This is a genomic window from Pseudotamlana agarivorans (assembly GCF_018860245.1).
Classification (GTDB): Bacteria; Bacteroidota; Bacteroidia; order Flavobacteriales; family Flavobacteriaceae; genus Pseudotamlana; species Pseudotamlana agarivorans_A.
Map to the genome: position 1 here is coordinate 1 of NZ_JAHKPD010000020.1, position 108,876 is coordinate 108,876.

Below are 108,876 nucleotides of genomic sequence, written 5' to 3' on the forward strand. Positions count from 1 at the left end.
TGTTGGGACGCATAACACCAATGGAAAAATGGAATGCTGATAAGCATCTAATTGTGATGAAAAAATTAACAGCTTAATTAATAATCCAAATTTAAAAGATTACTCTTGTTTTACAGGGGCCAAAACAACCGTAGGTTTTGTTTTCAATAAGGTCAAGAACATAGTTGTAATGTGGTAGGAAATAGGTCCAAAGTGCCTCCATTAAAAGAACGTTTTTCTCTTTTGCTTTGAAAACCATTTCTTGAACTTCTTCTGAGTTCATAGCAAATGGTTTTTCGCAAAGGACAGCGATACCCTGGTCTAAACTCATTAGCGTATTCTCCTTATGAAAAGTATGTGGTGTCGCGATGTAAACGGCGTCAATATTAGGGTCTTCAACTAATGATTTATAACTATCATAACTTTTAGTGGCATTAAATTTTTCCGCGAAAGCGTTTGCTTTTTCTTGAGTTCTTGAGGCTACAGCATAAAGTTTTGCTCCAGGAACAGTTTGTAAGTCTGTAGCAAATTTATTAGCGATTTTTCCAAGGCCTATAATGCCCCAATTAATTGTTTTCTGCTCCAATGGCTTTATTATTTGGTAATATATATTGAAGGATACATGCCAAGGTGATCACGATTAGGCAACCTACAAAATTTAACCATAAAAAAGGTAGGTTTATGTGTTCATATTCATTTAATAAGAATAGGCTAATTACTAAAATCTGTGTGATTAAAGCAGCTACAAATACAGCATTTCCTTTAACAAACTTAAAGAAAAATGCCAACAAGAAAATACCAAGCACGTTACCGTAAAATATAGAGCCAATAATGTTTACCAGCTGAATTAAATTTTCAGCAAGGTTAGCTACACAAGCGATAGCTATAGCGATGAGCCCCCAACCAAAAGTGAACCATTTTGAGGCTTTTACCATGGCCTCTTCGGTTTTCTCACTGGCATTACGTTTGTATAAATCCATGGTGGTTGTAGAGCCTAAGGCGTTTAATTCACTAGCTGTGCTAGACATAGCAGCACTTAATATCACAGCTAGTAATAAACCAATTAATCCGCGAGGTAGGTTGTTTAATATGAAATGAATAAATACATAATCTTTGTCGTTACTTTCTACTTTTATTCCCTTACTATCTGAAGCCTTATTGATGAGTACGCGAGCTTCATCTCGAATATCGTCATGTACTTGATTGGCAATAGCCATGTATTTTGTAGCGTTTTCATTTTCTGAAGCGATAAAAGACTTTATAATTTTTTGCTTATCGTTAAAAACGGACTTCTGTTCCTGTTGAAGGATTTGATAGGCTTCTGCGTATTCTGAATTTAAAACCACTTCCGTTGCTGTAGGGTTGAAGTTTACTGGCGACTCATTAAACTGATAAAAAACAAAAACCATAACCCCTACAAGTAGAATGAAAAACTGCATAGGAATTTTTAAAAGGCCATTGAAAATTAATCCCAATTGCATTTCTTTCACAGATTTCCCTGAAAGGTAACGCTGCACCTGACTTTGGTCTGTACCGAAATAGGAAAGCATTAAAAAGGTTCCACCAATAATGCCACTCCAAAATGTATAGCGGTTATTTAAATCGAATGAAAAATCTAAGACTTCCATCTTTCCACTGGCTCCAGCAATATCTAATGCTTTTTTAAAGGTAATGTCTTGCGGAAGTTTATCTACAATCAAGAAAAATGCGACTAACATTCCGAAGAAGATAACGACCATTTGATGTTTTTGAGTCACGTTAACCGCACGGGTTCCTCCAGAAACCGTGTAAATAATAACGAGTAAACCAATGATAATATTTAAGGTTAGTAGATCCCAGCCTAAAACAACCGATAAGATAATGGCGGGTGCAAAAATGGTAATCCCTGCGGCTAATCCACGTTGAATAAGAAATAGAATAGCGGCTAAGGTTCGTGTTTTTAAATCGAAACGTTTTTCTAGAAATTCGTAGGCTGTATAGACTTTAAGACGATAGTACAAGGGGATAAAAACCATGCAAATAACAACCATGGCAATAGGTAACCCGAAATAAAATTGCACAAAGCCCATACCATCATTAAAAGCTTGTCCGGGAGTGGATAAAAAGGTAATAGCACTCGCTTGAGTTGCCATAACCGATAAACCGATAGTCCACCATTTTGATGTGTTTCCTCCACGTAAATAATCTGTAACGTTCTTACTGCCTCGTGTTTGCCAAGTACCATACCCAACAATGGTAATTAATGTGGTACATAAAACAGTCCAGTCAATCCAACTTAAAGTTTGCATGTTTTAAAAGGATTTTGTGATGAAGTAAAAAGCAATAAAATAAAGGGCGTTGGCAACTAAGACAACAGTATAAAGTTTGAGCCAAGTTTGTTTTGGTGGTTCTTCGTTATCCATAATGTGGTTAATTTTCAGGTTGATTCATGTCGCCTTTCCCTAAAGACAGCATGTTTGCAAATAAACGATAAGCGCCAGAAACGCCAGCGGGAAATTCTCTAAAGAAGCTTAGGCCTGTATAAATATAGTAGCCCTTTCCGTGTTTTGCGACAAGTAAGCTTCCTTTTTTATGAGACTCTTTTTTGTCATGTAGCTCTAAAATGGGGGTGAATTTTTTGCTCCATGAGTCTGGGAAGTATAAGCCACGCTCTTGAGTCCAGCCTTCAAAATCTTTTTGAGTGATTTTATTTGGGTAGTTTAAAACCGGGTGATTTGGTTTTAAAAACCGTACTTCTGCATTTTCATCGGTTACACGATCTCTTGATAGCTCCAATTTGTATGGTGCAATGTTTTCAACTTTTAATCCACGATTGGTGTTGTATTGCACGATCATATTTCCGCCTTGAGCGACAAAATCGAATAATTGTTGCTGTTTAAACTGCAAATCATCAAGGGTATTGTAAGCGCGAATACCTACAACTACCGCATCAAATTTATTTAATGTTTCGGGTGTAATTTCTTCTGGTTTTAAAAACTCAACTTGATAACCAATTTGTTCTAAGCTTTCTGGAACAACATCCCCTGCGCCTTGAATGTATGCGATGTAATGGCCCTTTTTCTGAATATCTAAACGCACTACTTTGCTTTCGCTTGGTAATAAAACCGTTTGCTGTGGAATATGACTATAATTAATTTCGATTAGTTCCTTGCTATAGGCTTCGTTACCAACGTGAACAATCGGTTTTATATGGCCTTCGCTACCATTTTTTGGAGGAACAACTGTAAAAGTGAAATTTTGATCTTCGCCTTTGTGAGCGATAGACACTTTTTGAGATTTAGGGGAAATTTGCCAATCTGAAGGGTGCTGAATTTCTATAGTACCCTCTAAGTTATCATGACCAGCTTTAACAATCACATTAATTTGTCGTTTTTCATCGGAATTAAAAATGATGACTTTTTCAGGGATTGCAGCTGAAGCTTCGGGGATGATTTCAAATGGGCGGTATAATTCGCCTTTATCGGGTTTGGAGTAACGCTGAATCACATCTTTTGTGATGGTAAAGGGCACATTGTTGATGAGTAAATTAAAATCAACTTGATAAGCTCTAGGTGTTTCAGGTAGGCCGATTAAGTTTTCATCCTCGACATGATACATGCCTAAACTGCCTTTTTTGTTTAGCCAATAAGGTGTTGTAGGTTTTTGATTTTCGTGTATTTTAAGAGTTTCATTGAAGTTGTATTTAATATTGTTTTTTAGTGCAATGTTTTTTGAAATATTAATGTCTTTTGAAGTTTTAAACCCTACAAGAGTTATAGCAACGTCGCTTCTGTTTAGTACTTCAATATTTAAATTTACAGCTTCTTTAGGCGTGGCCCAGTTTGTTTCCGCGGAAGCTTCTAAATATAAGCCAGAACACATTTCAATAATATGAATAAGTTCTTTAGATTTTTGTGTTTTCCAATGTTCATCTTCAACATTTTGTAGCATTTTATAGGCTTCTACAAGTTGCGGCACGTGTGCTGCTGGATTTTTAAAGTTGAAGTTTTTTTCAACATCATATAAAATAGTTCCAATCGCATTGCCGCCTTTAATCCTATTCCAAGTAGTTTCGATACCTTCAAAAATATCATCGTTATTTTTTAACGGATCTCCTTTTAGAAATTCAATATATTCTTGTTGTGTGCCGCGTTGCGTTAAATTTCCAAAACCTTGACATAAATGTTGACTTCTAGCTATCGCCGCTACTTCGTTATTAGATAAACCTTTTAATGGGTAATAAGTACCAATATCAAAACTAATCATGTCGCTTTTATCGGCTTTGTCAAATTTATCTTGTCCGCCATAAAACCAATGGCTGGTATTAAAAAATAAGCGTTTTGGTTGCCATAAATGTGTTCTGTTTAATTGATTAGGGAATGCTGTTTTGTCGTTTGCAAGTTCGAAGGCTTCAACACTAAGTAGCGCTGACCCTGTGTGATGACCGTGCGTGGTTCCCGGGCTTCTGTGGTCAAAACGGTTAATGATAATATCTGGTTGAAAGGTTCTAATAGCCAAAACCACATCGCTTAATACGTCGTCTTTATCCCAAATTTCGAAAGTTTCATCGGGGTGTTTTGAATATCCAAAATCGTTTGCTCTTGTAAACAATTGTTCGCCTCCATCTACACGACGCGCGGCAAGTAATTCTTGAGTTCTTAAAACACCTAACAATTCTCTAATATCGGAACCTATTAAATTTTGTCCGCCATCACCACGTGTTAACGATAAGTATGCAGTTCTGGCTTTTACATGGTTAGACATGTATGAAATTAAGCGGGTGTTTTCATCATCTGGATGTGCGGCCACATATAAAACAGAACCTAAAAAATTAAGTTTTTGAATGGACTCATAAATTTGAGAAGCATTGCTTTTTATAGGGGTTTGTGTGTAGGTAATTGATAGCGAAAATAAGGCTATCATTAAAGAAAGTAGATTTTTATTCATTTTGGTTGTTAACTAAAAAATCAAATATAAAAAGTTGAAGGCTGGATAGCTAGGTTTTAATGTTTCTTTAACGGTTTGGAATGGTGATTTAGAACTGCTGAAGTCGTATGCCAATATGAGTTAATTTTATAGCCATTTCTTGCGTTTAAAATAGAAGAGCATCCCCAAGAACAAGAAGATCATGACACCCCAAACTACAAAATAACCATACTTAGAATTGAGTTCTGGCATGTGTTGAAAGTTCATGCCATAAACACCCGCAATAAAGGTTAAGGGGATAAAAATCGAAGCCATAATGGTAAGTACTTTCATGACTTCATTCATTTTGTTACTGATACTCGTCATGTACATGTCCATTAAACTCGCAGCCATTTCGCGATTGATATCGATGCTTTCGGAAACTTGAATTAAATGGTCGTAGATATCCCTAAAAAAGGTTATGGTCTTTTTTTCGATAAGCGGATTTTCATTTTTATCAATCTTTATAAGCATCTCTCTGAGAGGAAAAATAACACGTCGCATTCTTAAGATCTCATGTTTTAAATCACGAATATGCCTACTGGTATCGTCGTTTACATTTCCGGTGAAAATAGCGTCTTCAAAATTTTCAACCTTTTCACCTAAAACTTCAATTATGGTAAAGTAATGATCTACAATGGCGTCAATTAGAATGTATAGTAGATAGTCGGAACCTAAAGATCTTGCTCGCCCTTTTCCTGCTTTTATTCGTGCTCTAACGGCATCAAATACATCACCTTCAGATTCTTGAAAGGATAGGACGTAGTTTTTACCTAAAACAAAACTAACCTGCTCAGAAACAATATTTTCTTCATCATCATCGGTGTGATAGAGCATTTTTAGTACAACAAAAATATAGTCACCATAATCGTCAAGTTTAGGGCGCTGCGGAATACTAACAATATCCTCAATAACTAATGGGTGTAGGTTAAAGTGATTACCTAAATTAGTGATGGCATTAACGTGATTTAAACCGTTCAAATTCACCCAAGTAACGGAGTCGGAATTTTTAAAATTATAGCTCTCTTCAACAGAGTTTAACTCTGTTATGTTACAGCGTTGTTGGTTATAATCAAAAGCTTCAATAAATAGTTTTTCCTTAGCGCGTTCCCCTGTGTAAATAGCACTACCTGGTGCTTGCCCTAATTTCTTTTTAGAATGTTGTCTTTTGGATTTTTTAGCCATATAAGTTGATGTTTGTTGTAATTCAAAAGACACTTGATAAAAGTAAAGTGTCTTTGTTTTTTTAATCTAAAAGTAATACTGTTCTTAATTTTTCATTTTTATTGTGGTTCTTTTTCCAATAAGGCGATTTAATGGTTTTTAGTTTGGTTGCTTTTGTTGTAAGAAGGTTCGCTTGCTCCCCGAAGCCACTTTTAAAACTTTCTTCCCAGCTTAAAATATCAAAAGGGAATTCAGGATTGTATGTGATGCTTAGTGTACGGTTCAGCTCAGGATAATGCATGGAATATGTGTTTTTATCTATAGAAGCCATAGCCTGAAACGCCTTTATAGGTACGTGTTTTAATCGGGTAAATTCAAGAGATGGAATTACCTGTATTTCTCCAACAGGCAAGGATTTTGGGTCGATACGCAACTGTGCCCACAATTCGTTTTCTAAAACCGTTTTACCGAGGTTGAATTTTTCATCGGCCTCACCTTCAAAATAGGAGTGTGAAGTGATTTCAAATTGCTCTCGATTATTTAATTGGTCATATACATGTCCGCACCATTCTTGAATAGAATTTGAAACTTTTAAAGCATGTTGATTATTCGAAATGGGGTAGAAGACACTCTGCATAATAGAATATGGGTAAATACCAGTATTAAAGTTTTTGGTAGCATTTAATTTTAAGACAGGAACATTTTTAGCGTTTTTGTTATCGGCTTTAACTTGTTTTAGTGGGAGGAAATCTTCGGTAACAAAAATTAAAACTGCGGTTCCTTCTCGAATTTCACCGTAACGAGCTTGTTCGAGCTTGTAAGATGAAATTTCAGCTTCACCGGCATACCAGTATTTTTTGAATTCTGAAGATAATACTGTTTTTTGTTTTGTAGTTTCTGTTTTTACTTCAGTAGTGTTTTCAGAAATTGAAGGAGTTGCAGTTGTTTCGATATGCCCAGACTGGTTGCAAGAATACAAAAAGGCACTCAGCATGACGCTTACAAAACAAATCTGTGTTTTTATTGAAAATTTTCCCATTATAACTTTTAACCCTAAAGTTAAGAAGTTATTTGCCTTCCGCAATAGCGATTAATGTTTTATAAACAAGATGAGTAGGCAAGCCCATCACATTAAAATAGGAACCTTCAATTTTAGTGACACCAATTTGACCAATCCAATCTTGAATGCCGTACGCTCCCGCCTTATCAAAAGGTTTGTCGTTTTTAATGTAATAATTAATTTCTTCGTCGCTTAAAGGTTTAAAAGTTACTTTGGTGATATGGTGTATGGTTTTTTCAAAAGTTGTGGTTGTAAAAGATACGGAAGTGATTACTTCGTGGGTGGTATCACTTAGAGATTTTAGTATATTGAAGGCATCTTGAGCATCTACAGGTTTTCCTAAGGCCTTATTGTCATGCCAAACGATGGTGTCGCTTGTTATTAGAATATCTTGCGGTCGAAGCTCTGCTTTAAAAGGAAGTGCTTTTAGTTGAGACAAATAGTTGCTAATTTCAAAATGTGTTAACCTTGGCGGATATTCTTCCTTTACGGGTTTTAAGCGAATTTCGAAATCTAGATCTAAATTCTTAAAGAATTCTTGCCTTCTTGGCGAACCAGAAGCTAATATAATATGGTGATTTCTTAAGCTGTCTTTAATCATTAATTGAGAATTACGAACTTGTATAAAAGTAAGGAAAGCATTCCGAAAAGCATGACTAACTTATAGCTATTACTTAAATGATGGAAATCCTTTTTTGTGGTTGCCGAAAATGTTTTTAGCAGGATATAAATGAGAGGGGTTAGTACAAACAATAAGAAATAAATAACAGCTATTTGCTGTTTATATAAAACTGAAGTTACATAATATATAATAACCACTAGAGGGACAAAATTTAAAGCATTCAGTATGTTTTTTGCACGTTCTCTTCCTATGGCGATTGGAAGGGTATTCATTCCGGCATTATAATCGCCATCAATATCTTCAATATCCTTAGCAATTTCTCGAAGTAAATTAATCATGAAAGCGAATACAGCGTAGTCCCAAATGACTTTAAAAAAAGTTAACTGTGTCGTTCTGTTTGAAGGCGACATAACAGGTAGTAAGTCAAAAACGCCAACGATTAGGATACTAGAAGCAACAAGTAGTGATATGACTAAATTGCCAATTAAAAGTGTTTGCTTTAAAGTGTTGGCATAAACATAAAGTAAGGCGGAGATTAATACAAAAATGGTGAAAAAAGGCGCTTTGCCAACAAGATGCGATAAATAATAACCAAGGCTAACACCTATTAAATTTAAGGCTATAAATAGGTTGTAAGCTGCTTTCTCTGAAATGGTTTTACCAACAATTATTTTATCGGGTTTATTAACGAAATCCGTTTCAATATCATAAATATCATTGATCACATTTCCAGCAGCGGCAATACAAATTGTTGCAAGTGCTAAAAGTGTGATTCCGAAAAAATCTAAAGCTGTTTCAACGCCAAAAGGTTCTAAAAGCGCATATTTAATTAAGAATTGCACCAAGGCAATCATGGCAAGGTTTTTCCAGCGTATTAGGTTTAGTATGGCGGTTAGTAGGTTAATGGTTTAGAATTAAAAATTAAAAGGGAAAAATGAATAATTAAAGTTAGAGGTTAAATATTAGATGTCAAAAGTCAAAAGTTAATAATTAAAAGTAAAAAATGATGTTTTGCACTAATAATCAATAATCATTAATCAATTGTTAACTCCTAATCATAATTCGCTGAAAAATGACCACTCCATTTGCCTTGCACTTTTAGTACTTGTTCAATGACATCGCGAACAGCACCTTCGCCACCTTTTTTATGTGAAATATATTTCGAAACGTTCTTTATTTCTGGCACAGCGTCTTGCGGGCAGCAAGGTAAGCCTATGAGTTGCATGACAGGATAATCTGGAATATCGTCCCCCATGTATAATACGTTTTCTGGGTTGATGCTATTTTTTTCAAAATAATCATTCAGTTGTTCTATTTTGTTTTTTGCCCCTAAGTAAATATCCTTTACGCCTAAACCTTGCAAACGTAAACGTACCCCTTCATTTTTACCACCTGAAATCACACAAATGTTATAGCCCTGAGCAGCAGCCGTATTTATGGCATAACCATCTTTGGTGTGCATGGTGCGTAACATTTCACCACTGGTGGTTACCGTCACGGTTCCGTCCGTTAAAACCCCATCTACATCAAAAATAAAGGTGGTAATATGTTCTAAATATTCTTTATAGCTTTTTTCTTCCATGAGTGGTTTGAATTGAATCGGTTAAGAGTTTGTAAATGTTTTTATGTTCTTGCTTTTTAAGCAGTTTTAAATGTTTTTTTATGGTTTTTTTGTCGTTTCGTTTTGCTGGACCGGTTTGAGCTTTAAATGGAGACATATCCTGCACTTTTTTGGCTGTTTCCATAATAAGTGGTTTTAACATATCAAATTCGGCGCCTTCACTTTCGGTAATTTCATGACCAACACGATACAGCTGGTTGGTGAAATTGTTTACAAATACCGCAGCTAAGTGTAAAACGCGACGTTGATCACTATTTACACGTCTGGTTGGGCTTCCTAAGCTTTGGGCTACTTGTTTTAATAGTGGATAACTCTTTTTGTCGATCGTTTCAATGCAAATAGGTACGTTGGCAAAATCGATATTGGCATCTTTACTAAAAGTTTGTAGCGGATAGAGCACACCACGTTTGTGTTTTTTGTCTAAATCGTACACACTCACGCTTCCAGAAGTATGAACAACCAATTTGTTTTCAAAAGGTAATTTTGAAGAAAGCTCACTAATCACATCGTCGCTAACCGCGAAAATATACACATCGGCATCTTTAATAGTTTCTAAAGAATCGGTTATTTCAACCTGATTGTTATAAGGTTTTATAGTTTCTAAATTTCTGTTATACCATTGAATTACAGAAACTTCTTTAGAGGTGTTAAATGCTTTGAATAGGTGCGTAGCTACATTGCCAGCACCAAGAATTATTACTGAAATCATGTGGCTAAATTAAGCATTCTTAGTTTATTTAAAAACCTATTAGGCTATCTTTGTGATATGGATAAAAAAGATATTAAAACGAGAGAAGATGTGTTTTTGTTAGTGTCTTCATTTTATGACGCCATTCGTGCCGATGAAGAATTAGGACCCTTTTTTAATAACCTTATAACAGATTGGGAGGCGCATATTGAAAAACTTACCACTTTTTGGGAAGCGAGTTTATTCTTAAAAACAAAATATAAAGGCGACCCATTACAAGCGCATATAAAAGTAGATCAAGATAATAATCATATTATTAATGAACGTCACTTTGGTCTTTGGTTAAACCTTTGGTTTAAAACTATCGACGATCTTTTTGAAGGTGAATATGCTCAAAATGCCAAACACCGTGCTAGAAAAATGGGTACTTTTTTATATATGAAAATATTTGAAGCACGACAAAAGGAGCATTAATTATGAGCAATCATTTGTAGAAAATTTTAAGAAATCTGAGTCTCTTGTACTTATGGTTTTCTTTGTAATTTGGCAACTTCTGAAGGTTCATTTTGTCCCTAATAAACTCTTTCTTCTTTTTTGAACACTTTAACAATTTGAGTAAACATAAATCCTTAAATTTGCGCGACCTCAAAAAAGGCTAACAATTATGCAAAAAAAACTCGCCAACATTTTCTTTTCTACCAAATTAACAGCTGTTTTATTTATAGTGTTTGCAGCAGCCATGGCGGTAGGAACTTTTTTAGATGCCGGACAAGAAACATCACCTACACCATTTACCCGAAATTTAATTTATAATGCGTGGTGGTTTGAAGCAATTATGGTGTTTTTCATCATTAATTTTATTGGAAATGTATTCCGTTATAGACTTTATAAGAAGGAAAAATGGGCAACTTTTATACTACATTTGTCTTTTATTTTCATCTTGTTAGGTGCTTTTATTACCCGCTATGCGAGTTTTGAGGGGATGATGGCCATTCGTGAAGGTGCTACAGAAAACACGTTTCTTTCTGCAAAAACATATGTTACAGCTTATATTGATGGGGATTATGAAGTTGATGGTGTACCGCAACGTTTAGCAACCGAGCGTGAAGTCGATTTTTCAGGTCGCATGGAAAATCATTTTGAAATTGATACCAAATACAATCAACAGCCCGTAAAAATTGAATTAGAAAAATTTATAGTTGGAGCTGAAGAGGATATTATTCCGAGTGAAAACGGTGAATCCTACCTTAAAATTGTTGAAGCTGGAAGTAACGGTCCGCACAATCATTTCTTAAAAGTAGGTGAAGTGCAGAGTGTTCACGGCATTCTTTTAGCCTTGAATAAACCAACAGATGGAGCTATCAATATTACTTATAAAAATGACCAATTAACTATCAATTCGCCTTTTGAAGGTGAGTACATGACTATGGCCACCATGGCACAAGGTAAATTGGTTAAAGATAGTTTGCAGCCTTTAATTTTACGATCAAGATACGTTATTGGAAATATGCAAATGGTGTTTCCAAAACCGGTTGTAAAAGGGGAGTTTGATCTGGTTGAAGGTTCCTCGCTCTTGAAAAAAAGTTCTACCGATGGTGTGAAACTACGCATAACTTCCAACGGAGAATCTAAAACTGTAGGTGTTTTAGGAAACAAAGGCACTAGCGGAACGTTTAAACAAATTAATGTTGGCGGTTTAGATATCGCTTTAAAATATGGTTCTAAAGTATTAGAATTACCGTTTTCTATTAAATTGAATGATTTTGAAGCGGAGCGTTACCCAGGTACCGAGCGTGGTTACTCAGCATATTCAAGTGAGGTCACTGTTATAGATGAAACCCAAGACGATTACGATTATAAGATTTATATGAATAACATTTTAGATCATGGTGGTTATCGCTTTTTTCAATCGAGCTTCGATCCTGATGAAAAAGGAACTATTCTTTCTGTAAACCATGATTATTGGGGAACTTTAATCACTTACATTGGTTATTTCATGCTTTATTTTGGCTTGTTGGCGATTTTATTCAGCAAGCATTCTCGTTTTGGTGATTTAAGACGCCAATTAGAAAAGGTTAAAGCTAAGAAAGCGAAGTTGCTTGCAGTTTTAGTGCTGTGTTTTGGTTTAACTGCTGTTGCTCAAGATCATGGTCATGGCGAGCATTCTGCTAATGATGGTCACAATCATTCTAAACCAACAAAAGCACAAATAGATTCTATACTATATAAAAACATCACACCTAAAGAACACGCTAGTAAGTTTGGAAATTTAGTGATTCAGGATTTAAGCGGAAGGATGATGCCAGTGAATACTTATGCTTCAGAAATGCTGCGTAAGTTAAGTAAAAGTGATACTTATGAAGATTTTGATGCCAACCAAGTCTTTCTTTCTATTCAAGAGAGTCCGATGTTGTGGTATAATGTGCCTATCATTTATCTGAAACCTAAAAAAGGAGATTCTATCAGGCATTTAATTGGAGCTCCAAAAGAAGCCAAATATGTGGCTTTAGCAGATTTCTTTTCTGAAAGAGGCGAATACAGGTTAGCACCATTTTTAGATGAAGCTTATAAAGCGCAAGTCCCTAACGGATTTCAAAAGGAATTTAAAGAAACCGATCAACGTGTAAGTTTACTTTACAATGCTATTGAAGGGATGTCTTTAAAAATATTCCCGATTCCAGAGGATGCCAATAATAAGTGGATCTCTAATTATGATTACACACAAGACATTACCGTTATTAATGATGAGCTTTACAATAATTTTGTAAAAAACGGTTTTAGAACTTATTTAATGACCTTAAATCAAGCTAAAAAAACTGGCGATTACAAGGAAGCTGAAAAACTTTTAACAGCCTTCAAAAAAACGCAGCACCGTTATGGAGGCGAAGTGATGCTTAGTGATGATAAAATTAAAACCGAGGTACTTTACAATAAATACGACATCTTTAAAAAGTTGTTTAGCTGGTATTTGTACGCAGGAACGTTCATGTTTATTTTGCTTATTGTTCAAATATTCAACGACAAGCGTAAATGGGTAAATACAGGAGTAAATGTTTTTAAATATATCATTCTTGCACTGTTTATTTTACACACGGCAGGTTTAATTGTTAGGTGGTATATTTCGGGTCACGCGCCCTGGAGTGATGCCTACGAGTCTATGATTTATGTGGCTTGGGCTACCATGTTATTTGGAATTATTTTTGGTAGAAAAAGTGATTTAACTATTGCTTCAACAGCATTTGTAACATCAATGATTTTAATGATTGCACATTGGAATTGGATGGACCCAGCTATTGCGAACTTACAACCTGTTTTAAACAGTTATTGGTTAATGATTCACGTGGCGGTAATTGTAGCGAGTTACGGACCGTTTACCTTAGGTATGATTTTAGGAATCGTATCCTTATTTCTTATGATTTTCACGAACAAGTCCAATAAAGTAAAAATGGACTTAAACATAAAAGAGTTGACGGTTATCACAGAAATGGCTTTAACCGTTGGTTTAGTGATGTTAACTATTGGAAACTTCCTAGGAGGTATGTGGGCCAACGAAAGTTGGGGACGCTACTGGGGTTGGGATCCTAAAGAAACTTGGGCACTTATTAGTATCATGATTTATGCCTTTGTGGTACACATGCGCTTAGTTCCTGGACTTCGCGGGCGATGGATCTTCAACTTACTTTCCATTGTGGCGTTTGCAAGTATTATTATGACCTATTTTGGAGTGAATTTCTATTTAGCAGGGCTACATAGTTATGCGAGTGGCGATCAAATTGTAAGTGTGAAGTTTATTGCTATTGCTTGTGTTTTAGTTGCTATTCTTGGCTTTTTCTCTTACCGTGGTTATGCTAAGTATTATAAAAAATAACTTTTGTGAAATTTTAGTGTAAAGTTTGAGGTTTTTTCCGACCTATAAAAGAGTCTAACTATATACTAAATTTTATGAAAACCTATTTTTTACTTTTTTTAAGCGTCATCTGTTTCACAGCCTGCTCATCTGATAATGATGATAGTCCTATGGATACGGATGAAATGGAAAGTTCTTATAGTGGGAATTTCGTTTCTGTGGCGCATCCAACTTCTGGGAAGGCTGTCATTAACGAGGAAGAAGCCACTTTGATGCTCACTAATTTTAAATCGGATGACGGTCCTTCTTTGGAGTTGTACCTGGCAACCGATGCTTCTGCTAGCAAATATGTTAGTTTAGGAGCGCTAAAAGGATTAGACGGGAATTATACTTATGACTTGTCGGCTAATACAAATTTAGATTTTTCGGAGTATAACCATGTTATTGTATGGTGTGTTCCTTTTGGCGTGAACTTTGGGAATGCTATTTTGGAAATGGATTAGAACTTATCCATCAAATACTCATAACCCAAAGCAAATAAAATAGCAAGGCCGAAGCTTAACAGCGTACCTATTAAAACGTATTCTGTTAATTTTCGGTCTTTTGCTTTTGATAAATCTCCGAAACGAAATACCGATTTTGCGGCAATTAAAAAGCCAACACCTTCCCAATGGTTCGTGATAATGAACATAAATACAAATAAGCGTTCTAGGATACCTATGTAAGCGCCAGCGTCTTTTAGTGACGATTCATTGTCAAAATCACGTAAATCCCACTTCGATATGATGGTTTTCATAATTACTGAAGCCACTTGAGTTAAGCAAATGAAACTGGTTATAAATAAGAGTGTTTTTGTTTCAAATAAAAAGTTTAAACTTAGGTCGTATGGTTCATAAATACATATAACAAGTGCTATAATTACAAAGTGAGCCAATTGATCTAACCCAAACAAAAGACGGCTATTAACCTGTTTTTTAAGGTTTAGTTTTAACAGATCAATGCTATAATGTGAAGCAACAATAATTAAAATGCCTAACCAGTAGTTAAAGTTAAATTGCAGAACAATAATTAGTGCTAAAAAATGCACTAAAATATGCCAATACAGAAATTTCGATTTGTATTTATGTTTTTGTTTATGTTTTACCCATTTGGTTGGTTGAAAAATAAAATCACCAATAAGGTGCGCTAAAATCAATTTGAGGGCTAGAATTAGCATAAGGTTTGTATTTGATTTTTATAGTAGTTTAGTAATTTATAAAGTTCGTCCAGACCAGCACGTTTTAAACCCTGACTGATGTTTCCTTGGGTTTTCCCAAGTGTTTCAGCCAGTTCATTCTGTGTGAATTCGGGGTGTTCTAAAGTTGTTTTTATTAATAGAGCCGAGGTGATAGACCAGTGGTTTATGGTAAGCTGTGCTAATTCTAGCATGATATTTATCTGAGTGTCAAAATCTGTAAAAGGTGATTTTATCGCTAAAGTGGTTTTCTTTAAATCTTCAAAACATTCACCTGAATTCACAAAAGCTTCACCGTTAGATTCTGTGATTTTTTCTGATACAAAAGATTTTTTACCAAGGCCAATCGCGAGTCTAACATCAATATTTTTAAATTGTTTTATCGTGGCTTTTATAAGCATACAGGCTTGTAGGGCGTCTTGTGGCGCAACTTCCAACTGGAAACTGTCACCTCGGTAAATTTCCCAAACCGCAGGTGTGGTACCAAATTGATTTAGGATGGATTTAAGTAATTCTAACCAATGGCTTGGTGAGCTTTCTTTAGAGTTAATAATGTCGCCTGTAATGATGCTTGTCATATTTTTGAAACCTAATAGGTTATCAAATGTATTCTTTTTTATTTAAAACAACAAATTATTAGTTAATTGGCTAATAAAATTAATTATTAGTTTTTAAGCTAATATTGTAAAATATCATCTTTTAGGCTAATAAATTGTTTTTTTGAATTTCTAGTACTGTTTGTATTTAGTACCTAATATCTTTACCTTTCAAATAAAAATGTTATTAATTAGAAAAAACGGAGCGTATGAAGTTACTCAAAGAATTTAAAGAGTTTGCTGTAAAAGGCAATATGATGGATATGGCCATCGGGATTATTATTGGTGCATCATTTAATAAAGTAATAGATGTTCTAGTAAAAAAAGTATTTTTGCCACCGCTTTCTTTATTGACAGATGGCGTGAATTTGGAAGACAAAAAAATCATCCTTAAAGATGCCGTTTTAAATACTTCGGGAGAAGTTTTGAAAACAGAAGTAGCCCTAGGTTATGGGGCATTAGGTGAAGCTGTAGTCGATTTTTTGGTTGTGGGATTTACCGTGTTTCTTGTTGTTAAATTTATGAATAGACTTAGAAATAAAGCGCAAGACACTAAAGATAAAACTGTGGCTACACCTAAAGATATCGAGTTGTTATCTAAGTTAACAACACTTATGGAAGAGCAAAATAGCTTATTAAAAACTAAAGAATAATACCGGTTTAAGAACCCATTCTACAAAAATTATGGCAAAAACAGGACGTGAAAAAAACACAAAAAATAAAGCGAAACACTCCAGATTAATGGAGAAAAAGCAGAATAAGAAAAAGGAAGAAGAAGCAAACAGAAAAGCGCGCCTAAAAGCGATTATTCAAAAAGCCAATGCTGAAAAAGAAAATGGTCAAGCTTAAAAGTGCTCGACCATTTTTTTATAGGTAATATCTTTAAAATCTGAAACCACCAAATCGGCTAGAGTATAATCTTGGTTTTTTGAATGAAAACTATCGTAGCCCACACAAAAAAGATTGGCGCCTTTGGCAGCTTTTACCCCATTGGTAGAATCTTCAATAACGAAACATTCTTCATTTTTAAAGCCTGTAGCTTCTGCCGATTTAATGAAAATTTCAGGATGTGGTTTCGACTCTTTTAAATCACCACCACTAAATTTAGCAGAGAAATATTGATGCAAATCAAAGCGATCAAAAATTTGATTGATACTTGTCATGGCTGCCGATGAGCCTAAAACAAGTGTTAAACCATTGCTGTGGTAATCTTTTATTAAATCTAACACACCATCAATAAGTCCTAAAGATGAGTTGTGCTCGAAAAAATATTTAAAATGTTTACGCTTAAGCTGTACTAAAGTTTCTGGAGCTTCTTCCAGGTTAAAATGGTCGCAAAGTTTTTTACAAATGTTTATGGTAGATTGTCCTGTAAAAGACTGATAAAGCTCGGGAGATACCTCAATACCAACTTCATCAAACATATCGTGATAGGCTTGATTGTGCATAGGTTCACTATCAATTATTACCCCGTCCATATCAAAAATAACTGCTTTTAACATCGTATTTTTTTTTGTAAATATACTAAGATTTCATAGGGTAATTAAGGACTTTATTCGATAATTCGAAGGCTCATTTCCGCGAAAGCGTTGGTTTTATATTTTCATGAATAAGTATATAAATAAAACACAAAACTTAAAATATGACGATTTAGAATCAAAATTATCTAGACCTTTGTAACTTACAGGAATTATACGAGTTAATTCTATCATTTAAATTGAAGCATCATCAAAACAAATTCAAATTTTCATAATAAGAATAAGCATAAATCAGGTTATAATTTAGACGCCTTAAGAGCCGTTTTTCCGGAGTTGGAGGCCTATGTTTTCGAAAATAAATACGGTACACAAACTATAGATTTTGCAAATCCGAAAGCGGTAAAAGCCTTAAATAAGGCATTATTATTTCAGCATTACAATATTAAATATTGGGAGTTTCCGGATACGAATTTATGTCCGCCCATTCCTGGTCGTGCAGATTATATCCATCATATCGCGAGTTTACTAGCCAAATCTGACACAAAAGAACCAATTAAGGTTTTAGATATAGGTACAGGAGCCAGTTGTATTTATCCTATTTTGGGGCACGCCGAATACGGTTGGCATTTCGTAGGTACCGATATCGATAAAAAATCGTTAGAATATGCTCAAAAAATTGTTGATAAAAATGATTTAGGAGAGGCTATTGAGTTGCGGAAACAAGACGCTGCTTCTTTAATTTTTAAAGGGGTGATTAATGAAAACGATCAATTTTCAGCTTCTATATGTAATCCACCATTTTTTAAGTCGGAAGAAGAAGCCTTGGAAGCTACAGAAAGAAAATTAAAAGGGTTGAACAAAGCAGGAGGTAAGCCCGTTAGAAATTTCTCTGGTACACAAAATGAATTGTGGTACAAAGGCGGTGAGAAAGCCTTTCTTCATAATTATCTTTATGAAAGTTCGCTGTTTAAAGACCAATGCAAGTGGTTTACAACCTTAGTTTCTAAAAAAGATTTGGTAAAGGGCATGCGTGTTTCGTTGAAAAAGTTAGGTGCTACAGATGTTAAAATCATTCCTATGGGACAAGGGAATAAGGTTTCTAGAATTTTAGCGTGGACGTTTGAGTAGCTTTTTACTTTGATTTATTTGAAAGGAATACTTTAATTTTAAGACTGTTTCTTTAGCAAGATCATTGAAATTAAAGATTATTAATTTGTGATTATAAATACAAATACATGAAATTAGATATTCTAGCCATTGGCGCGCATCCAGATGATGTTGAATTAGGCTGTGGGGCAACCATTGCCAAAGAAGTTGCTCATGGTAAAAAAGTTGGTATTGTTGATTTAACAAGAGGCGAGCTAGGTACTAGAGGTACAGCTGAAACTAGAAAAGTTGAAGCTGCAGACGCTGCAGATATATTAGGTGTTGCGGTTAGAGAAAATTTAGGATTTGCTGATGCTTTTTTTGTAAACGATAAAGATCATCAATTGGAAATCATTAAAATGATTAGAAAATACAGGCCAGATATGGTGTTGTGTAATGCCATCGATGATCGCCACATCGATCACGGTAAAGCAAGTAAATTAGTTAGTGATGCTTGTTTTTTAAGCGGATTAACTAAAATAGAAACCACCAACGATGGGTTTTTACAAGAGCAATGGCGTCCAAAATTTGTATACCACTACATACAATGGAAAAATATTGTACCAGACGTTGTCGTTGATGTTTCTGGGTTTATTGATAAAAAGATGGAGGCGGTATTAGCTTATAAAACCCAATTCTTTAATCCGAGTATCAAAGGACCTGAAACCCCAATTTCTAGCGCGAACTTTACTGATAGCGTCATTTATAGAGCTAGAGACCTTGGTAGGTTAGTAGGCGTAGAGCATGCCGAAGGTTTTACCGTCGAGCGTTATGCTGCAATTGATAGTTTGTTCGATTTAAAGTAGTTAGCTTTTTGGATAAAATTTTTTTTAAATTTTGTGTAAAATTTTTAAAAAAGTCTTTGCTGATAACGCTTAAAACGTTTACATTTGCACACGCATTACAAAATGCAGTTACACGGTGGTTGTAGCTCAGTTGGTTAGAGCATTGGTTTGTGGTACCAAGGGTCGCCGGTTCGAATCCGGTCTTCCACCCAAAAGTAAAAGCCTTTCAAGAAATTGAAAGGCTTTTTTTGTGTCTAGATTTTACTTAAAAAAGCACCTATTTTTAAAAGATTTAAAAAAAGATTTATCCCAAAAAGGTATAAATCTATTTTAAATCTTAACTTTGTTTATTAAAAATGAAATATAGTTGAACAATATTAAAAAAGATTTTACGATAAAAGATCTTGAGAATCTCTCAGGAATAAAAGCACATACCATTCGTATTTGGGAGAAAAGGTATAACCTATTATCACCCCAAAGAACAGACACCAACATTAGGCATTATTCTTCAGGAAGCTTACAGAAATTATTAAATGTTGCTTTACTTAATAAGAACAATTATAAGATCTCTAAAATAGCTGAGATGTCTGATGAAACCATAAAGGTGAAGTCTAGGGAGCTTGCTATTAAGACAGCTACCAGCGATGAAGCTATAAACGCTTTTAAGTTATCTATGTTTGAGTTTGATAAAGTCTTGTTTAACAGTACTTATAATAAATTACTTCATAAGAAAACCTTCCGTGAAATCTTCAAAGATGTGTTTGTGCCTTTTCTGGATCATATTGGTTTATTATGGCAAACTGAAACGCTAATCCCTGCACACGAGCATTTTATATCTAATTTGATCTCTCAAAAAATTCAGATTAATATAGATGTTTTAGAATCTACGGTATTAAATTCTAAGGCGATTTACGTGTTGTTTTTACCCGATAATGAAATCCATGAACTGGGATTGATGTTCTTAAATTACGAATTAACTTTAAGAGGGCATCGTACCATTTATCTCGGACAAAGTTTACCATTAAATAATTTAGATTACTTTTTTGAATGTGAAGACGCCATTAGTTTCGTGACTTCTTTAACTGTTCAGCCTTATGACGATAAGGTTGTAGATTATTTTAGAGCATTAGAATCGGCATTAAAAGATACTAAGCATAACTTAATAGCCTTTGGAAAAAAAACTAGCCTTGTAAATGATCTACAATTTGAAGGCAATATCACTATATATCCATCACTTCTTGAGCTGTTAAAAGCACTATAATATATTTTGTAAAATAATTTTGTTTAACATTATTTTGTTTTGTTTAAACAAAATATATATCTTTGACTATGTTTTGATGATCAGAACATATTTTTTTATCTAATCTAAAATTGTTTAATCTTTTTTAGTTTTTATTAAACAAAAGTCTAGGTTACCCAAAATGGACTATAAAAAATAGAGTAGGTCTTAATTAAAAAATAAAAACCATGTTAATTAAAAACCAGATTCCCGCAATTGCAATGTGCTTATTATTAAGCTTTAGCTTTTTAACATCATGTAGTAGTGATGACGATGGCAATGAAGAACCTATGCCTAAAACCATAGTGGATATCGCTGTAGCAACACCAGATTTAAGTATTTTAGTTGCAGCCTTAGAGCGTGCAGATTTAGTTGATGCATTAAATGGCGACGGACCTTTTACCGTGTTTGCGCCTAATAATACCGCCTTTATTGAATTATTAGATTCTAATCCAGATTGGGATGGCCTAGAAGATATTCCTGTAGCTACCTTAAAATCTGTGTTACTATTTCATGTATTGAATGCTAAAGTTATGGCTTCCGATTTATCGAACACTTATGTGAATACCATGGCTATGGGACCGAATGACGAAGCTTTATCATTACAAGTAGAAACATCTGGAGCAGTTGAGTTTAATGGAGATGCTAAACCTTTAACAACTGATATTATGGCGTCTAACGGCGTGATACATACCATTGATAAAGTGATGCTTCCACCTAATATTGTATCTTTAGCATTAAACAATGCTGTATTTTCAACATTAGTGGCTGCATTAACCGACAGTAGACATACTACAGATTTTGTGTCTGTACTGTCTGGAAACGGGCCATTTACAGTTTTTGCACCAACAAATGATGCTTTTCAGGCCTTATTAGATTCAAACCCTGCATGGAGTGGATTAGGAGATATTCCTATAGCAACTTTAGACGCTGTTTTAAAATATCATGTAGTGAATGGGGCTAATGTTCAATCAGATCAATTGTCTAACGGAGATATCACAATGCTAAGTGGAGGTATGATTACTATTGATTTATCTAGTGGTGCTCAAATCATGACATCAAGTAGTCAAACAGTTGATATTATTGTTGGTGAGGCTACTAGCGATGTGCAAGGAACAAATGGTGTTATTCATGCGGTAAATATGGTGCTTTTACCATAATAATTAAGAGAGCGTTTATTTAAGTAGAACATTTAATTAAAGAAAAAAATATTGAAAAAAAGCATCTACATCATTGGTTCGGGTTTTTCAGCCTTATCAGCCTCATGTTATCTTGCACAAGCTGGGTATCAAGTGATTGTTTTGGAAAAAAATAAAACAATAGGAGGTCGAGCGAGGCAATTGTTAAAAAACGGATTTACTTTCGATATTGGCCCAACTTGGTATTGGATGCCAGATGTTTTTGAGAAATTCTTTGCAGATTTTGGTAAAAAGCCTTCAGATTTTTATGAGTTAGAAAAATTAACACCTGCCTATCAAGTCTATTTTGATAAAGCCGATTCTATTACGATTCCAGGAAATCTAGAAGCTATTTATAAGGTTTTTGAAGAAGAAGAAAAAGGCAGTTCAAAACATCTGAAGGCTTTTCTTAAATCTGCCGCTTATAATTACGATGTGTCTATAAATGATTTGGTTTATAAACCGGGTGCTTCGCCTTTAGAATTGGTGACTCCAGTAACGATAGGTAAAATTACTCAGTTTTTTTCAACCATAAGAAAGCAAGTTAGAAAACATATTAAGAGTAAAAAACTCATTCAAATCTTGGAATTCCCTGTGTTATTTCTAGGAGCTAAGCCAAGTAACACCCCTGCTTTTTACAATTTTATGAATTATGCAGATTTCGGATTAGGAACTTGGCATCCTAAAGGCGGTATGTATAAAGTTATTGAGGCCATGGTTGACTTAGCAACATCGCTAGGTGTTGAATTTAGAACAGAAGCCAATGTTCAGGAAATTAAAGTAAATACTGAAGGCCAGGTAAATGGACTTGTGGTAAATGATGAGTTAATCGAAACGAAAATGGTTTTAAGTGGTGCCGATTACCATCATACAGAAACCTTGTTACCCGAATCATTTAGGCAATACACAGAAAAATACTGGGATAATAAAGTCTTTGCGCCATCCTCGCTATTGTTTTATGTGGGCTTTGATAAAAAACTGGATCAGGTAAGTCATCATACACTTTTTTTCGATACCGATTTTGATGCGCATGCTAAAACAATTTATGATAATCCAAGCTGGCCAGAAAAGCCATTATTTTATGCTAGTTTTCCCTCTATTACAGATGCTAGTTTTGCTCCAGAAAATCAGGAAGCTGCAACTTTTCTAATTCCGTTGGCTCCTGGTATAAAGGACACGCCTAAAATACGTGAGCATTATTTTAAACTCATTATAGATAGGTTAGAGAAACTTACCAATCAAAAGGTTGAAGCGCATATTCTGTTTAAAGAAAGTTTCTGTGTAAACGATTTTATAAAAGACTATAATTCATATAAAGGTAATGCCTACGGATTGGCAAATATTCTAACACAAACAGCTTTTTTAAGACCAAAAATTAAAAGTAAAAAAGTGACAGGCTTATTTTTTACAGGTCAACTAACGGTTCCTGGACCCGGGGTTCCTCCATCATTAATTTCGGGTAAAATAGCCTCAGATTCAATTTTAAAAACTTACAAGAATGAAACAATTATTTGATGATGTTTCTTACTCGTGCAGTAAGTTAGTCACCCAGAAATACAGTACATCGTTTACTTTAGCCACTAGAATGTTGGCGCCTAAAATACGTGCAGACATCTATAATATTTATGGTTTCGTTCGCTTTGCAGATGAAATAGTAGACTCCTTTCACGATTACAACAAAGAGCAATTATTTTTAGAGTTTGAGAACGAATATTATGAGTCAAAATCTAGAGGCATCAGTCTTAACCCGATTATAAATTCATTTATTCATACGGTTAATAAATATGATATTCCAGATGATTTGGTAAGGGCTTTTTTAAAGAGCATGAAAGCAGATTTGTATAAAACCAGATATGTTTCTGATGATGAGTACAAGGCTTATATTTACGGTTCTGCAGACGTTGTAGGACTTATGTGTTTAAAGGTTTTTGTGAATGGTGACCAAGAAAAATACGATGCGCTTAAATTTGCTGCCATGCGCTTGGGGTCTGCCTTTCAAAAAGTGAATTTTTTACGTGATTTAAAAGATGACTATGAAGTTTTAAATCGCTCATATTTTCCGAACATAAATTTTTCATCCTTAGACGATAGCTCTAAAGAGTCAATTATTAAAGAAATTGAGGAAGATTTTGATTTTGCTTTCCAAAACGGGGTTTTAAAACTTCCTGTTGAAGCTAAATTTGGAGTTTATATGGCTTATCGTTATTATTTGAGATTACTAAAAAAATTAAAAAACGTATCTTTTTCTGAGATTATGGAAACTCGAATTAGGGTTTCTAATACGATGAAAATAAATTTGTTAGCAAGAAGTTACGTGAAGTATAAATTAAATATCATTTAATGACTTTGTTTCTTTTCCATATATTTATGATGCTTGTACCAAATATGAATGAGCCAGATTTTATTGAAGAATATCATTCGGCTTTAACTAAAGTAAAAGAGCAGCAATTTATTGCTAAGTATGAAAGTAGCAGCAATATTGATATTCAAGCATATGTGATTTCATTTAAAATGAAGCAAGCAAAATATGAGTTGATGCCTTGGAATAAAATGAAAGTTTTTAGTACGTATAAAAATCAATTAGAAAAGCTCATTTCTGAACATTCGGAAAATGTACATTTAAGATATGTTCGATTAGTAATTCAAGAAAATGTACCGGTAATTTTAAATTATAGTTCCGACATTGAAAATGATAAAGCCTATTTAATTAAAATGATGAAACTTCAAGATAATACCGATTATCTTGATCCTTACATCACAAAAAACACGTCAATATGAACGGATTTGTTTTTTTAGGAATTACATTATTAACCTTCGTTGTTATGGAAGGTGTGACTTGGTGTACGCATAAATATGTCATGCATGGTTTTGGTTGGTTTTTGCATGAAGATCATCATCAACCAGGTTATCCGCATGCTTTCGAGAAAAATGATGCCTTTTTTGTTGTTTTTGCGATTCCAAGTATACTATTGTTTTACTTCGGAATTAGACCAGAATTAAACGTCCTTTTCTTTATCGGATTAGGGATTTTCTGTTACGGAGTCGCTTATTTTTTAATTCATGATGTCTTGATTCATAAGCGGTTTAATTGGTTTAAAAACACAAAAAATCAATACCTAAAAGGTTTAAGAAAAGCACATAGAATACACCATAAACATTTGGATAAACCCGATGGTGAATGTTTTGGTATGTTGTTCGTGCCTTTTAAATATTTTAAGAAATCACAGTGAATATATACTTGTATTTAATTCTAAATTTAGGAAGCTTAAGCATCCCTCTGCTTTATAGTATTTTTGAGAAAAAATTTCATTTCATTCAGTATTTTAAAGCAGCATGTTTTAGTATACTGATTGTAGCTGTTCCTTTTTTAATTTGGGATGCCTTATTTACAAAAATGGGGATTTGGGGTTTTAATCCAGATTACCACTTGTCTTATTTGATTTTTAACATGCCCTTTGAAGAATGCTTGTTTTTCTTTTGTATTCCTTATGCTTGTTTGTTTACTTATGAAGTGATTCGGTATTATTTTCCCACCTTTAAATTATCAAAAGCGGCAACGATACTAGTTGGTTTGCAGTTATTAATTCTAACTGGGACTTTGCTGATTTTCAATTTCGGAAAATGGTACACTACCGTTAACTTCATGTTTTTTATCATTTTAACTTTATACGGACTAAAATATCACCTAGAAACCTTAAGGTCCTATTTGCCAGTGTTTGCAATAATTTTAGTGCCATTTTTTTTAGTGAACGGGGTGCTTACAGGTAGTTTTATTGAATCACCTGTTGTTTGGTATGATGATTCTGAAAATCTAGGATTTCGTTTGTTTACGATTCCTTTTGAAGATGTTTTTTACGCTTTTAATATGTTGTTTTCTGTGCAATTAATTTTTAATTTTTTTATAAGAAAATACTATGATAAATAACAAATACATACGATTTATAATCTTTATAGCTGCTAATTTTTTAGCCTTAGGTGTTGGCGTTATTTTGATGGATAATGGTCCGCAATCCGAGTGGTACACTTCGCTTAATCAAGCACCATGGACGCCTCCTAATTGGGCTTTTGGTGCTGCATGGTTTACGATTATGTTTCTCTTTTCGTTTTATATGACAAGGTTGAGCTTTCAATTTCAGCTATTAAATAAATATCTAGTATCAATATATAGTTTGCAATGGGTATTAAATGTGAGTTGGAATTATATATTCTTCAATAAACAGGAGGTTTTCATTGGATTGATGGTTATTACTTTGCTCTGGTTACTAATTGGATATTTTACCTTCAAATTCATTAAAAAACTAAATTGGTATACACTATTAATTCTACCTTATTTAATTTGGATGAGCATCGCTACCAGTTTGAATGCCTATATATTGTTTAATAATTAAATCATTCACATGAAAATTCTCGTTACAGGAACTACTGGGTATATAGCAAAGCGGTTAATACCGATTTTGCTAGAAAATAACCATACGTTAGTTTGTTGTGTGCGAGATTTAAATAGAACACCTTCAGAATTTAATAAACATCCTTCAGTTGAATTTTTAAAAATTGATTTCTTAAAGCCTTCAGAAGTCAAATTTCCTGAAGACTTAGATGCCGCATATTATCTCATTCATTCTATGGCAACAAGCGGTTCTGATTTTGAAGATCTAGAAAAAACCTGCGCTGAAAACTTTAAAAGTCTTATTGAACGCACCTCATGTAAGCAGGTACTTTATTTAAGTGGGATCGTAAATGGCGATGTTTTATCTAAGCATTTAAAATCAAGGCTTCAGGTTGAAGAAACACTGCGTTCGAAGCATTATAACCTAACAACCTTTAGAGCAGGAATCATTGTAGGAAGTGGGAGTGCCTCTTTTGAAATTATTAGAGACCTGGTTGAAAAACTACCAGTAATGGTTACACCTAAATGGTTAAATACAAAAACACAACCCATTGCCATTCGTGATGTTTTAAGTTTTTTAGAAAAGGCATTAGGCCATGAAAAAACGTATGGTAAATCATTTGATATTTGTGGTCCTGAAATTCTAACCTACAAGGAGATGTTACTTCAATTTGCTGAAGTTAGAGGTTTTAAACGTTACATCATGACCTTACCGGTGCTAACTCCAAAACTGTCTTCCTATTGGCTGTATTTTGTGACATCAACGTCATTTAAGCTAGCACAAGCCTTAGTTGATAGTATGAAGGTTGAAGTGATTGCTAAACCCAATAATATCAATGCCATTATAGGTGTAAATCCTATAGATTATAAAACTTCCGTTGCATTGGCGTTTCAAATTATAGAGCAAAATACAGTGGTGTCTAGTTGGAAAGACGCCATTAGTAGTGGCGTTATTCATAATCAGTTGAGTGAGCATGTTCAAATACCGCAATTTGGTTGTTTTAAAGATGTACGTTCTAGAAAGATTAAAAATGAAGAAAAGACTATGCTTAAAATATGGTCCATTGGCGGTAAAAATGGATGGTATAAACTCAACGGCTTATGGAAGCTTAGAGGATTTATAGATCAAATATTTGGAGGTGTTGGTTTGCGAAGAGGTAGGAGGGATGATTCAGACTTAAGAGCTGGGGATGCTTTAGATTTTTGGCGGGTTTTATTGGCAGATAAAGAACAGAAAAGACTATTGCTTTTTGCTGAAATGAAACTACCTGGAGAAGCTTGGTTAGAGTTTGAAATTATTGAAGGAATCTTGCATCAGCGGGCCGTTTTCAGACCAAAAGGGCTTTTAGGAAGAATGTATTGGTACGCCGTACTACCTTTTCATGCTTTTGTGTTTAAAGGAATGATTGATGAATTAGTGGCCACTAGAAAAACAGGATAATGAGTAAAAATAAGGATATCGAAATTTTTAATTTTAACATACATGTAAACCCAAACAAATGGTATCAAATCAGTGATACTGTTATGGGTGGTGTTTCTAATTCTAGCATGTTAGTTGATGAAAATGGTCATGGTGTATTTTCCGGTAATGTATCGCTGGAAAATAATGGTGGGTTTACAATGACACGTTTGCCTGTAAAAATAAACATCACAGCGCATCATAAAAAAATAGAGTTACATCTAATTGGTGATGGTAAAACCTACCAGTTTAGAATAAAATCTACAAGTTCTCAGTTTTATTGGTATATACAGTCTTTTGAAGCTAAAAAAGGCGAACAGAAAGTAGAACTTCTTCTAAAAGATTTTTATCCATCCTATCGCGGTAATACATTGAAATTGGATAATTTTTCGGCAGATTCCATAAAGGAAATAGCTTTTTTTATTGGGAACAAAAAAGATGAATCGTTCAATTTAGTTATCGATAAAATTTTATTGAAATAATTATATCAGTTATAAAACTCAAGTGAAGTTAATATGATGCTATTCAAAAAACATTCAGGAATATACACGCTTTATACAGAACAAACTTTAAATATTTCGTTAGAAGAAGCTTGGGCATTTTTTAGTGATCCGAAAAATTTGGCCAAAATTACGCCTCCAAAAATGGGTTTTGAAATCACTTCAGAAGTAGATAAAACAGCTTATCCCGGACAAATAATAACCTATAATATAGGTGTTTTTCCTGGGGTTCTACAAAGTTGGGTTACTGAAATAACCGAAGTGAAAAGGCATGAATTTTTTATAGATGAACAACGCTTTGGTCCTTACAAAATGTGGCATCATGAACATTTTTTTGAAAAAGTTTCTTACGGGAAAACGCTCATGCGAGATAAGGTGTCTTATAAATTACCTTTTGGTTTTTTAGGGCGCTTAGCGCATCGTGTGTATGTGAAAAATGAATTAAAAACTATTTTCAATTATAGATATAGCATCTTAGAAGCACGATTCAATGGAAAATAAAATAGCTGTTTTTTGGTTTCGCCGTGATTTACGTTTGGAAGATAACGTAGGGCTTCATCATGCTTTAAATTCTGGGTATAAAGTATTACCAATTTTTATTTTTGATGAAGAAATCATAAGTACTTTACCTAAACAAGACGCTCGAATTACATTTATACATGATAGTTTAAAAGACATAGATGATCGGCTTAAAGCTATTGGTCGTTCGCTTCAAGTTCTAAAAGGGAAGCCTTTGGAGGTTTGGGGGGAACTGATTTCAGATTATAATATTGCGGAAGTCTTTTTTAATAAAGACTATGAACCTTATGCCTTAAAAAGAGATGAGGGTGTGAAGTCTTTGCTTAAGTCCCACGACATAGAAATGCATGCTTATAAAGATCAAGTAATTTTTGAAGGGGATGAAGTATTAAAAGCAGACCAAACACCTTATACGGTTTATACACCTTATAAAAATCTGTGGTTAAAACAATTTGATGCTAAAAAGCATACTAAAACATATGATTGTAAAACTTCGGAGTACAATTTTTTAAAACTAGATATAAATTTCCCAGCACTTGAAAGTTTTGGTTTTTCTGAAAGTTCTATTAAAGTAAAAGCATATAATCTTGATGATTTAAATGAATATGATACCGTTAGAGATTATCCAGCCTTAGATAAAACTTCTAATTTATCGCCTTACTTGCGGTTTGGGTTAGTGAGTATTCGAGCTATTGTAACCCATGCTTTAAATACCAATGCCGTTTTTTTAAGCGAACTTATTTGGCGGGAATTTTTTATGCAAATATTATTTCATTTTCCTAAAGTTGTTACCCAAAATTTTAAACAAAAATATGATGCTGTTGTTTGGAGAAATCATGAGGTAGATTTTAAAAAATGGTGTAATGGGCAAACAGGTTACCCATTAGTTGATGCTGGTATGCGCGAATTGAATGAAACCGGATACATGCACAATAGGGTACGTATGATTACAGCAGGATTTCTCTGTAAACATTTATTAATTGATTGGCGGTGGGGTGAAGCCTACTTTGCAGAAAAATTATTAGATTTTGAGTTAGCTTCCAATAATGGGAACTGGCAATGGGCTGCAGGAACTGGATGTGATGCTGCTCCATATTTCAGAATATTTAACCCGACCACTCAAATTCAAAAATTTGATAAAAACCTAGAATACATAAAAAAATGGGTTCCAGAATTTCAAGAGTTAACTTATCCCTTACCAATAATAGATCACAAGGAAGCACGAGAAAGGTGTTTAAAGGTGTATCGTGACGCTCTTAATAGTTAGTTTTATTCCATAAAAAAGCTGTTTAAAAAGTAATACTTTCTAAACAGCTTTTTAAGTTTTATAATTGAATAGATATTAGTCTAATTTCACGGGATTCTCTCGATTAGCAAGTTCCCAAGCTGTATAAAACACTAAACGCGTACGGGTTTCTAAAAACTCATAATTAATTTTATCTGGCGTATCACTTGGTTTGTGGTAATCATCATGTGTTCCGTTAAAATAGAAAATCACAGGAATGTTATGTTTCGCAAAGTTGTAGTGATCTGAACGGTAGTAAAAACGGTTTGGGTCGTTTTCATCATTATAGGTGTAATCTAAATCTAAATTCACGTATTTTTTATTTACAGCTTCAGAAACATCATGTAATTCTTGACTCAGCTTGTCCGATCCAATAAGGTATAAGTAGTTATCACCACCTTCATGTTTATCATCAACACGACCAATCATATCAATGTTTAAATCGGTTACGGTATTTTCTAAAGGAAAAATAGGTTCGACATCGGTATAATATTTAGACCCTTGTAAACCAATTTCTTCAGCAGTTACGTGTAAAAATAATATAGAACGTTTTGGACCTTTGCCGTCTAATTCAGCTGCTTTAAAAGCTTTGGCTATTTCTAAAATGGCAACAGTTCCAGAGCCATCATCATCAGCACCGTTATTAATATCGCCGTTTGAAGAGACTCCAATATGATCTAAGTGTGCCGAAATGACCAAAATTTCATCTGGCTTTTCAGATCCTTTGATATAGGCCAACACATTTTCAGAATCTTTAGTTCCAGAAGGAAGAAAGGAAGCTGGAACTTTTTGAAAATAATTACCTTCAGCAATAGGGGAAGGGATGTTGTTAGCTACGTAAAAATCTTTTAAAAATTCTACGGCTTTCTTTTGTCCAGGTTCTCCAGTTCCGCGTCCTTCAAATTCATCAGAAGCATAAATATAAAGGTTCTTTTTAAGGTTTTTCGCTGTAATTTTTTCAGCATAAGTTTCGGCCGAATTACTTGTGGTTTCTGTTTTGTTCTGAGATTTTCCGTTACACGACGTGAATAAAAGTGAGATGCAAATAAGTGTCAATAAATTTTTCAAAGGGTATCGAATTTAAAATTGTGAAGCTATATTACAAAAATGAATTTATTGAAATTCTATTTCAACTTATTTTAACAGTTCTAATGAATAATATTCTGCACTGTTCTTTAAATTATTATCATTTTGAGAAAAAAAGATAGAGTGACAAATATCAGTATCCATAACTTTTTTATAAATTACATTTGTAACTTGAATAAAAATTATAATTAATGGAGTTTTTAAACGCGACGTATCTAGCCTTATTTTTAATTATCTGTATCGGATTTATTATAGGAAACATTAAAATTAAAGGCATATCGTTAGATGTTTCTGCTATAATTTTCGTGGCGTTGCTTTTTGGTCATTTTGGTGTTGAGCTTCCTGATATTTTACAAAAAATCGGATTAATTTTATTCATATATACAATAGGATTACAAGCAGGGCCTGGGTTTTTCGATTCTTTTAAGGAAAATGGTAAAAACTTAGTTACTATTGCTGCTTTGGTTGTTGTTTCTGCTGCCGTAATTACTTTTCTAGCTATAGAGTTTATGGGTATCGATAAATCTATTGCTATAGGCTTAATGGCCGGTGCTTTAACGAGTACACCTGGTTTAGCAACTGCTATTGATGTCACCCAATCACCATTAGCCTCTATTGGTTATGGTATTGCTTATCCTTTTGGAGTAATAGGTGTTATTTTGTTTGTGAAATTGTATCCTAAAATATTCAGAATAAATCTTGTTAAAGAAGAAGAGGATTATGAAGAAAAAGCCCATGGTCATTTTGAAGTAATTACACGATGTAATTTTTTAGTTGAACATGAAAGCGTTATTGGTAGAACGATTGAAGACCTACAAATTGGTACGATGACCAAAGGTGTTGTTTCGAGAGTGAAACATAAAAATTCGGCTTTCGTGCCTCAAAAAGATACCATTCTACATAAGGGTGATTATATCAGAGTCGTAGGCACGGAAGAAGCTCTAAAACGAGTAGAGTTATTAATTGGCCCTAAATCTGATGTTGAAATTTCGTTTGGGGAAGAATATATTGTGCAATCATATTTAGTTACCAAAACAGAGTTAGTTAATAAGACCCTAGGGGAATTAAACCTTAAGGATAATTTTAATGCTACCATTACAAGAGTAAGAAGGAGTGGTATTGATTTATCGCCTCGACTTTCATTAAAGCTTCAAATTGGTGATAAACTGATGATATCTAGTCAGAAAAGTAGCTCTAAACATATTTCGAAATTAATAGGTGATAATAAAAGTAAATTATCGGATACCGATTTTTTCCCTTTGGCCTTAGGTATAGTAATAGGTATTCTAGTAGGAGGTGTTTCTTTGTCTTTTGGCGATGCATTTACCTTTAATTTAGGATTAACAGGTGGGGTGCTTATTGTGGCCATGATTTTAGGTAGAATAGGAAAAACCGGAAGTATGCTATGGGTTATGAGTGGAAACTCGAACCATTTATTACGTCAATTTGGTTTGATGTTGTTTTTAGCTGTGGTTGGAACAAAAGCAGGAGCTACCTTAGTAGAAACATATTTGCAATATGGTATTAAATTGTTTTTAATAGGTGGTTTAATCACTTTCATACCTATGGTATTGGCAGCCGTTGTCGCTCGTATGTTTTTTAAAATTAACATCTTAACACTTTTAGGAACTTTAACGGGGTCTATGACAAGTACTCCGGGATTAGCTGCTGTAGATACGATGACAAAAACCGATGCGCCTTCTGTTGCTTATGCTACAGTTTACCCTATTGCCATGGTGCTTTTAATTATTTGTGCGCAAATTTTAGGATTGATATTTTAATTAAAACGTCATCCAAATATCTAGGAAATCTATAATGTAAGGCGCTAAAATGGCGGTTAGAATGCCGTTAACAATAAGTCCGATACTGGATAGGGCACCAAAATTCCCGCTGATTTGCATGGATTTAGAAGCGCCAAGTACGTGTGCGGCTGTTCCCATGGAAATTCCTTGAGAAATGGAGCTTTTAATGCGTGTTAACTTCATGATTTCATAACCGAAAATAGAACCTACTATTCCAAATAAAATAACGACCGATGCAGTTAAGGGAGGTATACCTCCTAAAGTTTTAGAAACTTCCATAGCTATGGGTGTTGTTACCGATTTTGGGGCTAATGAAAATATGATTTCTTTCGGAGCTCCTAAAGCCTTTGCAATTAATACTACAGAAACAATCCCTGCAATACAACCAACCAACTGTGAAATAATAATTGGAATCGCCTGCTTTTTTATTTTTCCTAACTGCTGATATAAAGGAACACCCAGGGCAACAATAGCAGGTTTTAATAAAAATTCTATCATGCGACTTCCTTCATGGTAAGCTGTGAAATCTATATCAAAAAGAAGTAGAAATCCAATAATAAGAATGATGGCAACTAAAACAGGATTGAGAAAAATAGTTTTTGTTTTTCTTTGAATACTCTGAGCGACAAAATAGGCTAAGAAAGTTAGGGTGAGTATAAAAATTTCAGAATTCAAAATAGCATCCATACACATTGATTAAGAATTTTTGTTCCTTTTAAAAGTGTTTTTATGTCTCATGAATAATTGATGCGTCCATCCTGTACAAGCAAAAACGATTATGGTTCCTAAGGTTGAAGCTATAATTATAGGCCAAAAAGAGGCTTGGATTAAATCCAAATACAACATAATCGCAACACCTGGTGGCACAAAAAAGAAGGCCATATATTTGGTTAAAAAGCTACTTAATCCGTTAACCCATTTTAATTTAACCCACCCCATTTCTAAGGAAACTGTAAGTAGTAACATGCCGATAATACTGGAGGGCATCTTTATTCCTGTTAGATGAACAACAACTTCTCCAAAAAGTAAACAGCCGAGTATGATTACCACTTGTCTCATAGCATAGAAATGAATATTATAAATTGTTTAGTTTTTTAATGATGGGTCTAATCTTTAAGGTCTAACGCTTCATTATCCTGATTTTCTAAAGTCTCATGCGATGCATCTTTGGGTTTAGTTTCGGTGGTATTTAGTGTTTCTGTATTAGACATTTTGGTTTCTGTAAAAAAAGACTTGTAAGTACTTAGCCCCAAGGCTAACAATGAAAGTAAAATAGAAAATTGAATAATTTTTTTGACTTCACCCGTCTTTTTAGATAAATAAAAAGCGATAAATCCAAAAATAAGTGCTGCTAGAGTGGGGTAAATAGCAAAGTTTGAGCTTGGTAAAACCGCTAATACACTAGCTAAAACAGCCATGATAAATGCAAGAATAGTGCATATTTTTTTCATTTGAATTGTTTTTAGTTTTAATTATTGAAACAAACTCACTTCACTATAATTGGTTTCAAAACGATTTATTTTGTGTGCTATCAAGCTCTATATTGGCATCAAAAATACAATGTCTTGTTTTATCTCACTAATTTTTAAACCATCTAAATACGAAGTATGACACATAAATTTACGCATAAAAAAAACAGCATTAAAAAAGTAATGCTGTTTTTAGGGTTCTGAAAGTTTTCAGAATATTGTAAATGCGTGAATTAACTGTTTAGCATTACAGGCATGACAAGCATGGTTACTTGCTCACCTTCATCTAAACCATCAACAGGTGTTAAAATACCCGCGCGGTTAGGCATGCTCATTTCTAATTGTACATCGTCTGCATTTAAGTTGTTAAGCATTTCGGTTAAAAAACGTGAGTTAAAACCAATTTGCATATCATCACCTTGATAATCACAAGTTAAACGCTCCTCTGCTTTGTTGCTGTAATCAATGTCTTCCGCAGAAATATTAAGTTCGGCACCAGCAATTTTTAAACGAATTTGATGCGTTGTTTTGTTAGAGAAAATGCTAACACGACGTACCGAGTTTAAAAATTGATTTCTGCTAATCACTAATTTGTTCGGGTTTTCTTTAGGAATTACCGCTTCATAATTAGGATATTTACCATCAATTAAACGACAAATTAATTCTGAGTTTTCAAAAGTGAACTTCGCGTTAGATTCGTTGTATTCAATAGAAACTTCATCTTCACTAGCTGCTAAAATACCTTTTAAAAGATTTAAAGGTTTCTTAGGCATAATGAATTCAGCCACTTGATTTGCTTTAATATCTTCTCTTGTATATTTAACTAATTTATGCGCATCGGTAGCTACAAATGTTAGTCCTTCAGTAGAAAACTGAAAAAACACGCCACTCATTACCGGACGTAAATCATCGTTTCCAGCCGCAAAAATAGTTTTACTAATCGCTGTGGCAAGTACATCGCCAGTAACCACTGTTTTACTAGGGTCTTCTAAGGCAACAGCTTTTGGGAATTCTTTACCATCAGCGTATGCTAAGGCGTATTTACCATGGTTTGAGCTAATTTCAATGGTGTTATTATCTTCAACAACAAAAGTTAAAGGTTGCTCAGGAAAGGTTTTTAAAGTATCTAATAATAAACGAGCAGGTATCGCAATGCTACCTTCGCTATCACTTTCAACATCTAATTTAGAAGCCATAGTCGTTTCTAAATCACTAGCAGAAACTGTAAGTGCGTTATGGTCTAATTCAAATAAAAAATTATCTAAAATAGGTAAGGTGTTTGAACTGTTAATTACACCACCTAAAACCTGTAATTGTTTTAATAAATAAGTACTTGATACTATAAATTTCATGTGAGGATATTATATTTTCTAAACGGATTGTTAATGTGTTTTTAGAGATTTACAGTTTTGTAAATCAACTAATAACTTTGTGAGCATTAAACAAATGGCTTAGTTTTTATTGTCATTATGCTTCATACAAATATATTCTAAACGGCTTATATTTGGAAACAAACTTATTAACATTTAAGCGGCGTATTTTTTCTTCCTAATGTAGTTAAAGGCAAAACCAAAAATAGCTAATAAAACCAATGGTAATAGGATATTAATGAGCTGCCACTTGGTTTTTTCTTCAGTTATTTTTTGCTGATTTAGGAAGGTTACTGCGATATCCTTCGATCGAATGTTTATAAGTCCGTTATCATCTAAGAGATAATTAACGGCATTAAGCAAAAATTCTTTGTTACCATAGGTTTGCCCAGTCCATCGGTCGAAACCTAATTCCTGTGGCGTATTCCTAATCACATCATTTTTTATAATGTCACCATCTGCAATAATAATCATCTTGGTAGGAATACTTTTATCTTTGGTTTTGGAGCCCTTAAACGGTTTTATACGATTACTGTAAACCGATTGAAATTCGCCTTCTAATAGTACGGCTAAATTTTGGTTTCCGTCGTTAAAAACTTGGGGGTTTTGTTCTTTAGTAACCAGTTCTAAACTTACTTTTCGAGGTGTGCCTTCTAGCTTAGTTAAAGGGGCCGACTGTAAAAGTATCGTTTTGCTGATATTATTTTTAAGCGTGTCAATTTGGTTCGAAAAATCAAACTTAACTAAGTTAATATTATTCACAATGGGATGGTCGCTATTGCTGCCTGCTAATGGGGAATAAGGCCATTGTAAATGTTGAAATTGAGATTGACTACCTTCACCCATAGCTAACGTAATTGGTGCCGAATAAAGCGTACTCACTATTTCTGGATTGATACGAGCCCCGTATTTAAAAAAGAAATCGGTTAAGTTTAAATCTCTTGGAATAGCAACATTGCTGCCATTAGCGTTATACAAACTATCTTTTTCCATGATAACTGCATCGATAAGCCATAAACTTTTACCGCCATTCATGGTGAATTGATCTAATACCAGTTTTTCAGCTTCCGAAAAGGCTTCTGTTGGTTTTGCTGAAATAATTAAATCGTAAGTCCCAAGATCCGAAAGCGTTTTTTGAGGATTCTTAGCAACGCTATCTAATGTGAAAGGCGCAATGAAATAATATTCACCAATTTTCTTAACAAAATCGGCTATGTATTTATCTTCAAGTTGTTTGTTACCTTTTAGGATGGCGATTTTTTGTTTTTTCGGACGTGTAAGTTTACTAAAACCATCCGCGAAAGCGTATTCTAAATGCTGTACAGAGTTTGAAACCAATTCTTGTTGTGTCGCACCAATTTTATTTTTTACTAGCGGAATGGTAACTGTTTGGTCCTTGTAACTGGCTAAAGCCCAGGGAAAAATGATAGCTTTAGATGATTTTCCACTTTCGGTAACACTCAATTGCATTGGTGTTAATCCGCGTTGTGTTAATTGTTGAATATTACGCTCGCGAGTAGCGTCATCTTCAATCGGGTTTATAAAGTTGAAAATGATGTTGTTGTTTTCGGCCGAAAACTCCTCAAGAATTTGTTGTGTTTCTTTCTTTAAGCGCCTAAATTCAGAAGGGAAATCATCGCCTTCTAAAAACACATCAACGATAATTGGAGCTTCGATATCTTCAATGAGATTTATGGCAGAAGGACTTAAAGTATAGCGTTTGTCTGATGTTAGGTCAAAACGTTCAAAAACTTTGCTGCTTAAAAAGTTAATCGCAATTAAAGCGATAACAAGAATTAATATGTGTTTTATATTACTATTCAAAGGTCTTTTCTAATTGATAGGTTCTTAGCGCGGTAACTTTATCGTCTTCAAAATTTAGTTCAATACACTCCTGACTGTTATTAAAAGCTCCAGGTTCGAAGCCTAAATTATAATTCCATTTTTCAGGAGAATTTGCTTTTAGGTTATCATCCCAGCCAAACCATTCACTTGCACCAAGAAGATTTTTTACTTCTTTTTTTTGCTTTCCGATAAGGAGGCTATCTTGAATGATATTATCTAACATTTCAAAACGTAATTCCGGATTTTTTTCCCAGGCTTTGGCATTAAAATATTTCTCATGATGGTAGTTACTAAATATATTAACAATTGGATAGAATATATAAAAATAGGCTAGTGGAGCCAAAACCAAGCTCACCAAAAAAGTAAGCCATTTACGCTTATCTATGGTGTTTACAAACAACCAAACTAGCACAAATACGACTAGCATTGAAATGATAAAAATGGGTGTTAAAATCATGCGTTGGCTTTATTCAAATTTAGTTTGGTTAACATTAAAAAGAAAATGGTTACACTAACAAAATAGATGATATCACGGGTGTCTAGAACGCCTCGACTCATGCTTTTAAAGTGAGCACTCATACCTAATTGATTTATAAAATCAGTAGAAGCGAAATCGGCAATCCCTTCAAAACCAATATAAAACAAAAAACAAATAAAAACGGCTGTTATAAAAGCCACAATTTGATTATCTGATAATGTAGATGAAAACACACCAATGGCGGTATAAGCAGCCACTAAAAATAGGAGTCCGAAATAAGACCCTAAAGTACTGCCCATATCTAAGTTGCCAACAGGGTTTCCTAGTTGGTAAACCGTGTAAACATAAAGTAACGTTGGTAAAAGTGCTATTAAAATAAGTAAAAAGGCTCCGAAATATTTCCCTAAAACAATGTTGAATAAAGAAATGGGTTTGGTAAGTAATAACTCTAGAGTACCTTGTTTCTTTTCATCTGAAAAACTACGCATGGTAACCGCTGGAATTAAGAAAATTAAAATCCATGGCGCTAATAAAAAAAACGAGGATAACTCTGCAAAACCATAATCCATAATATTGAATTCTCCTTTAAACAACCATAGGAAAAGTCCGTTTAGTGTTAAAAAAATAGCAATCACCAAGTAGCCAATAGGTGAGGCAAAAAATGAATTTATTTCTTTTCTTAAAATTGCTAACATTTATTTAGTTAATAGTTAATAGTTATTGGTTGTTAGTTGTTGGTTTTTTGATATTTTTAGTCAATAGTCAATAGTCAATAGTCAATAGTCTTCCGTCTTCCTCACAAACATAAGGTTTTAATTATTATTCGAAATCCGAAAGTTTATGAATATTTTGAGGGTATTCCACATCGTCTAACTTAATCGGATTTGGAATAAATTTAATACTTACCGAGTCCATAATTCCAAGTCCTAAAAGAGTAGAGGCGCTGCCCACTGTTTCAGTATTACTTTTATAAACGGCAATTTCTAAAAAATTCCCTGAATTAAAAACGACCAAGCGTCTACCTTCGTCGTGCCTTTTATTTTCTGGGATTTCAAAATTAACAATGTCACTGTATTTTTGATATATTTTTTTAAACGTATAATGGCGTGCAGTAATTTCAAAAGCTCGACCTTTTTGTATACTCTCAAAAAAGTTACGTTTAATATTAGTGACTACGTTACCATAATTATCAATATAAATAACGCTACCAATTATTTGAGTTTTGTCCTCTTTAACAAAAGGCTTTATGTTTTTTATAGGTTTAATTTCTGCAATTTTTTTACCAATAACATCAAGCGTTCCGCCGCGAGCAATATGGCAAGCGACTTGTACAAAAACATCTAAAACCGTAAAACTACTTCTTATTTTATCATGAATGTTAATTTCAACAATTTCTTCAGGTGCAATTTCAGAGCAAATCATGCTCATAATACCATTATTTGCACATACAAAATAATGCCCATTCAGTTTAAGGGCAATATGTTTGTTTTCAGCATTTAATTCTGAATCAATTCCTATAATATGTATGGTACCTTTAGGGAAATTATGATAGGCATTTTGAATAATGTATGCCGCTTCAGGAATGTTAAAAGGGGATACAGCATGAGAGATATCAACAATGTTTACATCAGAAAGTTCACTATAGATAGCACCTCGTGTAGCGCCAGCAAAGTAATCTTTCTCCCCAAAATCAGTTGTTAGTGTAATTATTGCCATTGGCAAATTGTTGATATGTTTTTAATGTTTGGTCGCTCAATTTTACTTAAATTTGAGAGAGACATGAATGTGATACAAACCTACAAATTTTCATTTTCGTTTTAATAAATTAAATGAAAAATGTGTGTTCTTAAAACCATATTTACTAAATTACATAGATATCATATATTGAAATAACTATACTTTTAATTTTAACCTAAAACCACGCCTTTGAACGAAATTATCATCGAACTTGAAGAGATTTCTCCAAAAGAGTTTTTTGGAGCACAAAACACGAATATTGAACTTCTAAAAAAGTATTTTCCAAAATTAAAAATTGTAGCACGAGGCACTAAAATTAAAGCGTTTGGCGATGAAGAGTTGCTAGAGGAATTTGATAGGCGTCTTACCATGCTTTTAAAACATTTCGCAAAGTATAATAAACTAGACGAAAATGTTATAGAGCGCGTTTTAACGAGCCAGAGTAGTGACGATTACAAAACCTCCGAAAAAAGTGGCGAAGTTATAGTCCACGGTGTAGGAGGTAAGTTAATTAAAGCACAAACACCAAACCAGCGTAAAATGGTGGAGCTTATGCGTAAAAACGATATGGTTTTTGCTATTGGTCCCGCAGGTACTGGAAAAACTTATACAGGTGTTGCTTTGGCCGTACAAGCATTAAAAAACAAGGAAGTTAAGCGTATCATTTTAACACGCCCGGCTGTTGAGGCTGGCGAAAATTTAGGTTTCCTTCCTGGTGATTTAAAGGAAAAATTAGATCCGTACATGCAACCATTATACGATGCTTTACGCGATATGATTGCTCCAGAAAAATTGGCACATTACATCGAAAACGGTACCATTCAAATTGCACCATTAGCCTTTATGCGTGGTCGAACTTTAGATAATGCCTTTGTTATTTTAGATGAAGGACAGAATACCACGCATGCACAAATGAAAATGTTTTTAACCCGTATGGGGAAAAACGCAAAATTTTTATTAACTGGCGATCCAGGGCAAATTGATTTACCACGCCGTACCATTTCTGGACTAAAAGAGGCTTTACTTATCCTGAAAAACGTAGAAGGTGTAGGCATGATCTTTTTAGACGATAAAGATGTAATTCGCCATAAACTCGTTAAAAAAGTGATCGAAGCTTATAAAAGTATAGAAAATGCCGATTAATTTTTTTAGAAGCATAAACCTGCTTTCCGCTATATCTTTTTCACTCTTTATACCATTACATTGGTATAAAGGGTAAAAAAGGATGCCGCTGCAATCAGGGCTAGGGCTGCATAACTTATTTTAAGATTTATCAACCAAAATGAATAACTTTGCACTTCATTTATAAAGAAAAATAAATTCTGCAACAAAAGTACCATAATGAATAATACAATAACAGATACTAATTTCAATTTTCCAGGTCAAAAAAGTATTTACAAAGGAAAAGTAAGAGCCGTTTACAACATCAATGATGAAGAATTGGTTATGGTGGCTACCGACAGGCTTTCTGCATTCGATGTGGTGATGCCAAAAGGCATTCCTTATAAAGGACAAATACTTAATCAAATTGCCACAAAAATGATGGCAGCAACCGAAGATTTAGTACCAAACTGGTTAACAGCAACACCAGATCCTAACGTGGCTGTAGGGCATTTATGCGAGCCTTTCAAAGTAGAAATGGTAATTCGTGGTTATATGTCTGGGCATGCAGCGCGCGAATACAAAGCTGGAAAACGGATGCTTTGTGGTGTGCCAATGCCTGAAGGGATGAAGGAAAATGATGCTTTTCCAGAGCCTATAATTACACCTGCGACAAAAGCTGAAATGGGCGATCATGACGAAGATATTTCTAGAGAGGATATTTTGAAAAAAGGTATTGTTTCAGAAGTAGATTATATCGTGCTTGAGGATTATACCCGTAAGTTATTCCAACGTGGTTCTGAAATTGCCGCTTCAAGAGGTTTAATTTTAGTAGATACTAAATATGAATTCGGAAAAACTAAAGACGGTAAAATAGTATTAATTGATGAAATACACACGCCAGATTCGTCTCGTTATTTCTATGCTGAAGGTTATCAAGAGCGCCAAGATAACGGCGAGTCGCAAAAGCAGTTAAGTAAAGAGTTTGTTCGCCAATGGTTAATTTCGAATAACTTTCAAGGTTTAGAAGGGCAAACGGTTCCGGTTATGAGCGATGAATATATTCAAACTGTTAGCGATCGTTATATAGAGCTTTACGAAAACATTACAGGTGAAACTTTTGTAAAAGCTGATGTTAGTAATATTGAGGAACGAATTGAAGCTAATGTTTTAGCGTATTTGAAGTAGTATAAGTTTACTTTATATATTATAAATAAAAATCTCCGTAGGTTATTCCTGCGGAGATTTTTTTTGTTTTCTGTTCAAAGTTTCAGGTTACCATTGCTTAGAAAGGAAGAGGTTTTTTCCATTCGAGTTTTTAGTTTCAATAACGTTTACACAATTCAACGCATAAACGATTAAACAAATAAACAAGCCTTCATTTTATCAATAAAAATTAATTAATATTCAATTTTTCAGTCTCCCGTACTCGGTCATCTGTTTTCCGTCAATTTCAATAACCTTCAAGTAGCTTCTCATTCCCCATTTTAACGTCGGTTACACAGTTAAACGTATAAACAGTTAAACATTACTTAAAAGCTAAAAGTGATACTGAACAATACGGTCGTTCAAGGGTTGTTCATTTCTATAATTGTTAATAGGCATATTCTCTTTAAGTTTTAAAACTTCCTCAACAGATAATATTACCGGTTCTTTAAAAACCACCCAATTGATACTTTCTGTGCAAGGCGGTGTGGTAAATGAGCCCCCGTAAGAGTAATATTCTTTGTCTTTAAGTGGAAAGCTAGACAAATCAACACTTTCATGAATTTCCTTTTTAGCCCCTGATTCTAAAGGTAAAAAGCTTTCGAAAAACTCAAACAACTGACTTTCTTCGCCTTCTTTACCTAAAATTGCTAAAACAGTCACTTTTCCAGATTTACTGGTATGCACTAAATGAATTTCAATAGGGTAAATAATGCCATCTATTTTATGCTCTGAAGGTTCATGAAAATGAATTTGCTTCAAACAATAGCGCTCATTTTTATAATCTATATAGTCTCCAGCTTCAAAGTCAAACTGAATGGAATGTCCGTTGTTTTCAACATCATTAACTATAGTATTCGGCTTGTATTCAAACTTTAGTTCATTTTCAACATGAATCGAATCGGCCTTTATATGAATGATGTTTATTGGCGATTGTTGATGTCCGTTGCAATCTGAGTTTTTTTCAATTTCGGCCCAATGCTCAGGAGATGTTTCACCATTATAACTCCAATGTTTATTCGTGTCGTGATGTTGTGCTAAAATCGGTTCCTTATGTTTTTCAAGTTGGTTACAAGAAAATGAAAATAAAGTAATAAGCACAATTAGGATGTTGTACGGTTTAGTTTGCATAACTGATTTGTTAAAATTAATTATAGTGGTAAAATTAAGCGCTATTGATCAAGTTAAAACTGACATTTGTTAGGTTTGGCTATGAAATTCTTTAAAAGTTATTAACTACAACGTTTTATTAACGGATATTACAGAATCATGTTAAGTGCCAAAAAACGGATTTTTTATTTTCTGAATGCTGTCCACTTGTGACTCAATTCTTTGTCTATTGTTTATAATATCGTTGGTTGTAATGTGTGAATACCGGTACTTAGCAGAGTCGATAATGTTGCTGGTACTACTAAGACATTCGCGCATTTGAAGGGTATTTGTAATGTCTATTTCTTTTTCCTTTTAGGCTTACTGGCTTTGGCTAGTGGGTTGAATTTTAAACATAAAGATATCCAGTAGTTTAATTCGGTTTCCGAATCAATACCAGCTTCGGTTATAAAAATATAACCACGCATTGGGCGTCCCGTAAAATCCATAGGGAGACACTCTTTTTTGTTCAATTCCGTGAGGTAGGCTTCTTCTCCTATTCGCGCCATTAATAAGCTGCTCTCACTGGTTTTGTCGATGTGAATACCACATAACATTTTATTATCTACCTTAAAACATAAGCCGCCCATCATTTTAAGTTCATCAAAAATAACATGCATATCTTTTAATTGGCGTCTTATTCTATCTGCTAAAAATTCATCGTATGCCATAGTGGTTTATTTTTTTATTTTATCGGTTGCTTTCCGTACTAATTTATAAACAAAAGCATTGGGTTTAGCATAATGAAAGGAAATAAAACAAACCACTATCATAAACATTAAAGCGCCTATAACAGCTTCAGTAGGATCTAGCGATTTGTTTAAATAACGTTTTAAGCCGTAACCAGTAAAACTTCCGTAAAGTAAAATAAAATGAATGACGTAGATAGATAAAGTCTTTTCTCCAATTTTAGATATGATAGATTGTTTTAAAAAACGCTCTAAACTATAAAAAATACTGAAAATGATTAATACATCGCCCAATCTCGAAAATAAATAATTAAAGTTGGCACTTCGTTCTAAAAGGGTAATTCCTGTAATATCAGATAAATAAAACATAAAGGAAGACGATCCATAAATAAGAAACACGCCTACTGTAAAAAATGAAGCAATAGTCAATTGTTTAAAAAGGTTTTTGTGGACATGCCTAAAAAATATTGTCGATAAGAAAGCGCCAAAAGCCGAATAACCAAACCATGGTAAAATAGTAAAAACAGAACCATTGCTTTTCGTCATATAATTCGCGAAAAATCGTGGTACATTTTCTAAAGTAAGTGTTCTATAAAGGGGCTCGGTAATAAAAATTAAACACCCAATTACAAACAGAACAATAGAGAAGATATAGCTGTGTTTTTTTAAAATTACATGGAGTCCTACAAGTAGAATTAATGATAAACCAATGCACTGCAAAACGTCTATCACCAAAAAGTAAGGATTAAAATAACCTTTAAACCAGCTAAACAGATTTGCTCTTAAACTATAACCAATTAATATGAGGAGTAAACCACGAAATATCCCTTTCTTTATTCGAGGCTTGTCGTTGCCTTTAGCATACGCTCGCAACAATAAATAAGTAAAGACCAGACCAGAAATCGTGAAAAACATTGGGGCTGTAACCCCTCTAAAGTAAGTCCAAATATTAAAAAACAAATTATTCGAATCTCTATAAATGGGGTCTAATAAAGTATCAATAAAATGCCCTTGAAGCATCATTAAAATAGCAAAAGCTCTAACGGCATCAATAAAGTACAGACGATTAGTTTGCAATAGATTTTTGTTTGGTTGCATGCAAAGATACCTTAAAAATTAAATCTCATAACGCACTTAAGATAATATATAGTAAGTAACATATGCTACTAAACTTTATCGTGTTTAAAATTATTTGATTTATAGGAATTAACATTGTAAATACTATATTAGCATTTCTTATTATTTAAATTGATATAATTGTTTAAATAATGGTGCTTTTATAATGAATTTACCAATCGTTAGAGAATAAGCATAAACCATTAAGCATGATCAGGTTTTAATAGATAAGTACTAACTAAACTCAACTAAATAATGGCAAAAAATAATGCGAAAGCCTATTGGAAAGAAAACATTAGGTACGTACTCATACTTTTGAGTATATGGTTTGTAGTCTCTTATGGTCTAGGGATTATTTTAAAAGATACACTTAACACTATTAAAATCGGCGGATTTAAACTTGGTTTTTGGTTTGCCCAACAAGGTGCTATTTATGTCTTTGTAGTTCTCATATTTGTTTATGTACGTTTAATGAATAAACTAGATAAAAAATATGGTTATGATAAATAGTTTGGCATTATTCGCGGCTATGGATGTCCAAACTTGGACCTATATTTTAGTCGGCATTACCTTTGCTCTTTATATTGGTATTGCCATCTGGTCGAGAGCAGGATCTACAAAAGAATTTTATGTTGCAGGTGGAGGGGTTTCTCCATTAGCAAACGGTATGGCTACAGCTGCCGATTGGATGAGCGCCGCGTCCTTTATTTCCATGGCTGGTATTATTTCCTTCGCTGGTTACGATGGCGCAGTTTATTTGATGGGCTGGACCGGAGGTTATGTACTTTTAGCGCTATTATTAGCACCATATTTAAGAAAGTTTGGAAAATTTACGGTTCCCGATTTTATTGGAGATCGTTATTATTCCAATACGGCACGTTTGGTAGGCGTAATTTGTGCCCTTTTAGTGTCTTTCACCTATGTGGCAGGACAAATGCGTGGGGTTGGCTTAGTGTTTTCAAGGTTTTTAGAAGTTGATATCAATACTGGTGTTATTATTGGGATGATAATCGTGCTTTTTTATGCAGTTTTAGGAGGGATGAAAGGCATCACATATACCCAAGTAGCACAATATTGTGTTTTGATATTTGCTTTTATGGTACCCGCTATTTTTATATCTATACAAATGACAGGGAATCCTATTCCGCAATTAGGTTTTGGTGGAAAGTTAAATGATGGTTCTGGCATGTATCTTTTGGATAAACTCGATGGTTTAAGTACCGATTTAGGCTTTGCGGAATACACCGAAGGTTCTAAATCGTTAGTTGATGTATTTGCCATAACCTTGGCTTTAATGGTAGGAACTGCAGGATTACCACATGTTATTGTACGTTTCTTTACCGTAAAGCGCGTTAAAGATGCCCGTAAATCAGCTGGGCTTGCGTTATTGCTAATTGCCATTTTATATACCACAGCTCCTGCTGTTTCTGTATTTGCAAGAACAAATTTAATTGAAACGGTTTCTAATAAACCGTATTTATCTATGCCAGAATGGTTTAAAAAGTGGGAAACAACAGGTTTAATAACTTTTGAGGATAAAAACAAGGATGGCACGATTCAATATTTTGCCGATAAATCTAAAAATGAATTGGTGGTCGATAATGATATTATGGTTTTAGCAAATCCTGAAATAGCACAACTACCAAACTGGGTGATCGCCTTAGTGGCGGCGGGTTCTTTAGCTGCGGCCTTATCGACAGCAGCGGGATTATTATTGGTAATTTCATCTTCGGTTTCTCACGATTTAATTAAAAAAATGATTAATCCTGATATTTCTGAAAAAGGTGAATTAATTGCTGCACGTTTATCGGCTGTAATCGCAGTTTGCGTTGCTGGTTATTTCGGAATTAATCCTCCAGGTTTTGTCGCTGCAACGGTGGCCTTGGCCTTTGGATTGGCTGCCGCATCCTTTTTTCCTGCGATTATTCTGGGGATTTTTTATAAGCGAATGAATAAAGAAGGTGCTATCGCTGGTATGGTGGTAGGTATTGCATCGATGCTATTTTACATGATGAAATACAGGTTGGGCTGGTTTGATGATACTTTACCAGATAAAAGTAACTGGTGGTTTGGTATTTCGCCGGAAGGATTTGGAACTGTAGCCATGATTTTAAATTTTGTGGTTTCTATCGTCATTATGAAATTTACACCCGCACCTCCAGAGGATGTTCAAGACATTGTAGAAAACATTAGAATACCAAGTGGAGCAGGAGAGGCCACGCATTAATAGTTGAATTGGTTAGATTTGTCTACACTTGAGTGTAATCCGTAGAAAAAAATTAGAGAAACGATATTAAATTTATAATTTGGGGAACGCTTAAATTCTGATAAAATTTGAGTTAAAAACTAAAACTAATTAGATACATGAGTAATTATCACATAAAACATTTAGAAGAATATTATCAAGTTTATAGAAAATCGATTAGAGAGCCAGAAAATTTTTGGGAAGAAGTTGCCGAAGAGCACTTCATGTGGCGGAAAAAATGGGATACCGTTTTAAGTTGGGACTTTAGTAAACCCGAAATTAAATGGTTTGAAGGGGCCGAACTTAATATTACCGAGAACTGTATTGATAGACACCTATCAACACGAGGGGATAAAACAGCGATTTTATTTGAACCCAATAACCCCAATGACCCTGCCGAACATATTTCATATAAGCAACTCCATACTAGGGTTAATAAATTTGCTAATGTTTTAAAATCTAAAGGCATTATAAAGGGCGATCGTGTTTGTATTTATTTACCAATGATTCCTGAATTGGCCATTTCTGTATTGGCTTGTGCCCGAATAGGTGCGATTCATTCGGTGGTTTTTGCAGGATTTTCATCTACAGCACTTTCTACTAGAATTAATGATAGTGATTGTAAAATGGTAATTACGAGTGATGGCTCTTATAGAGGCGCAAAAACTATCGATTTGAAGGGTATTGTTGATGATGCTTTAGAAGATTGTCCGGGAATTGAATCTGTTTTAGTAGCCAAACGTATTCATTCTGATATCGCGATGAAAGCTGGTCGTGATGAATGGTTACAACCACTTTTAGATAATGCTTCAGGCGATTGCAAAGCTGAAATCATGAACTCAGAAGACCCTTTGTTTATTTTATATACTTCGGGATCTACAGGGAAACCAAAGGGTATGGTGCATACTACAGGTGGTTATATGGTTTATACGGCATACACGTTTAAAAATGTGTTCCAGTATAGAGAAAATGATGTGTATTGGTGTACCGCCGATATTGGTTGGATTACGGGACACAGCTACATTGTTTACGGACCACTAGCAAACGGAGCAACTTCTGTGATGTTTGAAGGGGTTCCTAGTTACCCTGATTTCGGTCGTTTTTGGGAAATCGTTGAAAAACATAAAGTCACCCAGTTTTATACGGCACCAACGGCCATTCGTGCTTTAGCTAAGGAAGGTGTCGATTTAGTAGAAAAACGTGATTTGTCTTCTTTAAAAGTATTAGGGTCTGTTGGAGAGCCTATTAATGAAGAAGCTTGGCACTGGTACAACGATAATGTTGGAAAAAAGAATAGCCCAATTGTAGATACTTGGTGGCAAACTGAAACAGGAGGTATAATGATTTCTCCAATTCCTTTTGTAACACCTACAAAACCAACCTATGCGACTTTACCATTTATTGGTATCCAACCCGCACTAATGGATGAAACTGGGCAGGAGCTTAAAGGAAATCAAGTGGAAGGTCGTTTATGTATTAAATTCCCGTGGCCAAGTATGGCTAGAACCATTTGGAATAATCACGAACGTTATAAGGAAACTTATTTTTCAGCTTATGAAAATAAATACTTTACTGGCGATGGTGCTTTGCGTGACGAAGTAGGCTACTACCGTATTACAGGTCGTGTAGATGATGTTATTATTGTTTCTGGACATAACTTAGGGACAGCTCCAATTGAAGATGCTATTAATGAACACCCAGCGGTGTCAGAATCTGCAGTTGTAGGTTTCCCACATGATATTAAAGGAAATGCACTTTATGGTTACGTAATTTTAAAGGATACTGGTGAAAGTAGAGACCAGAATAATGTTCGAAAGGAAATTAATCAAATGATTACAGAGCATATTGGTCCGATTGCGAAATTAGATAAAATCCAATTTACTGTAGGTTTACCAAAAACACGTTCTGGAAAAATTATGCGTCGTATTTTACGTAAAATAGCGTGTCAAGATATTAGTAATTTAGGTGATACTAGTACGTTGTTAAACCCAGAGGTTGTTCAGGAAATTATAGATAATGCACTATAAAGAAAGTGATATTTAAATGGTTGTTTTTAGGTTGTGTTAAAGTACTCAATCCCGTCATTCTGAACTTGTTTCAGAATCTCATGACAGTAAGTTAAGTGGAATTGTCGCATAACGAAAATATTATGAAAAAACATATAGAAGCAAATCCCGAATCTGGAAAGAAATTCTATCAAGACTTTCACGATAAAGGAAAAATTGTAATGCTCAACTTATTAAAATTCAGAGAAAAAGCGGACTATACAAACTTGGCGCAAATAAAACCGGATGGAGAAGTAAGCGGTAAAGATGCCTATCAATTGTACATGAAAAATACTTTAACTGAATTAAGAAAAGCAGGTAGCCGAATAATCTATTATGGAGAAAGTAATGATTTTCTAATCGGACCTGAATCTGAAAAATGGGATGCCATTTTGATTGTTGAACACGAATCTGTATTAAAGTTTATAGAGTTTGCTCAAAACAAAGATTATTTAATAAATGCTGGCCACAGAACTGCGGGGTTGGAAGATTCTCGACTTTTACCATCAACAGAAATAGAAATGTAGATCTACATATCGTCTAAAATGCAGTGATTATTTGAGCCAGAACAAAGCTCTTAGCTTAATAGCTTTACGGTCTATGCGAAACTGTTGCTCGAATGATGAGATTCTGAATCAAGTTCAGAATGACGAGGTTTTGATATAGCTTTTTTATTTAGGAAGCAAATAACCCCAGTTAAGATGTTTTCTTTTGTCTAAACGAGAAAGGGTTTTTAAAAAAATTAAGGCAGTAATAAGCGCATCGCCAGTGGCGGTGTGCCTGTCTACTAAAGGCACATTCAGTTCTTTGGCGAGCTCATCCAAAGTAAATGGTTGGTCTTCATCCTTATAAAGCAGATGCACCGATTTTTTAAAAAGATGGCCGGTATCAATGAATTTATTTTTCAGTTTGCCTAAACCATGTCTTTCCAACATTTTATTAATCATGTTTCGATCAAAATTGGCATGATGCGCTATCAAAACATCACTTTTAATATAATTTAAAAACGATTTAATAGCGTCTAATTCGGTTTGCTTCTCAACGTTACTGTTTTTTAAAATCCCATGTATTTTTACAGATTCAGCCTTAAAGACGTCTTGTTTGATGTAAAGCTCAAGAGATTTACTGACTTCAATTTTCTTATTTATAAAGGACACCGCTCCAATAGATAATACACGGTCTTCATTGAAATCAAAACCTGTTGTTTCTGTATCAAAAGCAACGAATCTTGTTGTTTTGATGTCTTTATTCATTTGAGTTTTAAAACCTTCAAGATATTCTAACCAAAAGTCTGGGTAGTTACTTTTTTTTTCAGAAAACCAATTAAATACGCCCATGTTACATAAAGTTTTTTAAATCGAAACGTATTTTGAGTACTTCCTGGATTTCATGAACGGGTTTTAAACAACGTCTTAATTTTAGTTGCTCTTCTTTCGTGAGACTATCAATGTCTATGAATTTCCCAGAATCATTATGCAGAATGCCTTGCTTCGTTTTAAATTTAGAAAGCGCCTTAAAGGCGTAAGAGCACGAGTGGTAAAGGGCTTTACTATTCGGGTCTAAAATTGCTAATTGCTCAAAACGATCTGAAGTATTGTTTATGCCCTTGATATGGTTTTGTAGCGTGAGTAAACGTGCCGCATCTACCAACGGCATTATCGTTCTGTTTTTTATATTGAATAGGTCTTTTTGTTCTCTGCTTTTTTCAACAGCAAATTGTTTAAAGAACCCTAATGGAGATGGGTTTTTAATGGCGTCACGACCTAAAAACTTAAAAAATATCGAGGTTTGCTCTAAGGCTTTGTAAATGGCATCCGAAAGTTCTTCAGCGAGCGCATCTTCACCATAAATAGGGCTGAAATCAAAAAATATGGAAGAAAGCAGAATGGCTTTTTCATCGGGGTGTAAAATCCAATCTTCAAACTGGCTTTTCCATTGTGAAATTGAAATACACCATTTAGGGTTACTCGCCATCATATCGGCTTCACAATATTCAAAACCTACTTTATTAAGCGATTTTGTAACAAGCTTAGCCAGTTCAAGAAAGTAAGTTTGAGTTTCTTCGTATTTATCGCTTGAAACATCCTCAAAAATAATAGCATTGTCTTGATCTGTAAAAAGCATTTGCTCTTTTCTGCCTTGACTCCCTAAGGCAATCCATGAAAATTTTACTGGCGGATTAGTTGGCATTTTTTTCAATGCAATTTCTATAGCACGAACCGTAACAGCATCGTTTACTTGAGCAATAATCTTTACAATGTGGTTAACCGGAATGTTTTGTTCCAAGTAGTTTTTAAGTAAACTATTGGCTTTTAATCTCGCTGAACGTAATTTTTTTGTGCGATTTGCTCTTTTGATTTCCTTTAAAATAACCGTAGGGTTATTACCTAAAGTAGCTAAAACATCATGGTGATTTAAAACTCCCACGAGTTTCGTGTTCACTGTCCCATCTTTAGTTATACATAAATGTCCAATATGATGTTTAATCATTTGAAGCTGTCCATCGGCTACCGTTAAATCCTTTTTTGAGGTAATAACAGGGGATGTCATAATATTACTCACGGCGGTTTCAATAGGAAATAAGCCAGTTGCTATTTTGTTTTTTATATCACTATTGGTAATGATACCAACAGGTTTATCATGATCGTCAATGACTATAATACATCCAATTTTGTGATCCCTCATTTTGATAGCGGCATCTTTTAAAGTGGAGTTTAAATGACAAGTAATGGGTTTTTTTGTGTAATTGGCAGTTTGAAAGTTCACAATATCTTGCGAACTGTTAGGTAAATAATCTACAAATATTTTACCGTTTTCTTCAGCAGTATACGGGTCGTAAGCATTTGTAGCAAAAGCTGTAATTAAAAATTTATTAATGCGCGCGTTGTTTTTGGTAACAGATGTAAATTTATTAATTGGTATAGCATAAACTATAGATTCTTCATTGGCCGTAGCCGATAACTTATAGTTTTCTTTTGCAATTAATGGTCGGATACCAAAAACATCGCCGGCATCACTTATATTGATGATTTCTTGGGTGTTATCTAAGGTAGTATGTGATAATTTTACACCACCATTTCTAACCATATAAAAATCTGATTTTGCAGCATCGCCTTTACCAAATAATGTATCGCCTTTTTCCAAGTAAATTATAGAAACTTCCTTTGAAATTTCGAACAAATCCTGGGTGCTTAATAGGTTAAATGGAGGATATTTAATTAAAAAATCAAGTACGCGTTCTGCAATAGAGTTTTTCATGGGGTATGGTTAACACCTGGTTTTATTATATAAGTTTAAAGTCTAATAATAATTCTCCTTCAACAGAAGCTTGTAAATGATCTCCTTTTACATTTTGGCCAGCACCAGTTGCAGGTGTTCCTGTAAATATTAAGTCGCCAGGCTCTAAAGTCATAAATTTTGATACGTAAGCGATAATTTCAACAAAATTGTAAATCATATCACTTGTATTTCCAACTTGTTTTTCTTCACCGTTAATTAGTAAGTTGAAATTGATGTCGTTTAAATCTGAAAAATTAGAAACCGGTTTAAAACCAGCCACGGGAGATGCACCATCAAACCCTTTTGCTAAAGCCCAAGGTCCTTTATTTTCTCTACTAGCTCCAAGAACATCTTTGGCTGTGTAATCAATACCAATACCAATTTCACTTATGTAAGAGGCTGCATGAGCTTCAGAGATATCTTTACCTTGTTTACCAATTTTTGCGACTAATTCTACTTCGAAAATTAATTGTTCTGTAATTGCTGGAAAAACAATGTCTGCGTTGTTTTCAACTAATGTGCTTTCCGCCTTTAAAAAGATGGTTTGTGCGCCAGTTTTAAGGGCTGTAACTTCACTTTTGTCATTTACGTAGTTTTTACCAATGCCTATAATTTTCATGATTTTTTATAATTTAAATTGTTAATTTTCTGGACATAAAAGTAATGAATTAAGCTATTTCTCGTCTTACATTTTGTATTAATTTTTAAAACGCAAGGGTTAAAGAATCATTGTTTTTTTACTAATAAACACAGATTTTAAATTGACTTTTTTAATGATAGATTAACTTCTCAGTAAAAAAACATAACTTGCAGCACTCAATATATTACTATGAAACACCTTCAAGATAGCACTACAAATACGAACAAAAAAAAGTCTAAAGTCACCATGACTCAAGCTTTTAAAACCATTATTTGGCCAAGGCGTAATCTTGTGTTTATTGGGTTGATTTTAATAGTAATTAGAAGTTTAGCGGGATTGGTATTACCATGGCAGAGTAAGGTGCTTTTGGATGAGGTGGTGCCAAATAATGATCCATCCCAGTTATATACATTAATAGCCATTGTATTAGTAGCAATTTTAGTGCAAGCCATAACTTCCTTCGCATTAACACAAATTTTAAGTGTTCAGGCTCAATATTTAATAAGTGAATTAAGGGCTCAAGTTCAGAAAAAAGTATTGTCATTGCCTATTAGTTTTTTCGATAATAACAAAACGGGTGGTATGGTTTCTAGAATAATGAGTGATGTAGAGGGTGTTAGAAATTTAATAGGAACAGGATTAGTTCAACTTGTGGGCGGTACGTTTACGGCCATTGTTTCTTTAGTGATTTTGATAAAGTTAAATGCTTGGATGACCCTTTTTGTATTTGTACCTCTGTCCATTTTTGGATATATCGCCTTACGTGCTTTCAAATATATTCGACCTGTTTTTAGGGTACGAGGTAAGATTAATGCGGAAGTAAAAGGGCGATTAACTGAAACTTTAGCAGGGGTTCGAGTAATTAAAGCTTTTAATGCTGAAGCACAAGAAAATCTTGTTTTTGAAAAAGGTGTTGAACGTTTATTTAAAAATGTAAAAAAGAGTTTAACAGCTACGGCTATTATGACGAGCTCTTCAACTTTTTTGATAGGTGTTGCTACTACAGGAATTATGGGTATAGGTGGCTATTATATGATGCAAGGTGAAATGACCACAGGTGATTTTCTTTTCTTTACCTTGGTGCTTGGTTTTATGATTGCCCCAATCGTTCAAATGAGCAATATTGGGAGTCAGTTAACAGAAGCCCTGGCAGGTTTAGACCGTACGGAAGAGCTCATGAATATGACAGCCGAAGAAGATAACGCATCACGAACCGTTCGGCTCAATAAACTAATAGGAGACGTTGAATTTAATAACGTGTCTTTTGCTTATGAAGCTGGTAAACCCGTACTTCATAATGTTAGTTTTAAAGCGCCAGCAGGTACGGTTACTGCTTTGGTGGGGAGTTCTGGCTCTGGGAAGTCTACTATTGCAGGTTTGTCTGCTACGTTTTTAAATCCGAATACAGGAGAAGTTTTAATAGATAATCAAGATTTATCTAAGGTAAAACTGAGCAGTTTTAGAAAACATTTAGGTGTCGTTTTACAAGATGAATTTTTATTTGAAGGCACTATTAGAGAAAATATTCTTTTTCCACGACCTAATGCTACCGAAGCAGAATTACAAAATGCTATAAAAGCCGCATATGTTAACGAATTTACAGATCGTTTTGATGATGGGTTAGAAACTTTAATAGGAGAACGCGGTGTGAAACTATCAGGGGGGCAGCGTCAGCGATTAGCTATTGCAAGAGCAATTTTGGCAGATCCTAAACTTATTATTTTAGATGAAGCGACCTCTAATTTAGATACTGAAAGTGAGGCTTTAATTCAGAAGAGTTTAAATGAATTGGTGAAAGATAGAACGACAATCGTGATTGCTCACCGTTTAAGTACCATTAGAAAGGCCGATCAAATTTTAGTTATTGAAGCAGGACACATCGTGGAACGTGGTACGCATGACGAGTTGATTGCCAATAATGGAAGATATTATGATTTATACACCTATCAAGCTAAAATATAATGACCATGAAAGTAACAGATTTAGAGACTTCCGAGTATAATATTTATTACAAAACCTATATCGATAAAGTGCCCAAAAGCTCAAAATTAATTGATGGATTTGAGTGTGGACGTGAAGCAGTCGTAAGCTGTTTTAGAAGCGTCCCTGATGATAAACTCTATTACAGTTATGCTCCCGGTAAATGGACGGTAAAAGAGGTTTTTCAGCACATTATTGATACGGAACGGGTTTTTAGCTACCGTTGCTTTTGTTTAGCCAGACAGGAAAAAACGCCACTTCCAGGATACGAGCAAGATGATTATGTGCCGCCTTCAAAAGCAAATGCAAAATCTATGGATGATTTGATAGAAGAATATGAAGCTGTTCGTAGAAACACCATCGTACTTTTAAAAAGTTTATCAGAAGCAGATTTAAAATGTGTTGGAACCGCTAGTGGTGGTAATATGTCGGCAAGAGCGGCAGCCTTTATTATTTTGGGTCATGAAATACACCATTTAGGTGTTATGAAACAGCATTATATTTAAGATTCAACGGTTTGGTTTTTACGTTTCATAATTGTAAAAACTAGTAGTGATAATATACCAAAAATAGAGAACCCTATAAAAATAGGAAGTACAGAATGTTTTACGAAACCACCTATATAATTAGCAATAGGTACAGCCATAACAGTAGATAAAAAGCCATTTATCGCGGCACCTATGCCTGCAATGTGACCAATTGGTTGCATGGCAATGGCTCTTAAATTTCCGAAAAGGAAACCAACCGCGAAAAACTGTAAAGCAAAAAAGCTTAATAATATAAAAATATTAGGGTTGTTTCCAGACCAAAAAAGAATGACATAAAGCACAGAAACTACGGCATAACCAATGGTAGCTACATGAGCTATACGCCACATCCCGTATTTTTCAACTAAGCGGCTGTTCATAAAAGTAGCCAGTCCTATTGAAATCGCTAAACTCGCAAATATGTACGGGAACATTTCTGCCAAGTTGTATTGTTCTTGGAAAATTTGCTGGGCGGTACTTAAATAAACCATAAAAGAACCTGTTATAAATCCAGAAACCAGTGTAAAGGCAACGGCTTCTTTTTCTCTAAAAAAAGCTTTTGTACCATTAATAAAAAGTCCGGGTGTAAATTTTATTCGTTTTTCTATTGGGAGTGTTTCTGGTTGTCTTAGCCAAAACCAAAACATTACGATTACTCCAAAAATAAGATTGAAATAAAAAATGGATTTCCAACTAAAATAGACCATTAATAAATGTCCGATCGTTGGAGCTATAACCGGAACGAGTATAAAGAACATGACTACGATAGACACTATTTTAGCCATAAAATCGCCTTCAAAAGAATCACGAATCATGGATAGTGATAAACTTCTAGGGGAAGACAAGCCTATTCCTTGTAAAATGCGACCAACAATCATCACCTCAAAACTTTCCGTAGTGACGCAAATAATACTGGCTATTATAAATACTGAAAAGCCAATGAATACAATAGGTTTTCTTCCGAAGCTATCTGATAATGGTCCAAAAATAAGTTGTCCGAAACCAATGCCAAGAAAAATCATGGTAATTAGTAGTTGGTTATCACTAGCGTCTATCACATTTAAATGCCTACCAATTTCAGGAAGAGCAGGGAGTAAAGCGTCGATAGATAAAGCGACGATAGACATTAACGAAGCCATTAATGCGACAAACTCAATTTTAAAATGTTGTGATTTTTGCATGACGCAAAAGTAAATTAATTGAGCACCATAATTGTTAACTTAACGATATATTAAGACAATGCTAGTATTGTTTAATATGATATTTTGGACAAAATTAAGTTATAAATGGTAGGACTATTCATGCTATGAAGCCTCCAAAATAACCCATTTAGAATAGGCCCTAGAATACTTTTAGAACTTTCGAGTTAGATAAAGAGTAACAAAGTAAAATACTTTACTAAACGCCTAGTTTCAATTATTCCGTTTTAGTGATGGTTATCCGCTTTTTTATTTTAAATTCTCCATCGGTAATGACGGCCATAAATAAATAAGTTCCTTTCTCAGTGAGTGTTACAACGGGAGTTTTGGTATTTGGATTGTTGTTTTCGAAGTATACTTTAGGTCCTTTTTTTAGAAGCCATGTAATTTCTGGATATACATCATCCCCATCGGTATCGCTAATCTCAGCAATAAAATTCACGGTGTTTTTGGAATCATAATCCGTTTGGATAGTTACCTTAGGAGGTAAGTTTATTTCTGTGTTTTTTGATAAACTTTTTTGAGGTATTTTTGAGTTATCCTCAATCCCTGCTGCCCATAATACAATTCTCTGAGCAAATTCTTTATTATCGGAATGTGTTATTTGACTACCATCACCAGCATTCCACATCATGTTTCTATCAAATAAACCTAAAACCCTTCCTTTGTTAATTTCTGCTATTGCCAGTGTAACATCAGTATTTGGGTTAAAAATACCATCTATTTTGTTTACCTTTAATTCTCCTCCTAATCCAGCATCTTGTGCTTTTGCCAAAACCTTAGCCGGAGAACTAATCCTTACAAAGCTAACCCCTTCGCCTCTAAAACGAATGCCACCATTTTTATTATAATTATTAATAAAATGATCTTTCTCGTATGTTGTAATAAGGTAATTACCACCTCCGTTATCTGTTAGAAAATGCATTCCGAACGCTTCGGTAATTTGGTTGTCAGAATCTCTTCCTAAAGTATTGTCTATACCAACATGCTTGTAATGTCCGCCAAAAGCGCTATCAGACCAAACTATGAGTCCGCCACCTTGTTTAACCCAATTATGAACAGCTTTAATTTCTGTTTTCGAGAATACTTTTTGATTAGAACCTAAAATAAGAACATCTACATTTTTTAAAAAATCCGTATCAAAAGTAGTTGAAGCATCATATACTTCTGTAATATTGACACCTGTTTCTTCAAGGGCTTCCTTAAATTGACTCATGCCATATCGTCCTTCATCTATTAATCTCATTTGATGAAAAGGATGTTCCTTCCCTGATGGAATGATACCCGTTTCAGATACATCTCCGTATACATAAACAATATTTTGTGCTATTAAAACTTGAGTCAGTAAAAAGAGTAACGTTGTTGAAAGTGTTTTGATCATAATTTAATTTGTTGTTGGGTCAGGTAACATATCATTTAAATGGCTACGTTTAATTTCCTCCATCGCTGAAATAATTAGTTGCTAATTGCGATTTAAGGTATTGTCAAATTTATCAATTTTAAAGATCGTTTTTACCACAATTTTAGGTATTTCACTTAGAATTTTAAAAAAGGGCGCTTTTAGAGGTGTTTTTAAGAGATTATCATTTAAAGGGGGGGCTCTTTCTTAGCAGGAAATAACTAAGTTTATATAATTCGATAGGAGTGTTTTGTTATGGGCCTATAAAAATGAACAGGTGCCTTATTGATATAACGTTAAAAGTCTCATAAAGAGCGTTAAAAACAGTATTAAATCTGCTAAGTCTTCTTTTAATTATGAATTAGGTTGTAATTTTATATAAAATGGTTTTTTAAACTCAAACATGTTATGGCAAAAAAGAAAACACTTACCGGAGAACAGCTTGTTAATTTATATATGGATTATGTTTTAGAACACAATAAGGTGCCCAAAACAGTATATGCTTTTGCAAAACATAATAATTTTGAAGAGCAGATATTCTATACTTTTTATGGATCGTTTGAAGCGCTTGAATCGCATATATTTAAAATGTTCTTTGAGAACACATTAAAACTACTTCATGAAAGTGAAAATTATCAATCTTTTGATGCAAGAGGCAAACTATTAAGCTTTTATTTTACATTTTTTGAAAACCTAACAGCCAATAGAAGCTTTGTTTTATTTGCTTTAAATAAGCATGAAAACAAGCTGAAAAATCTAAAATGCTTATCTAAATTAAGACAAGAATTTAAAGATTATATAGGAAGTTTAGAGATTGAAACCATTGAAACAAAGCAAGAAAAAATAGATAAGTTTCAGCAGCAAGGTTTAATGGAAAGTGCTTGGGTGCAACTTCTAGTAACCCTTAAATTTTGGATGGAAGATAGCTCACCTTCCTTTGAAAAGACAGATGTTTTTATTGAAAAATCTGTAAATACAAGTTTTGATTTCTTGGATGTAGCACCACTTAAAAGTTTGATGGATTTGGGGAAATTTTTGTTTAAGGAAAAAGTGCAAATGCAATAAAAACAATTATGAAAGCAATTAATAAAATTCCTGTTTCTAAAATAGAACGCGCTTCAAAATTAGTGTCTACTGGAGCCAAAATAGGCGTGAACTACATAAAGTATTATGGTGATAAAATCACGAAATCTGAGTTTGAAGCCAAGGAAAAGTTAAATGAAAATAATGCGTCTGATATTTACGACGGACTAAAACAGCTTAAAGGAAGTGCTTTAAAAGTAGCTCAAATGTTAAGCATGGAAAAAAGTATCATGCCGCAAGCTTACGTTGAGAAATTCTCGTTAGCTCAATTTTCTGTACCGCCACTTTCTCCGCCATTAGTTTTAAAAACGTTTAAAAAATACTTTGATAAATTACCAGAAGACTTATTCGATGCGTTTGATTTGAATTCTGTTAATGCCGCGAGTATAGGGCAAGTGCACATTGCTGAAAAAGAAGGCAAAAAGCTAGCTGTTAAAATTCAATATCCGGGTGTTGCAGATAGTATTGCTTCAGATTTGGCAATGGTTAAACCTATTGCAATGAGTATGTTTAATATAAAAGGTGAAGGTTCAGATAAATATTTTAAGGAAATTGAAGGCAAACTCCTAGAAGAAACAGATTATATCTTAGAGGTTAAACAAAGTAAAGAAATCTCTGAAGCTTGTAAACACATTCCGCATTTAATATTCCCAAAATATTACAAGCAATGGTCGTCTGAACGCATTATTACAATGGATTATATGGAAGGCGAACACTTATCTGAATTCACAGCATATAATACCGATCAAAAATTGGCCAATCAATTGGGACAAGCACTGTGGAATTTTTATATGTTTCAAATTCACAAATTGAAGAAAGTACATGCAGATCCGCATCCAGGGAATTTTTTAGTATCTAAATCAGGCGATTTAATTGCTTTGGATTTTGGTTGTATGAAACAGATTCCAGAAGATTTTTATGTGCCTTATTTTGAATTGGCAGATAAAAAAAACATGGGTAATCCAGAGCATTTTAAAGCGAAGCTATACGAACTTGAAATTTTAAGAACTGACGACACAGCCGAAGAAGTTAGTTTCTTTACAGCGATGTTTCATGAAATGTTAACCTTGTTTACCGAGCCATTACATCAAGAGTACTTTGACTTCTCAAACGCCGAGTTTTTTGGAAAGATTGCTAATTTGGGTGAGAAATATTCTAAAAACACCCAATTGAGGAAGTTAAATGCAAATAGAGGCTCCAAACATTTCATTTATATGAATCGTACATTTTTTGGACTCTATAATTTAATGTTTGATTTAAAAGCACGAAATATAAAAATAAACACTCCAGTTTGAAGTCACGATTTCGGATAGAAAATAGGCAAAAGGCCCTCTAAGGTGGTAATAATATTATTGTTAAATTTGAAGCTTAGTAAACTTTATTGATGAACATACAACCTCTTTTAAATTACATTAAAAACCATGTTACCTTAACAGAAACGGAAGAAGCGATTTTAACTTCAAAAGTAAGTTACCGTAAATATTTAAAAGGACAGTTTATAGTTCAGCAAGGCGATGTTTGTAAATATGAATGTTTCGTCATTTCTGGTTGCACGAAAACTTTTTATGTTGACGATGAAGGGCAGGAGCATATCGTAATGTTTTCTGTTGAAGATTGGTGGACCTCAGACATCGGGAGTTTTATTACCCAAACTCCAGCCGATTTCAATGTGCAATGCCTTGAAAACACAGAGCTTATCATGTTTTCTAGTGATGTTATTGAAGAATTATATGCTGAAATTCCAAAATTAGAGCGTTTTTTCAGGCGCATAATTGAACGCGCGTTAGTGGCTTCTCAAAAACGAATTATAAGAAGTTTTAGCCTTTCTGCAAAAGAAAGATTTCTGTATTTTAGAAATCAGTATCCACAAATAGAACAACGCATTCCGCAGTATATGATCGCCTCATACCTTGGTATCACTAAGGAATTTCTTAGCAAAATCAAGAGTCAAATTATCTTAGAACAATAAAAGTTAATCTAGATTAACTTTATTTAATAACCTACTTCATTTTATAGCTTCTGCTTGTTTCAGAAATTTGTGTCATAATTATTTCAAGAGGTATTATGAATAAATTAATTGAAAACATCAGCAATCTCAACGACATGATTCTTCAAGGAAAAACCTTGGAAGCATTCGATTTGTATTATGATGACGATGTGATTATTCAAGAAAATAATAACCCTGCCTGTGTGGGGAAAATAGAAAATAGAAAGCGTGAAAAATGTTTTTTTGACTCTATTACCGAATTTCGATGCGCAAAACCATTGCACGTGACTATTGGGGAACGTATTACCATGGTTGAGTGGCATTTCGATTTTACACATAAAGATTTAGGGGTGAAAAATTATAATAAAGTCGTTGTGCAAGAGTGGCGCGACACAAAAATTATAAAAGAACGCATTTATTACGGATCATAAATTAATAACTAACAAGAAAAAAAATTGAACATGAAAAACACAATTAAAAAATTAGCAGTAGTAGCATTAGTAACTGTATTCGCTTCATCTTTTACAGCAGTAGGTGGTGAAAAAAAGACGGTTAAAACAGAAGAGAGTACTATAGTTTGGAAAGGCTATAAAGTAACAGGATCTCATGAAGGTACTATTGCTATTAAATCTGGAACCTTAGAGTTTAATAAAGATAAATTAGTAGGTGGTGAATTTGTTATAGATATGACCACTATATCAAGTACCGATTTAGAAGGTGAGTATAAAGGTAAGTTAGACGGACACTTAAAATCTGATGATTTCTTTGGTGTTGAAAAATTCCCAACTTCAAAATTAGTATTTAAAAAGGTTAAAGCTTCAGGGAAAAACGCTTACAACGTTACAGGAGATTTAACAGTTAAAGGAAAAACACATGCTATTGATTTTACCATTTCTATTTACGGAAGTAAAGCAACAGCCTCATTAAAAATTGATAGAACCAAGTATGATATCCGTTACGGTTCAGCAAGTTTTTTTGACGATTTAAAAGATAAAGCGATTTATGACGAATTTGATATCGTTGCAGATCTAGAGTTTTAATTAAATATATTCCTATTGAAAAAGAGGATTATTAGCGTTTTAGGGCACCCCATTAGGGTGCCTTATTACGTTATAAGTTTTTGTTAGCGGTTTATAATCTTATCTTTGTTTTTTCAAAAAATATTTAGCATGTCATTTAAAAAATTCATTGAACCTTTAAGAGATTCTTTAGAAAGTAAAGGATTTAATGAGCCATTGCCTTTTCAAAAGCAAATATTATCTAAAATAAAAGGCGGAGCAAGCATGTTTTGTATCGCGCCAAAAGGTTCAGGAAAGACAACGAGTATTGTACTTAGTGTGATTCAGAAATTAAAAGGAGAAGCCTTTGAAGACGCTCCTAGGGCTTTAATTTTTGTGGAAAACAAACAAGCTGCATTAGATTTAGAATTGGAGTTTAATGCATATCTGCGTGGCACCGATTTACGCGTGTATTGTGCCTATGATGAAAAAAATATAGATCATCAACGTGATGAAATTTATGATGGGATAGATGTTGTTATTGCTACACCAAAACGTTTAAATAAGATTTTTTACCTTAACGGAATAAACCTAAACGAACTTCAAATGTTTGTTGTTGAAGATGCCGAATTTTTATTTAGAAATCACAATTTTGCAGAGGTTACACGTACACCAGAAAGTATAGACCGTTGTCAGTATTTAGTTTTTGCAGAAAAATTTGATAGCCGATTTGAACGTTGGCAAGAGAGTTTCATGTTTAATGCACAACTGGTAAAACTTAAAAAGTAGTAACAATTATGAAGGAAGAATAAGCTAATATAGGTATACAGTTTATTTGTCTTTCATTTTTTAGTAAATTTATAAATAGTTTTAATCAGGATGAATTTAAAAAAAAATAAGGTTATGAAAAAAAATGTTTTATCTATAGTAACAATAATTGCACTTCTTGTTTTTTCTTGTGAAGGACCGCAAGGCCCTCCAGGATATGATGGTGAACCGGGCTACAATATTGTTGGTCAAACTTATGAAATCGCAAACATTAATTTTTCTTCAAATAAGCTGGATGAACGCTTTACTTTCCCAGAAAGTAATGTTGATGGAGATGCGGTGTTGGTTTACCGATTAGAAGAAGAAAACAACGGATTAGATGTTTGGGAACCCTTACCTACAGCGACTATTTTCTTTAATGGAGGTGGTTATTTTCAGTATCGTTTCAATTATACATTGGGCGATGTTGATATTATTGCAGAAAGTGATGATATTGACGCTGTCGGTGCTGAGTTTACTAAAAATCAAGTGTTCAGAATTGTGGTTATGCCATCAGATCTAGCCTCTACAGTGGATACCAATAACTTAAATGCAGTTATGAGTCAGTTGAATATTACGGAAGATGATATTCAAAATATTCAGTAACATCTAACATCTATTTTAATGCAGTTTCTTGGAAATTGTATAAATTTAAAATCTCAGATTAATTGTTTAATCTGGGATTTATTATTAGTTGTTTAAACAACATTTTTTATGTTTTTTTCCGCTACCACATGGACAAGGGTCATTACGTCCAACTTTGAAGTCTGCTTTAATAGGTATTGCAGTTGAGTTTAAAAAATGATCATGATAAAGTTGTGAATAATCTTCTTGGTCTTCTTTATATCCGGCCCAAGTAGTAACTACTTGTTCATAGCGTTCTGCTATTGAAAGGATGTCTCTTTTTTTATCGAAATTTCTTGGTTTCTTGAAATCTTTCTTTACTTCTTGCCAATCTCCACAAATATCAATGGATACGACTTTTTTATCGAATAGTTTTTCTATTATAGGTAGCAGTTCAATACCTTTGATATCAATAATATCACATATTATAAGTGCTGTTAATTCGCTATCAATGATATTGTCTTCTATGTCACTATTTAAGTAAAATTGAATGACATCCGCATACCAATCTAATGCTTCATCACGCCTTTCGGGGTGGTGTAAAGCAAGCTGTGATATCATGTCTGAAATATTAGTTCGCGCGAAAGCGTCAACACCAGGTTTAAACATAAACTGTTTGCATGCTTCTAGAACTTCTACGTTTGTAATAGCAATTTTATATAGGGGTTCCCAAATCATTGCGGTAATAAAATCACCTATATAAAGTTCTAAATATTCATTTGATTGACTCAATGCATAAAGCATGGTATCCACGCTTTTCGAAGCTTTAAGTTCACCCAAAAGATAAATGGCATGAACAACGAAATTCATCTTTTCTTCATTCCATTGTCCTTCTTCTACTAATTTATTAAAATGGTTAAATCGGTTAATACTATCATGTAACACTAATTCAAGATCTTGAATAAGACTATCCTCCGGAAGCGATAGAATTTTATTTAGTTTTTCTTCTTCAATATATAGTCCATTGGAATAAAGCCATTCAATTTCTTGGTTAATGAAATTCGGAGATTTAGTTATTGTATTAATTTCCTGTTGTTTTGTTTTTACCGTTATATTACTTTTTTGCTCTTCTTCAAAACGTTTTTGACTAGCTTTCATTCTTGCAGCAAATAATTGATTCAAAGCCATTTTCGTATCGGTGGAATCGGGAGCTAATTCCTGCATTATTTCGTAGCGTATTTCGGCTTGTTCAATATCATCTATAGCTGTATAATATAATACAGCACATTTTAAAAATGAAACAACTTCGTTAACGTGAAATGTATCACGTTCGGGGTACATGGCTTTAATATCCATGGCTTCACCTAAAACTTCGGGCATTTTTTCAAAGTCTTGATTTAGATAATGCGCGTTCGCTAAATTTAATTTCCCGAACAAGTAATCAGGATGTTCAGAAATGATCCACTTATTAGTATCACTCATTTTTTTTGTATCACCAATTTGAGCGTATAATACGGATAAGTAATTTTTTAATTGTGGATTTTTTGGATATTTTTCTATGGCATCTAATAATTTTCGCACCCCCGATTTTTTACCCTCCAACGCCAGTTTATGAAACTGCACAAGCTTGCGTGCGAGCTCAGGGGTAATGGCGTTTTGTTTGTCTAAAAAGTTGGGGTCGTTTGTTATGTTATATCCAATTTCAATATGTTTCATCCTTCTTACTTATTCTATTTATTTTTACTTTTTGTGTCCTAACTATTTCAATTCTTATGAATGATAGAAACCAAAATTAAACTTTTGGCAGTTCTAATGGCGTCGAGAATTTTGAATATTTATTATGAATTTATCAACATGTAAGAATAGGGTAAGTCAGCATGAAAATGTTTCGGTTTCCTAGAGAACGAATTTCTACAAAGGAATATTACCATGTTTACGATCTGGCCGGTCTACTTGTTTGTTTTCCAACATAGAGAATCCTTTAAGTAACTTTCTTCGAGTCTCTTTAGGAAAAATAACCTCATCAATAAATCCGCGTTTGGCAGCTTCATACGGATTTGCAAATTTTTCGGCGTATTCTGCTTCTTTCTCGGCTAGCTTTTCAGCTGAATTTTCCGCGGAAGCGATTTCTTTTTTAAAGATAATTTCACTAGCTCCTTTAGCGCCCATAACAGCTATTTCGGCACCTGGCCAAGCAAAGTTTAAATCGGCACCAATATGTTTTGAATTCATGACATCATAAGCGCCACCATAGGCTTTTCGTGTAATAACTGTAATTCTTGGAACCGTAGCCTCGCTTAATGCATAAAGTAATTTGGCTCCATTAACAATAATACCGTTCCATTCTTGATAGGTACCAGGTAAAAAACCGGGAACATCTACCAAAACAAGTAGCGGAATATTAAAACAATCACAGAATCGTATAAACCGCGCTGCTTTTCTGGAGCTTCTAACCCCCAAGACCCCTGCGAACGACATGGGTTGATTAGCAACAATACCAATACTTCGTCCGCCCAATCTTGCAAAACCAACAATGATGCTTTCGGCGTATTCTTTATGAATTTCATAAAAGGAATCGTTGTCAATGATACCATCAATAACGGTATGCATATCGTATGGCTTGTTCGGGTTGTCGGGAACACAATCGGTTAAAACATCACGAACTTCATCCGTCAATTGGTACTCTAGTTTTTTAGGGGTTTCTTTATTATTCTGCGGAAAATAACTAAACAATTGTTTAATATCATCTAAACACTGAACATCGTTAGCCGATTTTTTATGTGCAACGCCAGATTTTGAAGCGTGTGTATGTGCTCCACCAAGTTCTTCGCTTGTCACTTCTTCATTGGTTACCGTTTTTACTACGCTAGGTCCAGTAACAAACATATAACTGGAATTTTCAACCATAATGGTAAAATCGGTGATGGCAGGGGAGTACACGGCACCACCAGCACAAGGCCCCATAATGGCAGATATTTGAGGGATAACGCCAGATGCTTGTACATTTCTATAAAAAATATCAGCATAACCCCCTAAAGAACGGACCCCTTCTTGAATTCGCGCACCACCAGAATCATTTAAGCCAATTATGGGCGCGCCAACCTTTAGGGCTAACTCTAATATTTTACAAATTTTCTCAGCGTGTGTCTCCGATAAAGAACCACCAAATACCGTAAAATCTTGAGCGTAAACATACACCAATCGACCTGCAATAGTGCCGTATCCTGTAATAACACCGTCCCCGTAATATATGTGGTCTGCCATACCGAAATCGGTAGTTCTGTGAGTTACTAAAGCACCAATTTCTTCAAAAGAAGCAGCGTCTAATAGATATTCAATACGTTCTCTTGCAGTTAATTTATTGTTGTTATGTTGTTTGTCAATACGTTGCTGTCCGCCTCCCAATTTTGCAAGGGCGTATAATTGTTGTAGTTTTTCGGCCTTAGAACTCATAGTTTTTAGTTTAATTAATTATGAATTAGGAAGTCTTAATAATTTCTGATCCTCTAAAAATTGTTTTACAGCAATGAGTGCGGCAACTTTTGCCTCTTCTTCTGAATATTTATTTAGAGCTTCGTTTTTATAGTAGTTTTTAACAAAATGTGTGTCGAAATCTCCAGATTTAAACGCCTCATGTTCACAAACAAACTTTCCGAAAGGTAAAGTGGTTTTAATCCCTTTTACCTGAAAATCATCAATGGCTTTACGCATAATTTGTATGGCTTCTTCTCGGTTTTTTCCGTAGGTGATTAATTTAGCAAGCATGGGATCGTAGTAAATAGGAATTTCCATGCCTTCTTCATAACCATTATCTACGCGAATGCCTTCACCATGAGGTAATTTATAGCGTTCTAAAAGCCCCACACTAGGTAAGAAATCATTCATCGGATCTTCGGCATAGACACGTAATTCTAAGGCGTGGCCATTAATTTTTAAATCCGTTTGCTTGAATTGAAGTGCTTCACCACGAGCAATTCTAATTTGAAGCTCTACCAAATCATAACCAGTAATTAATTCGGTAACAGGGTGTTCGACTTGAAGCCTGGTGTTCATTTCTAGGAAATAAAAGTTGTGCTGTTCATCCAAGAGAAATTCAACTGTACCAGCACCGATGTAATCACAGGCTTTGGCTACTTTTATAGCAGCTTCTCCCATTTTAGTTCTTAAAGTTTCAGTTAAAACTGAAGAAGGTGCTTCTTCAATAACTTTTTGATGTCTTCTTTGTATGCTGCATTCCCGTTCAAAAAAATGAAATATTTGTCCGTGAGAATCGGCAATAATTTGAATTTCTATATGTCTCGGAGACTTTATATACTTTTCAATAAAAACCGAACCATCTCCAAAAGCAGACGTCGCCTCACTAATCGCGCGTTGCATTTGAGATTCTAGTTCACTTTCTTTTTCAACTACGCGCATGCCTTTTCCGCCGCCGCCAGCTGAGGCTTTAATAAGTATAGGAAACCCAATGTTGTTAGCAAAGGTTTTTGCTTTTGAAACATCGGTTATGGCTTCATCAATACCGGGAACCATAGGAATATTATAGGTTTTAACTGCTTTTTTAGCTTCTAATTTGCTCCCCATAATTTTTATGGACATCGGTTTCGGACCAACAAAAATGATGTTATTTTTCTGGCACAATTCCGCGAAAGCGTCATTTTCACTTAAAAAACCATAGCCTGGGTGAATGGCATCAACGTTAAGTTTTTTAGAAACTTCAATAATTTTATCTGCTCTTAGGTAAGATTCTTTTGAAGCTGATTTTCCAATACATACGGCTTCATCGGCCTGTTTGACGTGCGGTGCATTTCGGTCGATTTCTGAAAAAACAGCAACCGTTTTAATGCCCATTTTTTTAGCGGTTCTCATAACCCTAACAGCAATTTCTCCACGATTGGCAACTAGTAGTTTTTTCATAAAATAATTTTTGGTGTTTTAAAAGCTTTTAAACAGTGAAATTGAGATAGATTTATTCAAATTCAATTATTAAGTGGCCTTTTTCTACGGCTTCTCCTTTTTTAACGGATATAGATTTGATGACACCAGTTCTTGGAGATACAATGCTGTTCTCCATTTTCATGGCTTCTAGAATGAGTAGGGGGGTGTTTTCTTGAACTTCTTGACCAACTTTTACTTGAACGTCTAAAATTAAACCTGGCATGGGAGCAATAACTGTGTTTACTTGCTGTGAAACGTGGTTGCTTAGTCCCATGGTTTCTATCAGGCGGTCTAAATCATTGGAAATTTGAATATCGTAATTTGTGCCATTAACATTAATTTGATAGCATTTACTATTAAGGTCTCCGGCTAATACTTCTATTTTAAAGGATTTGTTTTGTTGCAAAACATGGTAGTGGCCTTCCGAATTTTTAACCATGTCAAGTTGATTAATTTCACTGGGATTGATATTGAAATCCTCTTGATTATTAACTTTTACGGTGTAATGTTTATCCATAGTTAAAATGATTGGCTTTATAAATATATGAATTTTATTCAGGCCTAGAATGGATTCATAGTACAAATCTTAAACTGGATTTTAATTTTTTCTGTTTTTTTAAGTCAACTTGCTTAGTGCTGATATTTAGTGAATTACCGGTAAAACCTTTATTTTGTTGATTTTTTTTAAAAATAATATGATATAAATCATATTATGGCAACACCTATGGGTTGACCTTTGTATCAAATTATAAAACTAAAACAGCATGAAATTATTCAATAAATTATCAATGGGCATTTTTATAATGTTGGCATTTGTTTCGGTTAACTTAACTCGTGCACAAGAGTTAGCCCTTATAAACAATGCATCTTCTTTAAAGGTTTTAGGAACCTCCAATATTCATGATTGGGAAGTAAATGCCGAAAGTCAGTCAGGAAAAATTAAGTTCAGTGATATAGAAAATGGAAAGATAGAAGATTTAACTATTACTATTAAAGTTGAAGGTTTAAAAAGCGGTAAAAGTGGGATGGATAAGAATACCTATAAAGCGCTTAAATCGAAAAACAGTAAAGACATTTTATTTCAATTAACAAAAGTAGAAAGCCTTGATGCTAAAGGAAATGGTGTCTTTGATATCAAATCCAAAGGTGATTTAACTATTGCTGGAACTAAAAAGAGTATTGCGCTTAATTTTAAGCTGAGCATAATGGATTCTACAGCAACCTTAATAGGAGAAAAGCAAATTAAAATGACCGATTTTAAAGTAGACCCACCAACAGCTTTATTAGGAACGATTACCACAGGGGAGGATGTGACTATCAAATTCAAAACAAAGTTTAAATAACAATTTAATAACAACTATAAATTAGTATAATTATGAAATCAATAATTAAAAATTTAATTTTAGGAGCCATAGTCTTAGGGGGACTAAATATGTATGCTCAAAATAGCAAAAGACATATTGATAACTTTAGACAGCCGGATCAAACCGGAATTAATACATTTGAAGCGCCAAAAGAAACCGAATCAACTTTTGATGGTTTAAAAGTAAGAGTTGGTGGGGCGTCAACCCTTCAATTTCAAGCATTAGATCATGAGAATTCTGGAGCAACACCTTTAGCAGAACTTGGGTCCAATTTTAATTTACCAACTGCAAACTTAGATTTGGATGTTGTTTTAGCAGAAGGTGTTAGAATGCACTTAAGAACATATCTATCATCACGTCATCATCCAGAACCATATGTAAAAGGTGGATATTTTCAAATTGATAAGTTAGATTTTATAAGTGAAGGTTTTTTATCGGATATTATGCAATATGCAACTATTAAAGTTGGTCATATGGAGAATAACTATGGTGATGCCCACTTTAGAAGAAGTGATAATGCACAAACCATATTTAACCCATTCATAGGAAACTTAATCATGGATTCATTTACCACAGAAGTTGGAGCTGAACTTTACTACCAAAGAAATGGTTTTTTAGGAATGGTTGGTTTTTCTAATGGAAAATTAAACCAATCGGTTGTCGCTGGTGCAAATGGAAGAACAGGAGGGGCAGCTTTCCTCGCTAAAATAGGATATGATAAGCAATTAAATGATGATTTAAGATTAAGACTAACAGGTTCATTGTATAATACGGGTTATACACCAAATTTATATTTATTTAATGCGGATAGAGCAGGATCTAGATATTACCATGTCATGGAAGCGGAAGGAGCTTCTTCTGATAATTTCAGATCAGGACGTTTTGCACCTAATTTTAAAAATAGTGTGACAGCCATAATGATTAATCCGTTTGTAAGATATAAAGGGTTTGAATTTTTTGGAACTTTAGAAAGAGCTAGTGGAAGCACAAATGCAAATCCAGCTACTTTAGATCCAGAAATGGATGGTGTTACAAACCAATTTGCAAGTGAATTGTTATACCGTTTTGGAAAAAATGATAACTTTTATGTAGGAGGTCGATATAACGTCGTAAACTCAGAGTATGATGATAAAGCTCAAGATATTACTATTAAAAGAACCCAGTTAGGAGCAGGTTGGTTTATGACTAAAAACATCTTAATGAAAGCAGAATATGTTCACCAGAATTATGATGGGTTTTCTGGAGCTTTAGAAGATGGTAAATTTGATGGATTCATGTTAGAAGCGGCTATAAGTTTCTAATAAAAATTAGTAAACAAACAAAAAGTCTCTCTGTATAGGAATTGATATAATTCTTAGACTTAGAGGCTTTTATTTTTAATGGACATTAACAATTAATGAGAAAGGGTATGAAAAAGATATTGTTTTTAGTAGCTTTAATCGCAGTCTTAGGTTTTACGAACAAAGATACATTTATTGAAAATACAGCCTTTAAAATTATTGACGATAGCACCTTATCTGTTATAGGAACTAGCAACGTAAAAGGGTTTGAGTGCAAATATGATATGACGGATTTTAAATCTGTGATTCCTATAAATTACATTTTAAAAGATGGTAAAATTTTATTGTCAGAATCAACTTTGGTATTAGACAATATAAATTTTGACTGTGGTGGTAGAGCTATAAATCGTGACTTTATAGAGATATTAAAAACAAAAAAACATCCACGTATTAAGCTAGAATTAAGAGAAATTAATATGATCCATAATAAAAATGAGGTCAATGTGCTTGTTGATGTTTCAATGGCAGGAATAAGTAATACTTATTCAATCCCAGTTAATTTAAAAAAAAATGATAAGTTGGAAGTTGTTGGAAATTTAGACCTGTATTTGGACACCTTCAATATTGAGGCGCCAAATAAACTATTTGGCTTAATTCAAATTGGGAATCACGTTGAAATTGAATTTAAGCTGTTTTTAAAGGAAATTATATCTAAGGATTAACCCTTTTTATTCGTTTCTTTATTTCTTTAGATATAAATTCATAATAAGATGAGTTAGAAGGCACAAAATGAAGATTATTAGCGTTGATGTTCACAATAAGTTCATCAAATTTAGATAAAGATATAAGTTTTAAAGCTTCAACTTCTTCCTCTTGGGGTTTTAATAATGAAATAGGAACATTTAACTCCGCTAAAAAGGTATTATGAAATTCGTTGTCTACCATACCGTTTTCATAAGATTGAAAACATTCAAAAACACCAATTTTATACAGTTTATCTTCTGAAATAGACAATCCAATTTCTTCTAAAATTTCTCTAACTGCAGCTTGTTTAATGGTTTCACCGGCATCTACATGCCCGGCAACCGAAACATCCCATAAAAGTGGACAAATAGCTTTTTTGGCCGAACGTTGCGATAATAATACTTCACCTTTTTTAGTGTAAAACCAAATATGCGCTGTATGATGAAACAATCCTTTTTGGTGAATCACAGATTTCAGTTTTGAAACGCCTAAAAGATTCCCGTTTTTATCAGTGATGTCTATTAATTCGTCCATATGGTTATAATTAAAAAAGCCATTACAAGTTGATAAATTTTATTCCTTGTAATGGCATTTTAAAGTTATATTTTATTTAAAATAGCTAAAAGTTTCGCCATCTTCAATATTAAGAAGTGTTTCGTAAATTAATTTAATCACGTTTTCAACATCGTCCCTATGTACCATTTCTACCGTAGTATGCATGTAACGTAATGGTAAAGAAATTAGGGCAGAAGCCACGCCGCCGTTACTATAAGCAAAGGCATCGGTATCTGTTCCGGTTGCTCTAGAAAGTGCAGAACGCTGGAAAGGAATCTTTTTACCTTCAGCAGTTTCAGTAATTAAATCACGTAATTTTTGTTGCACCGCAGGCGCATAGGCTACTACAGGTCCTTTACCAATTTCTAAATCACCTTGCTTGGTTTTTTCAATCATTGGCGTTGTGGTATCGTGCGTGACATCAGTAACAATTGCCACGTTTGGTTTTATGGTTTGAGTAATCATTTCAGCACCACGTAAACCAATTTCTTCTTGCACAGAATTTGTAATGTACAGTCCAAATGGTAAAGTTTTCTTGTTTTCTTTTAATAAACGTGCTACTTCAGCAATCATAAAACCACCCATACGATTATCTAAGGCGCGGCAAACAAACTTATTTTTGTTCAATACATGAAATTCATCTGGATAAGTGATAACACATCCTACGTGAATGCCTAAATTTTCAACTTCTTCCTTATCTTTTGCACCAACATCGATAGTAATATTATCTGGTTTTGGGGCTTGTTCGTTCGATTTGTCTCTAGTGTGAATCGCTGGCCATCCAAAAACACCTTTTACAATACCGTTTTTGGCATGAATATTTACAATCTTACTCGGCGCTATTTGATGATCGCTACCGCCGTTTCTAATCACGTAAATTAAACCGTTATCTGAAATATAGTTAACATACCATGAAATTTCATCGGCATGACCTTCAATAACTACTTTATATTTTGCATCAGGATTAATAACGCCAACCGCGGTCCCGTAAGTGTCGGTGATAAAAGTATCTACGTATGGTTTTAAATAGTCCATCCATATTTTTTGCCCAGTCCACTCATAACCAGTTGGGGCTGCATTGTTCAAATATTTTTCTAAAAAGTCCATTGACTTTTCATTAAGAATGCTGTTGTTTGCCATGTATAAAATTTTTGCACTAAAATAATAATATTAATAGACACATTGATGGTTTAAATGATTATTGTCTATCATATTTTGTTATATTGACCCTGTAAATGTGAGATACTGAAAGTGTATTGTTAGAGCGGCGTATAATTTCTTTATTTTTACATATTAAATGCTCCACTTTTATTGATGAATTTTTTAAAATATATATTGGTATTATGCCCGTTTTTGGTCTTTTCTCAGATTAACGAGATTGAAAGTGATACTACCACTATTGAATATTTAATTATAGAAGGCGACTCTGTGCCTAGGCAGTCTATTAATTTAGACGAGGTTATTCTGTTGCATAGACTTAAGTTTGGAGATAAAAAAGAACGCATTCGTTATTTAATATTAAGGCGAAAAACATTGAAAGTCTATCCTTATGCTAAAATGGCGGCCGAGCGCTTAGATTCTATGAATACGCGGCTATCATCCCTTAAACGGGATAGCCAAAAGCGACGTTATACAAAAAAAATACAAAAATATATAGAAGGCGAATTTTCTGAAGAATTGAAAAAGTTAACGCGTACTGAAGGTCAGATTTTAGTGAAGTTAATTCATAGACAAACGGGAACAACTGCTTTCGACTTAGTTAAAGAGCTTCGTAATGGATGGCGTGCATTTTGGTATAATACAACTGCTAGTATGTTCGATATTTCATTAAAACGCGCGTATGACCCCATAAATGTTAAAGAAGATTATTTAATTGAAGACATTTTACAGCGGGCTTTTCAAAACGGATTGTTAGAACCACAGCCACCAGCAATAAAATTTAATTTTTACGATTTAACCGATAAATGGATTTATCAAAAAACGCCTGAATAAATGCGTATTCAAACACCATTGGAAGAAAAACTTAATGCCTTTTCTCATGGTTTAGGGGCGGTTCTTGGTGTGGTTGCCTTAATACTTCTGGTTCAATTTAATTCTGAAAAAAGTGATTGGAGTCTGTTTAGTGTAGTTGTTTATTCCGTTTCAATAATTATACTGTTTAGTGCTTCAACATGTTATCACGCTACTAAAAACGAAAAACGCAAGCATTATTTTAGAATTGTAGATCACGTAAGTATTTACCTTTTAATAGCAGGAACTTATACGCCTGTTTGTTTAATAGCACTTCAAGATAGTTTAGGGTGGCCCCTTTTTTATACCGTTTGGGGGATTGCGCTTTTAGGGGCTGTTTTAAAATTGTTTTTTACTGGACGTTTTGAAGTGGTTTCAACCTTATTATATTTAGTCATGGGGTGGCTTATTGTTTTCGATATTTCAAATTTGTCTGAACAAATAGGAAGCGATGGCATGTGGTTTATGGCCGCAGGAGGATCAGCATATAGTATTGGTATTATTTTTTATGCCATTCAAAAAATACGTTATAATCATGTGATTTGGCATCTTTTTGTTCTAACTGGGGCTATCTGTCATTTTTTAATGATTTTTCTTTATGTGATTTAATTTGTGATACATGAATATGACAACATACATTTTAGCAGAAAACCCCTCACATTACCTTGAAATTGAAACCTTAGCCAATATTATTTGGCGGGAGCATTACATTCCTATAGTAGGTAAAGCTCAAGTAGATTACATGCTTGATAAATTTCAGTCTGCTGAAGCTATACAGAATCAAGTTAACAACGATTATTTGTATTATATGGTTTCTTATAACAATACGGCAGTGGGATATTTTGCTATACTCAAGGAAACTAAGTCCTTATTTTTAAGTAAGTTTTATATTCTAAGTGATTTCCGAAATAAAGGTATAGGGAAAAAAACAATGGAATTTATAGAAGCTAAAGCACTAGCATTTCAATTGAATAAGATACGGCTCACAGTAAACATCAATAATACAAATGCTATTATCGCTTATGAAAAATTTGGGTTTAAAAAGATTGGGCCTTTAGTTGCCGATATTGGAAGCGGCTTTGTTATGGATGATTATGAGATGGTTCTTGGAGTTAAAAATTAAAAATTAAAAGTGAAAAATTGGACGATATTGAAAGTTAGATATTAAATATTAAAAGTTTATGTACGATCAAACGAATTAATAATGCTGTGATTTTCAGATTGTCTTTCAGACGTTAGGATGAATCTTTCATCAATTTCAACGTTGGTTAAACGAATAAACGATTAAACAAATAAACAATTTTGCCATCTTCCGTCACCTGTCATCAGTCAATAGTCAATAGTCAATAAAAAATAATCAATTCTGCCTATTAGCTATCAATAACATCTCGATACTCTTCAAAAAAGGCCTCAAACAAGCTCATTTTTTCATTAAAAAACACCATAACTTCTTGCCATGAGTTTTTGTTATGAATGGAAACTTTCTGTTCTAAGGGGACAAAAATTCTAGAGATCTCTTTTTCGTTATCTAAAATATATTCTTCATTATAGATGGCTTCTGGTAAAAAATCATCTAATAAAATGGACTTTAAAGCTAGGAGTTTTTCCCAATACTTTATACGGTGTTCTAAATCGTCTTCAACATCTAGCGCCACTAAAGCGGTTTTATTATCAAAGTGAAATTTAAAACTAAAGCCTTTTAATTTGGTATGGTATAAAGTCCATTTTCTAGGGAATGACTTTCCAAAACTGGTCCAAAATTCTTGTTTTAATTTTCTAGATTCTTCCTTTGAAAACATGAGTCCTAATTTTTTTATTTTTTTAAATCGATGTTTATTGCTTAATTAATTTTCAATTGAATATATATTTATTCAAAAGATATCTTAAAAAAGATATTATAAATTAAATCATATAAGCTATACCAACACCAAGGATTATAGCGATAAACTTTGAAAAGTTGAACTTATGTCCGTCGCCGCTTTCAAACAAAATAGTCGTTGAAATATGGAAGAAGATCCCTATAACGATGGCATTCATAGCATCGGCGTATTGGCCTATAACGGATGATTCATGTGAAATATAGGTGCCTAAAGGGGTCATAAATGCAAAAACCAATAAAAACCCAGCTATTTGAGATTTTGTGTAACTAGATTGCAATAAAAATAACGTGATAACCGTAGCAATAGGCACTTTATGTACTAAAACACCATAAACCATGTCGTTATGATCATGAATAGAAAAGCCTTCTAAGAAACTATGTATGCATAAACTAACAAAAAGTGTCCATGGAAAACTTGCGTTATCCTTATGAATATGAACATGCCCATGTTCTGCACCTTTAGAGAATAGCTCTAAGGTGATTTGCAGCAAAATACCGCACATAATTAGTAAACCAGCCAGTTTAGTATCTAAATGATGGTAAACTTCTGGAAGCAATTCAAAAAGAGTAAGCGCTAATAAAAATGCACCACTAAAAGAGAGTAGGAGCTTCGTGTTCCAAGATTTTTGTTTTTTAGAAAGTAAGGCAATTCCAAAACCTAAAAAAACAGCCAGAAAGGGAAGTAAAAATTTATTCATTTAGTAAAAGGACTCAAATTATGAGTTTTATTGTATGTGGTACATCCGCTATTTAAAAATCATGACTAATCGTTCAGATGATTTCGGATTAAACTTATTTAATTTATAATCGCCAAAAACATCTAGCAAATACACGTTGGCTTGTTCAAAAAGTTTTTCAAAATCGGCAAGCGTAAATGCTCGAACCCGTTCTTGATAGTTGTAAACTTTTTCGTCGACCGTAAAAGTAATATCTTTTATAATATATCCATCCTCAACAAACCGCTTTAAGTGAAAATCGATACCATCAACAGTTTTTGTTTCTTCAGGAACTAGGTTATCAATAACATGCTCACTATTCATAAAATCGATAATACCAAAACCAAATTCATTTAAATTGCTTTTTATAGCTTCAATGGTTTTTAAATTATCGTGGTCATCTTCAAAATATCCAAAACTAGTAAACAGGTTAAAAACGGCATCGAATTGTTTATTGTACGGTTTGCACATATCGTGCACTTCGAATTGTAAACGGTGATTTTCAAATTGTTTAGCGAATTTTATACTATTTTCACTTAAGTCAACACCTGTAACATCGTAACCAATTTTATTAAGGTAACGTGAGTGTCGGCCTTTACCACAGGCTAAATCTAGCACAGTACCATTTTCTGGAAGGTTTAAATAATCGGTAAGAGTATCCATAAAAGCATGAGCTTCGCGGTCGTCTCTATCTTTATATAATATGTGGTAAAATGGCGTGTCAAACCAAGAAGTGAACCAAGTTGCTGTATTATTTGTCATAAATATTTTCTGTGAAAACAGAAATTGTTTTGTTTTTGGGGCTAGCCTAGAGCATTTTATTATGCTAAAAATTTATGGTTTTTAAAATTCTATATTTAAAATTAGCGGACGTCAATCCTTAAAAACCCCGAATTATCAATAAACTTTACGTTTGCCACAAAATTACATTATTTTTGCAATCTATTCAGCCTAAAAAGTGAACAGACGTAAAAAATGGGAGAAAATTTTAATATGGTTGCCAAAACCTTATTTGGCTTTGAAGATTTACTAGAAAAGGAATTAACGCAGCTAGGTGCACAATATGTGAAAAAAGGGGTGCGTAATGTTTCTTTTTCGGGAGATAAAGGTTTTATGTATAAGGCTAATTTAGCGTTGCGTACGGCCGTTAAAATTTTAAAACCCATTCATGCTTTTAATGTTAAGAACGAGCAAGATTTATACAATAAAATCTATGCGATGGATTGGTCGAAATACCTAAAATCTACAGGTACTTTAGCTATTGATGCTACGATCCATTCAGAACTTTTTACGCACTCGTTATACATCGCTCAAAAAACTAAAGATGCCATAGTAGATAAGTTTAGAGATACCGATGGACAGCGTCCTAATGTAGATTTAAAATTTCCTGACTTAAAAGTGAATGTCCATATTGATAGAAACCGTGTCACGATTTCATTAGATTCTTCTGGAGATTCATTACACAAACGTGGTTATAAAACGGCGACGAATATTGCGCCTATAAATGAAGTATTAGCAGCAGGTTTAATCATGCTATCGGGTTGGGACGGGCAAACAGATTTTATGGACCCGATGTGTGGTTCTGGTACCATGTTGATTGAAGCGGCTATGATTGCTTGTAATATCCCTCCAAACTTGATGCGTAAAGAGTTTGCTTTTGAACGTTGGGAAGATTGGGATGTTGAGTTGTTTGAGAAAATTGAAGAGTCTTTGTTAGGTAAAACACGCGATTTTCATCATAAAATTATTGGTTATGATAAAGCACCAAGTGCCGTAGCTAAGGCCAAGGAAAACGTGAAAAATGCCCAATTGGAAGATTTTATTGAAGTGAAACACGAAGATTTCTTTAAAACGCAAAAAGGAGGCGATGAGAAACTACAGATGGTATTCAATCCACCTTATGGTGAGCGTTTAAACATCGATATGGAAGAGTTTTATAAAAATATAGGCGATACACTGAAACAAAATTACCCAGGAACCGATGCATGGTTTATTACTTCAAACCTAGATGCGCTTAAGTTTGTAGGATTACGTCCGTCGCGAAAAATACAGTTATTCAATGCGAAACTGGAATCACGCTTGGTTAAATACGTGATGTATGAGGGGAGTAAGAAGGGGAAGTATATGAATAATTAAGGGCGGTAAATTATTATTGTGCTTACTATAAAAAAGAAAAGGCACTTTAATAGTCATTAATTTATAATTATCTTTACTTGAAATAGATTAATAATGAATTCAGCTGAAATAAAAATAGATTTGTTTAGAAAGTTAGATTCCTTAAAAGGAAATCGATTAGAAGAGGCTTACGGCATCTTGTTGAATTATATTAATGGAAGTAATGACCTCAACGATTGGCAAAATCTTACGCAAGAACAAAAGAAAGCCATTGAAATAGGAATTGAACAGTTAGACAATCAAGAAGGGAGAGAGCACCACAAGGTAATATCTGATATTAGAAAGCGATATACAAATGCTTAGAGAAGTGATTTGGTCTCCTTCTGCAGAGAAAGACTTTGAAGCAGTATTAGATTACTTACAATTAAATTGGGATGAAAGCGTTACTAATAAATTTATCAACCGAGTGGATGATAGTATTAGTCTAATTATTAATGACCCTAAAATATTTCCGATGATTAATGAAGCCTTGGAGGTAAGGAAAAGTGTGATTTCAAAACATAACACGCTTTATTACAGAGAAAACGGTCTAAACATAGAAATAATTAGACTTTTTGATGCAAGACAAGACCCTAATAAATTGAAATTTTAGGGAAGCCTAAGCAAAAGATGGTTTAGGTGCAGATATTCAAATCTAGAAATTAACGTAAACACTTGAGTAAATCCAGTCGATTTTCAGCTACAGAACCTCATGCCATTCAACCACACATTCAAAACACAAGTCAATTGGGCACTTTCAGAAGGAGAAACTACGACAAACCCAAGAAGTTTCAGTAGAAATCATACGGTTCATATAGCAGGTAAAAAGCAAGATTTAGAAGTTTCGGCAGCTAAACCTTTTCGAGGGGATGCAAGTTTACACAACCCCGAAGATTTATTGCTTTCCGCATTAGCGTCATGCCATATGATGTCTTATTTATATGTTTGTTCGCAAAATAACATTGAAGTTTTAGAGTATTCAGATCATGCCGAGTGCAAATTAGAAGTCCTATCTACAGGAAGTGGCAGTTTTACAAAAGTTATTTTAAGTCCTGTGGTTACGATAAAAAACAGTGCTCAAAAAGAATTGGCAATGAAATTACATGAAAAAGCAAATGCGTTATGTTTTATTGCAAATTCCTGTAATTTTCCAATTACACATCAGGCAAGAATAGTGGTGATCTAAATTTATTATACTATTTATACTTACTAAAAAGCGGAATTCTATATGCTATGGTATAACCAAAACCTGCTCCAATACCACTGCTGTCATAAGTTTTACCAAAACCGGGAATGTAGACATTTTCAAAATTACCGGGGTCAGTTTCTGTAATAAGGAAACGCAGCTGTACATTTAACCCCATGTAAAGGTTTTTAAGGACTTCTGCTTTTATTCCTAATTGTAATTCAGCCCAAAAAGCTGTTAAATCATTGAATTCTACTTTATCGGTAAGTGTTAGTTGTGGTGCCCAGTATTGGTTTGTAGTGTATATAGTGGCGGTATTTAAATCATGACTAAAAGCACTTCCTCCAACTCTAAAACCAACATAGATCATATTGTCCATGTCTAGCCAGTTTTCATACATATTGTAATCAACACCAGCTTTTAAATAGGCTCCAGCGGTGGTAATATCCATATAATCTGTAATGGTATTTTTCTCTTCAGTTCCAATTTCCGCGGCAGCGTAAAAATGCTTTGTTAATCTATAATCTCCATTAATCTCTAAACCTTGATAGTCATCGTCTAAAGCAGATTTTAATAATTTACTCGCATCGGTACCTAAACGTAATCCGTATTTTAATTTAATCTTGGTACTGTCGTTTTCGGTTTTGGCTTGCTTTTTTGGTGTTTTTACCTTTTTTGTTTTACTGGAATCCACCGTTTTTACAGTGCCATTGATTTTAGAAATACCATCATTTTGCCCTTGTACAGCTATTGAAACCAACAATAAGAAAACGATAAGACTAGTGCGATACAATAAAATGGGCTTCATTTTCATTTTCTACAGATTGATTGTCGGTTATAGGCTGCCTAGAAAGCATCCAATTATCACCATCATCTTCAATTGTTAAAGTGACGTTTTTATAAATAGTTTTATAGCCGCAAGCACGAGAAACATAAATTTCTTCACGGCTATAGCTTATACTAATAATATCTTGGTTTCCTTCTATGAAATCATCAGACTCATCGTCAGGCGTACCATTGTCATTTACAGAGGCGTTGGCTATTAGCGCATATTGCGTAGTGTTATCATCCGTTTTTAAAGGCAAAAGCACTTCATCGGTATCAACAAAAGAATAACCAGTTAACACACTATTGTTACCAACCCCAATAACGACTAAATCAGATACATTTTTTCGGGAGTCGGGATAACTAACATCGTAGAGTTCGATGATAAGCCGAGGTGTTGTTGCTGTACCTTCAGGACAAATGTCGTCAGGTTCGCAGGCGATAGCTATGAAAACACCTAAAACTAGCAGAACAGGGGCAATAAGTATTTTGAAATATTTCATTCTTAATTTTTAATAATCGCTTTTAAAATTCCTAAAAATAGGGTTTTGTAAATGATTTTTAAACTTAACGACGCTCTAAAAGTACAACATTTTCCACATGAAAGGTTTGTGGAAACATATCAACAGCTTGCGTTTTAATTACTTTGTACTGCGCATCCATAAGTTCCAAATCTCTAGCTTGTGTTGCGCTATTACAACTTACATAAACTACTTTTTTAGGAGCAATGTTTAATATTTGTTGCACAACATCTTTATGCATACCGTCACGTGGTGGATCGGTAATAATCACATCAGGTTCACCGTGAGTTTCAATAAAGGAAGCGTTAAACACATTTTTCATGTCACCCACAAAGAATTCAACGTTATCGATGCTATTTAATTGTGCATTTTCTTTAGCGGCAGTAATCGCATCGGGTACAGCTTCGACACCAACCACTTTACGTGCTTTTTTGGCAACGAATTGTGCGATGGTTCCTGTACCTGTGTATAAATCGTAAACCAGTTCATTGCCTGATAAACCAGCAAAGTCTCTTGTGATTTTATAAAGCTCGTAGGCTTGATCGGAATTTGTTTGATAAAAAGATTTGGCGTTTATTTTAAACCTCAAACCCTCCATTTCTTCAAAAATATGATCGTTGCCTTTGTAGCAAATCACTTCTTGATCGTAAATGGTATCATTGGCTTTTCCATTAATTACATATTGTAAAGAGGTGACCTCAGGAAATTTTTCAGCAATAAAATCTAATAGTAATTCGCGTTTTTCTTTATCTTCTTTAAAAAACTGAACCATCACCATGATATCACCCGTAGTGGATGTACGAATCATCATTGTACGTAGTAAACCTGTTTGGTTTCTGGTGTTGAAAAACTCAAGGTTATTTTCAATACCAAAGGCTTTAACGGCGTTTCTAATTGCGTTTGAAGGATCGGCTTGTAAATGACATTTGTTTAAATCTAGAATCTTATCCCACATACCAGGAATATGAAAACCAAGCGCGTTTCTATCTCCTAAATCCTCATCAGATTGTACTTCTTCAATGGTTAACCAACGGCTATCACTAAAAGAAAACTCCATTTTATTTCTGTAGAAATATTGGTTTGCAGCACCTAAAATTGGTGTTACTTCGGGAAGTTCAATATGGCCAATACGGGTTAAGTTATTGGTTACTTCTTTTTGTTTGTAAAACAATTGGTGCTCGTAGGCCATATCTTGCCACTTGCAACCACCACAAGTTCCAAAATGCTCGCATTGCGGGGCGGTACGTTTATCAGAGAGTTTATGAAAAACCGTTGCTTTTCCTTCATAATAAGCTTTACGCTTTTTAAACGTTTGTACATCTACAATATCGCCAGGAACAGCATTTGGAAGGAAAATAACCTTACCATCTGGTGCTTTTGCAATGGTTTTACCTTTTGCTCCTGCATCTATTACCTCAACGTTTTCAAAAACTTGTTTTCTTGATTTTCTTCTTGCCATGCTGCAAAAATAATGAACTCCTTTATACTTTATTGATTGAAGTTGAAAATAGTTATTTTCTTTTTGAAGTTTTCACTTCTAAAGTTATAAGATTATGATAAATATGCTTTAAAATACCCAATAATTAGTAATTTGCAGGTTCTAGGGATGATTTCTCTCCCACGCTGAATTTTCGAGACTTATCGGAAGGATAAAGGTAGAGAAGGAATGGTTATTTTAAGTATCTATTTAGGTAGATGCAAACTTTTAAATTTTTTAAAATGGCTGTTTTAGACCAATTAACTTCGCAGCAAGCGATTACATTAGAAAACAAGTATGGTGCACACAATTACCATCCACTACCTGTTGTATTAAACAGGGGAGAAGGTGTGTTTGTATGGGATGTAGAAGGTGAGAAATATTATGATTTTTTATCGGCTTATTCTGCTGTTAATCAAGGGCATTGTCACCCAAAAATTGTTAACGCTATGGTGCAACAAGCCCAAACGTTAACCTTAACTTCAAGAGCTTTTTATAATGATGCCTTAGGAAAGTTTGAAAAATTTGCTTGCGAATATTTTAACTTCGACAAGCTTTTACCAATGAATACTGGAGCTGAAGCTGTAGAAACCGCATTAAAGCTTTGTAGAAAATGGGCATACGAAGTAAAAGGCATTGACGAAAATGAAGCTGAAATTATTGTTTGTGAAAATAATTTCCACGGAAGAACAACAACCATCATTTCTTTTTCAAACGATCCTGTAGCCCGTAAAAATTTTGGACCTTATACAAAAGGTTTTATTAAAATTGATTACAATAACATTGAAGCTTTAGAGGCGACTTTAAAGAAGAACCCTAATGTTTCTGGATTTTTAGTGGAACCCATTCAAGGTGAAGCTGGGGTTTATGTTCCAGATGCGGGCTATTTAACCAAAGCAAAAGCGCTGTGTGAAAAGTATAATGTACTTTTTATTGCAGATGAAGTGCAAACGGGAATCGCACGTACAGGAAAATTACTGGCTGTAGATCATGAAAATGTAAAACCAGATGTGTTAATTCTTGGTAAAGCGATTAGTGGCGGTGTTTATCCTGTTTCGGCTGTTTTAGCAAATGATAATATTATGAATGTTATTAAGCCTGGAAACCACGGAAGCACTTTTGGAGGAAATCCAGTAGCGGCGGCAGTTGCAACAGCAGCTTTGGAAGTTATTCGAGATGAAAATTTAGCACAAAATGCTTCAGAATTAGGTGATTTATTTCGCTTAGAATTAAATAAATATATTGAAACCAGTAGTATCGTTAGTTTAGTGAGAGGGAAAGGCCTGCTAAATGCGATCGTTATTAATGATGATGAAGAAAGTGATACCGCTTGGAATATTTGCATGGCACTGAAGGAAAACGGCTTGTTAGCTAAACCAACACATGGTAACATTATCAGGTTTGCACCACCATTAGTGATGACAAAAGAGCAATTATTAGATTGTGTGAATATTATAACAACAACATTAAAACAGTTTGAGGTTTAGTTTTTAATACAACTTTAAATTAGTAGGAACTAAAAAATCCAGTGAATAGCGATCACTGGATTTTTTTATGTTTTTTTTGATTTGAATCACGTTATAGCATCTTACTGAACTTGTTTCAGTAACTCATAATCGTAAATCACCTAATTATCTTCTAAACTAGCGGTAATGCTATTAACAATTTTAAGTGTTTTTTCTAGCTCATCTTTGTTAACAAAAACCTCCTGAAAACCAGGGAAGGTACCACCGCCAAATCCTGCAAGCCGTGCCGATTCTGTTTGATCTTTTACAATCGGACTAATATTTTCATTTTCCAACTCGGAAACAATACGTTTTACAATAATAAAATCGCCAGTATATACTTTTGTGAAATTTGAATCAGACATCATTTTATGTATTAAGTTCTTAACTAAAGATACGAAATATTATTCATTTTCATTGATATAGTACTGGTATTAAAAAGTAAAAAAGCCATATCAAAACGAATGATATGGCTCCTTTTTTATAAATAGTTTTAATAGCAATCTATCTCAATTCGGCTCCTAATTGTGTTTCAAAAGTAGTTTGAAGCTTCTTCATAATTTTATCAATTTGCTTGTCGTTAAGCGTTTTGTTTTCATCTAAAAGTGTGAAACTCACTGCATAACTCTTTTTCCCATCTGGTAAATTTTTTCCTTGATAAACATCAAACAAATTCACGTCTTTTAAAATTTGCTTTTCGCTTTGTTTTGCAAGCTTGTATATCGCTTCAAATGTAACGGTTTCATCTAATAATAAGGCAAAATCACGACGAACTGCTTGGAATTTAGGAATGGCTTTAAACTTAATGTTGTTGTGTTTAACAAGCTCTAAGATAGCATCCCAATTAAAGTCAGCATAAATAACTTCTTGCGAAATATCGAAATGTTTCAGAATAGGTTTCTTTACAATTCCAAAATCAACCAACTTATTTTTTCCTAAGCTAATTGTTAAGCCTTCAGAAAATAAATCGTTAGAAATAGGTGTTTCTTTAATTCTTGAAATACCTAAACGCTCTAAAACGGCAATGGTAAGTCCTTTCATTAAGAAGAAATCACTCTTTTTATTTTGATCATGCCATTTTTCAGCACTTTGATTACCCGTTACAAAAAGAGATAAATGTTTAAACTCTTCTCGTTTGTCTCCGTAACCATGGTAAGTTTTACCAAATTCAAAGAATTTTAAATCACCACGTTTTCTATTGATATTAAACGAAATTGACTCTAATCCAGAAAACAACAAAGATTGACGTAAAACAGATAAATCACCACTTAGAGGATTTAACATCGTAATGTTATGTTCGTCTTTTAATTGTTCGCTAAGTTTAACGTAATTAGGTGTCGTTAGCGAATTTGAAAGGATTTCGTAAAACCCTTGAGACGCTAATTGGTTCCCAATAATATTTTGAACTTTATAATCTTCAAAACGAGAGGTTGTCGCTATGGAAGCATTTAATTTCTTAGTGGTTTTTACGTTGTTATAACCATAAACTCTAAGAATTTCTTCAATAATATCAGCTTCACGTTGCACGTCATTTCTGTACGCAGGAACCGTTAAACCTAAACCCGTTTCGGTAACGTTATTTACTTTTATTTCTAATGAAGATAAAATACGTTTAATGATTTCCTTCGGAATTTCTTCACCAATTAATTTTTTGGCATTTTCAAAGCTTAAACGGACTTCAAAGTCATTTATTTTCTTCGGATAAAAGTCTATAATATCGCTTGTTATTTCGCCGCCTGCAATCTCCTGAATTAGCAAAGCTGCACGTTTTAAAGCGTACTCTGTAATGTTTGGATCGATACCACGTTCAAACCTAAAAGAAGCATCAGTATTTAAAGCGTGACGCTTCGCTGTTTTACGAACACTCACAGGATTAAAGTAGGCACTTTCTAAAAAGATACTTGTAGTACTTTCGGTAACTCCTGAATGTGCACCTCCAAAAACCCCGGCAATACACATTGGTTTTTCAGCATCACAAATCATTAAATCATCGGCGTGTAATTCACGTTCAACGCCATCAAGGGTTGTGAATTTTGTTCCCGCTTCTAAAGTTTTAACTTCTATTTTGTGGCCTTCAATTTTATTGGCATCAAAAGCGTGAAGCGGTTGCCCCAAATCATGCAACACATAATTGGTAGCATCAACGATATTGTTAATCGGACTTAAGCCTATGGCTTTAAGTCGGTTTTGAAGCCATGCTGGCGATTCTTTTACTTTTAATCCGGAAATTGTGAGTCCGCAATAACGTGGTGCTAACTCTTTGTCTTTGACATCAACATCAATTTTTAGGATACGGCTTCCAACATTGAATGCACTTACTGATGGTGTAATTAATTCTATGTTTATTTCTTTCTGAGCTAAACCTGCTTTTAAATCTCTCGCAGTACCATAATGACTCATGGCATCGGCGCGGTTTGGTGTTAAACCAATTTCAAAAACCTGGTCATTTTCAACATCATATAAATCGGCAACAGGCATTCCCACAGCAATAGCATCATCTAAAACTAGAATACCGTCATGTGATTTACCTAAGCCTAATTCGTCTTCGGCGCAGATCATTCCAAAACTAACTTCACCTCTAATTTTTCCTTTTTTGATGGTCCAAGCTTCACCTTCTTCAGTGTAAAGTGTTGTACCAATTGTAGCTACAGGTACTTTTTGTCCAGCAGCAACATTAGGAGCGCCACAAACAATTTGTAGCGGCGAATCTTCACCAATATTTACAGTTGTGATTTTAAGCTTGTCGGCATTGGGGTGTTTTTCACAAGCGAGTACCTCGCCAACAACAACACCTTCTAGGCCGCCTTTTACCGATTGAAAAGCATCTAAACCTTCAACTTCAAGTCCTAAATCTGTAAGTAATTCGCTAGTTTGTTCTGGTGTCCAATCTGTTTTTATAAATTGTTTTAACCAGTTATATGAAATTTTCATAAATATCTATCCTAATTTAAGGCTGCAAAGATAAAATATTGAAGCAAGCATTCAAACAAAGCACTGCGATTTGTGCATATTAATTTTATTGAACCCAACGGAAGTTTTAAGTGATGATTAACCTGTTGGATTTTGGTGTTTAAATATTCTAAATTTAGCTTATTAAACCTTAATAAATATCTTTTTTTGATACATCAAATACCCTAAATAGCCGTAAACGAACACAACAACAAGTGCATAAACTAAGGAAGCTAATTTTGGCCCCATATTTTCTGGAAAAAATAAGCTGTTGTAAAGCCATGAATGTATGTTATGGTTTTCATTCACTTTAATGGTATACATGCATTTTGAAATAAAACTCGATAAGAAATATACAGTTATGGCATTAGTACCTATATATTTGAAAATAGAACCAAATTGATACTGTTTCACATCTCTTAAATAATAAATAACAGCTAAAATAAGAGTGCCCCAACCACTGGTAACGAGTACGAAGCTACTGCTCCAAATGGCTTTGTTTATAGGGAATATTAAACTAAAGGCATAGCCAGAGATTAGTAAACCAAAAGCAGTAAAAACTAAGGTTTTTAAAGGAGAAAAACGATCTAAAATCTTACCAATCAACACGCCAATAAGACTGGAAGCGATGCTTGGGATGGTGCTTAAAAGACCTTCAGGGTCGTAATCGTGCTGCCACATGTGCTTGCCTAGAATCTTTAAATCTAAATAGTTCGCCCAATTGTTTGGTGCGCGATCAAAAGTAGGTGTGCCGAGCTCTTTTGGTAGAGGCACAAATCCTAAAAAGACATAATAACCTATTAAAATAGTAGCTATGATGGCTCCGAGTTGTTTCCAATTGCAGTTTAAATAAAGTAGTGATACTATAAAAAACACAATACCAATGCGCTGCAGTACTCCTGGAATACGCCAGGTTTCAAGATCAACAATAAAGGGGAAAAGTGGCGTAAACACGTTTAGAAATAAACCTAAACCGATAAGTTTTAAACTTCTAATCCCAACTTTTTTATAAGTGCTAAGTGTGTTCGGTTTACTCTTGTAAGCGTAATAAATAGAGATACCTACAATGTATAAAAAGAAAGGAAATATCAAGTCTGTTGGGGTTAACCCATGCCATTCAGCATGCAGGAGTGGGGCGTAAACATGGCCCCAATCTCCTGGTGTATTTACCAAAATCATGGCAATAATAGTGATACCCCGTAGAATATCCACAGATTCAATGCGCTTACTTGTAGTCATATAACTTTTTGTTTAAGCTTTTTTTAGTCCGAGTGTATGACCGAAAAAAGCATAATAAAGGATGAATGCATAACATGGCAATAAAATCCAATACCCGTAAGAAGCAGCTTCGGCAGTCGCGGCAACGGTATCACTTCCTAAAGCAATTAAATCTTCTTTTTTGCTATCTACCAACGCCCCATAAAGCGGCGGAATGATAGCACCACCTGAAATAGCCATTATTAGTAGGGCAGAAGCTGTTTTTGTGAATTTCCCTAAGCCTGTTAGTGCTAAAGGCCAAATAGCAGGCCACACTAAGGCGTTTGCTATACCTAAAGCTGCAACAAATAACACGGAAGTAAATCCAGTTGTGAATACGATACAAAACGATAAAAGCACCCCTAAAATAGCACTTGATTTTAAAGCCGTTGCCTGACTCATGTATTTTGGAATTAAAAACACACCCACAGCATAGGTAGCTACCATCGCCATTAGAGTAAATAGGGTGAAAAATTTGGCGTCTTCTACAGGGATATCTAATGAAATACCATAAGAAATAATAGTATCTCCAGCAATAACCTCTACACCTACGTAAAGAAATAGGGCTAACACGCCCAACCATAAATGTGGAAATTGAAAGATGCTAGACTTAGCTTTTTCACCAGTTTTGGAAACTTCAATTGGTGCAGCTTCAACATTTGGTAGCGGTGCTTTTAATATTAATAACCCTAAAACTACTAAAACTACAGCCATAATGATATATGGTGTTACCACGCTATCTGCCATAGTATTTAATAATGTTGCTTTTTCAGAAGCATCCACAGTAATTAGCTTTTCTTTTATCTCATCGATTCCAGATAATAAAATGGCTCCGAAAATCACTGAACCTAAAGCGCCTGCTACTTTATTCGCAATGCCCATAATGGCAATACGTTTTGCTGCACTTTCAATAGGACCTAAAATAGTAATGTAAGGGTTGGAAGCTGTTTGGAGTAAGGTCATTCCAGCGCCTTGTATAAAAATAGCTGTTAAAAACATCCAATAGGTTCTGGCCTCTGCCGCTGGAATAAATAATAGCGCCCCGACGGCCATGATAATTAGGCCTAAGGACATGCCTTTTTTATAGCCTATTTTGTTAAGAATATACGACGCAGGCAAGGCCATCACAACAAAGGAAATATAAGAGGCTGAAGCCACTAAATATGACTGGGCATCGGTAAGTTCATTAATGGTTTTCATGAATGGAATTAAGGCCCCATTGATCCAGGTTACAAATCCGAATATGAAAAATAGTCCCGCTATAATCATTATAGGAACTAAAGTGTTTTTTTCTGAAGTAGAAGTGGGTGTTTGGTTATTAGACATGGTTGTTTTTTAAAATTCTTAATATTTGAGTTAGTTATCTTTATCGTCGTTTATATTGAAAATACGTTCTTTAGCCTGTTTGGTGTAGTTTCGGCCTATAGGGATTTTTCTGCTTGAAATTTCTACAGTGTTGCCTTCTAAAGCACTAATTTTATTGATGGAAACCGTATAAGATCTATGAATACGCATGAAGTTAGAGTGTGGCAATTCTTCAGTAATCGCAGAGAGCGATTTGTGTACCACATGATCCCCTAGTTTAGTGATGACTTTAATATAATCTTTTAGGCTTTCTATGTATAATATGTCGTTTAAATTGATTTTTATAAGTTTCTTATTGACTTTCAGGAAAATATGAGGTTCTTGTTGTAAGCTAGCATCAACCGCCATATTACTTACAAAAACTTGTTGGTATATTTTATTTACTGTTTTTAAGAAGCGATTAAAAGGTATAGGCTTAACCAAATAATCTAAAATATTGAGTTCGTAACTTTTAATAGCATATTCGCGATAGGCTGTGGTAATAACGATAAGTGGTTTATAGCTTAGGTTATCTATAAATGCAAATCCCGACATTTCTGGCATGTTAATGTCTAGAAAAATAACATCAATCTTTTCCTGTTCCAAAACACGATATGCTTTTAGTGGATTGTTAAAAGTTTCAACTATCTCAATATGATCGAAGTTTTTTAAATGACTCTCAATTACCGTAATAGCAAGAGGTTCGTCATCAATAATAATGCATTTAATTTTCATTGGGTAGGTATTTTTAAATACAGTTTATATAAATTATCTTCTACTGTGGAGTACAAAATATAATTATTTGCAAACAATAGATTAAGTCGTCGTTTAGCGTTTTGATTTCCTATGCCGCCGTTTTCTACTTTTAAAACATTAGGGTTAAAGTTATTTATAATATTAATTTCAATAAAACCAGAGTTCAAAACTTCAAAACTCATATTAATTTTTAGTTTATCATTCTGTTTCATACCATGTTTAAAACAGTTTTCAACAAAGGAAAGCAAGAGTAGTGGCGGTACGCATACATCTTCAATATCTCCTGTAATGTCCATTTCAGCCTCAACACTATCATTAAAACGAATGCGTTCAATATCTATAAAGTTGTTGATATGATTTATTTCTTGAAGCAAACTGGCTTTTGAGCTTTTAACTTCATATAAAATATATTGCATCATATCCGATAGCTTTAAAACCAGCTGTGGCGCTCTATCCGATTTACTTAAGGTTAAAGCATATAAATTGTTTAATGTATTGAAGAAGAAGTGCGGCTGTATTTGAGTGCGTAAATATTTAAGTTCGGTACTCATTTGTAGTTTCGCCAAATCTTCATTAAGTCGTTTTTCAATAGACCAATCAATGACAATTTTAATGGCTGTTGTGAAACCAATTACATAAAGTTCACCTAAAACTACAGCAATAATATGATTCAGCTCCATAAAATTACCAGGTGTTTCTGCTTCTGGCCAAATTTCTTCAGTAACTAAAACATAGTTCAAGCCTGTTCTAACTAAGTAAACCATAAATAACATACTGGCTAGTGATAAAATGTAAATCAGGTATTTTTTCCGAAGAATATATCTTGGTATTAAATAATATATGTTTATGTATACTATAATGATATGAATAGGGAATTCTACTAAGTTTGATTTTAGTGAATACCAATAATCATTAAAATAACTTCCCCATCTTACAAAATTGAATAGGAAGTAACTCAACCAGAATACGATATGATATTTGATTGGAATACTGACTGCCGATTTGTTGTTGTGTGTTGAAATAATTTTAGCTTTAGGTTGATTTTGTTATTAATATCTTACTAAGATTCAACAATTTTAGTGATATATTTATTAATTAGCAATAAAAAGACGAATACTTTGAAACCCAATATTCACTAATCGTTTACAATATGTTGTCTGTGTGTTAAATCGTGTCGTTTATATAAATTTTTTTAAAAGAAATTTAATATTGGATAGTTTGGCTCAACTTAAAAAAACAAAACAATCAAATTATGAAACAAAACTTACAACAACTTTTCTTGTTTTCTTTTCTATTATTTGCTGTTCAATTTTCGTTTGGACAAGAGAAGGAGATTAAGGGAACAGTAACTTCTAAAGCGGATGGGATTCCGTTACCAGGAGTTAATGTAACAGTACAAGGTACCACAAATGGTACACAAACAGATTTTGATGGACACTACACACTTAATGTGAATTTAGGTGAAGTTTTAGCCTTTTCTTATTTAGGTATGACGACTAAACTAATTACGGTAGGTCAAGCAGACGTAATTAATGCACAACTAGAAGAAGATGCTGAAGAGCTTAAAGCTGTTGTAGTAACTGCTTTAGGTATTAAGAAGGAGCGTAAGGCACTTACTTATTCGGCACAAGAAGTTGGGGGAGACGAGTTAACGCGAGTTAAACAAACCAACCCAATTAACAGTTTATCTGGTAAGTCTGCCGGACTTACAATCTCTAGGAGTTCTTCTGGTTTAGGAGGGGCTACAAAAGTAGTATTAAGGGGTAATACGTCGACTACAAACAACGATCCGTTGTACGTAATAGATGGTATTCCTATGTTAAACAGTGGAAATGGTTCTAACGGAAATGAGCCAGGTACCGATATTTTTGGTAGCCAAACGGGTAACCGAGATGGTGGTGATGCGATGTCGTTAATTAACCCAGACGATATTGAAAGTATGACCGTTTTAAAAGGGGCTTCAGCCTCGGCACTTTATGGAAGTCAAGGTGCTAATGGTGTGATTTTAATTACCACTAAAAAAGGTAAAGAAGGGGCATTGGCTGTAAACTTTAATTCTAGCTTTACTGTAGATAATGTAATGTCTTTACCAGAATTACAATCGGAATACCAAAGTGCTTCAGTAGGTCAACCTATTGCAGAAAACGGTCGTGTTGCCGATGCGAAATCTTGGGGAGCTAAAGGGAATAATTTAAGTAATGATCCAAAGGAGTTTTTTAACATGGGGTACACTGCCATTAATGCCTTATCATTAACTGCAGGAAACCAGAAAGCTCAAACGTACTTTTCTTATGCTAATACTTTAGGTGAAGGGGTGATTCCTGGAAATGAATTAAAACGTAATAATTTAACTTTACGTGAAACTGCTAAATTTTTAAAGGACAAAATTGATGTTTCTGCGAGTGTAAATTTATCAGACCAACGTATTAGTAACAGACCAACAAATGGTTTGTACTCGAATCCATTAACGGCAGTATATTTACAACCTGTTGGAATTGATAGAGATATCTACAAAAATACATTTGAGTACTTTAATACCAATTTGAACCAAATGGATCAATATGCTTCATCTTTTGATGAAAACATTCAACAAAATCCATATTGGTTAATTAACCGTAATCCTAGTGAGGATATTGTACAGCGTGTTTTAGCTAATGTATCGGTTAAATATCAAATTACAGATGCCTTCTCTTTACAATCTAGAGGAAGTTTTGATAAAACATTTTTCACTTTCGATAAAAGACAATATGCAGGAACAGATCCTGTGAACTCCGGAGATAACGGCCGTTATGTATTAGAGAAAACAGAAAACACGCAACAATACATAGATTTTATTGCGACCTATAATAAAGATTTTTCCGAAGACCTTACATTCACTGGACTTTTAGGAACCAGTTTAACTAAATATCAAATTGGTGATCAAACATATTTAGATTCTGGTCGTGATGGGGTTGGTTTAAATTTCCCGAATGTTTTTAATATTGCCAACTTTGCAAATACAAATAACATAAGACAATCTATTGGGAATAGAGAAGTACAGTCTGTTTTTGGATCGGCAAACTTCGGATTTAAAGACATGCTTTTCTTAGATGTTACAGGTCGTACAGACTGGTCTTCAACATTAGTTAACACAGATTCTAATTCATTTTTCTACCCATCAGTTGGTTTAACCGGTGTACTAACGGAAATGTTTGAAATGGGAGATGGTATTTCATTTGCAAAAGTTAGAGGATCTTACGCCGAAGTAGGTAAAGATATTCCGGTGTATGCAACCATTCCTTTAAATGGAATTAATAATACAAACACTGGAATTGGTACTGCTCCTTTTGCTCCTATAGAAGGTGAAACACTTCAACCGGAACGTCAAAAAGGATTTGAAATTGGTACAGAATGGCGCTTTTTTGGTAACCGTTTAGGTCTTGATTTTACATACTATAACACAAAAACTGAAAATCAGATTTTCTTTATTCAAGCAGCACCAAACCCTAATGGGTATTCTCAAAACATTGTAAATGCAGGTGAGATTTCTAGTGATGGTATTGAATTGGTTTTAAACGGTAGGCCTATCGATAACGATAATTTTGAGTGGAACACTTTTGTGAACTTCGCACAAAATAATAACAAAGTGGTATCTGTACACCCTTCATTACAGGATGGTGAAGCCATTATTACGGCTCGTGGGGTTAATGGTTACGAATATGCACTTATAGAAGGTGAAGATTTTGGTAGTATTAAAGCACGTTCATTAATTAGAGATGAAAATGGTACACCAGTTATTAATACTACAGGAACTTTAATGTCTACAGATTTTGAAACCGTGGCACATGCGCAACCAGATTTCACTTTGGGATGGAACAACAGTTTCGAAATTGGAGCTTTTAATGTTAACTTTTTAATTGACGGTAAATTTGGAGGTGATGTAATGAGTGTTACTGAAGCTGTAAATGATAAATATGGTGTCTCTCAAGCTACAGCAAATACTAGAAACACTAACGGTGGTATGGTGAATGTTGTAGATGAAAATGGTGCAGCTTCACAAATGAGTGCCCAAGAATACTACAATGCCATTGGAGGTAGAGATGGTATGTTAGGCGAATATGTTTACGATGCTACAAATGTGAGTTTAAGAGAACTATCTGTAGGATATAGATTAGTATTAGGTGAAAGTGATTTTATCGATAATATTAACTTTTCGGTAATCGGAAACAACCTTTTCTTTTTATATAAAGACGCACCATTCGATCCAAACATTGCTGCTAGTACAGGAATGGGTTTACAAGGAGTAGACATTTATAATCAACCTTCTACTAGAAGTGTAGGTTTAAACATTAACGTAAATTTCTAAAGAAATATGAAAAATATACTTAAATATACAATGGCTTCAGTTGTGGCCATGAGTCTAACCAACTGTACTGGAGATTTCGAAAATATTAATACAAATCCTTATGGGATTTCTCAAGAAAGCTTAACGCAGCAAAATAACCATATTGGATCTAGGTTTTCGCCTATGTTTTCTAATGTTATCCGAGTAGAACCATCTTGGAACTACCAATTACAGCAGAACTTAAATGCAGATGTGTTTTCAGGATATATGACAGCACCAACGCCTTTTGCTGGGAATATAAATAACCAAACCTATGCGCTAGTTAATGGTTGGAATGGATTTATTTGGGGAGATGCATACGATGCCAATGATGGTAATGGAATCATGCCATATGCTAGAGAAATTAAAGAGCAGGTAGAGTTATCTGGAGATCCTAACGGGAAGAAATTTGTTTATGTATCTAATATTATAAAGGTATTAGGAATGCAACGTGTCTCCGATGTTTTTGGGCCAATTCGTTATTCAAAATTTGACGACTATGATACGACGGGGCAGTATGATTCTCAAGAAGAAGCTTATAAAGCATTTTTTGCAGATTTAGATGAAGCCATTACCGGATTAGAAGACTTCCTTGGCGATGCACAGCTTGTACCTTTTGATCAATCTACTTTTGCAGGAGATATTTCTAAATGGAGAACTTTTGCCAACTCTTTACGTTTGCGTTTAGCAATACGAGTATCTAAAGTAGATCCTACATTAGCAAAATTAGAAGGTGAAAAAGCATTATCAAGTACTGTTGGCTTAATGACTACAGAAGATATGCAAGTTGATATGAATGGTTTTGTACACCCAATACTTACTATTAGTACGGTTTGGGGCGACGTTTTAATGAGTGCCGAAATGGAATCTATTTTAAAAGGCTTCAATGATGACAGAATTACAAAATTTTTCAATGCACCTTCAGACCCTGCTTTAGGTGATTATAAAGGCATTCGAATGGGAATTGAAATCGATTTAAAATCGGAATACGGTAGTCACTCTTCCATTGGCGATGTTGTAGAAGGTTCTCATAAAACTTGGATGACCGCCGCAGAAGTTCATTTCTTAAAAGCAGAAGCAGCCTTAAGAGGTTGGGCTGGTGCTGGAAATGCAAAGTCTAATTATGAAGCTGGTGTTCGTGCTTCTTTTGAACAACTAGGAGCAAGTGGTGTCGATGCATACCTAGCAGATGCTACAAGCACGCCAAACGACTTCGTTGATGCGAATAACCCAGTAAATGATTACGCATATCCAAGTCATGTAACTATCTCATATAACGATGCAGGAACTAATGAAGAGCAATTAGAGCAAATTATTACTCAAAAATGGATTGCCATGTTCCCTGATGGCATGGAAGCTTGGAGTGAGTTTAGACGTACTGGATACCCAAGAGTTTTCCCAGTAGTAATAAACAACAGTGGTGGTGCTATCGATACAGATATTCAAATTCGAAGAATCAATTTTGTAGATGTTGAGAAAAACACCAATGGAGACAATGTAGATGCTGCGATTAGTACATTAAAAGGTCCTGATAACGGAGGGACAAGACTTTGGTGGGATACCGGAGCACCAAATTTTTAAGTTTAGGTTGATTAAACGTTTAGTTTAGTTTGTTGATGGTAAGCAAGCGGAGAATTTCGGTTTTCCGTTTGCTTTAATAAAAAGTATTTAAAAGAAAAACAGTATATCGTGAAAATCGCAAATCATAAAAATATAGCATACACCAAAGCAGGTATGTTTGAAGAAACTCGATTTGAAAAAATACATAATGTTATTTTCAATGATTCTACAGCCGCTTCTGTGCTTGTAGCTCATGAAATAGCAGCATTAATTCGAGAAAAAGAGAAACAAAATAAGCCTTGTGTTTTAGGTTTAGCAACAGGTTCTTCGCCAATTAAAGTATATGAAGAGCTTGTAAGAATGCATAAGGAGGAAGGTTTAAGTTTTGCAAACGTGGTTACCTTTAACTTAGATGAATATTTTCCTATGGATAAAGGTAACATTCAGAGTTACTTTTACTTTATGCATGAGCATTTATTCAATCATATTGATATTTTAGATGAAAACATAAACATTCCAAATGGACTTGTTAGTTCTGAAGATTTATACCAGTATTGTATTGATTATGAGATGAAAATAAAATCTTATGGTGGTTTAGATTTTCAGCTTTTAGGCATTGGTAGAACAGGTCATATTGGTTTTAACGAGCCTGGTTCACATTACAATTCTGGAACAAGAAGTATTACCCTTGATCATATCACACGTGTTGATGCTGCTCCAGCATTTTTAGGTATTGAAAATGTACCGAGAAAAGCGATAACCATGGGAATTGGCACTGTTTTAGGAGCTAAACGTATTGTTTTACTAGGATGGGGTGCAAATAAAGCCGCTATTCTTAAAGAAACAATTGAAGGTGAAATTACAGCAGAAGTACCAGCAACCTATTTACAAAATCACGAGAACACAACGTTTATCATTGATGAGGCAGCTGCTTCAGAATTAACCCGTGTTAAAACACCTTGGTTGGTAACCACTTGTGTATGGGATGATGCTTTAAAATTGAAGGCTGTAGTGTGGCTAAGTGAATTAACCGAAAAGCCCTTTTTAAAGTTAACAGATAAAGATTATAATAATAACGGCATGTCTAGTTTGCTTACCGAAGAAGGTACAGCTTACGATTTAAACATTAAAATGTTTAATAAGTTACAACATACCATTACAGGTTGGCCTGGTGGAAAACCCAATGCCGATGATACTAATAGACCAGAGCGCGCGACCATTCCCAAAAAACGAGTAATTATTTTTAGTCCGCATCCAGATGATGATGTGATTTCAATGGGAGGTACTTTTGATAGGCTAGTGGAGCAAGGTCACGAGGTTCATATAGCTTATCAAACTTCTGGTAATATTGCAGTATCAGATGAGGAAGCCTTAAAATTTGCTGAAATTACACAATCAATATGTCCGGGCTGTAAGGAAACTGAAGACGTTATCAATTTCCTTAAAAACAAAACGGCGAATGATATTGATTCTGTCGAGGTTCGAAAATTAAAAGGATTAATTAGACGTAGTGAATCGTTAGGAGCGACACGTTATTTTGGTTTAAATGATGATCACGTTCATTTTCTAGATCTACCTTTTTATGAAACAGGAACCATAAAGAAGAATAATATTTCACAGGATGATATTGATATCATGTGCAACTTAATTTCTGAAATAAAACCACATCAAATATATGCTGCTGGCGATTTAGCCGATCCGCATGGCACACACAAAGTATGTTTAGATGCGTTGTTTGAAGCTTTAAAAGTGCTGAAAACGGAACCTTATATGGATGATTGCTGGGTTTGGTTATACCGTGGTGCTTGGCACGAGTGGGAATCTTACCAAATAGAAATGGCTGTTCCTATGAGTCCAGATCAGGTTTTAAGAAAAAGACATGCTATTTTTTATCACCAATCGCAAAAAGACGGTGTGATGTTTCAAGGAGGCGATTCTAGAGAATTTTGGGTTCGTGCTGAAGACAGAAACCGTTTAACAGCTAAAAAATATAACGATTTAGGATTGTCGGAATACGCGGCGATTGAGGCCTTCAAACGATATCACTTTTAGACTGGAATGAAAAAATCTATCTTGATAATTTCGGCATTAGCCAGTTTTAATTGTAATAACAGAACAACTGCTAATTGTATAAATGGAACATGGAAAATGGTCTATGCTGAAATTGTTGAGAATGATACAACAAAAATTAAAGATTTAAGAAATGTTGAATTCATTAAAATTATTAATGATTCTCATTTTGCTTTTTTCAATCAGAGTATCAATAATGATGCGCATTATTATAGCGGGGCTGGAACTTACACAAAAGAAGGAGAAACGTACGAAGAGGTGCTAAGTTACACGTCGGCTAAAGCAATTAAAAACCACAAGTTTTCTTTTCAAATTAAATTGAAAGGGGATACACTAATCCAAACAGGGCAAGAGCTCATTAAAGAAGCGGGGATTAGTAGAATTATTACAGAAAAGTACATCAAGATGAAGTAAGTCTTAAAAACTAACCAAATGAAAAAACTTATACTTTTAATCATCATAAACTTAACAGCCGTTTTTGGGTTTGCTCAAGAAAGTTTGTCTGCTAAATATAATTTAATGCCTTGGCCAAAGAAGGTTCAAGCCCATAATGGCAAGTTTGTTATCGATAGTAGCCTTACTATTTCTATAAATTCAAAAAAATCGGAGCGTGTATATCATGCGTCCACACATTTTTTGAGACGTTTAACAGACAGAACTGGCGTATTTTTAAATGAAGGTTTTCCAATAGAAAATAAAAAAGGAGGCATTCACATTCAATTTGATGAGGTCTCTAAACTTGATATAAAAAATAACGAATCATATACCTTAACGGTTAATGATTCTACAATAAAAATTTCAGCTAAAACAGATATTGGAGCGACTAGAGCTTTGGCTACTTTATTGCAATTAGTAGATCATAATACAAAAGAATACTTCATTCCTGGGGTTACTATTTCAGACGAACCACGATTTGTTTGGAGAGGTTTAATGATTGATGTGTCTAGGCATTTTCAGCCCATAGCTGTTTTGAAACGAAACCTAGACGCTATGGCTTCTATGAAAATGAATGTATTTCACTGGCATTTAACCGATGATCAAGGCATAAGAATTGAGTCGAAAACGTATCCGAAGTTAACAGCATTAGCTTCCGACGGTCTTTTTTACACGCATGAACAAATTAAGGATGTGGTCGCTTACGCGGATAGGTTGGGTATTCGCGTTATACCAGAAATTGATGTTCCTGGCCATGCTTCAGCGTTTTTAACAGCTTACCCTGAGTTAGGGAGCAAAGATGATTACGATTATGCTATCGAACGTTTTTCGGGGGTTTTCGATCCCACATTAAATCCAACCCTTGATATCACGTATACTTTTCTTGAAAATTTATTTGCTGAAATAACACCTTTATTTCCCGATGAATATTTTCATATTGGTGGCGATGAGAATGAAGGAAAACATTGGGATGAAAATAAAAGTATTCAGAAGTTTAAGAAAAAACATGGTCTAAAAACGAATCATGATTTACAAACTTATTTTAATGTGAAACTTGAAAAAATACTGAATAAACAAGGTAAAAAATTAATGGGTTGGGATGAAATTATGACGCCCGATATGCCTACAACGGCTGTAATCCATTCTTGGCGTGGTGAAAATGAAGGTTTAGCCAAAGGAGGGACTTTAATTGAAGCCGCTAAACAAGGCTATCAAACAGTTTTATCAAACGGATTTTATATCGACAGAATGCAGTCTGTGGTCGATCATTACACTGTTGAACCAATTGGTGATGTCAAGTTAACAAAAGCCGAGCGTGAAAGAATTCTGGGGGGCGAAGCCACAATGTGGTGTGAGTTAGTAACACCTTTAACTATAGATTCTAGAATATGGCCCAGAACAGCTGCTATTGCAGAACGTTTTTGGTCTCCTAAGGAAATTAATAATATTGAAAACATGAGAAAACGTTTAAAAGTTGTGTCTTTTCAATTAGAAGAGTTGGGGCTGACACATATTAAAAATAGAGCGGTTATTTTAAGAAGTATGTCTAACAATCAAGATATTGCTTCGTTATTAAACCTGTCTAACCTTTGTGAACCTTTAAAAATTTACGCTAGAAATGTTGACGGCATAGAATATAAAACCTATTCATCTTTCAATTTGTTCGCAGATGCATGTGTGACTGATGCTTCAGATGCATTGAAATTCAATGAGGCTGTTTCTGAAATTGTAAAAGGAGGAGACAATCTAGGTGTAATAGGATTTTTAACTACTTGGTCAAATGATTATAAAACTTTTAGTCAGCTTGAAAAGAATCCGAAAATCAGACCATTACAGCCGTTATTTAAGAATTTAGCTTTGGTTTCAGAATTGTTATCGAAAGCCCTTCAAACGAAAAAAATCTCAAAAGAAAGTCTTCAAACCATTCAGAATACTATGATTTTATTAAGAGAACCAGTTGCCGATGTAGAATTGGTGATTGTAGATGCTTTAAATGACTTATCATCGTATTGTGAATCAAATTATTCAATTAAATAGATTATGGTTTTAATAGCAGATAGCGGTTCTACAAAGTGCGATTGGATTTTATGTACAGCAGATAATAAAGAACCTATTAGAATAAAAACTAAGGGTTTAAATCCTGCCATTTTATCTAAAAAACAATTTGATAAAATTATTTCGAGTAGCACCGGTTTAAGTAAAATTAAAGATACGGTTACCGATGTGAAATTTTTTGGAGCGGGTTGTGGAACTAAGAGAAATCAGAAAAAAGTAAATGCGGTTTTAGGTGATTATTTTACTAATGCCTTAGTGTATTCTAGCGAAGATACAATGGCTGCCGTTATGGCTACAACAAAAGAGCCAGCTGTGGTTTGTATTTTGGGAACGGGATCTAACTGTTGTTATTTTGATGGTAAAAATATTCAAATGAAAGCACCATCTATGGGGTATTTACTTATGGATGAGGGGAGTGGTAATTACTTTGGTAAAGCGCTTCTAAAAGCCTATTATTATGATACCATGCCAACAGAATTAAAAGCAGCATTTTCTAAGGCTTTTAATTTAAAGGAAAAATCGGTGATTAAAGGTTTGTATAAATCGGCGAGACCAAATAAGTATTTGGCGTCTTTTGCACCATTTTTGTTTAAACATGAGGAACACCCTTTCGCTAAAAACTTAATAGAAAAGGGAATGAATGTTTTTGTAGAAAATCATGTGTTACGTCATAGGGAAACATTAAAAAATGTACCTATTCATTTTGTAGGTTCTATTGCTTTTTTCGCACAAGATTATATTAAAAAGGCACTTAAGGCAAGAGGTATTGAAGCTGGTATTTTTGTTAAAAGTCCGATAGATAATATTATTAAAAATCATATGGAAAGGAATTAATATGTCGGCAATTATGATGAGATCCAAGAAGGAAATTAGAGAAGTTAAAAAGGATTTAGAAGCATCAAAAATTGGTGTACTACCAAGCATGGATATGTACAACAAGTTCCTAAACTGGGTGAGTGGCGAATTTGAATTGTTTTTACAGGACGACTCTCATGGTTTAAAAGTATATTTTCCTTCAGGATATTTAGAAGTTCGTTTATTACAATCAAATAGAAGGGATATCTATTTTGAAATTTTCGTAAATAGTAAAAATAGCACTACAGGAAAACGTATTCATAATCAAGCAATTGAAGTTTTAAATCAGGTTTATAAATTAGAATAAATATTTAACCAATGGTTTAAACCGAAAATAGATTGATTTTAGTATATATGATAGAGAAAAACCAATCTATTTTAAAACGTAAAAAAATGTTTGTTTGGATTATTAGATAGTTCTAAAATAGGGAAGCTTACAGTATGAATCGAGAGGTTCACATACGGTTCTGTGAGAGGTTTAGGGGTGAGATCCCCATTTACCTACTCGACTTGTTAAATTGAAAACTAACATTATTGAATTTAAAGTTCGTTCAATTATTTTTTCAAAATTTTACCAGAATATGTTTTATCCTCTACTTGAATTTGCAATATATAAGTTCCACTAGTAAAGTTAGAAATATCTATAGTTTTTTCGCTTTTGGCATCTATTAACAAAACGCCATTAATTGAATATAACCTAGCCTGAAACTGTTCCTCTAAATTGATATGAAGGTAGTCATTAACTGGATTGGGATAATATGATAACTTACCATTTAATAAGTCTAAATCATCAATCCCTAGCCCAGTATCTGGTGTGGCACTTGCAGTACCGGTAGGACCAACTTTTTCCGAGGCTTTTGCTGATATTTTAAAATCATAGGTGGTACCATTGGTAAGTCCGGTTACCGTATAAGTGGTCTCATTAATATCATAAATAGTATGCACATCTACAAAATCTCCTCCCTGTTCAAACCATAAAATGTTTAATAGTTGAAAAGTACGACCACCTAAATCTGGTGCATTCCAGGAAAGGGTTACCTCCGTATTACCCGGTGTAGCGGTTACTGCAGGAGCGGTCATGGTACCATATGGTGTAGCCGACACAGTATTACTCTGTGGTCCAAGATTCCCTGGGGTTATAGCACCATAATTTGCCTGTACCGAAAATTCATATTCAACTCCATTGGTCAGGCCAGTAATTGTTGTAGTCAAATCAGTTGAAGGAACATCTACAAAATCACCGAAACCTCCTACTTCACTATATGTTATCCGATAATTAAGAATAGCAATCCCAGCATGATGAAGAGGTTCAGTCCAACTTAACCCTACAGATCCATCTGTAATTGTTCCAAGACTTAACGCTGGAGCTAGACCTAACTGAAAAGCACCAATATCGCGCAAACCGTTGGCATCATTTCTAGCATTACCAAATACATCCAAAGTAATAGGAGTACTATTTATAGGATTTGTTAAAACAGATGTCGCAGGGATTATATCTATCAACTCACCTGGAAAGGCCGGTGTCACCATTTCTGCATCAAAATAAAGAGTAGAAGGAACAACAGGGCTATTGAAAGCAGTTCCATTTGAACGCAGAACAGGTTGAAATGTAATGGCTCTTAGTGCAGCCACATCTTGATTAGTAGTTGGTTGTATCCAGGTTTCTGTATCGGCAGTAAATCCAGCACCAGTACCTGTATTACCTAGTGTATTCAGAAGCGTAGCTAAGCCACTTGTATTATTTAAACCGATAGCCGACTCCTTAAAATTTATTTTACCAGCTCCTCTACGCTCAATGAGCGATTCTGAAAGTTGAGACTGGCATTCACCATCACAGAAATTATTATTCCACATCAATGAGGATGCCGTAATATTCATGTCTCCACTCGCGCTATTGATAATTCGGTCACCAGACTTTGGATTTGAATCATCTTCATTTACCCATATTGAGTTCACAAAATTACTAACACTTACGCTTCCTGATATAAACATACCACCGGATAGCATAAATCTAGAACTTACAATATTTACTTTTGAGTTTGGTTGACCATCCCAACTGATGGCAAATTGGTTTCCTCCATTATTATTATAAAACAGTGTGTTTTCTATCGTTAAATCACCTGCATTAGAACTACTAATTTCAGAAGTAGTAGCTGGAACTCCCCAGTTTACGGTATTAATAAATTGTGAGTTTTTAATAGAAATTGAGGCACCAGCATCTGCACTTAACAGACCTCTAGAATTACAATTAAGAGTTGACCATATTTTATCGGCATTAAAATTTTCAAATTCTAAAACGGCATTTTCTCTTACCTTAGCGATAGAATTAAATTGTTCTATAGATAAATTTTTAACGGTTACAGTAATAGCCGTGTTATCGACATTAATAGTCCCAACCTGCATAAAATTGGGCATCGACGCAAGAATACTTTCTCCAGTAGCACGACTAGGACAATTGTTTAGAGAATTCCATTCACCACTAGGATTTATCCATCTTTGCGAACCAATTAAGGCACCCCCTTTCCCGTCTATTGTAACGGATTCCGTAATGTTTAACATATAATCGGCTAGCCCCCCCGGTATATAGAAAAGATGAGTTGCGTCTATTTGTAATCCAGGTGTAAATTCAATGATGTCGGCACCTGCATTACTGTTAGCGAGATCGATAGCTTCATTAATTGAACCAGGCCCATCTTTTGAAGTAGAGGTAACCGTATAGGTTGTTTGAGAATATCCTATTTGGATACAAAATAAAGTTACTAATATGAGTAATTGTTTTTTCATAATATGGTTTTATGTTTAATAAATAATCTATGTAGTTAAATAAAAATACAAATAAATTTTTACTCAACTTTATTCTCCTCCAAAAGTGTCTGAATAATGACTCTTTCATTGAGGGTTAATCGCTTATATTTTTTTGTGTCCATACAACAAATCTAAAGTTTTGATTTGTTGCGTTAAGTTATTGAATTCTGGTTCGTTCGTTTTAATTGTGCCCAACGTGATTGTATAAGATTAGTGGCGTGTTTAAGCTCCTAATTTAGCAAATAAAAACCAGATAGAAAATCCGAAAGGATTTTCGTAAGTAGGCTAGAACTAGCCATTAATTTTATACGGTGTTGGCGTGTCGTTATTTTTTTCAGTTTCAAATTCGCAAATAATTGGTAAATGGTCACTTACTTTTAACCAATCACTAATTTTTCCAAATTCCATTTTTTTTAGTCCGTTTATAAATTCTTTACTTCCAAAAACATAATCGATATGATATGGCTTTTCTAATTTTCTATGCAGGAAAAAAGTCGGTTGAGTTTCAGTTCCTTGTTCTTCTTTCCAATATTTATGATATAAACTTTCAATTCCAATTTCGTTCAGTTCAGCCACAACGTCAGAGTGATTCCACCATCTGTCCCATTTGTCCCAAATCTTGTTACTATTAAAATCTCCAATTATTAAACTCTTATTTAAATTCTGTTTGTTGACTTGAAGATATTTCCATAATTGTCCAATATATCCAAAAGTCGGTGATTTGTTGCTGTGATTCCAAACTGCTAATAAGTCAAAATCTCCATTTACAGAACAAGGTAAAAAGTGTTTTACTTTATGGTCTTTATAATTGTCCGACCAATTCAGTCTTTTTAGTTCTATATTTTTCTTTGCAAAAATTCCAATTCCTTTATTTTTGGTGTCTCCAATCCATAAATAATTTTCCGCCCATTCATTATATTCATTGTGTTTGGTTTCCGCTGGATTTTCACACTCTTGAATTATATGTAAGTCAGCATTAAAGTCCGTTAAATTCTCAAACTTTTTTCTTAATGCTCCATTACAATTCCAAGTTATAATTTTCAATTTGAGTTCAGTTTTTTAATGCACGCCAACGGTTTAGGCTATACGCAGTGCCCAGAAGGGCATTGCGTATAGGTGTTGTTGTAGCCAGTTATTCTATATCAAATACCACCTTATGTAATTGTCCTTCGGTAAACATGAATTTGCCTTTGTCCTTATATTCCGCATTTACAGGCATTCCTTCATCCCTGCCAATATCAAAAGTCTCGTGGGCACTATACGCCCCATAAACGGTTGCTGTTAAGTCTAATTCTCCCACTTTTTTATCATTAATAAACAGCTCAACTTGTGAAGGGCCATTCAATACTGCCTCCTTCATGGTATGTTTCAAGGTAATCTTCACATCGCCTTGTGGAATTTTTACATTTCCATCAAAATCATGCCAGTACAAACCTAATGTAGAGTAACTATACCGTAGCATACCATCTTTAATGAATAAGACTTGACCACCCATGTGTTCGCCTAAGGCATAAATCACACCTTCTGTAGTTTCATCAGCTGTTATGTAGGCATTTATTTCATAATTATTCGATTTAATTTCAGGGCCCGCCATCTCAGGTACACGATATATATTAGTAGTTAATTCCCAGTGTTTTTTAGCATCTTTTTGTGGATTTGATTCTGGTTGCAAGGCTCGACCCATGGCTCCACCAACAGGATAGACGTTGTACTTTTCTGCTTCTTTCCAAAACAGCTCTTCTAACTCTTTTACCTTTTCCGGATGTTGGTCAGCAATATTTTTTGATTGGATTGGATCTTCATCAATGTTGTACAACTCCCATTCCGTATTCAAAGGATCGAAATTGGCCATAGCAGTTGGGTCCAAAGACCAAGGCACACGGTAGGGTTTTCCACATAGGCTCCAACCTTCATGATACAAGCCTACAAAGCCAGTCATCTCAAAGTACTGAGTAGGGTGGTTCGTTTTAGCATCAGCATTGTTCCAGGCATATGTCATTGATTTTCCTGGATATTCTTTTCTAGCCTGACCATTTACATAATCTGGAGCTGGAACACCTGTGACTTCCAAAATAGTTGGTACTATATCCGTAGCGTTTTGGAACTGTGTACGCCATTCTCCTCTCGCTTCTATCATTTTAGGATAACGTATAGCCGTAGCGGACATGGTACCTCCAAAATGTGAAGCCATTTGTTTGGTCCATTGAAAAGGGGTAGAAGAGGCATATGACCAAGCAACTGAAAAATGATTGATCATATCTGGTCCACCCCAAGCTTCTAAACCACCATATTCTTCTAATTTTTCTAATTGTTGCTCCATTGTTAATGGAGGGAATCCATTTTGCATAAGCAATTCAGAGAATGTACCTGTCGGCGTTCCTTCGGCTGTTGCACCGTTATCTGCTGTTAAATAAATAATCAGTGTATTATCCAGTTCTCCTAACGCTTCTATATGGTCGACCACACGTCCGGTATGATAATCAACATGCTCCAAAAAAGCTGCATTCACTTCCATTTGGCGGGCTAAATATTCCTTTCCTTTTTCATCGAAAGAATCCCATTCTGGAATATTTTCCGGCCAATCCACCATTTCTGCATCTTTAGGTACTAAGCCCATTTTCTTTTGACGTGCAAGTTGTTGTTGTCTGTATACGTGCCATCCATCATCAAACTGACCTTTGTATTTATCACGCCATTCTTCTGGTACCTGTATAGGTCCGTGTACAGCACCCGGCGTGTAATACATAAAAAACGGATCATCATCACGCAAACCTTTCCAATTATCTAACCATTTAATAGCCTGATCAGCCATTCCGTGTGACAAGTGAAATGTAGAACCATCAGCATTAGTCTCAGGTGTTTCTATGGCTGTTGTTCCTTCATAAAGCAAGGGATGAAACTGACTCGTTTCTCCTCCAAGAAAACCCCAGAAATATTCAAAACCCCATAACCCAGTTGGCCAGCTTTCAAACGGTCCCGCAGGCGACGCCTCTTCCATGGGTGTATTGTGCCATTTACCAAATGCTGCAGTGGCATACCCATTATCTGTTAATATTTTGGCAATGGATGGGGTTGAGTAGTCCATTTGCGAATTATAGCCAGGATAGCCTGATGCAAACTCTGATATGATACCTGTGCCAATCTCATGAATGTTATACCCAGTAAGTATGGAGCCACGAGTAGGAGAACAAACGGCAGCTACAGACATATGAGTGTAGCGTATGCCCTCATCTCCAATTTTGTCAAATGTTGGGGTTTTCATTACACCACCAAATGAAGTTGCACTGCTGTATCCAGCATCATCCAGCATAATAATAACAACATTGGGAGCATCTTTATCAGCCTTTCTCTGCCCTATAAAATCGGGTTTAGAATCCGCTAAAGTTTTTCCCTGCACTCCTTTCCACTCTTCCAATGGATAAGGAATTGCATTCTCATTATCCTTGTGTTCATTTGAGTTATTTTGATTGGTTTGACAAGAAGTCAAAATCAGAATAAACAGTCCTATTAAATAAGTTATTTTTTTCATGTCTTTATATTTCTTTATATAAGGTGGATTCAAGGTGCTAACGCAACAAGTGTTAATATTTTGGTTTGGTACAATTTAGTTTTTTCTTTCCAAAAAACCTTTTTTTTTTGAAGGCTTTTTAGAAAGAAAAAACTAGGCAGAGTTCTGAGTTAAAATTTCCATGGGTGTTTTAGAG

The 108,876-nt window shown here is 34.3% G+C and carries 103 protein-coding genes and 1 tRNA gene; 54 read left to right on the plus strand and 50 right to left on the minus strand.

The window, feature by feature from the left end:
- Positions 1-91: 91 nt before the first annotated feature.
- The 9 genes from KO493_RS13560 to KO493_RS13600 all read right to left on the minus strand — a co-directional run bounded on the left by KO493_RS13560 (position 92) and on the right by KO493_RS13600 (position 10,099).
- Positions 92-565 carry a Gfo/Idh/MocA family protein gene (locus KO493_RS13560; protein ID WP_252723238.1) on the minus strand — a complete coding sequence of 158 codons (474 nt, stop codon included), beginning with the start codon at positions 563-565 and terminating at the stop codon, positions 92-94.
- Positions 546-2,267 (minus strand): sodium:solute symporter, encoded by a 1,722-nt coding sequence (locus tag KO493_RS13565; RefSeq protein ID WP_216068521.1) that lies wholly within the window; start codon positions 2,265-2,267, stop codon positions 546-548. The genes KO493_RS13560 and KO493_RS13565 overlap by 20 nt, the downstream gene beginning before the upstream one ends.
- Before the next feature lie 121 nt (positions 2,268-2,388).
- The gene (locus KO493_RS13570; RefSeq protein ID WP_216068522.1) at positions 2,389-4,905 is read right to left on the minus strand and encodes a PIG-L family deacetylase; all 2,517 of its coding nucleotides are present in this window, start codon (positions 4,903-4,905) and stop codon (positions 2,389-2,391) included.
- A 126-nt stretch (positions 4,906-5,031) separates the two neighbouring features.
- Positions 5,032-6,108 carry a magnesium/cobalt transporter CorA gene (gene corA, locus KO493_RS13575; RefSeq protein WP_216068523.1) on the minus strand — a complete coding sequence of 359 codons (1,077 nt, stop codon included), beginning with the start codon at positions 6,106-6,108 and terminating at the stop codon, positions 5,032-5,034.
- A gap of 61 nt (positions 6,109-6,169) precedes the next feature.
- Positions 6,170-7,126 (minus strand): septum formation inhibitor Maf, encoded by a 957-nt coding sequence (locus KO493_RS13580; RefSeq protein ID WP_216068524.1) that lies wholly within the window; start codon positions 7,124-7,126, stop codon positions 6,170-6,172.
- A 28-nt stretch (positions 7,127-7,154) separates the two neighbouring features.
- Positions 7,155-7,748 carry a Maf family nucleotide pyrophosphatase gene (locus KO493_RS13585; RefSeq protein WP_216068525.1) on the minus strand — a complete coding sequence of 198 codons (594 nt, stop codon included), beginning with the start codon at positions 7,746-7,748 and terminating at the stop codon, positions 7,155-7,157.
- Positions 7,748-8,674, minus strand: a complete 927-nt coding sequence (locus KO493_RS13590; protein WP_354667440.1) for a geranylgeranylglycerol-phosphate geranylgeranyltransferase — start codon at positions 8,672-8,674, stop codon at positions 7,748-7,750. The genes KO493_RS13585 and KO493_RS13590 overlap by 1 nt, the downstream gene beginning before the upstream one ends.
- Before the next feature lie 146 nt (positions 8,675-8,820).
- Positions 8,821-9,351 (minus strand): KdsC family phosphatase, encoded by a 531-nt coding sequence (locus KO493_RS13595; protein ID WP_216068527.1) that lies wholly within the window; start codon positions 9,349-9,351, stop codon positions 8,821-8,823.
- Entirely contained in the window at positions 9,332-10,099 is a 768-nt protein-coding gene (locus KO493_RS13600) for a Rossmann-like and DUF2520 domain-containing protein (RefSeq protein WP_216068528.1), read from the minus strand. Before KO493_RS13600 ends, KO493_RS13595 begins: the two co-directional genes overlap by 20 nt.
- A gap of 57 nt (positions 10,100-10,156) precedes the next feature.
- Between KO493_RS13600 and KO493_RS13605 the strand changes: the two genes are divergently transcribed.
- The 3 genes from KO493_RS13605 to KO493_RS13615 all read left to right on the plus strand — a co-directional run bounded on the left by KO493_RS13605 (position 10,157) and on the right by KO493_RS13615 (position 14,428).
- Complete coding sequence (locus KO493_RS13605; RefSeq protein WP_216068529.1) at positions 10,157-10,552, plus strand: group III truncated hemoglobin; 396 nt, start codon at positions 10,157-10,159, stop codon at positions 10,550-10,552.
- A 190-nt stretch (positions 10,553-10,742) separates the two neighbouring features.
- Positions 10,743-13,946 (plus strand): cytochrome c biogenesis protein CcsA, encoded by a 3,204-nt coding sequence (gene ccsA, locus KO493_RS13610; RefSeq protein ID WP_216068530.1) that lies wholly within the window; start codon positions 10,743-10,745, stop codon positions 13,944-13,946.
- A 74-nt stretch (positions 13,947-14,020) separates the two neighbouring features.
- Entirely contained in the window at positions 14,021-14,428 is a 408-nt protein-coding gene (locus KO493_RS13615) for a DM13 domain-containing protein (protein WP_216068531.1), read from the plus strand.
- Here the strand turns inward: KO493_RS13615 and KO493_RS13620 are convergent.
- The gene (locus KO493_RS13620; protein ID WP_216068532.1) at positions 14,425-15,141 is read right to left on the minus strand and encodes a DUF3307 domain-containing protein; all 717 of its coding nucleotides are present in this window, start codon (positions 15,139-15,141) and stop codon (positions 14,425-14,427) included. The genes KO493_RS13615 and KO493_RS13620 overlap by 4 nt on opposite strands.
- On the minus strand, positions 15,135-15,737 hold the full coding sequence (locus tag KO493_RS13625) for a SatD family protein (RefSeq protein ID WP_216068533.1): 603 nt from the start codon (positions 15,735-15,737) through the stop codon (positions 15,135-15,137). Before KO493_RS13625 ends, KO493_RS13620 begins: the two co-directional genes overlap by 7 nt.
- A 227-nt stretch (positions 15,738-15,964) precedes the next feature.
- Between KO493_RS13625 and mscL the strand changes: the two genes are divergently transcribed.
- Both mscL and KO493_RS13635 read left to right on the plus strand, forming a co-directional pair.
- Complete coding sequence (mscL, locus tag KO493_RS13630; protein ID WP_216068534.1) at positions 15,965-16,408, plus strand: large conductance mechanosensitive channel protein MscL; 444 nt, start codon at positions 15,965-15,967, stop codon at positions 16,406-16,408.
- 31 nt (positions 16,409-16,439) lie between these two features.
- On the plus strand, positions 16,440-16,604 hold the full coding sequence (locus tag KO493_RS13635; protein ID WP_216068535.1) for a hypothetical protein: 165 nt from the start codon (positions 16,440-16,442) through the stop codon (positions 16,602-16,604).
- Here KO493_RS13635 and KO493_RS13640 read toward each other — a convergent pair.
- Positions 16,601-17,257 carry an HAD family hydrolase gene (locus KO493_RS13640; RefSeq protein WP_216068536.1) on the minus strand — a complete coding sequence of 219 codons (657 nt, stop codon included), beginning with the start codon at positions 17,255-17,257 and terminating at the stop codon, positions 16,601-16,603. The two genes, KO493_RS13635 and KO493_RS13640, sit on opposite strands and share 4 nt — an antisense overlap.
- Positions 17,258-17,482: 225 nt before the next feature.
- On the opposite strand from KO493_RS13640, the gene rlmF reads away from it, so the two are divergent.
- The 15 genes from rlmF to KO493_RS13715 all read left to right on the plus strand — a co-directional run bounded on the left by rlmF (position 17,483) and on the right by KO493_RS13715 (position 29,753).
- Positions 17,483-18,361: a 23S rRNA (adenine(1618)-N(6))-methyltransferase RlmF gene (rlmF, locus tag KO493_RS13645; protein ID WP_216068620.1), complete on the plus strand. Its 879-nt coding sequence runs from the start codon at positions 17,483-17,485 to the stop codon at positions 18,359-18,361.
- 107 nt (positions 18,362-18,468) lie between these two features.
- Complete coding sequence (gene bshB1, locus KO493_RS13650) at positions 18,469-19,185, plus strand: bacillithiol biosynthesis deacetylase BshB1 (RefSeq protein ID WP_216068537.1); 717 nt, start codon at positions 18,469-18,471, stop codon at positions 19,183-19,185.
- Positions 19,186-19,299: 114 nt separating this feature from the next.
- Positions 19,300-19,375, plus strand: a tRNA-His gene (locus KO493_RS13655).
- Positions 19,376-19,531: 156 nt separating this feature from the next.
- Positions 19,532-20,425: a MerR family transcriptional regulator gene (locus KO493_RS13660; RefSeq protein ID WP_216068538.1), complete on the plus strand. Its 894-nt coding sequence runs from the start codon at positions 19,532-19,534 to the stop codon at positions 20,423-20,425.
- A gap of 206 nt (positions 20,426-20,631) precedes the next feature.
- On the plus strand, positions 20,632-21,603 hold the full coding sequence (locus KO493_RS13665; protein WP_216068539.1) for a fasciclin domain-containing protein: 972 nt from the start codon (positions 20,632-20,634) through the stop codon (positions 21,601-21,603).
- 51 nt (positions 21,604-21,654) lie between these two features.
- Positions 21,655-23,136: a phytoene desaturase family protein gene (locus KO493_RS13670; protein ID WP_216068540.1), complete on the plus strand. Its 1,482-nt coding sequence runs from the start codon at positions 21,655-21,657 to the stop codon at positions 23,134-23,136.
- Positions 23,120-23,962, plus strand: coding sequence for a phytoene/squalene synthase family protein (locus KO493_RS13675; protein ID WP_216068541.1), 843 nt, complete (start codon positions 23,120-23,122; stop codon positions 23,960-23,962). Before KO493_RS13670 ends, KO493_RS13675 begins: the two co-directional genes overlap by 17 nt.
- Positions 23,962-24,399, plus strand: coding sequence for a hypothetical protein (locus KO493_RS13680; protein WP_216068542.1), 438 nt, complete (start codon positions 23,962-23,964; stop codon positions 24,397-24,399). Before KO493_RS13675 ends, KO493_RS13680 begins: the two co-directional genes overlap by 1 nt.
- Positions 24,396-24,851, plus strand: coding sequence for a sterol desaturase family protein (locus KO493_RS13685; RefSeq protein WP_216068543.1), 456 nt, complete (start codon positions 24,396-24,398; stop codon positions 24,849-24,851). The genes KO493_RS13680 and KO493_RS13685 overlap by 4 nt, the downstream gene beginning before the upstream one ends.
- Positions 24,848-25,546, plus strand: a complete 699-nt coding sequence (locus tag KO493_RS13690; RefSeq protein WP_354667439.1) for a lycopene cyclase domain-containing protein — start codon at positions 24,848-24,850, stop codon at positions 25,544-25,546. The genes KO493_RS13685 and KO493_RS13690 overlap by 4 nt, the downstream gene beginning before the upstream one ends.
- Complete coding sequence (locus KO493_RS13695; RefSeq protein WP_216068544.1) at positions 25,536-26,009, plus strand: TspO/MBR family protein; 474 nt, start codon at positions 25,536-25,538, stop codon at positions 26,007-26,009. The genes KO493_RS13690 and KO493_RS13695 overlap by 11 nt, the downstream gene beginning before the upstream one ends.
- Positions 26,010-26,018: 9 nt before the next feature.
- Positions 26,019-27,449 (plus strand): SDR family oxidoreductase, encoded by a 1,431-nt coding sequence (locus KO493_RS13700; RefSeq protein WP_216068545.1) that lies wholly within the window; start codon positions 26,019-26,021, stop codon positions 27,447-27,449.
- Complete coding sequence (locus tag KO493_RS13705; RefSeq protein WP_216068546.1) at positions 27,449-27,949, plus strand: CIA30 family protein; 501 nt, start codon at positions 27,449-27,451, stop codon at positions 27,947-27,949. Before KO493_RS13700 ends, KO493_RS13705 begins: the two co-directional genes overlap by 1 nt.
- A 33-nt stretch (positions 27,950-27,982) precedes the next feature.
- Positions 27,983-28,468, plus strand: a complete 486-nt coding sequence (locus KO493_RS13710) for an SRPBCC family protein (protein ID WP_216068547.1) — start codon at positions 27,983-27,985, stop codon at positions 28,466-28,468.
- Complete coding sequence (locus KO493_RS13715) at positions 28,458-29,753, plus strand: cryptochrome/photolyase family protein (protein ID WP_216068548.1); 1,296 nt, start codon at positions 28,458-28,460, stop codon at positions 29,751-29,753. Before KO493_RS13710 ends, KO493_RS13715 begins: the two co-directional genes overlap by 11 nt.
- Before the next feature lie 75 nt (positions 29,754-29,828).
- On the opposite strand, the gene KO493_RS13720 is transcribed toward KO493_RS13715, so the two are convergent.
- Positions 29,829-30,839: a M28 family metallopeptidase gene (locus KO493_RS13720; protein WP_216068549.1), complete on the minus strand. Its 1,011-nt coding sequence runs from the start codon at positions 30,837-30,839 to the stop codon at positions 29,829-29,831.
- Positions 30,840-31,048: 209 nt separating this feature from the next.
- Between KO493_RS13720 and KO493_RS13725 the strand changes: the two genes are divergently transcribed.
- Entirely contained in the window at positions 31,049-32,638 is a 1,590-nt protein-coding gene (locus KO493_RS13725; RefSeq protein WP_216068550.1) for an aspartate:alanine exchanger family transporter, read from the plus strand.
- Here the strand turns inward: KO493_RS13725 and KO493_RS13730 are convergent, their stop codons facing one another.
- The 8 genes from KO493_RS13730 to KO493_RS13765 all read right to left on the minus strand — a co-directional run bounded on the left by KO493_RS13730 (position 32,639) and on the right by KO493_RS13765 (position 39,537).
- Positions 32,639-33,346 carry an LrgB family protein gene (locus tag KO493_RS13730; RefSeq protein WP_216068551.1) on the minus strand — a complete coding sequence of 236 codons (708 nt, stop codon included), beginning with the start codon at positions 33,344-33,346 and terminating at the stop codon, positions 32,639-32,641. It lies immediately after the preceding gene.
- A 9-nt stretch (positions 33,347-33,355) separates the two neighbouring features.
- Entirely contained in the window at positions 33,356-33,718 is a 363-nt protein-coding gene (locus KO493_RS13735) for a CidA/LrgA family protein (protein WP_216068552.1), read from the minus strand.
- Between the two features lie 47 nt (positions 33,719-33,765).
- Positions 33,766-34,110, minus strand: coding sequence for an FUSC family protein (locus KO493_RS13740; protein WP_216068553.1), 345 nt, complete (start codon positions 34,108-34,110; stop codon positions 33,766-33,768).
- Between the two features lie 251 nt (positions 34,111-34,361).
- The gene (gene dnaN / locus KO493_RS13745) at positions 34,362-35,480 is read right to left on the minus strand and encodes a DNA polymerase III subunit beta (RefSeq protein ID WP_216068554.1); all 1,119 of its coding nucleotides are present in this window, start codon (positions 35,478-35,480) and stop codon (positions 34,362-34,364) included.
- A 174-nt stretch (positions 35,481-35,654) separates the two neighbouring features.
- On the minus strand, positions 35,655-37,322 hold the full coding sequence (gene gldG, locus KO493_RS13750) for a gliding motility-associated ABC transporter substrate-binding protein GldG (protein WP_216068555.1): 1,668 nt from the start codon (positions 37,320-37,322) through the stop codon (positions 35,655-35,657).
- On the minus strand, positions 37,315-37,800 hold the full coding sequence (locus KO493_RS13755; protein WP_216068556.1) for a hypothetical protein: 486 nt from the start codon (positions 37,798-37,800) through the stop codon (positions 37,315-37,317). The genes gldG and KO493_RS13755 overlap by 8 nt, the downstream gene beginning before the upstream one ends.
- Positions 37,797-38,516 (minus strand): gliding motility-associated ABC transporter permease subunit GldF, encoded by a 720-nt coding sequence (gene gldF, locus KO493_RS13760; protein WP_216068557.1) that lies wholly within the window; start codon positions 38,514-38,516, stop codon positions 37,797-37,799. Before gldF ends, KO493_RS13755 begins: the two co-directional genes overlap by 4 nt.
- Before the next feature lie 124 nt (positions 38,517-38,640).
- Positions 38,641-39,537, minus strand: coding sequence for an SAM hydrolase/SAM-dependent halogenase family protein (locus KO493_RS13765; protein ID WP_216068558.1), 897 nt, complete (start codon positions 39,535-39,537; stop codon positions 38,641-38,643).
- Positions 39,538-39,747: 210 nt separating this feature from the next.
- Between KO493_RS13765 and KO493_RS13770 the strand changes: the two genes are divergently transcribed.
- Complete coding sequence (locus KO493_RS13770) at positions 39,748-40,701, plus strand: PhoH family protein (RefSeq protein ID WP_216068559.1); 954 nt, start codon at positions 39,748-39,750, stop codon at positions 40,699-40,701.
- 198 nt (positions 40,702-40,899) lie between these two features.
- Complete coding sequence (locus tag KO493_RS13775) at positions 40,900-41,847, plus strand: phosphoribosylaminoimidazolesuccinocarboxamide synthase (RefSeq protein WP_216068560.1); 948 nt, start codon at positions 40,900-40,902, stop codon at positions 41,845-41,847.
- A 351-nt stretch (positions 41,848-42,198) separates the two neighbouring features.
- Here the strand turns inward: KO493_RS13775 and KO493_RS13780 are convergent, their stop codons facing one another.
- From KO493_RS13780 to KO493_RS13790, 3 genes are all read right to left on the minus strand, one after another.
- The gene (locus tag KO493_RS13780; protein WP_216068561.1) at positions 42,199-42,996 is read right to left on the minus strand and encodes a carbonic anhydrase; all 798 of its coding nucleotides are present in this window, start codon (positions 42,994-42,996) and stop codon (positions 42,199-42,201) included.
- 317 nt (positions 42,997-43,313) lie between these two features.
- The gene (locus KO493_RS13785; RefSeq protein WP_216068562.1) at positions 43,314-43,685 is read right to left on the minus strand and encodes a TfoX/Sxy family protein; all 372 of its coding nucleotides are present in this window, start codon (positions 43,683-43,685) and stop codon (positions 43,314-43,316) included.
- 6 nt (positions 43,686-43,691) lie between these two features.
- Positions 43,692-44,801, minus strand: a complete 1,110-nt coding sequence (locus KO493_RS13790; RefSeq protein WP_216068563.1) for a heparan-alpha-glucosaminide N-acetyltransferase domain-containing protein — start codon at positions 44,799-44,801, stop codon at positions 43,692-43,694.
- A gap of 273 nt (positions 44,802-45,074) precedes the next feature.
- On the opposite strand from KO493_RS13790, the gene KO493_RS13795 reads away from it, so the two are divergent.
- The 4 genes from KO493_RS13795 to KO493_RS13810 all read left to right on the plus strand — a co-directional run bounded on the left by KO493_RS13795 (position 45,075) and on the right by KO493_RS13810 (position 49,636).
- The gene (locus tag KO493_RS13795) at positions 45,075-45,329 is read left to right on the plus strand and encodes a DUF4212 domain-containing protein (protein WP_216068564.1); all 255 of its coding nucleotides are present in this window, start codon (positions 45,075-45,077) and stop codon (positions 45,327-45,329) included.
- A gap of 19 nt (positions 45,330-45,348) precedes the next feature.
- Positions 45,349-47,046: a sodium:solute symporter family protein gene (locus KO493_RS13800; RefSeq protein WP_216068622.1), complete on the plus strand. Its 1,698-nt coding sequence runs from the start codon at positions 45,349-45,351 to the stop codon at positions 47,044-47,046.
- Between the two features lie 137 nt (positions 47,047-47,183).
- On the plus strand, positions 47,184-49,091 hold the full coding sequence (gene acs / locus KO493_RS13805) for an acetate--CoA ligase (RefSeq protein WP_216068565.1): 1,908 nt from the start codon (positions 47,184-47,186) through the stop codon (positions 49,089-49,091).
- 122 nt (positions 49,092-49,213) lie between these two features.
- Positions 49,214-49,636 carry a DUF1330 domain-containing protein gene (locus tag KO493_RS13810; RefSeq protein WP_216068566.1) on the plus strand — a complete coding sequence of 141 codons (423 nt, stop codon included), beginning with the start codon at positions 49,214-49,216 and terminating at the stop codon, positions 49,634-49,636.
- Between the two features lie 144 nt (positions 49,637-49,780).
- Here the strand turns inward: KO493_RS13810 and KO493_RS13815 are convergent, their stop codons facing one another.
- From KO493_RS13815 to KO493_RS13825, 3 genes are read right to left on the minus strand one after another with little or no spacing between them, the layout of a single operon-like run.
- Positions 49,781-50,446, minus strand: coding sequence for a 3'-5' exonuclease (locus KO493_RS13815; protein WP_216068567.1), 666 nt, complete (start codon positions 50,444-50,446; stop codon positions 49,781-49,783).
- A 1-nt stretch (position 50,447) separates the two neighbouring features.
- On the minus strand, positions 50,448-52,367 hold the full coding sequence (locus KO493_RS13820; RefSeq protein WP_216068568.1) for a DUF294 nucleotidyltransferase-like domain-containing protein: 1,920 nt from the start codon (positions 52,365-52,367) through the stop codon (positions 50,448-50,450).
- Between the two features lie 25 nt (positions 52,368-52,392).
- Positions 52,393-53,007: a fumarylacetoacetate hydrolase family protein gene (locus KO493_RS13825; protein WP_216068569.1), complete on the minus strand. Its 615-nt coding sequence runs from the start codon at positions 53,005-53,007 to the stop codon at positions 52,393-52,395.
- Positions 53,008-53,217: 210 nt separating this feature from the next.
- Between KO493_RS13825 and KO493_RS13830 the strand changes: the two genes are divergently transcribed.
- Both KO493_RS13830 and KO493_RS13835 read left to right on the plus strand, forming a co-directional pair.
- Positions 53,218-54,990 carry an ABC transporter ATP-binding protein gene (locus KO493_RS13830; RefSeq protein ID WP_216068570.1) on the plus strand — a complete coding sequence of 591 codons (1,773 nt, stop codon included), beginning with the start codon at positions 53,218-53,220 and terminating at the stop codon, positions 54,988-54,990.
- Between the two features lie 5 nt (positions 54,991-54,995).
- Entirely contained in the window at positions 54,996-55,514 is a 519-nt protein-coding gene (locus KO493_RS13835; protein WP_216068571.1) for a DinB family protein, read from the plus strand.
- On the opposite strand, the gene KO493_RS13840 is transcribed toward KO493_RS13835, so the two are convergent.
- The gene (locus KO493_RS13840) at positions 55,511-56,716 is read right to left on the minus strand and encodes a multidrug effflux MFS transporter (protein ID WP_216068572.1); all 1,206 of its coding nucleotides are present in this window, start codon (positions 56,714-56,716) and stop codon (positions 55,511-55,513) included. The genes KO493_RS13835 and KO493_RS13840 overlap by 4 nt on opposite strands.
- 235 nt (positions 56,717-56,951) lie before the next feature.
- Complete coding sequence (locus tag KO493_RS13845) at positions 56,952-58,115, minus strand: DUF4350 domain-containing protein (RefSeq protein ID WP_216068573.1); 1,164 nt, start codon at positions 58,113-58,115, stop codon at positions 56,952-56,954.
- Positions 58,116-58,541: 426 nt separating this feature from the next.
- Here KO493_RS13845 and KO493_RS13850 point away from each other — a divergent pair, with 426 nt between their 5' ends.
- From KO493_RS13850 to KO493_RS13880, 7 genes are all read left to right on the plus strand, one after another.
- Entirely contained in the window at positions 58,542-59,198 is a 657-nt protein-coding gene (locus tag KO493_RS13850; protein ID WP_216068574.1) for a TetR family transcriptional regulator C-terminal domain-containing protein, read from the plus strand.
- Between the two features lie 8 nt (positions 59,199-59,206).
- Positions 59,207-60,511 carry an ABC1 kinase family protein gene (locus KO493_RS13855; RefSeq protein WP_216068575.1) on the plus strand — a complete coding sequence of 435 codons (1,305 nt, stop codon included), beginning with the start codon at positions 59,207-59,209 and terminating at the stop codon, positions 60,509-60,511.
- An 89-nt stretch (positions 60,512-60,600) separates the two neighbouring features.
- Positions 60,601-61,185: a Crp/Fnr family transcriptional regulator gene (locus KO493_RS13860; protein ID WP_216068576.1), complete on the plus strand. Its 585-nt coding sequence runs from the start codon at positions 60,601-60,603 to the stop codon at positions 61,183-61,185.
- A gap of 95 nt (positions 61,186-61,280) precedes the next feature.
- Positions 61,281-61,634, plus strand: coding sequence for a SnoaL-like domain-containing protein (locus tag KO493_RS13865; RefSeq protein ID WP_216068577.1), 354 nt, complete (start codon positions 61,281-61,283; stop codon positions 61,632-61,634).
- A gap of 30 nt (positions 61,635-61,664) precedes the next feature.
- The gene (locus tag KO493_RS13870; RefSeq protein WP_216068578.1) at positions 61,665-62,243 is read left to right on the plus strand and encodes a YceI family protein; all 579 of its coding nucleotides are present in this window, start codon (positions 61,665-61,667) and stop codon (positions 62,241-62,243) included.
- A gap of 129 nt (positions 62,244-62,372) precedes the next feature.
- A complete protein-coding gene (locus tag KO493_RS13875) occupies positions 62,373-62,990 on the plus strand; it encodes a DEAD/DEAH box helicase (protein WP_216068579.1) in 618 nt (205 codons plus the stop codon).
- 114 nt (positions 62,991-63,104) lie between these two features.
- Positions 63,105-63,614 (plus strand): hypothetical protein, encoded by a 510-nt coding sequence (locus tag KO493_RS13880; protein ID WP_216068580.1) that lies wholly within the window; start codon positions 63,105-63,107, stop codon positions 63,612-63,614.
- 84 nt (positions 63,615-63,698) lie between these two features.
- Here KO493_RS13880 and KO493_RS16015 read toward each other — a convergent pair whose 3' ends face one another.
- The 4 genes from KO493_RS16015 to KO493_RS13900 all read right to left on the minus strand — a co-directional run bounded on the left by KO493_RS16015 (position 63,699) and on the right by KO493_RS13900 (position 69,024).
- A complete protein-coding gene (locus KO493_RS16015) occupies positions 63,699-65,288 on the minus strand; it encodes an SEC-C metal-binding domain-containing protein (RefSeq protein ID WP_289846511.1) in 1,590 nt (529 codons plus the stop codon).
- A gap of 195 nt (positions 65,289-65,483) precedes the next feature.
- Positions 65,484-67,025, minus strand: a complete 1,542-nt coding sequence (locus KO493_RS13890) for an acyl-CoA carboxylase subunit beta (protein WP_216068581.1) — start codon at positions 67,023-67,025, stop codon at positions 65,484-65,486.
- An 18-nt stretch (positions 67,026-67,043) separates the two neighbouring features.
- Entirely contained in the window at positions 67,044-68,486 is a 1,443-nt protein-coding gene (gene accC / locus KO493_RS13895) for an acetyl-CoA carboxylase biotin carboxylase subunit (protein ID WP_216068582.1), read from the minus strand.
- 52 nt (positions 68,487-68,538) lie between these two features.
- Positions 68,539-69,024, minus strand: a complete 486-nt coding sequence (locus tag KO493_RS13900; RefSeq protein WP_216068583.1) for an acetyl-CoA carboxylase biotin carboxyl carrier protein subunit — start codon at positions 69,022-69,024, stop codon at positions 68,539-68,541.
- 247 nt (positions 69,025-69,271) lie between these two features.
- On the opposite strand from KO493_RS13900, the gene KO493_RS13905 reads away from it, so the two are divergent.
- From KO493_RS13905 to KO493_RS13915, 3 genes are all read left to right on the plus strand, one after another.
- On the plus strand, positions 69,272-69,850 hold the full coding sequence (locus tag KO493_RS13905; protein ID WP_216068584.1) for a YceI family protein: 579 nt from the start codon (positions 69,272-69,274) through the stop codon (positions 69,848-69,850).
- 32 nt (positions 69,851-69,882) lie between these two features.
- A complete protein-coding gene (locus KO493_RS13910; protein WP_216068585.1) occupies positions 69,883-71,172 on the plus strand; it encodes a hypothetical protein in 1,290 nt (429 codons plus the stop codon).
- A 107-nt stretch (positions 71,173-71,279) separates the two neighbouring features.
- Positions 71,280-71,873: a hypothetical protein gene (locus KO493_RS13915; RefSeq protein ID WP_216068586.1), complete on the plus strand. Its 594-nt coding sequence runs from the start codon at positions 71,280-71,282 to the stop codon at positions 71,871-71,873.
- Here KO493_RS13915 and KO493_RS13920 read toward each other — a convergent pair.
- Both KO493_RS13920 and KO493_RS13925 read right to left on the minus strand, forming a co-directional pair.
- A complete protein-coding gene (locus KO493_RS13920) occupies positions 71,863-72,429 on the minus strand; it encodes an NUDIX hydrolase (RefSeq protein WP_216068587.1) in 567 nt (188 codons plus the stop codon). The genes KO493_RS13915 and KO493_RS13920 overlap by 11 nt on opposite strands.
- 72 nt (positions 72,430-72,501) lie before the next feature.
- Positions 72,502-73,590, minus strand: a complete 1,089-nt coding sequence (locus KO493_RS13925; RefSeq protein WP_216068588.1) for a M42 family metallopeptidase — start codon at positions 73,588-73,590, stop codon at positions 72,502-72,504.
- A gap of 174 nt (positions 73,591-73,764) precedes the next feature.
- On the opposite strand from KO493_RS13925, the gene KO493_RS13930 reads away from it, so the two are divergent.
- From KO493_RS13930 to KO493_RS13940, 3 genes are read left to right on the plus strand one after another with little or no spacing between them, the layout of a single operon-like run.
- Positions 73,765-74,442 carry a DUF4294 domain-containing protein gene (locus KO493_RS13930; RefSeq protein WP_216068589.1) on the plus strand — a complete coding sequence of 226 codons (678 nt, stop codon included), beginning with the start codon at positions 73,765-73,767 and terminating at the stop codon, positions 74,440-74,442.
- On the plus strand, positions 74,443-75,069 hold the full coding sequence (gene trhA / locus KO493_RS13935) for a PAQR family membrane homeostasis protein TrhA (protein WP_216068590.1): 627 nt from the start codon (positions 74,443-74,445) through the stop codon (positions 75,067-75,069).
- A 10-nt stretch (positions 75,070-75,079) separates the two neighbouring features.
- Positions 75,080-75,583, plus strand: coding sequence for a GNAT family N-acetyltransferase (locus tag KO493_RS13940; protein WP_216068591.1), 504 nt, complete (start codon positions 75,080-75,082; stop codon positions 75,581-75,583).
- A gap of 247 nt (positions 75,584-75,830) precedes the next feature.
- On the opposite strand, the gene KO493_RS13945 is transcribed toward KO493_RS13940, so the two are convergent.
- The 3 genes from KO493_RS13945 to KO493_RS13955 form a co-directional block, all read right to left on the minus strand.
- Complete coding sequence (locus tag KO493_RS13945) at positions 75,831-76,259, minus strand: DUF4268 domain-containing protein (RefSeq protein WP_216068592.1); 429 nt, start codon at positions 76,257-76,259, stop codon at positions 75,831-75,833.
- Positions 76,260-76,362: 103 nt separating this feature from the next.
- Entirely contained in the window at positions 76,363-77,037 is a 675-nt protein-coding gene (locus KO493_RS13950; protein WP_216068593.1) for a ZIP family metal transporter, read from the minus strand.
- A gap of 48 nt (positions 77,038-77,085) precedes the next feature.
- On the minus strand, positions 77,086-77,817 hold the full coding sequence (locus KO493_RS13955) for an SAM-dependent methyltransferase (RefSeq protein ID WP_216068594.1): 732 nt from the start codon (positions 77,815-77,817) through the stop codon (positions 77,086-77,088).
- 213 nt (positions 77,818-78,030) lie between these two features.
- On the opposite strand from KO493_RS13955, the gene KO493_RS13960 reads away from it, so the two are divergent.
- The 4 genes from KO493_RS13960 (at position 78,031) to KO493_RS13975 (ending at position 80,395) form a co-directional block, all read left to right on the plus strand.
- Complete coding sequence (locus KO493_RS13960; RefSeq protein WP_216068595.1) at positions 78,031-79,191, plus strand: THUMP domain-containing class I SAM-dependent RNA methyltransferase; 1,161 nt, start codon at positions 78,031-78,033, stop codon at positions 79,189-79,191.
- 93 nt (positions 79,192-79,284) lie between these two features.
- Positions 79,285-79,533, plus strand: coding sequence for a hypothetical protein (locus KO493_RS13965; RefSeq protein ID WP_216068596.1), 249 nt, complete (start codon positions 79,285-79,287; stop codon positions 79,531-79,533).
- Positions 79,526-79,822: a type II toxin-antitoxin system RelE/ParE family toxin gene (locus tag KO493_RS13970; protein ID WP_216068597.1), complete on the plus strand. Its 297-nt coding sequence runs from the start codon at positions 79,526-79,528 to the stop codon at positions 79,820-79,822. The genes KO493_RS13965 and KO493_RS13970 overlap by 8 nt, the downstream gene beginning before the upstream one ends.
- Positions 79,823-79,921: 99 nt before the next feature.
- Positions 79,922-80,395 carry an OsmC family protein gene (locus KO493_RS13975; RefSeq protein WP_216068598.1) on the plus strand — a complete coding sequence of 158 codons (474 nt, stop codon included), beginning with the start codon at positions 79,922-79,924 and terminating at the stop codon, positions 80,393-80,395.
- 10 nt (positions 80,396-80,405) lie between these two features.
- Here the strand turns inward: KO493_RS13975 and KO493_RS13980 are convergent, their stop codons facing one another.
- The 3 genes from KO493_RS13980 to rlmD all read right to left on the minus strand — a co-directional run bounded on the left by KO493_RS13980 (position 80,406) and on the right by rlmD (position 83,200).
- Positions 80,406-81,203: a DUF6048 family protein gene (locus tag KO493_RS13980; RefSeq protein ID WP_252723239.1), complete on the minus strand. Its 798-nt coding sequence runs from the start codon at positions 81,201-81,203 to the stop codon at positions 80,406-80,408.
- A complete protein-coding gene (locus KO493_RS13985; RefSeq protein ID WP_216068600.1) occupies positions 81,175-81,723 on the minus strand; it encodes a DUF6452 family protein in 549 nt (182 codons plus the stop codon). The genes KO493_RS13980 and KO493_RS13985 overlap by 29 nt, the downstream gene beginning before the upstream one ends.
- Positions 81,724-81,787: 64 nt before the next feature.
- The gene (gene rlmD, locus KO493_RS13990) at positions 81,788-83,200 is read right to left on the minus strand and encodes a 23S rRNA (uracil(1939)-C(5))-methyltransferase RlmD (RefSeq protein WP_216068601.1); all 1,413 of its coding nucleotides are present in this window, start codon (positions 83,198-83,200) and stop codon (positions 81,788-81,790) included.
- Positions 83,201-83,460: 260 nt separating this feature from the next.
- On the opposite strand from rlmD, the gene rocD reads away from it, so the two are divergent.
- Entirely contained in the window at positions 83,461-84,705 is a 1,245-nt protein-coding gene (gene rocD, locus KO493_RS13995) for an ornithine--oxo-acid transaminase (RefSeq protein WP_216068602.1), read from the plus strand.
- A 140-nt stretch (positions 84,706-84,845) separates the two neighbouring features.
- Here rocD and KO493_RS14000 read toward each other — a convergent pair whose 3' ends face one another.
- From KO493_RS14000 to KO493_RS14025, 6 genes are all read right to left on the minus strand, one after another.
- The gene (locus KO493_RS14000) at positions 84,846-85,088 is read right to left on the minus strand and encodes a putative signal transducing protein (protein ID WP_216068603.1); all 243 of its coding nucleotides are present in this window, start codon (positions 85,086-85,088) and stop codon (positions 84,846-84,848) included.
- Positions 85,089-85,227: 139 nt separating this feature from the next.
- Complete coding sequence (pheT, locus tag KO493_RS14005) at positions 85,228-87,654, minus strand: phenylalanine--tRNA ligase subunit beta (RefSeq protein ID WP_216068604.1); 2,427 nt, start codon at positions 87,652-87,654, stop codon at positions 85,228-85,230.
- Positions 87,655-87,816: 162 nt separating this feature from the next.
- Positions 87,817-88,911: an acyltransferase family protein gene (locus KO493_RS14010; RefSeq protein WP_216068605.1), complete on the minus strand. Its 1,095-nt coding sequence runs from the start codon at positions 88,909-88,911 to the stop codon at positions 87,817-87,819.
- 12 nt (positions 88,912-88,923) lie between these two features.
- Positions 88,924-90,255 carry a sugar MFS transporter gene (locus tag KO493_RS14015; RefSeq protein WP_216068606.1) on the minus strand — a complete coding sequence of 444 codons (1,332 nt, stop codon included), beginning with the start codon at positions 90,253-90,255 and terminating at the stop codon, positions 88,924-88,926.
- 30 nt (positions 90,256-90,285) lie between these two features.
- Positions 90,286-91,008, minus strand: coding sequence for a LytR/AlgR family response regulator transcription factor (locus tag KO493_RS14020; protein ID WP_216068607.1), 723 nt, complete (start codon positions 91,006-91,008; stop codon positions 90,286-90,288).
- Complete coding sequence (locus tag KO493_RS14025; RefSeq protein ID WP_216068608.1) at positions 91,005-91,988, minus strand: sensor histidine kinase; 984 nt, start codon at positions 91,986-91,988, stop codon at positions 91,005-91,007. Before KO493_RS14025 ends, KO493_RS14020 begins: the two co-directional genes overlap by 4 nt.
- A gap of 293 nt (positions 91,989-92,281) precedes the next feature.
- On the opposite strand from KO493_RS14025, the gene KO493_RS14030 reads away from it, so the two are divergent.
- The 7 genes from KO493_RS14030 to KO493_RS14060 all read left to right on the plus strand — a co-directional run bounded on the left by KO493_RS14030 (position 92,282) and on the right by KO493_RS14060 (position 102,674).
- On the plus strand, positions 92,282-95,374 hold the full coding sequence (locus KO493_RS14030) for a SusC/RagA family TonB-linked outer membrane protein (protein ID WP_216068609.1): 3,093 nt from the start codon (positions 92,282-92,284) through the stop codon (positions 95,372-95,374).
- A 6-nt stretch (positions 95,375-95,380) separates the two neighbouring features.
- Complete coding sequence (locus KO493_RS14035; RefSeq protein ID WP_216068610.1) at positions 95,381-96,973, plus strand: RagB/SusD family nutrient uptake outer membrane protein; 1,593 nt, start codon at positions 95,381-95,383, stop codon at positions 96,971-96,973.
- A 153-nt stretch (positions 96,974-97,126) separates the two neighbouring features.
- Positions 97,127-99,004 carry a glucosamine-6-phosphate deaminase gene (gene nagB / locus KO493_RS14040; protein WP_252723241.1) on the plus strand — a complete coding sequence of 626 codons (1,878 nt, stop codon included), beginning with the start codon at positions 97,127-97,129 and terminating at the stop codon, positions 99,002-99,004.
- Between the two features lie 6 nt (positions 99,005-99,010).
- Complete coding sequence (locus KO493_RS14045) at positions 99,011-99,436, plus strand: hypothetical protein (protein WP_216068612.1); 426 nt, start codon at positions 99,011-99,013, stop codon at positions 99,434-99,436.
- Positions 99,437-99,454: 18 nt separating this feature from the next.
- Positions 99,455-101,494, plus strand: coding sequence for a beta-N-acetylhexosaminidase (locus KO493_RS14050; protein ID WP_216068613.1), 2,040 nt, complete (start codon positions 99,455-99,457; stop codon positions 101,492-101,494).
- 3 nt (positions 101,495-101,497) lie between these two features.
- Positions 101,498-102,346: an N-acetylglucosamine kinase gene (locus KO493_RS14055; protein ID WP_216068614.1), complete on the plus strand. Its 849-nt coding sequence runs from the start codon at positions 101,498-101,500 to the stop codon at positions 102,344-102,346.
- A 13-nt stretch (positions 102,347-102,359) separates the two neighbouring features.
- Positions 102,360-102,674, plus strand: a complete 315-nt coding sequence (locus KO493_RS14060; RefSeq protein WP_216068615.1) for a hypothetical protein — start codon at positions 102,360-102,362, stop codon at positions 102,672-102,674.
- Between the two features lie 248 nt (positions 102,675-102,922).
- On the opposite strand, the gene KO493_RS14065 is transcribed toward KO493_RS14060, so the two are convergent.
- The 3 genes from KO493_RS14065 to KO493_RS14075 form a co-directional block, all read right to left on the minus strand.
- Positions 102,923-105,151, minus strand: a complete 2,229-nt coding sequence (locus KO493_RS14065) for a fibronectin type III domain-containing protein (RefSeq protein WP_216068616.1) — start codon at positions 105,149-105,151, stop codon at positions 102,923-102,925.
- A 312-nt stretch (positions 105,152-105,463) separates the two neighbouring features.
- Positions 105,464-106,216 (minus strand): endonuclease/exonuclease/phosphatase family protein, encoded by a 753-nt coding sequence (locus KO493_RS14070; protein WP_216068617.1) that lies wholly within the window; start codon positions 106,214-106,216, stop codon positions 105,464-105,466.
- An 88-nt stretch (positions 106,217-106,304) separates the two neighbouring features.
- Positions 106,305-108,701, minus strand: coding sequence for a sulfatase-like hydrolase/transferase (locus KO493_RS14075; protein WP_216068618.1), 2,397 nt, complete (start codon positions 108,699-108,701; stop codon positions 106,305-106,307).
- Positions 108,702-108,876: the final 175 nt, after the last annotated feature.

Excerpts from the sequence above, each read along its gene's own strand:
- KO493_RS13595 (WP_216068527.1), bottom strand. The coding sequence starts at position 9,351 with ATGGAAGAAAAAAGCTATAAAGAATATTTAGAACATATTACCACCTTT.
- KO493_RS13925 (WP_216068588.1), bottom strand. The coding sequence starts at position 73,590 with ATGGCAAACAACAGCATTCTTAATGAAAAGTCAATGGACTTTTTAGAA.
- KO493_RS13735 (WP_216068552.1), bottom strand. The coding sequence starts at position 33,718 with ATGAGACAAGTGGTAATCATACTCGGCTGTTTACTTTTTGGAGAAGTT.
- KO493_RS13600 (WP_216068528.1), bottom strand. The coding sequence starts at position 10,099 with ATGATTTCAGTAATAATTCTTGGTGCTGGCAATGTAGCTACGCACCTA.
- KO493_RS14015 (WP_216068606.1), bottom strand. The coding sequence starts at position 90,255 with ATGTCTAATAACCAAACACCCACTTCTACTTCAGAAAAAAACACTTTA.
- KO493_RS13900 (WP_216068583.1), bottom strand. The coding sequence starts at position 69,024 with ATGGATAAACATTACACCGTAAAAGTTAATAATCAAGAGGATTTCAAT.
- KO493_RS14035 (WP_216068610.1), top strand. The coding sequence starts at position 95,381 with ATGAAAAATATACTTAAATATACAATGGCTTCAGTTGTGGCCATGAGT.
- KO493_RS13905 (WP_216068584.1), top strand. The coding sequence starts at position 69,272 with ATGAAATTATTCAATAAATTATCAATGGGCATTTTTATAATGTTGGCA.
- KO493_RS13785 (WP_216068562.1), bottom strand. The coding sequence starts at position 43,685 with ATGGCATACGATGAATTTTTAGCAGATAGAATAAGACGCCAATTAAAA.
- KO493_RS13830 (WP_216068570.1), top strand. The coding sequence starts at position 53,218 with ATGAAACACCTTCAAGATAGCACTACAAATACGAACAAAAAAAAGTCT.
- trhA (WP_216068590.1), top strand. The coding sequence starts at position 74,443 with ATGCGTATTCAAACACCATTGGAAGAAAAACTTAATGCCTTTTCTCAT.
- KO493_RS13850 (WP_216068574.1), top strand. The coding sequence starts at position 58,542 with ATGGCAAAAAAGAAAACACTTACCGGAGAACAGCTTGTTAATTTATAT.
- KO493_RS13775 (WP_216068560.1), top strand. The coding sequence starts at position 40,900 with ATGAATAATACAATAACAGATACTAATTTCAATTTTCCAGGTCAAAAA.
- KO493_RS13870 (WP_216068578.1), top strand. The coding sequence starts at position 61,665 with ATGAAAAACACAATTAAAAAATTAGCAGTAGTAGCATTAGTAACTGTA.
- mscL (WP_216068534.1), top strand. The coding sequence starts at position 15,965 with ATGAAGTTACTCAAAGAATTTAAAGAGTTTGCTGTAAAAGGCAATATG.
- KO493_RS13790 (WP_216068563.1), bottom strand. The coding sequence starts at position 44,801 with ATGCAACCAAACAAAAATCTATTGCAAACTAATCGTCTGTACTTTATT.
- KO493_RS14000 (WP_216068603.1), bottom strand. The coding sequence starts at position 85,088 with ATGTCTGATTCAAATTTCACAAAAGTATATACTGGCGATTTTATTATT.
- bshB1 (WP_216068537.1), top strand. The coding sequence starts at position 18,469 with ATGAAATTAGATATTCTAGCCATTGGCGCGCATCCAGATGATGTTGAA.
- KO493_RS14045 (WP_216068612.1), top strand. The coding sequence starts at position 99,011 with ATGAAAAAATCTATCTTGATAATTTCGGCATTAGCCAGTTTTAATTGT.
- KO493_RS13580 (WP_216068524.1), bottom strand. The coding sequence starts at position 7,126 with ATGGGAAAATTTTCAATAAAAACACAGATTTGTTTTGTAAGCGTCATG.
- accC (WP_216068582.1), bottom strand. The coding sequence starts at position 68,486 with ATGAAAAAACTACTAGTTGCCAATCGTGGAGAAATTGCTGTTAGGGTT.
- KO493_RS13910 (WP_216068585.1), top strand. The coding sequence starts at position 69,883 with ATGAAATCAATAATTAAAAATTTAATTTTAGGAGCCATAGTCTTAGGG.
- KO493_RS13970 (WP_216068597.1), top strand. The coding sequence starts at position 79,526 with ATGCTTAGAGAAGTGATTTGGTCTCCTTCTGCAGAGAAAGACTTTGAA.
- KO493_RS13640 (WP_216068536.1), bottom strand. The coding sequence starts at position 17,257 with ATGTTAAAAGCAGTTATTTTTGATATGGACGGGGTAATAATTGATAGT.
- KO493_RS14065 (WP_216068616.1), bottom strand. The coding sequence starts at position 105,151 with ATGAAAAAACAATTACTCATATTAGTAACTTTATTTTGTATCCAAATA.
- KO493_RS13915 (WP_216068586.1), top strand. The coding sequence starts at position 71,280 with ATGAAAAAGATATTGTTTTTAGTAGCTTTAATCGCAGTCTTAGGTTTT.
- KO493_RS13960 (WP_216068595.1), top strand. The coding sequence starts at position 78,031 with ATGGGAGAAAATTTTAATATGGTTGCCAAAACCTTATTTGGCTTTGAA.
- KO493_RS14055 (WP_216068614.1), top strand. The coding sequence starts at position 101,498 with ATGGTTTTAATAGCAGATAGCGGTTCTACAAAGTGCGATTGGATTTTA.
- KO493_RS13570 (WP_216068522.1), bottom strand. The coding sequence starts at position 4,905 with ATGAATAAAAATCTACTTTCTTTAATGATAGCCTTATTTTCGCTATCA.
- pheT (WP_216068604.1), bottom strand. The coding sequence starts at position 87,654 with ATGAAAATTTCATATAACTGGTTAAAACAATTTATAAAAACAGATTGG.
- KO493_RS13615 (WP_216068531.1), top strand. The coding sequence starts at position 14,021 with ATGAAAACCTATTTTTTACTTTTTTTAAGCGTCATCTGTTTCACAGCC.
- KO493_RS13860 (WP_216068576.1), top strand. The coding sequence starts at position 60,601 with ATGAACATACAACCTCTTTTAAATTACATTAAAAACCATGTTACCTTA.
- KO493_RS13875 (WP_216068579.1), top strand. The coding sequence starts at position 62,373 with ATGTCATTTAAAAAATTCATTGAACCTTTAAGAGATTCTTTAGAAAGT.
- rocD (WP_216068602.1), top strand. The coding sequence starts at position 83,461 with ATGGCTGTTTTAGACCAATTAACTTCGCAGCAAGCGATTACATTAGAA.
- KO493_RS13625 (WP_216068533.1), bottom strand. The coding sequence starts at position 15,737 with ATGACAAGCATCATTACAGGCGACATTATTAACTCTAAAGAAAGCTCA.
- KO493_RS13705 (WP_216068546.1), top strand. The coding sequence starts at position 27,449 with ATGAGTAAAAATAAGGATATCGAAATTTTTAATTTTAACATACATGTA.
- KO493_RS13715 (WP_216068548.1), top strand. The coding sequence starts at position 28,458 with ATGGAAAATAAAATAGCTGTTTTTTGGTTTCGCCGTGATTTACGTTTG.
- KO493_RS13825 (WP_216068569.1), bottom strand. The coding sequence starts at position 53,007 with ATGAAAATTATAGGCATTGGTAAAAACTACGTAAATGACAAAAGTGAA.
- KO493_RS14010 (WP_216068605.1), bottom strand. The coding sequence starts at position 88,911 with ATGACTACAAGTAAGCGCATTGAATCTGTGGATATTCTACGGGGTATC.
- KO493_RS13585 (WP_216068525.1), bottom strand. The coding sequence starts at position 7,748 with ATGATTAAAGACAGCTTAAGAAATCACCATATTATATTAGCTTCTGGT.
- KO493_RS13780 (WP_216068561.1), bottom strand. The coding sequence starts at position 42,996 with ATGCAAACTAAACCGTACAACATCCTAATTGTGCTTATTACTTTATTT.
- KO493_RS13565 (WP_216068521.1), bottom strand. The coding sequence starts at position 2,267 with ATGCAAACTTTAAGTTGGATTGACTGGACTGTTTTATGTACCACATTA.
- KO493_RS13890 (WP_216068581.1), bottom strand. The coding sequence starts at position 67,025 with ATGAGTTCTAAGGCCGAAAAACTACAACAATTATACGCCCTTGCAAAA.
- KO493_RS13930 (WP_216068589.1), top strand. The coding sequence starts at position 73,765 with ATGAATTTTTTAAAATATATATTGGTATTATGCCCGTTTTTGGTCTTT.
- dnaN (WP_216068554.1), bottom strand. The coding sequence starts at position 35,480 with ATGAAATTTATAGTATCAAGTACTTATTTATTAAAACAATTACAGGTT.
- KO493_RS13880 (WP_216068580.1), top strand. The coding sequence starts at position 63,105 with ATGAAAAAAAATGTTTTATCTATAGTAACAATAATTGCACTTCTTGTT.
- KO493_RS13845 (WP_216068573.1), bottom strand. The coding sequence starts at position 58,115 with ATGATCAAAACACTTTCAACAACGTTACTCTTTTTACTGACTCAAGTT.
- KO493_RS13810 (WP_216068566.1), top strand. The coding sequence starts at position 49,214 with ATGAAAAAACATATAGAAGCAAATCCCGAATCTGGAAAGAAATTCTAT.
- KO493_RS13680 (WP_216068542.1), top strand. The coding sequence starts at position 23,962 with ATGACTTTGTTTCTTTTCCATATATTTATGATGCTTGTACCAAATATG.
- KO493_RS13765 (WP_216068558.1), bottom strand. The coding sequence starts at position 39,537 with ATGGCAATAATTACACTAACAACTGATTTTGGGGAGAAAGATTACTTT.
- KO493_RS13950 (WP_216068593.1), bottom strand. The coding sequence starts at position 77,037 with ATGAATAAATTTTTACTTCCCTTTCTGGCTGTTTTTTTAGGTTTTGGA.
- KO493_RS13700 (WP_216068545.1), top strand. The coding sequence starts at position 26,019 with ATGAAAATTCTCGTTACAGGAACTACTGGGTATATAGCAAAGCGGTTA.
- KO493_RS13755 (WP_216068556.1), bottom strand. The coding sequence starts at position 37,800 with ATGATTTTAACACCCATTTTTATCATTTCAATGCTAGTCGTATTTGTG.
- KO493_RS13740 (WP_216068553.1), bottom strand. The coding sequence starts at position 34,110 with ATGAAAAAAATATGCACTATTCTTGCATTTATCATGGCTGTTTTAGCT.
- KO493_RS13920 (WP_216068587.1), bottom strand. The coding sequence starts at position 72,429 with ATGGACGAATTAATAGACATCACTGATAAAAACGGGAATCTTTTAGGC.
- ccsA (WP_216068530.1), top strand. The coding sequence starts at position 10,743 with ATGCAAAAAAAACTCGCCAACATTTTCTTTTCTACCAAATTAACAGCT.
- KO493_RS13800 (WP_216068622.1), top strand. The coding sequence starts at position 45,349 with ATGGATGTCCAAACTTGGACCTATATTTTAGTCGGCATTACCTTTGCT.
- KO493_RS13635 (WP_216068535.1), top strand. The coding sequence starts at position 16,440 with ATGGCAAAAACAGGACGTGAAAAAAACACAAAAAATAAAGCGAAACAC.
- KO493_RS13840 (WP_216068572.1), bottom strand. The coding sequence starts at position 56,716 with ATGCAAAAATCACAACATTTTAAAATTGAGTTTGTCGCATTAATGGCT.
- KO493_RS14020 (WP_216068607.1), bottom strand. The coding sequence starts at position 91,008 with ATGAAAATTAAATGCATTATTATTGATGACGAACCTCTTGCTATTACG.
- KO493_RS13985 (WP_216068600.1), bottom strand. The coding sequence starts at position 81,723 with ATGAAATATTTCAAAATACTTATTGCCCCTGTTCTGCTAGTTTTAGGT.
- KO493_RS13695 (WP_216068544.1), top strand. The coding sequence starts at position 25,536 with ATGATAAATAACAAATACATACGATTTATAATCTTTATAGCTGCTAAT.
- nagB (WP_252723241.1), top strand. The coding sequence starts at position 97,127 with ATGTTTGAAGAAACTCGATTTGAAAAAATACATAATGTTATTTTCAAT.
- KO493_RS13865 (WP_216068577.1), top strand. The coding sequence starts at position 61,281 with ATGAATAAATTAATTGAAAACATCAGCAATCTCAACGACATGATTCTT.
- KO493_RS13945 (WP_216068592.1), bottom strand. The coding sequence starts at position 76,259 with ATGTTTTCAAAGGAAGAATCTAGAAAATTAAAACAAGAATTTTGGACC.
- acs (WP_216068565.1), top strand. The coding sequence starts at position 47,184 with ATGAGTAATTATCACATAAAACATTTAGAAGAATATTATCAAGTTTAT.
- KO493_RS13940 (WP_216068591.1), top strand. The coding sequence starts at position 75,080 with ATGAATATGACAACATACATTTTAGCAGAAAACCCCTCACATTACCTT.
- KO493_RS13665 (WP_216068539.1), top strand. The coding sequence starts at position 20,632 with ATGTTAATTAAAAACCAGATTCCCGCAATTGCAATGTGCTTATTATTA.
- KO493_RS13710 (WP_216068547.1), top strand. The coding sequence starts at position 27,983 with ATGATGCTATTCAAAAAACATTCAGGAATATACACGCTTTATACAGAA.
- KO493_RS13725 (WP_216068550.1), top strand. The coding sequence starts at position 31,049 with ATGGAGTTTTTAAACGCGACGTATCTAGCCTTATTTTTAATTATCTGT.
- KO493_RS13855 (WP_216068575.1), top strand. The coding sequence starts at position 59,207 with ATGAAAGCAATTAATAAAATTCCTGTTTCTAAAATAGAACGCGCTTCA.
- KO493_RS13620 (WP_216068532.1), bottom strand. The coding sequence starts at position 15,141 with ATGCTAATTCTAGCCCTCAAATTGATTTTAGCGCACCTTATTGGTGAT.
- corA (WP_216068523.1), bottom strand. The coding sequence starts at position 6,108 with ATGGCTAAAAAATCCAAAAGACAACATTCTAAAAAGAAATTAGGGCAA.
- KO493_RS14060 (WP_216068615.1), top strand. The coding sequence starts at position 102,360 with ATGATGAGATCCAAGAAGGAAATTAGAGAAGTTAAAAAGGATTTAGAA.
- KO493_RS13965 (WP_216068596.1), top strand. The coding sequence starts at position 79,285 with ATGAATTCAGCTGAAATAAAAATAGATTTGTTTAGAAAGTTAGATTCC.
- KO493_RS13980 (WP_252723239.1), bottom strand. The coding sequence starts at position 81,203 with ATGAAGCCCATTTTATTGTATCGCACTAGTCTTATCGTTTTCTTATTG.
- KO493_RS16015 (WP_289846511.1), bottom strand. The coding sequence starts at position 65,288 with ATGAAACATATTGAAATTGGATATAACATAACAAACGACCCCAACTTT.
- KO493_RS13815 (WP_216068567.1), bottom strand. The coding sequence starts at position 50,446 with ATGGGCGTATTTAATTGGTTTTCTGAAAAAAAAAGTAACTACCCAGAC.
- gldF (WP_216068557.1), bottom strand. The coding sequence starts at position 38,516 with ATGTTAGCAATTTTAAGAAAAGAAATAAATTCATTTTTTGCCTCACCT.
- KO493_RS13835 (WP_216068571.1), top strand. The coding sequence starts at position 54,996 with ATGAAAGTAACAGATTTAGAGACTTCCGAGTATAATATTTATTACAAA.
- KO493_RS13820 (WP_216068568.1), bottom strand. The coding sequence starts at position 52,367 with ATGAAAAACTCTATTGCAGAACGCGTACTTGATTTTTTAATTAAATAT.
- KO493_RS14030 (WP_216068609.1), top strand. The coding sequence starts at position 92,282 with ATGAAACAAAACTTACAACAACTTTTCTTGTTTTCTTTTCTATTATTT.
- KO493_RS13675 (WP_216068541.1), top strand. The coding sequence starts at position 23,120 with ATGAAACAATTATTTGATGATGTTTCTTACTCGTGCAGTAAGTTAGTC.
- KO493_RS13795 (WP_216068564.1), top strand. The coding sequence starts at position 45,075 with ATGGCAAAAAATAATGCGAAAGCCTATTGGAAAGAAAACATTAGGTAC.
- KO493_RS13730 (WP_216068551.1), bottom strand. The coding sequence starts at position 33,346 with ATGGATGCTATTTTGAATTCTGAAATTTTTATACTCACCCTAACTTTC.
- KO493_RS13955 (WP_216068594.1), bottom strand. The coding sequence starts at position 77,817 with ATGACAAATAATACAGCAACTTGGTTCACTTCTTGGTTTGACACGCCA.
- KO493_RS13605 (WP_216068529.1), top strand. The coding sequence starts at position 10,157 with ATGGATAAAAAAGATATTAAAACGAGAGAAGATGTGTTTTTGTTAGTG.
- KO493_RS14050 (WP_216068613.1), top strand. The coding sequence starts at position 99,455 with ATGAAAAAACTTATACTTTTAATCATCATAAACTTAACAGCCGTTTTT.
- KO493_RS13975 (WP_216068598.1), top strand. The coding sequence starts at position 79,922 with ATGCCATTCAACCACACATTCAAAACACAAGTCAATTGGGCACTTTCA.
- KO493_RS13685 (WP_216068543.1), top strand. The coding sequence starts at position 24,396 with ATGAACGGATTTGTTTTTTTAGGAATTACATTATTAACCTTCGTTGTT.
- rlmD (WP_216068601.1), bottom strand. The coding sequence starts at position 83,200 with ATGGCAAGAAGAAAATCAAGAAAACAAGTTTTTGAAAACGTTGAGGTA.
- KO493_RS14075 (WP_216068618.1), bottom strand. The coding sequence starts at position 108,701 with ATGAAAAAAATAACTTATTTAATAGGACTGTTTATTCTGATTTTGACT.